General features: G+C 58.2%; 107 protein-coding genes (1 of these 107 only partly in view). 81 read left to right on the plus strand and 26 right to left on the minus strand.

The features are described 5' to 3' along the window. On the minus strand, nt 1–2,240 hold the 5' portion of the coding sequence (gene mrcA / locus AAIE04_RS09600) for a peptidoglycan glycosyltransferase/peptidoglycan DD-transpeptidase MrcA (RefSeq protein ID WP_025159904.1). 319 nt of this gene lie to the left of the window's left edge; only the first 2,240 of its 2,559 coding nucleotides appear in the window; its start codon is at nt 2,238–2,240; its stop codon lies off the left edge, out of view. A 121-nt stretch (nt 2,241–2,361) separates the two neighbouring features. On the opposite strand from mrcA, the gene pilM reads away from it, so the two are divergent. The 12 genes from pilM (at nt 2,362) to trpS (ending at nt 12,394) form a co-directional block, all read left to right on the plus strand. After that, nucleotides 2,362–3,195, plus strand: a complete 834-nt coding sequence (gene pilM, locus AAIE04_RS09605; RefSeq protein WP_498576845.1) for a pilus assembly protein PilM — start codon at nt 2,362–2,364, stop codon at nt 3,193–3,195. Next, complete coding sequence (locus AAIE04_RS09610; protein ID WP_498057351.1) at nt 3,195–3,734, plus strand: PilN domain-containing protein; 540 nt, start codon at nt 3,195–3,197, stop codon at nt 3,732–3,734. Before pilM ends, AAIE04_RS09610 begins: the two co-directional genes overlap by 1 nt. Continuing rightward, entirely contained in the window at nt 3,727–4,227 is a 501-nt protein-coding gene (locus AAIE04_RS09615) for a hypothetical protein (protein ID WP_498057352.1), read from the plus strand. The genes AAIE04_RS09610 and AAIE04_RS09615 overlap by 8 nt, the downstream gene beginning before the upstream one ends. Next, entirely contained in the window at nt 4,220–4,582 is a 363-nt protein-coding gene (locus tag AAIE04_RS09620; RefSeq protein WP_025159905.1) for a HofP DNA utilization family protein, read from the plus strand. The genes AAIE04_RS09615 and AAIE04_RS09620 overlap by 8 nt, the downstream gene beginning before the upstream one ends. Next, the gene (gene hofQ / locus AAIE04_RS09625; protein ID WP_498057353.1) at nt 4,579–5,823 is read left to right on the plus strand and encodes a DNA uptake porin HofQ; all 1,245 of its coding nucleotides are present in this window, start codon (nt 4,579–4,581) and stop codon (nt 5,821–5,823) included. Before AAIE04_RS09620 ends, hofQ begins: the two co-directional genes overlap by 4 nt. 349 nt (nt 5,824–6,172) lie before the next feature. After that, nucleotides 6,173–6,694: a shikimate kinase AroK gene (aroK, locus tag AAIE04_RS09630; protein ID WP_004391482.1), complete on the plus strand. Its 522-nt coding sequence runs from the start codon at nt 6,173–6,175 to the stop codon at nt 6,692–6,694. Nucleotides 6,695–6,800: 106 nt separating this feature from the next. Continuing rightward, the gene (aroB, locus tag AAIE04_RS09635) at nt 6,801–7,901 is read left to right on the plus strand and encodes a 3-dehydroquinate synthase (RefSeq protein WP_019456162.1); all 1,101 of its coding nucleotides are present in this window, start codon (nt 6,801–6,803) and stop codon (nt 7,899–7,901) included. 156 nt (nt 7,902–8,057) lie between these two features. After that, complete coding sequence (locus AAIE04_RS09640) at nt 8,058–9,068, plus strand: SPOR domain-containing protein (RefSeq protein ID WP_498576846.1); 1,011 nt, start codon at nt 8,058–8,060, stop codon at nt 9,066–9,068. A gap of 84 nt (nt 9,069–9,152) precedes the next feature. After that, nucleotides 9,153–9,965, plus strand: a complete 813-nt coding sequence (gene dam, locus AAIE04_RS09645) for an adenine-specific DNA-methyltransferase (RefSeq protein WP_004930319.1) — start codon at nt 9,153–9,155, stop codon at nt 9,963–9,965. Nucleotides 9,966–10,015: 50 nt separating this feature from the next. After that, nucleotides 10,016–10,693, plus strand: a complete 678-nt coding sequence (gene rpe, locus AAIE04_RS09650) for a ribulose-phosphate 3-epimerase (protein WP_019456160.1) — start codon at nt 10,016–10,018, stop codon at nt 10,691–10,693. Then, the gene (locus AAIE04_RS09655; RefSeq protein ID WP_498576847.1) at nt 10,686–11,384 is read left to right on the plus strand and encodes a phosphoglycolate phosphatase; all 699 of its coding nucleotides are present in this window, start codon (nt 10,686–10,688) and stop codon (nt 11,382–11,384) included. Before rpe ends, AAIE04_RS09655 begins: the two co-directional genes overlap by 8 nt. A 2-nt stretch (nt 11,385–11,386) precedes the next feature. Then, the gene (trpS, locus tag AAIE04_RS09660; RefSeq protein ID WP_063918397.1) at nt 11,387–12,394 is read left to right on the plus strand and encodes a tryptophan--tRNA ligase; all 1,008 of its coding nucleotides are present in this window, start codon (nt 11,387–11,389) and stop codon (nt 12,392–12,394) included. A 50-nt stretch (nt 12,395–12,444) separates the two neighbouring features. Here trpS and cysG read toward each other — a convergent pair whose 3' ends face one another. From cysG to nirB, 4 genes are read right to left on the minus strand one after another with little or no spacing between them, the layout of a single operon-like run. Next, a complete protein-coding gene (cysG, locus tag AAIE04_RS09665; RefSeq protein WP_498576848.1) occupies nt 12,445–13,848 on the minus strand; it encodes a siroheme synthase CysG in 1,404 nt (467 codons plus the stop codon). Between the two features lie 50 nt (nt 13,849–13,898). Further along, nucleotides 13,899–14,699 carry a nitrite transporter NirC gene (nirC, locus tag AAIE04_RS09670; protein ID WP_309530702.1) on the minus strand — a complete coding sequence of 267 codons (801 nt, stop codon included), beginning with the start codon at nt 14,697–14,699 and terminating at the stop codon, nt 13,899–13,901. A 16-nt stretch (nt 14,700–14,715) separates the two neighbouring features. After that, entirely contained in the window at nt 14,716–15,042 is a 327-nt protein-coding gene (nirD, locus tag AAIE04_RS09675) for a nitrite reductase small subunit NirD (RefSeq protein WP_019456155.1), read from the minus strand. Next, nucleotides 15,039–17,588 (minus strand): nitrite reductase large subunit NirB, encoded by a 2,550-nt coding sequence (gene nirB, locus AAIE04_RS09680; RefSeq protein ID WP_498576849.1) that lies wholly within the window; start codon nt 17,586–17,588, stop codon nt 15,039–15,041. The genes nirD and nirB overlap by 4 nt, the downstream gene beginning before the upstream one ends. A gap of 303 nt (nt 17,589–17,891) precedes the next feature. Here nirB and AAIE04_RS09685 point away from each other — a divergent pair, with 303 nt between their 5' ends. Continuing rightward, complete coding sequence (locus AAIE04_RS09685; RefSeq protein WP_202637660.1) at nt 17,892–19,160, plus strand: cytosine deaminase; 1,269 nt, start codon at nt 17,892–17,894, stop codon at nt 19,158–19,160. On the opposite strand, the gene AAIE04_RS09690 is transcribed toward AAIE04_RS09685, so the two are convergent. The 6 genes from AAIE04_RS09690 to AAIE04_RS09715 form a co-directional block, all read right to left on the minus strand. Continuing rightward, a complete protein-coding gene (locus AAIE04_RS09690; protein ID WP_019456151.1) occupies nt 19,157–19,507 on the minus strand; it encodes a type II toxin-antitoxin system ChpB family toxin in 351 nt (116 codons plus the stop codon). The two genes, AAIE04_RS09685 and AAIE04_RS09690, sit on opposite strands and share 4 nt — an antisense overlap. Beyond that, nucleotides 19,501–19,749: an AbrB/MazE/SpoVT family DNA-binding domain-containing protein gene (locus tag AAIE04_RS09695; protein ID WP_198637136.1), complete on the minus strand. Its 249-nt coding sequence runs from the start codon at nt 19,747–19,749 to the stop codon at nt 19,501–19,503. Before AAIE04_RS09695 ends, AAIE04_RS09690 begins: the two co-directional genes overlap by 7 nt. A gap of 110 nt (nt 19,750–19,859) precedes the next feature. Then, nucleotides 19,860–21,044 (minus strand): MFS transporter TsgA, encoded by a 1,185-nt coding sequence (tsgA, locus tag AAIE04_RS09700; protein WP_004930336.1) that lies wholly within the window; start codon nt 21,042–21,044, stop codon nt 19,860–19,862. A gap of 188 nt (nt 21,045–21,232) precedes the next feature. Next, complete coding sequence (locus tag AAIE04_RS09705; protein WP_019456149.1) at nt 21,233–22,213, minus strand: LacI family DNA-binding transcriptional regulator; 981 nt, start codon at nt 22,211–22,213, stop codon at nt 21,233–21,235. A 72-nt stretch (nt 22,214–22,285) separates the two neighbouring features. Continuing rightward, nucleotides 22,286–23,593 (minus strand): 6-phospho-beta-glucosidase, encoded by a 1,308-nt coding sequence (locus AAIE04_RS09710; protein WP_498576850.1) that lies wholly within the window; start codon nt 23,591–23,593, stop codon nt 22,286–22,288. Beyond that, complete coding sequence (locus AAIE04_RS09715; protein WP_019456147.1) at nt 23,590–23,928, minus strand: PTS lactose/cellobiose transporter subunit IIA; 339 nt, start codon at nt 23,926–23,928, stop codon at nt 23,590–23,592. Before AAIE04_RS09715 ends, AAIE04_RS09710 begins: the two co-directional genes overlap by 4 nt. A 353-nt stretch (nt 23,929–24,281) precedes the next feature. Between AAIE04_RS09715 and ppiA the strand changes: the two genes are divergently transcribed. From ppiA to btsR, 3 genes are all read left to right on the plus strand, one after another. After that, on the plus strand, nt 24,282–24,851 hold the full coding sequence (gene ppiA / locus AAIE04_RS09720) for a peptidylprolyl isomerase A (protein WP_019456145.1): 570 nt from the start codon (nt 24,282–24,284) through the stop codon (nt 24,849–24,851). Between the two features lie 156 nt (nt 24,852–25,007). Beyond that, complete coding sequence (locus tag AAIE04_RS09725) at nt 25,008–26,693, plus strand: LytS/YhcK type 5TM receptor domain-containing protein (RefSeq protein WP_498576851.1); 1,686 nt, start codon at nt 25,008–25,010, stop codon at nt 26,691–26,693. After that, nucleotides 26,693–27,418 carry a two-component system response regulator BtsR gene (gene btsR / locus AAIE04_RS09730; protein WP_019456143.1) on the plus strand — a complete coding sequence of 242 codons (726 nt, stop codon included), beginning with the start codon at nt 26,693–26,695 and terminating at the stop codon, nt 27,416–27,418. Before AAIE04_RS09725 ends, btsR begins: the two co-directional genes overlap by 1 nt. On the opposite strand, the gene AAIE04_RS09735 is transcribed toward btsR, so the two are convergent. Continuing rightward, nucleotides 27,419–27,697: a type II toxin-antitoxin system RelE/ParE family toxin gene (locus tag AAIE04_RS09735; protein ID WP_015379287.1), complete on the minus strand. Its 279-nt coding sequence runs from the start codon at nt 27,695–27,697 to the stop codon at nt 27,419–27,421. A 17-nt stretch (nt 27,698–27,714) separates the two neighbouring features. Then, nucleotides 27,715–27,984, minus strand: a complete 270-nt coding sequence (locus AAIE04_RS09740) for a hypothetical protein (RefSeq protein WP_004930356.1) — start codon at nt 27,982–27,984, stop codon at nt 27,715–27,717. A 210-nt stretch (nt 27,985–28,194) separates the two neighbouring features. Between AAIE04_RS09740 and AAIE04_RS09745 the strand changes: the two genes are divergently transcribed. The 3 genes from AAIE04_RS09745 (at nt 28,195) to argD (ending at nt 31,718) form a co-directional block, all read left to right on the plus strand. After that, nucleotides 28,195–29,721, plus strand: coding sequence for a helicase HerA-like domain-containing protein (locus AAIE04_RS09745; protein ID WP_019456142.1), 1,527 nt, complete (start codon nt 28,195–28,197; stop codon nt 29,719–29,721). Between the two features lie 72 nt (nt 29,722–29,793). Further along, nucleotides 29,794–30,369: an aminodeoxychorismate synthase component II gene (locus tag AAIE04_RS09750; RefSeq protein WP_498576852.1), complete on the plus strand. Its 576-nt coding sequence runs from the start codon at nt 29,794–29,796 to the stop codon at nt 30,367–30,369. A gap of 131 nt (nt 30,370–30,500) precedes the next feature. Further along, nucleotides 30,501–31,718, plus strand: a complete 1,218-nt coding sequence (gene argD / locus AAIE04_RS09755) for a bifunctional acetylornithine/succinyldiaminopimelate transaminase (RefSeq protein WP_074056087.1) — start codon at nt 30,501–30,503, stop codon at nt 31,716–31,718. Nucleotides 31,719–31,758: 40 nt separating this feature from the next. On the opposite strand, the gene AAIE04_RS09760 is transcribed toward argD, so the two are convergent. Together AAIE04_RS09760 and crp are read right to left on the minus strand one after the other, a co-directional pair. Beyond that, entirely contained in the window at nt 31,759–33,837 is a 2,079-nt protein-coding gene (locus AAIE04_RS09760; RefSeq protein ID WP_063918408.1) for a YccS/YhfK family putative transporter, read from the minus strand. A gap of 49 nt (nt 33,838–33,886) precedes the next feature. Further along, the gene (gene crp / locus AAIE04_RS09765) at nt 33,887–34,519 is read right to left on the minus strand and encodes a cAMP-activated global transcriptional regulator CRP (RefSeq protein ID WP_004090925.1); all 633 of its coding nucleotides are present in this window, start codon (nt 34,517–34,519) and stop codon (nt 33,887–33,889) included. 382 nt (nt 34,520–34,901) lie between these two features. Here crp and AAIE04_RS09770 point away from each other — a divergent pair, with 382 nt between their 5' ends. Then, the gene (locus tag AAIE04_RS09770; RefSeq protein ID WP_004930372.1) at nt 34,902–35,309 is read left to right on the plus strand and encodes an OsmC family protein; all 408 of its coding nucleotides are present in this window, start codon (nt 34,902–34,904) and stop codon (nt 35,307–35,309) included. 38 nt (nt 35,310–35,347) lie between these two features. On the opposite strand, the gene AAIE04_RS09775 is transcribed toward AAIE04_RS09770, so the two are convergent. The 3 genes from AAIE04_RS09775 to AAIE04_RS09785 all read right to left on the minus strand — a co-directional run bounded on the left by AAIE04_RS09775 (nt 35,348) and on the right by AAIE04_RS09785 (nt 37,579). Continuing rightward, nucleotides 35,348–36,217, minus strand: coding sequence for a phosphoribulokinase (locus tag AAIE04_RS09775; protein ID WP_004930374.1), 870 nt, complete (start codon nt 36,215–36,217; stop codon nt 35,348–35,350). A gap of 151 nt (nt 36,218–36,368) precedes the next feature. Then, nucleotides 36,369–36,602 carry a YheU family protein gene (locus AAIE04_RS09780; RefSeq protein ID WP_019456138.1) on the minus strand — a complete coding sequence of 78 codons (234 nt, stop codon included), beginning with the start codon at nt 36,600–36,602 and terminating at the stop codon, nt 36,369–36,371. Continuing rightward, nucleotides 36,599–37,579 (minus strand): hydrolase, encoded by a 981-nt coding sequence (locus AAIE04_RS09785; protein ID WP_019456137.1) that lies wholly within the window; start codon nt 37,577–37,579, stop codon nt 36,599–36,601. Before AAIE04_RS09785 ends, AAIE04_RS09780 begins: the two co-directional genes overlap by 4 nt. Before the next feature lie 119 nt (nt 37,580–37,698). Between AAIE04_RS09785 and AAIE04_RS09790 the strand changes: the two genes are divergently transcribed. The 6 genes from AAIE04_RS09790 (at nt 37,699) to tauD (ending at nt 42,659) form a co-directional block, all read left to right on the plus strand. Next, nucleotides 37,699–38,301: a LysE family translocator gene (locus tag AAIE04_RS09790; protein WP_498576853.1), complete on the plus strand. Its 603-nt coding sequence runs from the start codon at nt 37,699–37,701 to the stop codon at nt 38,299–38,301. 10 nt (nt 38,302–38,311) lie between these two features. Then, nucleotides 38,312–39,094, plus strand: coding sequence for a PhzF family phenazine biosynthesis protein (locus AAIE04_RS09795; RefSeq protein WP_498576854.1), 783 nt, complete (start codon nt 38,312–38,314; stop codon nt 39,092–39,094). Between the two features lie 114 nt (nt 39,095–39,208). After that, a complete protein-coding gene (tauA, locus tag AAIE04_RS09800; RefSeq protein ID WP_154747832.1) occupies nt 39,209–40,204 on the plus strand; it encodes a taurine ABC transporter substrate-binding protein in 996 nt (331 codons plus the stop codon). A gap of 9 nt (nt 40,205–40,213) precedes the next feature. Next, nucleotides 40,214–40,981: a taurine ABC transporter ATP-binding subunit gene (gene tauB, locus AAIE04_RS09805; protein ID WP_019456133.1), complete on the plus strand. Its 768-nt coding sequence runs from the start codon at nt 40,214–40,216 to the stop codon at nt 40,979–40,981. Then, nucleotides 40,978–41,814: a taurine ABC transporter permease TauC gene (tauC, locus tag AAIE04_RS09810; RefSeq protein ID WP_019456132.1), complete on the plus strand. Its 837-nt coding sequence runs from the start codon at nt 40,978–40,980 to the stop codon at nt 41,812–41,814. The genes tauB and tauC overlap by 4 nt, the downstream gene beginning before the upstream one ends. Next, nucleotides 41,811–42,659 (plus strand): taurine dioxygenase, encoded by an 849-nt coding sequence (tauD, locus tag AAIE04_RS09815; protein WP_414946461.1) that lies wholly within the window; start codon nt 41,811–41,813, stop codon nt 42,657–42,659. Before tauC ends, tauD begins: the two co-directional genes overlap by 4 nt. A 3-nt stretch (nt 42,660–42,662) precedes the next feature. Here the strand turns inward: tauD and AAIE04_RS09820 are convergent, their stop codons facing one another. After that, nucleotides 42,663–44,576, minus strand: coding sequence for an ABC transporter ATP-binding protein (locus AAIE04_RS09820; RefSeq protein ID WP_498576855.1), 1,914 nt, complete (start codon nt 44,574–44,576; stop codon nt 42,663–42,665). A gap of 129 nt (nt 44,577–44,705) precedes the next feature. Between AAIE04_RS09820 and kefG the strand changes: the two genes are divergently transcribed. The 7 genes from kefG to AAIE04_RS09855 all read left to right on the plus strand — a co-directional run bounded on the left by kefG (nt 44,706) and on the right by AAIE04_RS09855 (nt 51,837). Further along, entirely contained in the window at nt 44,706–45,257 is a 552-nt protein-coding gene (gene kefG / locus AAIE04_RS09825) for a glutathione-regulated potassium-efflux system ancillary protein KefG (RefSeq protein ID WP_025159909.1), read from the plus strand. Between the two features lie 2 nt (nt 45,258–45,259). Next, nucleotides 45,260–47,068, plus strand: coding sequence for a glutathione-regulated potassium-efflux system protein KefB (gene kefB, locus AAIE04_RS09830; protein ID WP_019456128.1), 1,809 nt, complete (start codon nt 45,260–45,262; stop codon nt 47,066–47,068). A gap of 14 nt (nt 47,069–47,082) precedes the next feature. Further along, nucleotides 47,083–47,286: a YheV family putative zinc ribbon protein gene (locus tag AAIE04_RS09835; RefSeq protein WP_015379274.1), complete on the plus strand. Its 204-nt coding sequence runs from the start codon at nt 47,083–47,085 to the stop codon at nt 47,284–47,286. Between the two features lie 112 nt (nt 47,287–47,398). Beyond that, a complete protein-coding gene (gene slyD / locus AAIE04_RS09840) occupies nt 47,399–47,980 on the plus strand; it encodes a peptidylprolyl isomerase (protein WP_482674248.1) in 582 nt (193 codons plus the stop codon). Between the two features lie 92 nt (nt 47,981–48,072). Beyond that, nucleotides 48,073–49,101, plus strand: coding sequence for a LacI family DNA-binding transcriptional regulator (locus AAIE04_RS09845; RefSeq protein WP_198637145.1), 1,029 nt, complete (start codon nt 48,073–48,075; stop codon nt 49,099–49,101). Nucleotides 49,102–49,223: 122 nt separating this feature from the next. After that, on the plus strand, nt 49,224–50,663 hold the full coding sequence (nhaC, locus tag AAIE04_RS09850; protein ID WP_498576856.1) for a Na+/H+ antiporter NhaC: 1,440 nt from the start codon (nt 49,224–49,226) through the stop codon (nt 50,661–50,663). A 1-nt stretch (nt 50,664) separates the two neighbouring features. After that, complete coding sequence (locus AAIE04_RS09855; protein ID WP_498057360.1) at nt 50,665–51,837, plus strand: MalY/PatB family protein; 1,173 nt, start codon at nt 50,665–50,667, stop codon at nt 51,835–51,837. A 15-nt stretch (nt 51,838–51,852) separates the two neighbouring features. Here AAIE04_RS09855 and AAIE04_RS09860 read toward each other — a convergent pair whose 3' ends face one another. Continuing rightward, the gene (locus tag AAIE04_RS09860; RefSeq protein WP_019456124.1) at nt 51,853–52,080 is read right to left on the minus strand and encodes a protein SlyX; all 228 of its coding nucleotides are present in this window, start codon (nt 52,078–52,080) and stop codon (nt 51,853–51,855) included. A 356-nt stretch (nt 52,081–52,436) separates the two neighbouring features. Between AAIE04_RS09860 and fkpA the strand changes: the two genes are divergently transcribed. From fkpA to AAIE04_RS10075, 43 genes are all read left to right on the plus strand, one after another. Continuing rightward, on the plus strand, nt 52,437–53,312 hold the full coding sequence (gene fkpA, locus AAIE04_RS09865; protein ID WP_498576857.1) for an FKBP-type peptidyl-prolyl cis-trans isomerase: 876 nt from the start codon (nt 52,437–52,439) through the stop codon (nt 53,310–53,312). Nucleotides 53,313–53,659: 347 nt separating this feature from the next. Continuing rightward, nucleotides 53,660–54,382 carry a helix-turn-helix transcriptional regulator gene (locus AAIE04_RS09870; protein WP_019456122.1) on the plus strand — a complete coding sequence of 241 codons (723 nt, stop codon included), beginning with the start codon at nt 53,660–53,662 and terminating at the stop codon, nt 54,380–54,382. Continuing rightward, nucleotides 54,382–54,771, plus strand: coding sequence for a sulfurtransferase complex subunit TusD (gene tusD / locus AAIE04_RS09875; protein WP_074056080.1), 390 nt, complete (start codon nt 54,382–54,384; stop codon nt 54,769–54,771). The genes AAIE04_RS09870 and tusD overlap by 1 nt, the downstream gene beginning before the upstream one ends. A gap of 7 nt (nt 54,772–54,778) precedes the next feature. Further along, nucleotides 54,779–55,138, plus strand: a complete 360-nt coding sequence (tusC, locus tag AAIE04_RS09880) for a sulfurtransferase complex subunit TusC (RefSeq protein ID WP_498576858.1) — start codon at nt 54,779–54,781, stop codon at nt 55,136–55,138. Nucleotides 55,139–55,147: 9 nt separating this feature from the next. Continuing rightward, nucleotides 55,148–55,435 carry a sulfurtransferase complex subunit TusB gene (tusB, locus tag AAIE04_RS09885; protein ID WP_498576859.1) on the plus strand — a complete coding sequence of 96 codons (288 nt, stop codon included), beginning with the start codon at nt 55,148–55,150 and terminating at the stop codon, nt 55,433–55,435. A gap of 143 nt (nt 55,436–55,578) precedes the next feature. Further along, complete coding sequence (gene rpsL, locus AAIE04_RS09890; RefSeq protein ID WP_004930426.1) at nt 55,579–55,953, plus strand: 30S ribosomal protein S12; 375 nt, start codon at nt 55,579–55,581, stop codon at nt 55,951–55,953. A gap of 96 nt (nt 55,954–56,049) precedes the next feature. Then, on the plus strand, nt 56,050–56,520 hold the full coding sequence (gene rpsG, locus AAIE04_RS09895) for a 30S ribosomal protein S7 (RefSeq protein WP_004956203.1): 471 nt from the start codon (nt 56,050–56,052) through the stop codon (nt 56,518–56,520). Between the two features lie 93 nt (nt 56,521–56,613). Next, a complete protein-coding gene (gene fusA, locus AAIE04_RS09900) occupies nt 56,614–58,728 on the plus strand; it encodes an elongation factor G (RefSeq protein ID WP_028127620.1) in 2,115 nt (704 codons plus the stop codon). 70 nt (nt 58,729–58,798) lie between these two features. After that, nucleotides 58,799–59,977: an elongation factor Tu gene (gene tuf, locus AAIE04_RS09905; RefSeq protein WP_498576860.1), complete on the plus strand. Its 1,179-nt coding sequence runs from the start codon at nt 58,799–58,801 to the stop codon at nt 59,975–59,977. 205 nt (nt 59,978–60,182) lie between these two features. Next, nucleotides 60,183–60,374, plus strand: a complete 192-nt coding sequence (bfd, locus tag AAIE04_RS09910) for a bacterioferritin-associated ferredoxin (RefSeq protein WP_498576861.1) — start codon at nt 60,183–60,185, stop codon at nt 60,372–60,374. Nucleotides 60,375–60,610: 236 nt separating this feature from the next. Then, nucleotides 60,611–60,805: a bacterioferritin-associated ferredoxin gene (gene bfd / locus AAIE04_RS09915; protein ID WP_071532885.1), complete on the plus strand. Its 195-nt coding sequence runs from the start codon at nt 60,611–60,613 to the stop codon at nt 60,803–60,805. A 73-nt stretch (nt 60,806–60,878) separates the two neighbouring features. Next, entirely contained in the window at nt 60,879–61,358 is a 480-nt protein-coding gene (gene bfr, locus AAIE04_RS09920; RefSeq protein ID WP_019456183.1) for a bacterioferritin, read from the plus strand. A gap of 378 nt (nt 61,359–61,736) precedes the next feature. Then, on the plus strand, nt 61,737–62,048 hold the full coding sequence (gene rpsJ / locus AAIE04_RS09925) for a 30S ribosomal protein S10 (protein WP_001181005.1): 312 nt from the start codon (nt 61,737–61,739) through the stop codon (nt 62,046–62,048). A gap of 32 nt (nt 62,049–62,080) precedes the next feature. Then, a complete protein-coding gene (gene rplC / locus AAIE04_RS09930) occupies nt 62,081–62,710 on the plus strand; it encodes a 50S ribosomal protein L3 (protein ID WP_015379265.1) in 630 nt (209 codons plus the stop codon). A 10-nt stretch (nt 62,711–62,720) separates the two neighbouring features. After that, entirely contained in the window at nt 62,721–63,326 is a 606-nt protein-coding gene (rplD, locus tag AAIE04_RS09935) for a 50S ribosomal protein L4 (protein ID WP_004929779.1), read from the plus strand. Then, nucleotides 63,323–63,625 carry a 50S ribosomal protein L23 gene (gene rplW / locus AAIE04_RS09940; protein WP_004951179.1) on the plus strand — a complete coding sequence of 101 codons (303 nt, stop codon included), beginning with the start codon at nt 63,323–63,325 and terminating at the stop codon, nt 63,623–63,625. Before rplD ends, rplW begins: the two co-directional genes overlap by 4 nt. A gap of 18 nt (nt 63,626–63,643) precedes the next feature. Continuing rightward, nucleotides 63,644–64,468, plus strand: a complete 825-nt coding sequence (rplB, locus tag AAIE04_RS09945) for a 50S ribosomal protein L2 (RefSeq protein ID WP_004929775.1) — start codon at nt 63,644–63,646, stop codon at nt 64,466–64,468. Between the two features lie 14 nt (nt 64,469–64,482). Then, entirely contained in the window at nt 64,483–64,761 is a 279-nt protein-coding gene (gene rpsS, locus AAIE04_RS09950) for a 30S ribosomal protein S19 (RefSeq protein ID WP_004929772.1), read from the plus strand. Between the two features lie 14 nt (nt 64,762–64,775). Further along, complete coding sequence (gene rplV, locus AAIE04_RS09955; RefSeq protein ID WP_002223844.1) at nt 64,776–65,108, plus strand: 50S ribosomal protein L22; 333 nt, start codon at nt 64,776–64,778, stop codon at nt 65,106–65,108. Nucleotides 65,109–65,125: 17 nt separating this feature from the next. Further along, nucleotides 65,126–65,824 carry a 30S ribosomal protein S3 gene (rpsC, locus tag AAIE04_RS09960; RefSeq protein ID WP_004929766.1) on the plus strand — a complete coding sequence of 233 codons (699 nt, stop codon included), beginning with the start codon at nt 65,126–65,128 and terminating at the stop codon, nt 65,822–65,824. A gap of 12 nt (nt 65,825–65,836) precedes the next feature. Next, the gene (gene rplP, locus AAIE04_RS09965; RefSeq protein ID WP_004929764.1) at nt 65,837–66,247 is read left to right on the plus strand and encodes a 50S ribosomal protein L16; all 411 of its coding nucleotides are present in this window, start codon (nt 65,837–65,839) and stop codon (nt 66,245–66,247) included. Continuing rightward, nucleotides 66,247–66,438 (plus strand): 50S ribosomal protein L29, encoded by a 192-nt coding sequence (gene rpmC, locus AAIE04_RS09970; protein WP_004929762.1) that lies wholly within the window; start codon nt 66,247–66,249, stop codon nt 66,436–66,438. Before rplP ends, rpmC begins: the two co-directional genes overlap by 1 nt. Then, a complete protein-coding gene (gene rpsQ, locus AAIE04_RS09975; protein ID WP_004929760.1) occupies nt 66,439–66,693 on the plus strand; it encodes a 30S ribosomal protein S17 in 255 nt (84 codons plus the stop codon). A gap of 172 nt (nt 66,694–66,865) precedes the next feature. Beyond that, nucleotides 66,866–67,237 carry a 50S ribosomal protein L14 gene (rplN, locus tag AAIE04_RS09980; RefSeq protein WP_000613954.1) on the plus strand — a complete coding sequence of 124 codons (372 nt, stop codon included), beginning with the start codon at nt 66,866–66,868 and terminating at the stop codon, nt 67,235–67,237. A 9-nt stretch (nt 67,238–67,246) separates the two neighbouring features. Further along, entirely contained in the window at nt 67,247–67,561 is a 315-nt protein-coding gene (gene rplX, locus AAIE04_RS09985) for a 50S ribosomal protein L24 (protein WP_019456185.1), read from the plus strand. A 14-nt stretch (nt 67,562–67,575) separates the two neighbouring features. After that, nucleotides 67,576–68,115 carry a 50S ribosomal protein L5 gene (gene rplE / locus AAIE04_RS09990; RefSeq protein ID WP_004929756.1) on the plus strand — a complete coding sequence of 180 codons (540 nt, stop codon included), beginning with the start codon at nt 67,576–67,578 and terminating at the stop codon, nt 68,113–68,115. Nucleotides 68,116–68,128: 13 nt separating this feature from the next. Then, nucleotides 68,129–68,434, plus strand: a complete 306-nt coding sequence (rpsN, locus tag AAIE04_RS09995; RefSeq protein WP_019456186.1) for a 30S ribosomal protein S14 — start codon at nt 68,129–68,131, stop codon at nt 68,432–68,434. A 30-nt stretch (nt 68,435–68,464) separates the two neighbouring features. Beyond that, nucleotides 68,465–68,857, plus strand: coding sequence for a 30S ribosomal protein S8 (rpsH, locus tag AAIE04_RS10000; protein WP_004929753.1), 393 nt, complete (start codon nt 68,465–68,467; stop codon nt 68,855–68,857). Between the two features lie 14 nt (nt 68,858–68,871). Then, nucleotides 68,872–69,405: a 50S ribosomal protein L6 gene (gene rplF, locus AAIE04_RS10005; RefSeq protein WP_004929751.1), complete on the plus strand. Its 534-nt coding sequence runs from the start codon at nt 68,872–68,874 to the stop codon at nt 69,403–69,405. Nucleotides 69,406–69,414: 9 nt separating this feature from the next. Next, on the plus strand, nt 69,415–69,768 hold the full coding sequence (gene rplR / locus AAIE04_RS10010; protein ID WP_004929748.1) for a 50S ribosomal protein L18: 354 nt from the start codon (nt 69,415–69,417) through the stop codon (nt 69,766–69,768). A 14-nt stretch (nt 69,769–69,782) separates the two neighbouring features. Continuing rightward, nucleotides 69,783–70,283 (plus strand): 30S ribosomal protein S5, encoded by a 501-nt coding sequence (gene rpsE / locus AAIE04_RS10015; RefSeq protein ID WP_004929747.1) that lies wholly within the window; start codon nt 69,783–69,785, stop codon nt 70,281–70,283. Nucleotides 70,284–70,289: 6 nt separating this feature from the next. After that, nucleotides 70,290–70,469, plus strand: a complete 180-nt coding sequence (rpmD, locus tag AAIE04_RS10020; protein WP_048232028.1) for a 50S ribosomal protein L30 — start codon at nt 70,290–70,292, stop codon at nt 70,467–70,469. Nucleotides 70,470–70,472: 3 nt separating this feature from the next. Next, a complete protein-coding gene (rplO, locus tag AAIE04_RS10025; protein ID WP_004929742.1) occupies nt 70,473–70,907 on the plus strand; it encodes a 50S ribosomal protein L15 in 435 nt (144 codons plus the stop codon). A 7-nt stretch (nt 70,908–70,914) separates the two neighbouring features. Then, on the plus strand, nt 70,915–72,246 hold the full coding sequence (gene secY / locus AAIE04_RS10030; RefSeq protein ID WP_004929740.1) for a preprotein translocase subunit SecY: 1,332 nt from the start codon (nt 70,915–70,917) through the stop codon (nt 72,244–72,246). 33 nt (nt 72,247–72,279) lie between these two features. Then, nucleotides 72,280–72,396 (plus strand): 50S ribosomal protein L36, encoded by a 117-nt coding sequence (gene rpmJ, locus AAIE04_RS10035; RefSeq protein ID WP_002227352.1) that lies wholly within the window; start codon nt 72,280–72,282, stop codon nt 72,394–72,396. Between the two features lie 148 nt (nt 72,397–72,544). Beyond that, the gene (rpsM, locus tag AAIE04_RS10040; RefSeq protein WP_004929734.1) at nt 72,545–72,901 is read left to right on the plus strand and encodes a 30S ribosomal protein S13; all 357 of its coding nucleotides are present in this window, start codon (nt 72,545–72,547) and stop codon (nt 72,899–72,901) included. A 16-nt stretch (nt 72,902–72,917) separates the two neighbouring features. Beyond that, nucleotides 72,918–73,307 (plus strand): 30S ribosomal protein S11, encoded by a 390-nt coding sequence (rpsK, locus tag AAIE04_RS10045; protein WP_004929731.1) that lies wholly within the window; start codon nt 72,918–72,920, stop codon nt 73,305–73,307. A gap of 30 nt (nt 73,308–73,337) precedes the next feature. Continuing rightward, nucleotides 73,338–73,958 (plus strand): 30S ribosomal protein S4, encoded by a 621-nt coding sequence (gene rpsD / locus AAIE04_RS10050; RefSeq protein WP_004929729.1) that lies wholly within the window; start codon nt 73,338–73,340, stop codon nt 73,956–73,958. 25 nt (nt 73,959–73,983) lie between these two features. Next, a complete protein-coding gene (locus tag AAIE04_RS10055) occupies nt 73,984–74,973 on the plus strand; it encodes a DNA-directed RNA polymerase subunit alpha (protein ID WP_002919219.1) in 990 nt (329 codons plus the stop codon). A 40-nt stretch (nt 74,974–75,013) separates the two neighbouring features. Further along, nucleotides 75,014–75,403, plus strand: a complete 390-nt coding sequence (gene rplQ, locus AAIE04_RS10060; RefSeq protein ID WP_004929726.1) for a 50S ribosomal protein L17 — start codon at nt 75,014–75,016, stop codon at nt 75,401–75,403. A gap of 149 nt (nt 75,404–75,552) precedes the next feature. Continuing rightward, complete coding sequence (locus AAIE04_RS10065) at nt 75,553–75,939, plus strand: DnaJ family domain-containing protein (protein WP_498576862.1); 387 nt, start codon at nt 75,553–75,555, stop codon at nt 75,937–75,939. After that, nucleotides 75,927–76,358, plus strand: a complete 432-nt coding sequence (gene zntR, locus AAIE04_RS10070) for a Zn(2+)-responsive transcriptional regulator (protein WP_016930321.1) — start codon at nt 75,927–75,929, stop codon at nt 76,356–76,358. The genes AAIE04_RS10065 and zntR overlap by 13 nt, the downstream gene beginning before the upstream one ends. Before the next feature lie 75 nt (nt 76,359–76,433). Next, nucleotides 76,434–76,640 (plus strand): alternative ribosome-rescue factor A, encoded by a 207-nt coding sequence (locus AAIE04_RS10075; protein WP_004929720.1) that lies wholly within the window; start codon nt 76,434–76,436, stop codon nt 76,638–76,640. A 57-nt stretch (nt 76,641–76,697) separates the two neighbouring features. Here the strand turns inward: AAIE04_RS10075 and mscL are convergent, their stop codons facing one another. From mscL to def, 5 genes are all read right to left on the minus strand, one after another. Beyond that, complete coding sequence (mscL, locus tag AAIE04_RS10080) at nt 76,698–77,114, minus strand: large-conductance mechanosensitive channel protein MscL (RefSeq protein WP_015379263.1); 417 nt, start codon at nt 77,112–77,114, stop codon at nt 76,698–76,700. A gap of 137 nt (nt 77,115–77,251) precedes the next feature. After that, nucleotides 77,252–78,628 (minus strand): Trk system potassium transporter TrkA, encoded by a 1,377-nt coding sequence (gene trkA, locus AAIE04_RS10085; RefSeq protein ID WP_004929716.1) that lies wholly within the window; start codon nt 78,626–78,628, stop codon nt 77,252–77,254. Nucleotides 78,629–78,683: 55 nt separating this feature from the next. After that, a complete protein-coding gene (rsmB, locus tag AAIE04_RS10090; protein WP_154747892.1) occupies nt 78,684–79,973 on the minus strand; it encodes a 16S rRNA (cytosine(967)-C(5))-methyltransferase RsmB in 1,290 nt (429 codons plus the stop codon). Between the two features lie 72 nt (nt 79,974–80,045). Beyond that, nucleotides 80,046–80,990 (minus strand): methionyl-tRNA formyltransferase, encoded by a 945-nt coding sequence (gene fmt / locus AAIE04_RS10095; protein WP_019456191.1) that lies wholly within the window; start codon nt 80,988–80,990, stop codon nt 80,046–80,048. 17 nt (nt 80,991–81,007) lie between these two features. Further along, nucleotides 81,008–81,517, minus strand: coding sequence for a peptide deformylase (gene def, locus AAIE04_RS10100; protein ID WP_015379260.1), 510 nt, complete (start codon nt 81,515–81,517; stop codon nt 81,008–81,010). Between the two features lie 133 nt (nt 81,518–81,650). On the opposite strand from def, the gene dprA reads away from it, so the two are divergent. Genes dprA through aroE form a run of 5 tightly spaced genes read left to right on the plus strand, consistent with a single transcriptional unit; the run spans nt 81,651 to nt 85,195 of the window. Next, nucleotides 81,651–82,772 (plus strand): DNA-protecting protein DprA, encoded by a 1,122-nt coding sequence (dprA, locus tag AAIE04_RS10105; protein ID WP_435981820.1) that lies wholly within the window; start codon nt 81,651–81,653, stop codon nt 82,770–82,772. Next, nucleotides 82,744–83,217: a DUF494 family protein Smg gene (smg, locus tag AAIE04_RS10110; protein WP_025160381.1), complete on the plus strand. Its 474-nt coding sequence runs from the start codon at nt 82,744–82,746 to the stop codon at nt 83,215–83,217. The genes dprA and smg overlap by 29 nt, the downstream gene beginning before the upstream one ends. 25 nt (nt 83,218–83,242) lie before the next feature. Continuing rightward, nucleotides 83,243–83,788, plus strand: coding sequence for a DNA topoisomerase family protein (locus AAIE04_RS10115; protein ID WP_019456195.1), 546 nt, complete (start codon nt 83,243–83,245; stop codon nt 83,786–83,788). A gap of 7 nt (nt 83,789–83,795) precedes the next feature. Continuing rightward, complete coding sequence (gene tsaC / locus AAIE04_RS10120) at nt 83,796–84,365, plus strand: L-threonylcarbamoyladenylate synthase type 1 TsaC (protein WP_019456196.1); 570 nt, start codon at nt 83,796–83,798, stop codon at nt 84,363–84,365. 11 nt (nt 84,366–84,376) lie between these two features. Continuing rightward, nucleotides 84,377–85,195 (plus strand): shikimate dehydrogenase, encoded by an 819-nt coding sequence (gene aroE, locus AAIE04_RS10125; RefSeq protein ID WP_025160382.1) that lies wholly within the window; start codon nt 84,377–84,379, stop codon nt 85,193–85,195. 38 nt (nt 85,196–85,233) lie between these two features. Here the strand turns inward: aroE and AAIE04_RS10130 are convergent, their stop codons facing one another. Continuing rightward, nucleotides 85,234–85,776 carry a gamma carbonic anhydrase family protein gene (locus tag AAIE04_RS10130; RefSeq protein WP_004929699.1) on the minus strand — a complete coding sequence of 181 codons (543 nt, stop codon included), beginning with the start codon at nt 85,774–85,776 and terminating at the stop codon, nt 85,234–85,236. Nucleotides 85,777–85,960: the final 184 nt, after the last annotated feature.

The raw sequence follows: 85,960 nt of genomic DNA on the forward strand, positions 1-85,960 counted from the left end.
CGGTGATCGTCGAAGCCGATCCACACCGACGTCACGGTATCCGGACCATAACCGGAGAACCAGGCGTCTTTGGAGCTGTTGGTGGTGCCGGTTTTGCCGCCGATATCATGACGTTTCAGATCGCGCCCGGCGCGCCAGGCGGTGCCCATCCAACCCGGTTCACCGAAGATGTTGCTGTTCAGCGCATCGTGGATCAGGAACGCCAACTGTGTGCTGATCACGTGCGGCGCATACTGTTGGTCGCCGTCCTGCTGTACCTGAGCCGGGGTGACCTGCTCCAGCTGCGGCATCGGCACCGTGCTGTTGTTGCCTTCCTGCGAAGTGGCGACGTTTTCGATGTTGTCATCGGACAGTACCGCCGAGCGGCGAGTGTCACCGTAGATAACCGGCAGATTACAGCTGCTGCACACCACTTTCGGCTTGGCTTCGAACACCGTATTGCCGTTATCGTCTTCGATCTTGGTGATGAAGTACGGGTCGACCAGGTAACCGCCGTTCGCCAGCACCGCATAGCCGCGCACCAACTGCATCGGCGTGAAGGAGGCGGAACCCAGCGCCAGCGATTCGGTATGCACGATGTTCTGCGCCGGGAAGCCGAAGCGCTGCAGATATTCCGCCGCGTAGTCGACGCCCATCGCGCGCATCGCGCGCACCATCACCACGTTCTTCGATTGCCCCAGCCCCTGACGCAGGCGGATCGGGCCGTCGTAGGTTGGCGGCGAGTTTTTCGGCCGCCAGTCGGTGCCGGCGCCGGCATCCCAACGGGTGATCGGCAAATCGTTCAGGATGGTGGCCAGCGTCAGGCCTTTATCCATCGCGGCGGTGTACAGGAACGGTTTGATGTTCGAGCCGACCTGACGCAGGGCCTGCGTGACGCGGTTGAACTTGCTCTGGTTGAAGTCGAAGCCGCCGACCAGCGCTTTTACCGCGCCGTCGTTCGGGTTGATGGAGACCAGCGCCGAGTTGACGTCCGGCACCTGCGACAGCCACCAGGCTTCGTTCACTTTACGCACCCACACTTGCTGGCCGGCCTGCACGACGTCGGTGACGCGTTTCGGCGTTGGGCCCTGCTGCGTGTCTGAACGGTATGGCCGCGCCCAGCGCATGGTGGCCATCGGCAAGGCAATGCTGCTGCCGTCGGCCAGCATCGCCGTCGCTTCCTGCGGGTTGGCGGCGGTGATCACCGCCGGTGCCAGCGGGCCGTAGTTCGGCAGGTTTTTCAGCGAATCGATAATCTGTTTGCGATCCCAGGCCGCTTCGCCGACTTTCCACAGTACGTTGGACGGGCCGCGATAGCCGTGGCGCATGTCATAGGCCAGCACGTTGTTGCGCACCGACTCCTGCGCCGCCAGCTGCAGCCGCTTGGTGACGGTAGTGTAAACCTTGTAGCCGTCGGTATAGGCGTTTTCACCGTAGCGCTTGATCATCTCCTGGCGCACCATCTCGGAGAGATAAGGTGCGGAGAAGCTGATTTCCGGCGCATGGTAGTTGGCGACCAAATCTTCGCTACGAGCCTGATCGTACTGCGCCTGCGTGATGTAATGCTCGTCCAGCATGCGCGACAGCACCACATTGCGACGGGCAACGGCGCGATCGTGCGAATAGAGCGGGTTAAAGGTGGACGGCGCTTTCGGCAGGCCGGCGATAGTCGCCATTTCGCTCAGGGTGAGCTGGCTGACGTCTTTGCCGAAATAGACCTGCGCGGCGGCGCCCACGCCGTAGGCGCGGTAACCCAGATAGATCTTGTTCAGATACAGCTCAAGGATTTCATCCTTGGTGAGCATCTGCTCGATGCGCACCGCCAGGAAGGCTTCCTTGATTTTACGCATCAGGGTGCGTTCCGGGCTTAAGAAGAAGTTACGCGCCAGCTGTTGGGTAATGGTACTGGCCCCCTGTGAAGCGTGGCCGGAGACCAACGCGATGGAGGCGGCACGGAAGATACCGACCGGATCCACGCCGTGGTGATCATAGAAGCGGCTGTCTTCGGTGGCGATAAACGCGTGCACCATTACCGGTGGAATTTGATCCAGCTTCAGCGGAATGCGGCGCTTCTCGCCGTACTGGGCGATCAGTTCGCCATCGGCGCTGTAGACCTGCATCGGTATCTGCAGCCGCACGTCTTTCAGCGTTGCAACGTCGGGCAGCTGCGGCTCGACATATTTGTACAAGCCGAAAATCGAGGCTGCTCCCAGCACGATGCAACATACTGCAAGGATTAGTAAATACTTTACGAACTTCACCTGAGATTTCCCATTTCTTAGTCATTTGGGCAGTTTGTAAACAACCGCGCGGTAGTATAAAGGCAAGCCTGCGACATGGATATGTTCTTTTATCATCTGATGTTATGGAGGCTTGCGAAACATGTTCCCTCAAGCATGGCAGGTGGGGCTGGATATACAAATCGACTGCGTGCGGGCGATGGCGGTTCAGCGTCGCCGCAATGGCTGGCAGTTGCGTCACTGGTGGCAACAGGCGCTGCCGCAGGCGGTTTTACGCGACGGCTGTCTGGCACCTTCCGAATCCCTTACCCGGGCGCTGCGGCAATGGCGCGTTCAACTGCCGCGACATATTTCCTTACGCATTGCCCTGCCGGCGCAACGAGTGTTGCAGCAGCGCATGGCGCAGCCGGACGCGCGACTGCGCGAGCCGGAGCGCAGCGACTATATCTGCGGCCACGGTTTAAAACAGTTTCCGCTCGATGGCCAGACGCTGGCGCTCGATTATCGCGCCGCGCCGGCGGATGAGGCGGCGTTGTTGTTGACCGCCGCGCGGCGGCAGGAGCTGCAGCAGTGGCTGCATTGTCTGCGCCAGGCTGGTCTGCATCCGCAAGCGGTCGATATCACGCCCTGCGCGCTGCGAATGATGGCGACGGCGGCGGGCGTGCCGATCGCTGCGGGGCTGATGCACCGTCTCGAACGAGAATGGCTGTGGGTGGCGCCGGCCGACGGCGCGTTCGCCTTTGGCCTGGCGCCGGGCGACGATGGCGCGCAGGCGTTGCGGGCGCTGCAATCCCTGTCGCCGCCAGGCGACGATCGGCCGATCTATGCCGGCGGCGTGCTGGCGGGCCCTCTGCCCGCCGGTTGTCTTTCCTGGTCACCGCTCAGCGCCTTCACGCAGCTGCGTCCGCCGTTGCCTGCGCATCCCCCGGCGTTCGCGTTGGCCGGCGGTCTGGCGCTGCGCGAGGAGGACCGCTGATGTATCAGGTCAACTTTCTGCCCTGGCGGCAACGCCGTGACCGACAGCGCGGCTATTTCTGGCTGTGCGTGTTGCTGTTGCAGGTTACGGTGCTGCTGTTGGCGGGATTCCTCGTCACCGGCCAGCAGCGCCATCAACAGGCGCAGCGGCAAGAGCGATTGGCGACGTTGGATGAAGAGCTGGCGGCATTGACGCTGCTCGCCCGTCAACAGCAACAAGAGCGGGCTCAGCAGGCACGGCACCGCGCCCTCGCCGAACGGCAGGCGAACAATGCCCAACATAACCGGCGTTATTTACAGCTGCTGCAACATTTGTCCTCCTGCGTTCCCCCTCCGCTGTGGCTCACGACGTTGGACAGCGATGCGGCGAACGGCCTGCGGCTGCATGGGCTGAGCGGTTCTCCTGCGGCCATCTCGCAGTTCGAACGGCGATTGGCGAAGATGCCCGCGCTGCCGCGGCTGCGTTTGGCGGAGGTGGTGCAGCGCGAAGACGGCCTGTTCTCCTTTCATCTGGCGGCGCCATGGGGGCGTGATGGATAGCCGTTTATCATCCGGGCTGCACTTCTGGCTGGGCCTGTCGGGTTGGCAGTTGCTGGCCGCGCAATGGTTGGGCATCGGCACGTTGGCGCTACTGGCCGGCGGCTGGATGCTGCAAGACGAATGGCGCCAGCGGGAAAACGCGACGGAAAGGCAACAACGCTTGCTGCAACAGATCGCCATGGTGCGGAGCCAACTGGACGAGGCGCCGCAGGCCGTTATCCCCGCAGCGCCAGTTCCTCCATTCCCAACCGGCGATCTGGCGAGCGCGCTGCAACGGGCGGGGGGCGACTTGCTGCGCTGGCAGCAGCAGGAAAAACCGCTGCGGCAAACGCTGAGCTTGCGCATTGACTACGCCGGTTTACTGACGTTGCTGGAGGCGCTACCGGCCAATTTGCGCCTTGTACAACTGCGCGTGGAGACCCCGCCGCAGGGCATGACGGCGCGGTTGGTGCTGCAGGATGCCTCCGAGGAGCGAGCCGATGAGCATGAGTAGAAGACTACTCGGCCTTGGGTGGTGGTTGCTATGGCCGTGGGCCTTATGCGCTGAATCGCGCGATCCGTTTGCGCCACCTTCGCAGCCTGCTTGTGCCCAGGCGGCGGCATCGCCGGCAGGTTGGCGGCTGAAGGGCGTCATCGGGCAACCAACGCAGCGCTATGGCTGGGTGGTGACGCCGGCGGGTCAATGGCTGCGCCTGCGGCCGCAGCAGCGGGTGCTCGCCGAACGCTGGCAGGTAACGCAGGTGCAGGCGCGCAGCCTGACGTTAACGGCGCTGGCAGCCGAACCGGATTGCCCGGCAGATCACGGCGACGTATCGCTGACGATGGATAACAAGGATGGCAAATCATGAAAGGACGCGCTGGACTGGGTATGGCGCTGTGGTCTCTGATGCTCGGCGCCGCGCAGGCGCAGGATAAACAGGTTATTTCGCTGGAGTTTCAAGACGCGCCGGTCACGGTCATCCTGCAGGCGCTGGCGGATTATCGGCAGATGAACCTGATCGCCGCGCCCGGTGTGAGCGGCAACCTGACGCTGCGGCTGGAGAATGTGCCCTGGCCGCAGGCACTGGCGCTGACCTTGCGCATGGGCAAACTGGCGATGACGCGTGAGGGCAACGTGATGCTTGTCTCCCCGGAGCCGGACGAGCAGCAAAAAAAACAGCAGCGAGAGGCGCAGGCGCAAAGGCAACCGCTGCACAGCCTGACGCTGACGTTGCAAAACGGCGATGCGGCGGAGATTGCCGAAAGCCTCAACGCCCAACGCGGCGCCTTGCTTAGCGAGCGTGGCAGCGTGCTGGCGGATAAGCGCACCAATACGCTGCTGTTGCGTGACACCACGCCGATGTTGGCACAGTTGAAAAAGCGCGTAACGGAAATGGACGCGCCGCTGGCGCAGGTGCAGCTGGCGGCGCATATCGTGACCATCAACAGCGAAAGCCTGCGTGAACTCGGCGTGCGCTGGGGATTGGCGCCCGACGACAGGCCGGCACAGCCGCTGCGGCCGGGCAATCTCGGCGTCAACCTGCCGCTGGAGCGCAGCGCGGTGAACGCCGGTTTCCACCTGGCGCGCATCAGCGGGCGCTTGCTGAGCCTCGAGTTGACGGCGCTGGAGCAGGAGAATCAGGTGGAGATCATCGCCAGCCCGCGCCTGCTGACGGCGCACCTGCAAACCGCCAGCATCAAGCAGGGCACGGAGATCCCTTACGAAGTCTCAAGCGGCGCCAGCGGCGCGACCGCGATCGAGTTCAAAGAGGCGGTGCTGGGCATGGAGGTGACGCCGAAGGTGTTGCCGGACGGGCGCATCACGCTGACGCTGCACATCAGCCAAAATATGCCGGGGCGCGCCATCAGCCGGGGGGCGGGCGAAGCGCTGACCATCGATAAACAGGAGATTAAGACGCAGATCACGGTGAAAAACGGCGAAACCCTGGTGCTCGGCGGCATTTTTCAACGGCATCAAGGCAATACGGCGGACAAGGTGCCGGGGTTGGGAGACGCGCCGCTGCTGGGGGGCTTGTTCCGACAGAGCGGCGCACAGCAGAAAAAACGCGAGCTGGTGATCTTCATTACGCCGACGTTGATTAAGGGATAAGCGGCTGCCTGTCGGCCGGACGGCAAATCTCCTAAAGTTGATGAGCAGATACACTTTTTTATCCCCTTGGGGGGATCTGCGTTTGACGCTGCGGCCGATTTAGCTTACAAGGGTTACCGAATTGAGCACCGAGGTTTTTTGTTAGCGCCAAGACGCCGTTAAAAACATATGGTTTCCCTCCCGCGGCGTGGATTGCGATTTATTCGGTTGCCAAACTACCAAGAGTGTTGAGATAATTTTTCGTCTGATCTCGCACTATCGCTCATGAGGTTTCAGTTTAGGTCCCGCCGCTGATTTGATTGGCGGGGCGGGTTAACATTAACGAATTGTCTTAGTAATACCGAAAAACATGGCAGAGAAACGCAATATCTTTCTGGTTGGGCCTATGGGTGCCGGCAAAAGCACTATTGGCCGTCAGTTAGCTCAGCAACTCAATATGGAGTTCTTCGACTCCGATCAAGAAATTGAGCGACGTACCGGAGCTGACGTGGGCTGGGTATTCGACGTGGAAGGGGAAGAAGGTTTCCGCGATCGTGAAGAAAAAGTCATTAATGAACTGACGGAAAAACAAGGGATTGTGTTGGCGACCGGCGGCGGTTCGGTGAAGTCGCGCGAAACGCGCAACCGTCTGTCTGCGCGCGGCGTGGTGGTCTATTTGGAAACCACGATCGAGAAGCAGCTGGCTCGCACCCAGCGTGATAAAAAACGCCCGCTGCTGCAGGTCGACTCTCCGCCGCGCGAGGTGTTGGAAGCGTTGGCGAAAGAGCGCAATCCGTTGTATGAAGAGATTGCTGATGTCACCATCCGCACCGACGATCAGAGCGCTAAAGTGGTTGCCAACCAGATCATCAACATGCTGGAAAGCAACTGATTGCCGATTTTCGCGTTCGCCGTCGGCTAATGCGGAAAACTGATTTGTGTTCCCCGCCGCTGCGGGGAGCAACCACCGCCGCACCATACAGAGAACTGAGCGCGACATGGAGAGAATTACTGTAACGCTTGGGGAGCGCAGCTACCCGATTACCATCGCCGCCGGATTGTTTAACGATCCGGCTTCTTTTATGCCGTTAAAGGCGGGTGAGCAAGCGATGTTGGTCACCAACCAGACCCTGGCGCCGCTCTATCTGGAGCGTGTCCGGCAGGTGCTGGAGCAGGGCGGCGTCGTGGTGGATCAGGTGATCCTTCCCGATGGTGAACAGTACAAATCTCTGGCGGTGTTGGAGCAGGTGTTTTCGGCGCTGCTCGAAAAACCGCACGGGCGCGACACCACGTTGATCGCGCTTGGTGGCGGCGTTGTCGGCGATCTGACCGGCTTTGCCGCCGCGTGCTATCAACGCGGCGTGCGCTTTATTCAGGTTCCCACCACGCTGCTGTCGCAGGTGGACTCCTCCGTGGGCGGCAAGACCGCCGTCAACCACCCGCTCGGCAAAAACATGATCGGCGCTTTCTATCAACCCGCTTCGGTGGTGGTTGATCTGGATTGCCTGAAGACATTGCCGGCGCGTGAACTCTCTTCCGGCCTGGCTGAAGTCATCAAATACGGGATCATCCTCGATCGCGAATTCTTCGTCTGGTTGGAAAACAATATCGATGCGCTGATGGCGCTGGATATGCAGGCGTTGGCCTACTGTATTCGCCGCTGCTGCGAACTGAAGGCTGAGGTCGTGGCCGCCGATGAACGCGAAAGCGGTCTGCGCGCCTTGCTGAATTTGGGCCATACTTACGGCCACGCCATCGAAGCCGAAATGGGCTACGGCGTATGGCTGCACGGCGAAGCGGTGGCTGCGGGCATGGTGATGGCGGCGGAAACCGCATATCGTCTCGGCCAGTTCTCCGTTGAAGACATCGAACGCGTCAAAGCGCTGCTGTTGCGCGCCGGCTTGCCGGTCTGCGGGCCGCAGGAAATGACGCCGGCATCCTATCTGCCGCACATGCTGCGCGACAAGAAAGTGCTGGCGGGTGAACTGCGTCTGGTGCTGCCGACCGCGATCGGCGCGGCGGAAGTGCGCGGCGGCATAGGGCATGAGCTGGTGTTGGCGTCGATCGCCGCCTGCCTGCCTGAGCAGAAGCGTAATTAAATCGGACTAAGTAACAGTGGCTTAGCCGCCATTTGCATCTATATTAATACAGTGAGCAGAGCACGACGGGTGTCGCTTTGCCATCATCGGGTTAATCTGCCCGTGCCACGGTAGGTCTACGGTGGTGGGCTTTTGCCTCTAGTTGGAGGGTTTCAGATGGACGAGTTTAAACCGGAAGACGATCTCAGACCTGATAGCAGCGATCGTCGTCCTACGCGTTCGCGCAAGCCGGCCGCTGCGCCGCGCTTCGCCGTTTCGCGCCAGCATTTGATGATTGGCATCGGCATTTTGGTGTTGCTGCTGCTGATTATCGGCATCGGTTCCGCCCTGAAGGCGCCGACCAAACATGAGGCGGCTCAGGAGAGCGGCGCGCAAAACGGCGCGGCCCGCGATATCAACCTGTCCGGTTCTTCGTCGCTGACCACCGCCAATAACGGCGTGCCGGGCGGCACGACAGATATCCACGACAACAGCGGCGTAAGCGCGACTCAGCCGCAGCAACCGCAGAACGTCAGCGTTCCGCCGATCTCCGGCACGCCGACCGAAGCGCAAACTCAGCCTCAGCAGGGCGGTGCGCAGCAGCGCGTCGACTTGCCGGGCAACATGGCGGATGCGCTGTCGCAGCAGCAGGGGCAGGTGGATGCCGCGACCCAGGGCATGACCGGCGCAGCGTCGACGTTGCCGACCGCACCGGCGACGGTGATGAGCGGCGCCGCGGCGCGCGAAGCGACACGTCCTGTGCAGGGCACCGCGCAGCAGCATAAAACGCCGGCGAAAACCGCCGTGACTAAACCGACCGCTACGCAGCATAAATCACCGACTACGGTGTATACGCCGCCGGCCAAGCCGTCTTCCACCGCGAAAGCGGGGGCGGTCAGCAGCAGCGGCAGTTCTCTGCAGTCTGCGCCGGGCAGCCATTATACCTTGCAGCTGAGCAGCGCTTCGCGCTCCGATACGCTGAACGCCTACGCCAAGCAACAGAAGCTGCAGAATTACCTGGTGTACGCCACCAAGCGCGACGGTAAGCCGTGGTACGTGCTGGTGAGCGGCAACTACGCGTCTTCTGCGGAAGCGAAGCGCGCCATCGCTTCGTTGCCGGCGGATGTGCAGGCGAAAAAACCATGGGTCCGACCTGTACACCAAGTGCAGCAAGATCTTAAAAAATAAATCATTTAAATTTGTGCGCTGATGTGCTGTCTGAAACAGAGTACAATCCGCCGCTCTGAATTGTATAAGTAGCTAATTGACGGCATGAAGAAAAACCGCGCTTTTTTAAAATGGGCTGGTGGAAAATACCCGCTGGTAGATGAGATTCGTCGCCATCTGCCGGCGGGAGACTGCTTAATCGAGCCCTTCGTGGGTGCGGGATCCGTCTTTCTGAATACGGATTACGACGCCTACATTCTCGCCGACATCAATAGCGATCTTATCAACCTGTATAACATCGTTAAGCTGCGCACGGATGACTTCGTGCGCGATGCCCGCACGCTTTTCGCCGATGAATTCAATAACTCGGATCAGTTTTACCTGCTGCGAGAAGAGTTCAATACTAGCACCGAGCCTTACCGCCGGGCGCTGCTGTTCCTGTATCTGAACCGTCACTGCTATAACGGCCTGTGCCGCTATAACCTGCGCGGCGAGTTCAACGTGCCGTTTGGCCGCTACAAGAAACCGTACTTCCCGGAAGAAGAGCTCTACTGGTTTGCCGAAAAATCGCGCAATGCCACTTTTGTCTGCGAGCATTACCGCGATACCATGGCGAAGGCCGTGGCCGGCGCCGTGGTGTATTGTGATCCGCCTTACGCGCCGCTGTCGGCGACGGCGAATTTCACCGCTTACCACACCAACAGCTTCAGCATCGCCGATCAGCAGAGCCTGGCGCATCTGGCGCACCAGCTCTCGGTAGAGAGCCAGGTGCCGGTATTGATCTCCAATCACGATACCGAGCTGACGCGCGACTGGTATCAGCATGCTGCGCTGTATGTGGTGAAAGCGCGCCGCACGATCAGCCGCAATATTCTCGGCCGCAGCAAAGTGAACGAGCTTTTGGCGCTGTATCGCTAAGCCGGGGCTCCCCGGCGCATAACAACTCGACCCTACGTTTGGAGAAGCGGATGAAAAAGTTTTTGATTGCCCCGTCCATTCTGTCGGCAGATTTTGCCCGGTTAGGTGAAGATACCGCTAACGTGCTGGCCGCTGGCGGCGACGTGGTGCACTTCGACGTGATGGACAACCACTACGTGCCCAATCTGACCATCGGTCCGATGGTGTGCGAAGCGCTGCGTAACTACGGCATTACCGCGCCGATTGACGTGCACCTGATGGTCAAGCCGGTGGATCGCATCGTGCCTGATTTCGCCAAGGCCGGCGCATCCTATATCTCTTTCCACCCCGAAGCGTCCGAACATGTCGATCGCACCATCCAGCTGATCAAAGAACACGGTTGCAAAGCCGGCCTGGTGTTCAATCCGGCCACGCCGCTGAGCTATCTCGATTACGTGATGGATAAAATCGACGTGATCCTGCTGATGTCGGTCAACCCGGGCTTCGGCGGCCAGTCGTTCATTCACGGTACCCTCGACAAGCTGCGTCAGGTGCGCAAGCTGATCGACGACAGCGGCCGCGATATCCGTCTGGAAGTCGACGGCGGGGTTAAAGTGGACAACATCGCCGAAATCGCCGCCGCGGGCGCCGATATGTTTGTCGCCGGTTCCGCCATCTTTGGCCAGCCGGACTACCGCAAGGTGATCGACGAGATGCGCAGCGAGCTGGCGAAGGTTTCCCATGGCTGATTTCGGCGCGATCCGCGCACTGGCCTTCGATCTGGACGGCACGCTGGTCGACAGCGCGCCGGGCCTGGCGGCCGCCATCGATATGGCGCTGGAAGAGATGAACCTGCCGCAAGCGGGTGAGGAGCGGGTCGGCACTTGGATCGGCAACGGCGCCGACGTGCTGGTGCAGCGCGCGCTGCGCTGGGCGGAAGCGGAAGGCACGCCGGAGCAATGCGGCCGGCTGCGTGAACGCTTCGACTATTTCTATGCGCAGACCGTCGACAGTGGCAGCCGCCTGTTCCCGCAGGTGCAAGAGACGCTGGCCCGACTGGCGGCGCACGGTTACCCGATGGCGTTGGTGACCAATAAGCCGACGCCGTTCGTGGCGCCGCTGCTGGCGTCGTTGGGCATTGGCGACTATTTCTCGCTGGTGATCGGCGGCGACGACGTGACGGAAAAGAAACCGCATCCTGCGCCGTTGTACCTGGTGCTCGGCAAGCTTGGCCTGCGCGCGCATGAACTGCTGTTCGTCGGCGACTCACGCAACGATATTCAAGCCGCACAGGGCGCCGGTTGCCCGAGTGTCGGTTTCACCTACGGTTATAACTACGGCGAATCGATCGCCCTGAGCCACCCCGATCGGGTGTTGGAGCGCTTCGCCGATTTGTTGCCCGCTCTTGGGCTGTCATCTTTAGAGAATCAGGAAATTTAAACATGAGTAAGCCCATCGTATTTAGCGGCGCGCAGCCGTCCGGCGAACTGACCATCGGCAACTACATGGGTGCGCTGCGTCAGTGGGTTCAGATGCAGGACGACTACGACTGCATCTATTGCATCGTCGATCTGCATGCCATCACCGTGCGCCAGGACGCCGAGAAGTTGCGCAAGGCCACGCTGGATACGCTGGCACTGTACCTGGCCTGCGGCATCGATCCGGAAAAAAGCACCATCTTCGTGCAGTCGCACGTGCCTGAGCACACGCAGCTGAGCTGGGTGCTGAACTGCTACACCTATTTCGGCGAGCTGAGCCGCATGACACAGTTCAAGGACAAATCCGCACGCTATGCGGAGAACATCAACGCCGGGTTGTTCAGCTATCCGGTGCTGATGGCGGCGGACATCCTGTTGTATCAAACCAACCAGGTGCCGGTGGGCGAAGACCAGAAACAGCACCTGGAGCTGAGCCGCGACGTGGGCCAGCGTTTCAACGCGCTGTACGGCGACGTGTTCAAAGTGCCGGAGCCGTTTATCCCTAAATCCGGCGCGCGCGTAATGTCGCTGCAGGAACCGACCAAGAAGATGTCCAAGTCGGACGACAACCGCAACAACGTGATCGGTCTGCTGGAAGATCCGAAAGCGGTGAGCAAGAAGATCAAACGCGCAATGACCGACTCGGAAGAGCCGCCTGTCGTGCGTTACGACGTGGCCAACAAGGCGGGTGTCTCCAACCTGCTGGATATCCTCGCCGGCGTGAGCGGCAAGAGCATCGCACAGCTGGAAGCCGAGTTCGAGGGCCAAATGTACGGCCATCTGAAAGGCGCGGTGGCGGACGCCGTCTCCGGCATGTTGGGCGAGCTGCAGGAGCGTTACTATCGCTTCCGCAACGATGAAGCCTACCTGCAGCAGGTGATGCGCGATGGCGCGGCCAAAGCGCGTGCGCGGGCGCAGGAAACCCTAGCGAAGGTCTATCAGGCCGTCGGTTTCGTACCGCCGCAGGCGTAACGCCGGCACAAATAGAAAAAGCGGCCTAGGCCGCTTTTTTTACGTCGCTATCACGCCATTTGCGCCAGACTGGCGGGCGCTGCCTCGTTGGCGAACCAATTGAGCTTGCCGCGCAGGCTGACCACGCTGCCGACGATGATCAGGCTGGGACTGGCGGCCTGCAGGGCCAAGGCGCCCAGTTGGCCGAGCTCGCCTTCGATCACTCGCTGACGGCAGGAGGTACCGTTTTCCACCAGCGCCACCGGCGTGGCGGCCGGCAGGCCGTTAGCGATCAGCTGGCGTTGGATCTCCGCCGCTTGCGATAGCCCCATATAAAACACCAGCGTCTGTTGCCCGGCAGCCAGCGTCGCCCAGTCCAATCCACCGTCGGCTTTGGCGTGGCCGGTCACCAGGCGCACGCTCTGCGCGTGGTCGCGGTGGGTGAGCGGGATGCCGCTGTAGGCAGAACAGCCAGAGGCGGCGGTAATGCCTGGCACCACCGAGAATGGCACGTTGGCGTCTGCCAGCGTCTCCAGCTCTTCGCCGCCGCGGCCGAAGATAAAGGGATCGCCCCCTTTCAGGCGCACCACGCGTTTGCCTTGCAACGCCTGCTGCAGCAGGATTTGGTTGATCTGCTCCTGCGGCACGCAGTGGTGGCCGGCGCGTTTGCCGACGAAGATGCGCTCGGCGTCGCGGCGCACCAGCGTCATGATATCTTCAGAGACCAGCCGGTCATAAACCACCACGTCGGCCTGCTGGATCTGCTGCAGCCCTTTCAGCGTCAGCAAGCCGGCATCGCCTGGCCCGGCGCCCACCAGTACCACTTCACCGCGATCTTCCGGCTGTTCGCTGAACAGCTGCTCGAGCTGGCGTTCAGCCAGCGCGGCGTCGTCGTTGGCCAGCGACTGCGCTAGCCGATCGTGGGCGAACAACCGTTCCCAAAAGCGACGACGCGCGCCGAGGCTGCTGAAGCGTCGTTTTACCCGCTGCCGCAGCGAACCGCCTAACTGGGCCAGTTTTCCGAGGTGCTGCGGCAACATCGCCTCCAGCTTCTCGCGCAGCAGCCGTGCTAATACCGGCGCTTTGCCACCGGAGGATACCGCCACCATGATCGGCGAACGATCGATGATCGACGGCATGATAAAGCTGGCGCGTTTCGGGTCATCGACCACGTTGCAGAATACCCGCTGCTGGTTGGCGCATTGGTACACCAGCGCGTTGACTTCCAGCCGATCGGTGGCGGCGATCACCAGCCATTTTTCCGCCAACAGGCTTGGGTTGAATTCGCCTTCGGTCAGCGTCACCAGGCCTTCTTCCGCCCATTGGCGGAACTGCGGGGTGAACTCCAGGGCGTTGACGGTCAGCGCCGCGCCGGCGTCCAGCAGCAGGCGCGCTTTGCGTTCGGCTATCTCGCCGCCGCCGACCAGCAGGCAGGCTTTATGTTGCAGTTGGCAGAAAATCGGCAGGTAGTCCATCGGCACTCCTCGGGATAATCAGTGCGGGGGCGAAAGGCGCCCCCGAAAACTCAGGCGGTCTGACGTGCGGCGGCTTTCGCCACCTGCGGGCGTTCGGCGCGCGGTGTGGCGTACCAATAACCCAGGCCCATCAGCACCGAGCCGGACAGGATATTGCCCAGCGTCACCCACAGCAGGTTGTGGCCGATGCCGGCGAGGGTATAGGCCTCGCTGTGGTTGCCGAACCAAGAGAGGGCGAACAGCGTCATATTGGCGACGGAGTGCTCATAACCCGAGGCGATGAAGGCCAGCAGGCACCACCAGATGGCGATGAACCTGGCGGCGCCTTCAACGCGGATCGCCATCCAAATCGCCAGGCAAACCAGCCAGTTGCACAGTACGCCCTTGAAGAACAGCACTTCGGCCGTCGTGGTGGTTTTCGCCAGCGCGGCGCTGTGCACCAGGCTGGTATCCACCGGCAGCAGGCTGCCGCCGCCGTAGTAATACATCAGCGCCACCAGCACCGAGCCGAGCAGGTTGCCGAGCCAGGTTTGCGGCAGCACCGCCCACATCTGGCTCTGGCGGATGGTGCCGGCCTTGACGCCGAGCGTCAGGAACATCGTATGGCCGGTGAACAGCTCGGAACCGGCGATGATCACCAGCGTCAGCGCGATGCCGAAGGTGGCGCCCATCACCAGCGGCCGCACGCCTGGATCGACCAGATTGCCGAGGGTGAAGATCAGGATGATGCCGAGGCCGACGTAGGCGCCGGCCATCGCCGAGCTGATCCAGAAACCGAGCGGGCTCTCCTTCGCCAGGCGGACGATGCGCGCCGCGTTGACGGCACATTTGTTGAGGGTGTCGGTAAACATGTGGCCTCCCGAAAGGTTATGCCGCGACTTGCACGATGCCGTCGACCACCCGGCTGGCGAAGCTGGCGACGGAACGGCTGTCATCTTCCAGGCAGTGGCCGTCGTACAGGCGGAAATGCTGCTTCTTCAGCGGGCTGGCGACCCACAACTCGCCTTGATGTTCGGCGATCAGCCCGCGCGACAGCACGCTGGCCTGGGCGAACGGGTCGATATTGCTGATGGCGAACACCTGTTCGTCGGCATAGGGGCGGAACACCGCCACCTGCCGATCGCCGATCAGGGCGCACACGCCGGTGCCTGGCAGGATGTCGGCGACGGGACAAACGGTAATCCACTGGCTCATGCGTGGCTCTCCTCGGTATCGATCAGGGTGACGGGGATACGCTCGTCCGGGCGCGCCGGGCGGTGCTGGTCGCGTTCGGCCACCACCTGCACGTTCGGATCGCGCAGCGGGCTGTTGATGAAGTGGGCGAAGCGCAGCTGCGTTTCCGGATGCTCGACGGTCTCTCTCCACTCGCAGATCACTGCGTCGCGCAGGCGGGCGATCTCCGCTTCCAATTGATCGTTGATGCCGAGCTTGTCGTCGACGATCACCTTGCGCAGGTAATCGATGCCGCCTTCCAGGCTTTCCAGCCACACCGAGGTGCGCTGCAGCTTATCGGCGGTGCGGATATAGAACATCATGAAGCGGTCGAGGTAACGCACCAGGGTCTCGCGATCGAGGTCGGCAGCCAGCAGGTCGGCGTGGCGCGGTTTCATGCCGCCGTTGCCGCAGACATACAGGTTCCAGCCGTTCTCGGTGGCGATGATGCCGACGTCCTTGCCCTGCGCTTCGGCGCATTCACGGGTGCAGCCCGAGACGCCGAACTTCATTTTGTGCGGGGTGCGGATGCCTTTGTAACGGTGCTCCAGCGTGACGCCGAAGCCGACGCTGTCGCCGACGCCGTAGCGGCACCAGGTGCTGCCGACGCAGGTTTTCGCCATGCGCAGCGCCTTGGCGTATGCGTGGCCGGTTTCAAAGCCGGCGGCGAGCAGCTTGCTCCAGATGGCAGGCAGGTCGTCTTTCTGCGCGCCAAACATACCGATGCGCTGTGAGCCGGTCATTTTGGTGTAGAGGTTGTACTCCTTGGCGATTTGGCCGATGGCCAGCAGGCCGTCCGGGGTGATTTCGCCGCCGGCGGAGCGCGGGATCACCGAATAGGTGCCGTCTTTCTGGATATTGCCGAGGAAGTTGTCGTTGGTATCCTGCAGTGGCGTATGCTGCGGCTTGAGAACGTATTCGTTCCAGCACGAGGCCAACAGCGAGCCGACGGTCGGCTTACAGACTTCGCAGCCGTAGCCTTTGCCGTATTTGGCCAGCAACGCCTCGAACGACTTGATGCCTTCGACGCGGATCAGGTGGAACAGCTCCTGGCGTGAATAGGCGAAGTGTTCGCACAGGTGGTGGTTGACCTCGATGCCTTGCTTGCTCAGCTCGGCGTTCAACACCTGGGTGAGCAGCGGGATGCAGCCGCCGCAGCCGGTGCCGGCCTTGGTTTCGGCTTTCAGCGCCGCCACGGTGTGGCAACCTTTGTTGACCGCCTGAATGATGTCGCCTTTGCTGACGTCGAAGCAGGAGCAGATCTGCGCGCTTTCCGGCAGCGAATCCACGCCGATGGCCGGTTTGCTGCCCGCATGGGCCGGCAGGATCAGGCCGTCCGGGTTCTCCGGCAGTTCGATGCCGTTCAGCGCCAGCTGCAGCAGGTTGCCGTAGTCGCTGGTGTCGCCCACCAGCACCGCGCCGAGCAGGGTTTTGCTGTCGGCGCTGACGATGAGGCGTTTGTAGACTTCTTTGTTTTCATCCAGATAGACGTAGCTGCGGGCGCCTTCGGTGCGGCCATGGGCATCGCCGATGCCGCCGACGTCCACGCCCAGCAGCTTCAGCTTGGCGCTCATGTCGGCGCCCTGGAAGCCGTTTTCGCGGCCCAGCAGGTGATCGGCGGCCACCTGCGCCATTTTGTAACCCGGCGCCACCAGGCCGAAGGTGCGATCGCGCCAGGCGGCGCACTCACCGATGGCGTAGACGTTCGGATCCGACGTCTGGCAGCTGTCGTTGATGGCGATGCCGCCGCGGCGGCCGATCTCCAGCCCGCACTGGCGCGCCAGCTTGTCCTGGGCGCGGATGCCGGTGGAGAACACGATGAAATCCACTTCCAGCAGGCTGCCGTCGGCGAAATGCAGGGTTTTACGCGCCGTGCCGCCGCCGTTGACGATCTCCTGGGTATTCTTGCCGGTGTGCACCTTGACGCCCATGCGTTCGATCTTGCGGCGCAGCTGGTCGCCGCCCATCGGGTCGAGCTGTTCGGCCATCAGCACCGGAGCGAACTCGATCACGTGCGTTTCCACCCCCAGGCTTTTCAGCGCGCCGGCGGCCTCCAGCCCCAGCAGCCCGCCGCCGACCACCGCGCCGCGTTTGCTGCGGCGCGCGCAGGCTTCGATGGCATTCAGGTCTTCGATGGTGCGGTAAACGAAGCAGTCCTGGCTATCCGAGCCTTTAATCGGCGGGATCCACGGGTAAGAGCCGGTGGCCATGATCAGCTTGTCGTAATAGACGGTGCGGCCGGTGTTGGAGTGGATGACCTTCTCGTCGCGATTGATGGTGATGGCGCGCTCGCCGATCAGCACCTTCACGCCGTGTTTTTCGTAAAAGCCTTCGCGCACCAGCGACAGCTCTTCGGCGGTGTGGTGCGAGAAGTAGGAAGAGAGATGCACGCGATCGTAAGCGATGCGCGGCTCTTCGCAAAATACGGTGATTTCGAACTGGTCTTTGTCTGCTTTATCCAACAGATCTTCGATGAACCGGTGGCCGACCATGCCATTGCCGACGACGGCAAGTTTGACTCTGCTCATTATTGCCTCAAAATTCTGGTTTCCTAGGCTTACCTTATCTCTCCCGATGGGCAATTTATTGATGCAAATCAATCACACTCTTATATACCTCTAACGTGGTATATGGATGATTTTTCACGATTTTTGATAAGTTGCGGATTTTATTCACCTTTAGCTGAAGCGAGTCAGTTAGCATGCCAATTACCCCGCAGGGGGTAGCCGCAGGAGGTAGGAGCGAAACGGCGACTTTGTCAGCGCGATCCGCTGCCAGTATGATGAAGAAAACCAGCGCAACGGCAGAGGTGAAGGGTGGCGAAACGTCCATTGAAGTTTATCGACAACCTGCGTTTAAGCGGGCATGAAGGATTGTGGCAATTGGCGATTGAGCAGGGGCGCATTGCGCATCTGGTGCCGCAGCCGGAAGGGCAGGAGTGGCGCAGCGACGTGCTGGATGCGCAGGGCGGGCTGGCGCTGCCGGCGTTCGTCGAACCGCATATTCACCTGGATACCACGCAAACCGCCGGCCAGCCGGCATGGAACCAGTCCGGCACGCTGTTCGAAGGCATCGAGCGCTGGGCCGAACGCAAAGCGCTGTTGACCCATGAAGACGTCAAGCAGCGCGCCTGGCAAACCCTCAAGTGGCAGATTGCCAACGGCGTGCAGTATGTGCGCACCCACGTCGACGTCTCCGATCCCACGCTGACTGCGCTGCGCGCCATGCTGGAGGTGAAACAGGAGGTGGCGCCCTGGGTGACGCTGCAGATCGTCGCCTTCCCGCAGGAGGGGATCCTCTCTTATCCCAACGGCGAAGCGCTGCTGGAAGAAGCGCTGCGGTTGGGGGCCGACGTGGTGGGCGCCATTCCGCATTTCGAATTCACCCGCGAGTACGGCGTGGAGTCGCTGCACAAGGCTTTCGCGCTGGCGCAAAAATACGATCGGCTGGTGGACGTGCACTGCGATGAGATCGACGACGAGCAATCGCGCTTCGTCGAGACCGTGGCGGCGCTGGCGCTGAAGCTGGAGATGGGGGCGAAAGTCACCGCCAGCCACACCACGGCGATGCACTCTTACAACGGCGCTTACGCCTCGCGGCTATTCCGCCTGCTGAAAATGTCCGGCATCAACTTCGTCGCCAACCCGCTGGTGAATATTCATCTGCAGGGGCGTTTCGACAGCTACCCGAAACGGCGCGGCGTGACGCGGGTGAAGGAGATGCTGGAGGCTGAGATCAACGTTTGCTTTGGCCACGACGACGTGTTCGATCCCTGGTACCCGCTCGGCACTGCCAACATGCTGCAGGTGCTGCATATGGGGCTGCACGTGTGTCAGCTGATGGGTTATGGTCAGATCGACGACGGGTTGAAGCTGATCACCAGCCACAGCGCGCGCACCCTTAACCTGAGCGACTACGGTCTGGCGGCCGGCAACAGCGCCAACCTGGTGATCCTGCCGGCGGAAAGCGGCTTCGATGCGGTGCGCCGCCAGACGCCGGTGCGTTATTCGATCCGCCAGGGGGCAGTGATCGCCGAGACGCGGCCAGCGGAAACAACGCTGCATCTGCAGCAGGATGAGACGGTGGATTTTCGGCGTTAGTCGATGATCGCCTGAAGCCGCGCCAGTGCATCGGCGATGACTTCGCCGGGGGCATGCTCGACGAATTGCGCGCTGCGCCCGGCCAGATCCATCATGCGAACCTGATTGATCAAGATGACGCCCTGCGTTGCGGTGCCACTCCCGCTCAGGCTGACGGTGAAACCCGCTGTACGGGCAAAATTCGCCCCTTGGGAAATGGGGGCGACCAATACCATGCCCAGCGCATTGAATTCGCGGGGAGACAGCACCAGTGCCGGACGAAAGTCGCCTTGTTGCTCACGGCCAACCACGGGATTCAGGCTGACCCGGATAAGATCTCCGCGCTGAAAAACGGGGCGCTTCACCATACTTCTTTCCCCGCCGACGGCATGTGTTCCCAGCTGTCATCTGCGGCGGCCGGCGCTTCACCGTCGCAGCCATCGAGCAATTGCTGCAGTGAATAGCGTTTCTTAACCGGCTTAATGACCAACGCTCCATCGATAACCTGCATGTCCATTTCCTGACCTACCTGTAGTTCCAGCTCGTTCATTAGCGCTGAGGGCACCAGCATTCCCGCGCTGTTGCCCCATTTTTTGATAGAGACTTTCATGAGCAATCCCTCTCCATTGTTCATGTATAAACAATGTATAATCAAGTGTGAAAAATGTACATAAAAAAGGGCGCCTTGCGGGCGCCCTGGGTGCATCTGATGCGAAGACGTTAGTGCGTCACATGACCGTGGCTGCGGTGCTTGGTCACGAAGCCCAGCAGCAGACACATCACGAACACCGCCAGGTACAGGCCGTTGGCGGTGGTCAGCGCCGCGTGCGCGCCACCTTTCGCGACGATCGGGCCGGTGACCACGAAGGTCAGCATGGTACCGATGGTGCCGCAGGTCAGGATAAAGTTGACCAGCTTCGGTGAGGAGACCTTGGTCTGCAGCGAGCCGAGGGTGATCAGCGTGGTGTAGATGGCGCTGGAAACGAAGCCCAGAGCCATGATGTAGTAGCCCAGGTGCTCCGGATTGTCGGTGCTGACGAACAGGTACATCGCGCCGGTAGCCAGTGCGGCCAACACGGTGACGATGCGCTGCAGATCGAAGAAGCGCAGGATGAAGCTGAACACCCACATGCCGACCATGTAAGAGGTCCAGAAGTCGCTCACCAGCTTACCGGCCTGGCCGATGTCCATGTTGAAGGACTTGGTGGCGTACTCAGGCACCCACTGAATGAAGCCCAACTGGCCGAGGATGTAGCACAGCGCGGCGATCGACAGGAACAGCACGCCGATACCCCACTTTTCTTTCTCGACCGGCTGACCAGCATCGGCGCCTTTCTTGCCCAGCACCGGGAATTCGGAGCACAGGGTCAGCACGAAGATCGCCACGTACAGCAGGCCGATGCAGGCATAAACCCAGTACCAGCCGATATGGCGGGCCAGCAGCATCGCGGCGACGATCGGGAAGATCATACCGGCCATGCTGAAGAAGGAGTCGGTGAACAGCAGGCGCGAGCCACGCTGGCGGCCGGCATACATGTGGGTGATCAGGAAGGTGCCGATCGACATGGTGATACCGCTAACCACGCCGAGGATAAACATGCACAGCGAGAACATGGTCAGGCTCTTGCCGAGCATCAGGCCTGCGACCGCCAGCACCATCAGGACAAAGCCGAAGATCAGCTGACGCTTCAGCGGGATGATTTCCATCAGCCAGGCATTGAGGAAGATCGAAATCAAAATGCCGGCGTTGAGGAAAGTAAAGGTGTTACTCATGCTGGAAACCGGCAGATTAAAGTACTCTGCAATGTTTCCCATCACCATCCCTGTGACGATCACTAAAGCACCGGTCAGCGCGTATGAAAAGAAGCTGATCCAGGTAAGCCGTATGCGGTTACTGTCATTCATTGTATAGGCCTGAATATGTCTGTTAGAGGTTTTAACGCTGGCATAAGGCCGCTGGCTTTTCCCGGCAAAGCAGAAAAGTCCCGATCAGGCCGCCAGGGGGCGGATCCTAGCACAGACAACGGGATTTTTTGTGATGGCTGTCGATTTTTTGATGCAATTTATGAAAGGCTGATGCCTGTTGTTGTGATCTATTTGCGCGCAGTCACAATAGAATCGCGGTTGATAATCGCCGGCTCAAAACGGCGCGCCGGAGTGGCGGGATCGATCAACAGCCGCGCAGCGTATTGCGCCATCTCGCTGATGGGAAAATGTACGCTGCTCAGCGCCGGGCGCACGAAAGGCGCGCGTTCGCCGCTGTCGTAGCAGATCAACGAGATATCTTGCGGCACCCGCAAACGATGCTCGTTGATCGCCAGCAGGGCGCCGATCGCCATCTCTTCGTTGCAGCAGTAGATGGCGCTGGGCCGCGCGTCTTGCCGCAGCAGCCGATCGGCACAGCGATAACCGCTTTCCAGATCGTAGACACCTTCCAGGCAGGCCAACGGTTCGATGTTCGCCGCCTGCATGGCTTCCTCAAACCCCTGCAGCCGCAGGCGGCTCGACGGGCGCTCGCGCGGGCCGCTGATGCAGGCGATGCGCCGGTGCCCGGCATCGAGCAGCTGTTGCGTCGCCATGCGGCTGGCGAGCGGGTGATCGAAGGTGACGCAGCGGGCCTCCAGCCCAGGCACCAGGCGATCGAGCAACACGAAATGACGTTGCTCCGCCGCCAGCTGACGCAGCCTGTCGTCGCTGAGGAAGCGCACGTGCAGGATCACGCCGTCGCAGCGCAGGCTAAATAACCGCTGCACCGCCTGCCATTCGTTTTCGGCGCTGTTGCGGCCCTGGGTCACCAGCAACTGCTTGCCGTGGGATTCGGCCTCGGTCTGTACGAAGTCCATCAGCGCGCCGAAGAAACCGCCGCGATACGAGGTGGTGACCAGCCCGAGGGTATTGCTGTGACTGGAGGCGAGCGCGCGGGCCGCCGGATTGGGGGTGTAACCGAGCTGGGCGACGGCGCGTTCAACCTTCTCGCGGGTCGGCGCCTTGACGTTGCTGTCGCCGTTCACCACGCGCGATACGGTGGCGCGCGATACGCCCGCCAACGCCGCGACATCTTCCAGTGTCACCATCGTCCAACTCCTGATTACGGCTAAAAAAAGGGGTTCGGCGCGCCGAACCCTTGTCTGGCTGCGCTTAAGCGCTTACCTGAACTGCGGCAAATACGGCGCGTTGATCGCCAACACTTCGTCCAGCAGCGGCTGCGCCAGATTGGCGTTGCCCACCAGCGGATTAGCGATCAGCGCCAGCAACCCGCTGCGGCGATCGCCGTGCACCGCAGCTTCGATGGTCAGGCGTTCGTAGGCTTTTACCTGCTGCGTCAGCGCCTGCATCGGTTCCGGCAGCGGGCCGAAAGTCAGCGGATGCGCGCCCTGGGCATCGACGATACAGTTGATTTCTATCACAGCATCGTCCGGCAGGCCATGGATTGCGCCGCGGTTTGCGGTGTTGACCACTAATTGCGTGCCGAGATTATTATGGATAGCACGAATCAGCTCCAGCGCAACTTCGGAATAGAAAGAACCGCCGCGGAAGCTGAGCTGCTCCGGTTTCGTGTTCAGCTGCGGATCGGCATACAGCTCGAACAGCTCTTTTTCCACCTGCATCACCTGTTCCGCGCGGGTGCCGCGCTCGCCGGCGGCGGCCATCTCTTCCGCCAGCATCTCGCGGGTCTGGTAAAAATAGCGATGATACGGGCAGGGGATGGCGCCGAGCGCGCGCAGGAAGTCCGGCTGCCAGGGCTCTTCCTTGATGTTGTTCATGGTCAGCGCCGCGCCGTCGCACAGCATGTCGATCACCTTGGCGGTGACGTCGTGTCCCTGCTGCGTGACCTGATGCACCCAGACCATGTGGTTCAGACCGGCGAATCGCAGCTGCACATCGGCGTAGGGCGCCTGCAGCATGTTGGCGATCATGTGGTGCATGCTGATCGGTACGTTGCACAGGCCGATGATCTTCGCCTTGGTGAAGCGGGATACCGCCTCGGTGACGATGCCGGCCGGGTTGGTGAAGTTGATGATCCAGGCGTCCGGCGCCAGTTTTTCCACCCGGCGGGCAATATCCAGCATCACCGGGATGGTGCGCAGCGCTTTGGCGAAGCCGCCGACGCCGGTGGTCTCCTGACCGAGCAGCTGGTATTTCAGGCCCAGCCGTTCGTCGGCGGCGCGCGCCGGTAGTTGCCCGACGCGGAACTGGGTCAGCACGAAAGCGGCGCCGCGAATCGCCTCGTCCAGCGCGAAGTGCACGCTGACCTTCACCTGCTCCAGCCCGTGGCGCGCCAGCATGCGGCGGGTCAGGGCGGCGATGATTTCCACTTTTTGCCGGCCCGGTTCGACGTCCACCAACGCCAGTTCGGTGACCGGCAGTTCCTCGATGCGTTGGATCAGCCCATCGACCAGCTCGGGGGTATAGCTGCTGCCGCCGCCGATCACGGCGATTTTGAGCGCGTTCATGGGCGGCCCTCCATCTGCGACTGGCGGCGATAGAGCTCGATCATGTCCTCGGCCAGATCCTGGATCACCATGGCGTTCATCAGATGATCCTGCGCATGCACGGTGATCAGGTTGATCGCCAACTTGCCGCAGCCTTCGTCCAGACCGATCAGCTCAGTCTGGATCAGGTGCGCCTTCTTCACCCACTCTTTGGATTCGGCCATGTGTTTGGCTGCGGCGGCGAAGTCGCCGGCGCGCGCTTGTCGCAACGCCGTCAGCGCATTGCTGCGCGCGCTGCCGGAGAACACCAGCAGTTCCATGATGGTGCTTTCAAACTCGGGGCTGATTTCAGTCATCAATTCACTCACGTCATTTCTCCAGGGGTTGCGCGGCGACGCCGTCGTGGAATGCCTCAGTATCCGTTCTTTTTAAAATGAGAGCGCTCTCATTTATATAGAGTAACGACAATACGTGTGCAAACTGAGAGGTGGATCGCAAAAACCGCCCCAGGGCGGCGCTGGGCAAAAAATGCGTGATGCGGTTGGCAAAAAAGTCTTCTGCGCCCATACTTTCCGCAGCAAAATTCAGGGCCGCCTAGGATATGTCCCGTAATTGGGTAAATATAGGTAAATGGCTGGCACTTGCCGATACAGCTCTTTAGAATCAAAGCGCTTTTCCGTTGTTTGTCTCTCAGAGAAAGGACCCGTTAATGTTCAAACGTACTTTAGTGACCTTCGTCGCGCTGTGTTCCCTGACCGCAGTGGCGCCAGCCGCACTCGCCGCCGGTGAGACCCACGTCATGCTGACGACCTCGGCGGGGAATATCGAATTGGCGCTCGACAGCAAGAAGGCACCGGTTTCTACCCAGAACTTCGTCGATTACGTGAACAGCGGGTACTACAACAACACCATTTTCCACCGCGTGATCCCGGGCTTCATGATCCAGGGCGGCGGTTTCACCGCTGACATGCAGCAGAAATCCACCAAGGCGCCAATCAAGAACGAAGCCGACAACGGCTTGCGCAACCTGCGCGGCACCATCTCGATGGCGCGCACCGCCGACAAGGACAGCGCCACCAGCCAGTTCTTCCTCAACGTGGCGGATAACGCCTTCCTGGATCACGGCCAGCGCGACTTCGGTTACGCGGTGTTCGGCAAAGTGGTGAAAGGCATGGACGTGGTGGACAAGATTGCTCAGGTGCCAACCGGCAACGTCGGCCCATACCAGAATGTGCCGACCAAACCGGTGGTGATTCTGTCGGCCAAGGTGCTGCCGTAAATTTTTTGGCCGATCCCGCCGGGGTCGGCCGCTCCTTCCTCGTGAAGCCTTGCCTTCATCACTGTTTTCTCCCGCGCCTCATGCTCTAATCGGCAGACAATAACCAGACCGGAAATCCGGCGTTCGCCCTTTGTTGTCTCTGGATGAGTTGCTGCCATGTATGAATTTAACCAGGTGCTGTTGCTGTTGCAGCAGATGTGCGTCTATCTCGTTATCGCCTATCTGCTGAGCAAAACCCCGCTGTTTATCCCACTGATGCAGGTGACCATTCGCCTGCCGCACAAGCTGCTGTGCTATGTGATCTTCTCGGTGTTCTGCATCATGGGCACCTATTTCGGGCTGCACATTCAGGATTCGATCGCCAACACCCGTGCGATAGGCGCGGTTCTGGGCGGGCTGCTGGGCGGGCCGTCGGTGGGCTTTCTGGTCGGGCTGACCGGCGGCCTGCATCGCTATACGCTCGGCGGCATGACCGACGTGGCTTGTGCGATCTCCACGGTGTCGGAAGGTCTGGTCGGCGGCATCGTACACAGCATCGCCATGCGCCGCGGGCGCATCGAGCTGCTGTTCAACCCGCTGTTCGTCGGCGGCGTGGCGCTGGTGGCGGAGGTGCTGCAGATGGCGATCATTCTGGCGGTGGTACGCCCTTACGACGAGGCGTTGCAGCTGGTGGAACACATCGCGCTGCCGATGATGATCGCCAATACCATCGGCGCGGCGATGTTTATGCAAATCCTGCTGGACAGGCGCGCCATGTTCGAGAAGTACACCAGCGCCTTTTCGTCCAAGGCGTTGAAGATCGCCGAGCGCACCGAGGGCATTCTGCGGCAGGGGTTCGATCAGGAAAACAGCATGAAGGTCGCCCGGGTGATTTATCAGGAGCTGGGCATCGGCGCGGTGGCGATCACCGATCGCGACAAGCTGTTGGCGTTCATCGGCATCGGCGACGATCACCACCTGCCGGGCACGCCGATCGCCTCGGTGCATTCGCATCGCGCCATCGACAACAACGAGGTGGTCTATGCCGACGGCAATCAGCTCTCTTACTGCTGCTCGATCAATCCGGCCTGCAAACTGGGATCGACGCTGGTGATCCCGCTGCGCGGCGAAAACCAGCGGGTCATCGGTACCATCAAGCTGTATGAACCGAAAAGCCAGCTGTTCAGCACCATCAACCGGACGCTGGGCGAAGGCATCGCCAGCCTGCTGTCGGCGCAGATCATGGCCGGACAGTACGAGCGCCACAAGCAGCTGCTGGCGCAGTCGGAGATCAAGCTGCTGCATGCGCAGGTCAACCCGCATTTCCTGTTTAATGCGCTGAATACCCTGGTGGCGGTGATCCGTCGCGACGGCGAGCGCGCCTGCGAGCTGGTGCAGTCCCTCTCGACGTTCTTTCGCAAAAACCTCAAACGCTCGGATGACGAAGTCAGCCTGGCGGACGAGATTGAACATGTGAACGCCTATCTGCAGATCGAGAAAGCGCGCTTCGCCGATCGGCTGGAGATCGCGGTATCGCTGCCGGAGGCGCTGTTGGCGGTGCGGCTGCCGGCGTTCTCGCTGCAACCGATCGTCGAGAACGCCATCAAGCACGGCACCTCGCACCTGTTGGGCGTGGGACGCATCGAAATCGGTGCCTGCTGTGAGGGTGAGCATCTGCTGCTGCAGGTGACGGACAACGCCGGGCTGTTCCAGCCGAAACCGAACTGCAGCGGGCTGGGGATGAACCTGGTGGATAAGCGCATTCGCGTGCGCTACGGCGAGGGCTATGGCGTACGGGTGGATTGCCGGCCGGACGCCTACACCCGCATTACGCTCAATGTCCCCATGGAGAGGGCCGCCTGATGTTAAACGCACTGATTGTTGACGATGAACCTTCCGCGCGCGACAACCTGCGCCATCTGCTGGAGGCCGAGGCGGAGATCGCGATTATCGGCGAATGCGCCAACGCCATCGAAGCCATCAGCCAAATCCACCGGCTACAGCCGGACGTGGTGTTTCTCGATATCCAAATGCCGCGCATCAGCGGGCTGGAAATGGTCGGCATGCTGGATCCCAATCGCATGCCACACATCGTGTTTCTGACCGCCTACGACGAATACGCGGTGCAGGCGTTCGAGGAGCATGCCTTCGACTATCTGCTGAAGCCGGCGGAGCCGAAGCGGTTGAGCAAAACGCTGCAACGCCTGCGGCAGCGTAGTGCGCCGCAGGACGTGGCGGTGCTGGATGAGAGCGCCGGTTACCTGAAATACATTCCCTGTACCGGCCACAGCCGCATCTATCTGCTGCGGTTCGACGAGGTGCTGGCGATCCGTTCCAAACTGAGCGGGGTATTTGTGGTGCGTAGCGACGGCATGGAGTGTTTCACCGAATTGACGCTGCGCACGCTGGAAAGCCGCACCCCGCTGGTGCGCTGCCATCGGCAGTATCTGGTCAATCTGGAGCAGGTGCGCGAGATCCGCTTCGAAGAGGGCGGCGCGGCGGAGATGATCATGTCGGCCGGCGATCCGGTTCCGGTCAGCCGGCGCTATTTGAAGGCGCTGAAGGAACAACTGGGGCTGCGGGGGTGACTATGCCGGCGGCCACCGGCGGCGAGTATGCACGATGGCCAATATGATGACGCGTTGAGCCGCCAATTCATAGACCAGCAGATAGGACGGGGAGATGACCAGCTCGCGCGTGCCGGCTATCCGACCCGTTTTCCCGCTGGTGGGATGATGCACGAGGCGTGCCGCCGCGTCAGCGATTTTTGCATCATTTTCTGCGGCGGCGGCCGGATTTTTAAGTTCCAACCATTCATAAATCGCCAGACGATCGGCGATGGCGGGTACCGTCCATGTCAGTTTCACAAAAGTCCTTTTGTGTTTTATTGCGTTGATTTAGCTCTGCGTTCGGCGAAATAAGCGGCCACCTCTTCATCGTCGGCGAACTTGCCTTCACGCAACGCCTTGCGGCTCACCTCGACCTTTTCCTTTAACCACTGGTCGTACTCTTCCTGCTGCGCCTGGCGGCTGACAAACTCGCGCATGAAATCGCGCAACAGTTGCGAAGCCGTGCGATCGGCGGCCTTTGCCGCGCTGGCGAAAGCGGTTTTTAACTCGTCATCCACGCGGATTACCACGGTAGATTCAGACATGGTATTTACCTCGTATATACAGCGTAATGCTCACTATAGCACTGGTGCTTTATTGTTCAAGCAAAGACGCTCTGACGTTAAGCGCAATCTGAATTCATCAGGCCCTGACGGCGCCCATTTTGTTTGTCCTTGACGGGGTTACGCGGCGCTTATAGCTTTATTGCATCCACAGGCGCGTTTCGCGCCGCGTCAGCGTCAAAGGAACAGAAAATGAGTGAACCACGGATTATCGCCAAAGCGATGAAAGACGGAAAACCGGAACAGGATCTGGTGATTTTGCCGGCGTTGGCCAACCGCCACGGCTTGATCACCGGGGCAACCGGCACCGGCAAGACGGTGACGCTGCAGAAAATGGCCGAACAGTTCTCACGCATCGGCGTGCCGGTGTTCCTCTCGGATGTGAAGGGCGATCTGTCCGGCATCGGCGCCGAGGGCGTGCCTTCCGAAAAACTGCAGGCGCGTCTGGCGGCGATCGGCGTTACCGACTGGCAACCGCAGGCCTGCACCATTATCCCGTGGGATATTTACGGTGAAAAAGGCCACCCGATCCGCGCCACGATTTCCGATCTCGGGCCGTTGCTGCTGGGGCGCCTGTTGGATCTGAACGAGGTGCAAAGCGGCGTGCTGCAGCTGGTGTTCAAAATCGCCGATGACAATGCGCTGCTGCTGCTGGACATGAAAGACCTGCGCGCCATGGTGCAGTTCGTCGGCGATAACGCCAAACAATTCCAGACCCAGTACGGCAATATCTCTACCGCGTCGATCGGCGCCATCCAGCGTGGATTGCTGACGCTGGAAGAACAGGGCGCCAACCAGTTCTTCGGCGAGCCGATGCTGGACATCAACGATCTGATGAAAACCGACGCCAACGGTCACGGTGTGATCAATCTGCTGGCGGCGGACAAGCTGATCAATCAGCCGAAGCTGTATTCGGTGTTCCTGCTATGGCTGTTGGCCGAGCTGTTTGAGCACCTGCCGGAAGTGGGCGACCCCGAACAGCCGAAGCTGGTGTTCTTCTTCGATGAAGCGCACCTGTTGTTCAACGACGCGCCGGCGGCGCTGCTGACCAAGATCGAACAGGTGGTGCGCCTGATCCGCTCCAAAGGCGTCGGCATTTACTTCGTCACCCAGAACCCGCTGGACATTCCGGACAGCGTATTGGGCCAATTGGGCAACCGCGTACAGCATGCTTTGCGCGCCTTTACCCCGCGCGATCAGAAAGCGGTGAAGACGGCGGCGCAAACCCTGCGCGCCAACCCGGCCTTCGATGCCGAAACGGCGATCACCGAGCTGGGCGTGGGGGAAGCGCTGGTGTCGTTCCTCGACGAGAAGGGCCGCCCGAACGTGGTGGAGCGGGCGATGGTGATCGCGCCGGAATCCAAGATGGGCATGCTTGGCGCGGAAGGGCTGAACAGCGCAATCAACAAGTCGCCGCTGTATGGCCGCTATGAGGATATGATCGATCGCGAGTCCGCCTACGAGAAGCTGTCGTCGGGTGGATTTGCCACCGTCGGCACCCCGCAGCAGGGGCAGCAACCGCAGGCGCAACAGCAACAACAGCAGGCGGGCGGCGGCCTGATGGACGGCCTGAACGAGCTGCTGTTCGGTTCCACCGGCCCGCGCGGCGGCAAGCGCGACGGCATCGTCCAGACCGCCGCCAAGAGCATGGCGCGCGATCTCGGCCGCCAGATCCTGCGCGGCGTGCTGGGGTCGATCACCGGCGGCCGTAAAAAGTAAGCGGAAATTATCGTCGGCAGCGGCGGGTTAAATCAGTAAACTGTGGCGGCATTTTTCTCTGCCGGACCTAACATGCTGCTGCTGATCGATAACTACGACTCCTTTACCTATAACCTTTACCAGTACTTCTGCGAATTGGGCGCCGAGGTGCTGGTGAAGCGCAACGATGAGCTGCAGCTGGCCGATATCGAGCGGCTGGCGCCGCAGCATCTGGTGATTTCCCCTGGCCCCTGTACCCCGAACGAAGCGGGTATCTCGCTGGCCGCCATTCGACATTTCGCCGACAAACTGCCGATCCTCGGCGTGTGCCTGGGGCATCAGGCGCTGGGGCAGGCGTTCGGCGCCGAGGTGGTGCGCGCCCGTGCGGTGATGCACGGCAAAACCTCGGCCATTCGTCACCTGGGCGTCGGCGTGTTTCGCGGCCTGAGCGATCCATTGACCGTGACCCGTTACCACTCGCTGGTGCTGAAAGCCGAGACGCTGCCGGACTGTTTTGAAGTGACCGCCTGGAGCGAGCGCGACGGCGTGCGCGACGAGATCATGGGCATCCGCCACCGCGCTTTGGCGTTGGAAGGCGTGCAGTTCCATCCGGAAAGCGTGCTCAGCGAGCAGGGCCATCAGCTGCTGGATAACTTCCTCAACCGTTAATCCCGATGCGTTTTTTTCGCTCGTCGGGCGTTTTGCGTTTGCGCTTGATTGGTTTTTTATGCATATTTCGTGATTATGTTTTCAATCTGACATCGAAATAGCGCTGAAAAACCTTCGGGGTGGAGCCGAAAATGACTGACAAATTCGCAGTGAGCCGCAGCACCTTTGACCAGGTTATCCTGCCTGTTTATGCACCTGCCCAGTTCGTGCCGGTGCGCGGCAAAGGCAGCCGGGTCTGGGATCAGCAGGGAAAAGAGTACATCGATTTTTCCGGCGGCATCGCGGTAACGGCGCTGGGACATTGTCACCCGGCGCTGGTCGACGCGCTCAAACGTCAGGGGGAAACCCTGTGGCATACCAGCAACGTCTTCACCAATGAACCGGCGCTGCGTCTGGCGAGTAAACTGATCGACGCCACCTTCGCCGATCGGGTGTTCTTCGCCAACTCCGGCGCGGAGGCCAACGAGGCGGCGTTCAAGCTGGCGCGCCATTACGCCATCACCCGCCACAGCCCATACAAAACCAAAATCATCGCCTTCTATAACGCGTTTCACGGCCGCACGCTGTTCACCGTTTCGGTGGGCGGGCAGGCTAAATACTCCGACGGGTTCGGGCCGAAGCCGGCCGACATTGTGCACGTGCCGTTTAACGATCTGGCGGCGGTGAAAGCGGTGATGGACGACCATACCTGCGCGGTGGTGATGGAGCCGATTCAGGGTGAGGGCGGCATTACGCCGGTCGACGCCGGCTTCCTCAAAGGCGTGCGCGAGCTGTGCGACCAACATCAGGCGCTGCTGGTGTTCGACGAAGTGCAGAGCGGCATGGGGCGCAGCGGCAAGCTGTTCGCCTATATGCATTATGGCGTGACGCCGGACATTCTCACCACCGCCAAGGCGCTGGGCGGCGGTTTCCCGGTCAGCGCCATGCTGACCACCGAAGAGATCGCGTCGGTGATGCAGGTGGGCACTCACGGCACTACCTACGGCGGCAACCCGCTGGCCTGCGCGGTGGCGGAGGCGGCGCTGGATGTGATCAATACGCCGGAGGTGTTGAGCGGCATTGAGCAGCGCCATGCGCTGTATGTGCAGGCTTTGCAGAATATCGGCGATAAATACGGTATTTTCACCGCCATTCGCGGTATGGGGTTGCTGATTGGCGCTGAGCTGACGCCGCATTATCACGGCAGAGCGCGTGACTTCCTCACCGCCGCCGCTGCGCGTGGGCTGATGATCCTCAACGCCGGGCCGAACGTGATTCGTTTTGCGCCGTCGCTGGTGGTGGAGCTGCAGGATATCGAAGCCGGCATGGCGCTGTTCGAGCTGGCGGTGCAGGACGTGATCAACGCCTGAAGCCCGTGCGGCGATTAACGGGGCGCGGCATGCCGCGCCCTTATTGATCGCGCAGTTTGCGTTTGAGCCAGATGCCGTGGTGCGGGCGCTGGCGCCAGGCCAGCGACGAAATGGTATGCATCACGCTCAGGTGCGACAGGATGCGCCGCAGATGGCGCTCCATCTCGGTGACGGGCATGTCCGGATGCAGGTCCGGCGGCTGCATGATGCCGCTGTTGTCGCTGCTCGGGCCATCGTATTCCAGCCGCTGCTGGCAGCTTTGCAGCGCGATTTCACAGGTTTGCAGATACTCTTCCGCCAGCTTCGGCGTCAGCATGTAGTGCTCGCGCGCCAGAATGGTCATGGCGTTCAGGTGCTCGACGATGAACTGGCTGTGAGTGACCCACAGCCGCATGTCAGCCAGATAGTTCGAGGCGAATCCCGGTTCCTGCATCGCCTGATTGAGCGCGGTGAACAGCGCATTGTGCGCCTGGTTGACCTGCATGCGGGCGTAGGCCAGCGAGGCGGCGTCCGGCTCGGGTTGCTTCAGCATCAGCCGCAGCGCGGCCTGATCGTTCTCCAGCGCCTGATGGGCATTTTTGCGCAGCAGCCCGCTTTGCCACTGCGGCCACAGCCAAATGGTGCCGCCGAACGCCAGCACGCAGCCGATCAGCGTATCGATCAGGCGCGGCACCAGAAAATGCGAGCCGTTCAGCGCCAGCAGCTGCAGGGTGTAAACCGCCGTGACCGTAAAGCCGATCACCGACAGCCCGTAGTTCTTGCGCGAAACCAGGTAGGCCAGCAGGGTGATCACCAGCATGATGCTCAGCGTTTCCCCTTCCGGTAACTGCAGCTGCAGCAGACCCGCCGCCAGCAACAGGCCGGCGATCGTGCCCAGCGCACGGTGCTGAATGCGCACCCGGGTGGCGTTATAGCCGTTTTGACTCACCAGCATGATGGTGAGCAGGATCCAGTAAGGCTTCGGCAGGTTGAATACCGCCCCCAGGCTGCTGCCGACCGCCAGCGTTACCCCCAGCCGCGCGGCATTGCGCAGGGCGGTGGATTTGAACGACAGGTAGCTGGCCAACGCCGGCCAAAACGGCAGGCGGTGCTGGCTGGGCATCAAATCGCGGCGGTACAGCGGGTGCTGGGTGCGCAGCAGGCGGGCGATGCGGCTGAAATGGTAGTAGCAAAACTGGCCGACCGGGTTGTCGGGATGCTGCGCCGCCATTTTTTCCAGCGCTGCCAGCTCGTGCGTCATGGAAAAGCGCTTCGAATGTTGATGGTAGAGAATATCGTGCGCCACCACGCGCAGCCGGCCGGCGATCACCTGGGCGTTGCGGCGAATGATTGCTTCGGCCTGGCTCTGCTCCATCAGCTTCTGCACTTCTTCCGGCAGATGCAGGCTGACGGTGATGTGCTCCTGCAGGTCCATCGCCACCTGAAAGGCGCGCTGCAGGCGCTTTTGATCGAGGTTGTTGGCGTGCGGCAGGAAATTAAGCTGTTGGTACAGTAGGCTGATCAGATCCATCACCTTTTGCTGGCGCACCAGCAGCGGCGGCAGCGCGGTTTGCGGGTCGGTGTGTTGGGTCAGCAGCGAATACTTGGCTTCGAAGTAGTCCGCCAGTTCCAGATAAAGCTGGCTCAACGTCTCGCGCATTGGCTGCTCTTTCCACAGTTTGAACCAGAACCAGGTGAATAAGCCGTACCAGGCGGTGCCGATGACGTACAACAACGGCGCCTGCCAGATTGGTACCGTGCCGGCCATGCTGAGAGCGAAGATGGCGGCCACCAGCGCCGCCGGCAACAGCCGGGCGTGCAGCGGGCTGATTTCGCCAGTGACGCCGAGCAACAGCGCCAGACCCAGCATCAGTGCCGGCAGCGGCAGATGCCACAGCAGGGCCTGTTGCAGCAGCAGGCTGCTGAGGGCGAACAGCGCACCGCCGACGATCAGCCGTTTAAAGAAGCGCTTATGCGGCGTGTCGAGACCGGCGATATTGCAGCAGGCGGGCACCAGAGAGAACATCAGGCCGAGCTGCAGTTGGCCGATCAGCAGGCCGAACAGCACCGGCAAGCACAACACCAGCGTTTGTCGCAGTGCGTAATTGACTTCCGGGTGGTAGATCAGACGACGCCACATGGCAGCGAGCAGATAAAAAACGGCGCAGATTGCGCCGTTTTTTCAGGGATTAACGGGTGCCGTAGACGACAATGGTTTTGCCGTGGGCGGAAATCAGATTTTGGTCTTCCAGCATTTTCAGAATACGGCCAACGGTTTCGCGCGAGCAGCCGACGATCTGGCCGATTTCCTGACGGGTGATTTTGATCTGCATGCCGTCCGGGTGAGTCATGGCGTCGGGTTGCTTCGCCAGATTCAGCAAGGTTTGCGCGATGCGGCCGGTAACGTCCAGGAAGGCGAGGTTGCCCACTTTTTCGGAAGTGACCTGCAGGCGGCTCGCCATTTGGGCGGACAGACGCATCAGGATGTCCGGGTTCACCTGGATCAGCTGGCGGAATTTCTTGTAGGAAATTTCGGCCACTTCACAGGCGGTTTTCGCGCGAACCCAGGCGCTGCGCTCCTGGCCCTCTTCGAACAATCCGAGCTCGCCGATGAAATCCCCCTGGTTGAGGTAGGACAAGATCATCTCTTTACCTTCTTCATCCTTGATCAGCACCGCGACGGAGCCTTTCACGATGTAGTAAAGCGTTTCGGCCTTTTCACCTTGGTGAATCAGCGTACTCTTCGATGGATATTTGTGGATATGGCAATGAGACAGGAACCATTCGAGAGTAGGGTCTGTTTGCGGTTTGCCGAGAACCATTCGCTGTTATCCTCTGTTGTTATCGCTGCCTTGTGTCACAGGGGTCAGAGTTCCCTGTAAAACCCGCCTGTAGCCGCTGTTATGAGCGAGGGCTACCGGCAAGTTTTGAGGCGTGTCATAAAAATACGCTGTCGCTCTAGCATATTAACTTGCCGTAAGCGCTGCAAGCTACATTCTGTTAACATACCGGTAAAGGAGCCTTTCTCTGGGCGTTTCCCTGAAATGCAGTGTCCCGGAAAGATTTATTGCGGCTCTGTTTGTAGCACAGAGTAAGGCGGGTGTCTCGTGTTGTCTCGCTTCAGCATGATTAGCATCAGGTTACGTTGCCTGTTTCTATGCGAAAGCGTACTCTGATTTTAAGAAATCAACCGGAGTGACCAGAATGCAGGCAAGAGTTAAATGGGTGGAAGGGTTAACGTTTTTGGGTGAATCGGCCTCCGGCCATCAGGTACTGATGGACGGCAACGCCGGCGATAAAGCGCCCAGCCCGATGGAGATGGTGCTGATGTCGGTAGGCGGCTGCAGCGCGATCGACGTGGTGTCCATCCTGCAAAAAGGGCGCAATGACGTGCGCGATTGCGAGGTGAAGCTGACCTCCGAGCGCCGCGAAGAAGCCCCGCGGCTGTTCACCCATATCAACCTGCACTTCATCGTCACCGGTCAGGATCTGACCGACAAGATCGTAGAGCGTGCGGTGAACCTGTCGGCGGAGAAATACTGCTCGGTGGCGCTGATGCTCAACAAAGCCGCTACGGTGACCCACAGCTTCGAGATCCGCCAGCCGGCGTAATCGAGACGGAGCGCGGCCAGCCGCCGCGCTCAACGCGCTTATTCGATCTTCTTGCCTTCCAGCAGCCGCTGCACCAGCGGCGCCATGATCAGCTCCATCGCCAACCCCATCTTGCCGCCCGGCACCACCAGCGTATTGATGTGCGAAATAAACGATCCTTGCAGCATCGCCAGCAAATAGGGGAAGTCTATCTGATCCAGCCCGCGGAAGTGGATCACCACGAAGCTTTCATCCAGTGACGGAATGGCCTTGGCGGCGAACGGGTTGGAGGTGTCCACCGTCGGCACGCGCTGGAAGTTGATGTGGGTGCGCGAGAACTGCGGCGTGATGTAGTTGATGTAGTCTTCCATCGAACGCACCACCGAATCCATTACCGCTTCGCGGGAGTGGCCGCGCTCGCCGGTATCGCGGATCAGCTTCTGGATCCATTCCAGGTTGACGATCGGCACCACGCCGACCAGCAGATCGACATGTTTGGCCACGTCATGGTGCTCGGTGACCACGCCGCCGTGCAGCCCCTCGTAGAACAGCACGTCGGTCGGCGCCGGCAGCGGCTCCCACGGGGTGAAGGTGCCCGGCACCTGATTGTATGGCACCGCTTCGTCGTAGGTGTGCAGGTACTTGCGCGAACGGCCGGTGCCGTTCTTGCCGTAGTCGATAAAGCTTTGCTGCAGCAGGCCGAAGTCGTTGGCCTCGGGGCCGAAATAGCTGATGTGTCTGCCCAGATCGCGCGCCTTGCGGATCGCCGCGTCCATCTCCGGCCGGGTATAGCGGTGGAAACTGTCGCCCTCCAGCTCGGCGGCGCGAATGTTGAGCTGCTGGAAGATTTTGCGGAACGCCACGCTGGTGGTGGTGGTGCCGGCGCCGCTGGAACCGGTCACCGCGATAACGGGATGTTTGGCAGACATGGTGGTTGTCACTCCGTGTTGAATGCGCCGGCGTCAGGGGATTATTGTGGCTCTTGTTGACGCTCTCTATGTCAGGAAAAAATGGTGCGCGCTGGTTTGCAATGCCCCATTGTTACCTGATTTTTTCCGTCAGTCATAGAACCGAGCGCCACTAAATTTCTTCCTGCCCGGCGCGGAACTGGCCGCGCGGCATGATGTTGACGCTCTCGTGCAGTTCCGACCACACCAGCACCACGTCGCCGTTTTTCAGCTGGCGGCGCACGTCCTCCACCTTCTGCTCCAGCGAGCGCTCGTGCTCGCCATAATCGGTGCCTTCGCGCAGTACAAAGGATTCGATCAGGCTATTCAGGGTATCGGTTGTCAGCTCTTGCCAGGGAATGATCACGTCGGGATGTCCAGATAAGGGGAAAGCCAGGCCGGAATGCGATGCTCCAGCCACATGTGCGGTTTTTTCAGCGTGCCGCCGACGAAGCCGACGTGGCCGCCGTACTCGGTCAACTGGTATTCGATATTGCGCGGCAGGCCGGCGACGTCGGGGATCACCTCATGGGTCATGAAGGGATCGTCCTTCGCATGGATGATCAGCAGCGGCGTCTGGACAGCCGGCAACAGCGGCAGGGCGCTGCAGCGGCGATAATAGTCGATAGCGTCGCTGAAGCCGTGAATGCGCGAGGTGATGGCGTCGTCGAATTCGCGGATGCGCCGCAGGCCGTTAAGCTGTGACAGCTTGAGCGGCAGGGTGTCCGGGTAGTGCAACAACTTACGGGTGGCGTTTTGTTTCAACTGCCCCAGCAGGTAGCGCTGATAAACGCGAGAGAAGCCTTGCTCCATGCGATAGGCGCAGGGCTCCAGCATCAGCGGTGCCGAGACCACCACCGCCGCCTGCAGCAGGCTGTCGGCGCCTTGCTGCGCCAGATAGCAGGCCAGCATGTTGCCGCCGAGCGAAACGCCTACCGCCGCGGTCGGCACCTCGCCGTAGCTGTCGCGCAGCCAGCGCAGGAAGAAGCGCGCGTCTTCGGTTTCACCGGAGTGGTAGATGCGCTGCTTGCGGTTGGGCACGCCGCTGCAGCCGCGAAAGTGCATCACCACGCCGAGCCAGCCGCGCTCGCGCCAGGCGTTGAGCAGGCCGTGCGCGTAGGGGCTGTAGAAGCTGCCTTCCAGGCCATGAAACAGCACTGCGCGCGGTTTGTCGCGCGCCTGCGCCGGATCCTCGCTCCAGGCGAGATCGACGAAATCGCCGTCGGGCAATTCCAGCCGTTGCCAATGCGGTTTCAATAACACGCGGCGGCGCACCAGCCGCGGCAACAGCGTTTGCAGGTGCGGATTACTGGCCCCGGTCAGGGGGCGAAAGACGTCATGCATAGGCTGAGTAAAAATGTTGTTGGCGACTATTGTGAGATCCCAGACGCACTGTTAGCTTCAATACCAATAACTAACAATGATACTGCAAAAAAGCGCCTTGGGTGAGGAGCACCCGTGCCATGGAACCGAGTTTATTCCTGTCGATGCTGGGCTTCCTGTGGGTGGCCGCCATCACGCCTGGCCCCAATAACCTGCTGCTGACTACCTCCGGCGCGAACTTTGGCTTTATGCGATCGCTGGGGCTGATGATCGGCATCATGCTCGGCATGCAAAGCATTTTGCTGTTGGTGGCCTTCGGCGTCGGCAGCCTGATCCTGGTCTATCCGTCGCTGCACCTGATCCTGAAAATCCTCGGCAGCCTGTACCTGCTGTGGCTGGCGTGGAAAGTGGCCACCGCCGCCTATGAAAAGCTGGAAACCGAGGTGGCGCCGCCGCAGCCGGTGCGGCTTTATCAGGGCTGGCTGCTGCAGTTCCTCAACCCGAAAGCCTGGCTGATGGCGTTGGGCGCGGTGGCGAGTTTCAGCCTGGCGGGCGACAGGTATAACGGTTCCATTGCGGCGATTGCGCTGGGCATTTTGGCGGTGAACATCGTCGCCGGCATTATCTGGCTGGCGTTCGGCACCGTGATCGGCCGCCGGCTGCACAGCAAAAAAGCCTGGGTTATCTTCAACGTTTCCATGGGGTTGTTGACTGCAGCCTGTGTGTTACTGATCTGGCATTAAGGAGCGAACGATGGCGGAAAACTATTATCACGTGGTCGCCTTTACCGGCGAAGGGCTGCGCGGCAACCCGGCCGGGGTCTGTCTGCTGACGCAGCCGCTGCCGACGGAGCGGCTGCAGGCGATCGCCAACGAGATCGGTCTGCCGGAAACCAGCTTTGTCTGGGATGATGGCGACATGACCGCCATTCGCTGGTTTACCCCGGAACGCGAGGTCGATCTTTGCGGCCACGGCACGCTGGCGGCGGCGCATGTGATGTTCAGCGCGGTTAACCCGGCGCTGCAGGATATTCGCTTCCGTTCGGCCAGCGGCGAGCTGTTCGTCAAGCGCGATGCGCAGGACCGGGAGCGACTGGTGCTTGATTTCCCCGCCCGGCCGCCGCAGAAAGTCGCCGAGCCGGCGGGCCTCTCGGCGCTGTTGGGCGTGCAGCCGCAAGAAGTGTGGCAGGCGAAAGCGCTGCTGGTGGTGGTGGAAAACGAGGCGCAGGTGCGCGCGCTGCGGCCGGACATTCCCGCGCTGATCGCACTGGCCGGGCGGGCGGTGATCGTCACCGCGCCGGGTGACGCGGTGGACTTTGTGTCGCGCTATTTCACCCTCGACGGCGGCGAGGATCCGGTCACCGGCTCCACACACTGCACGCTGATGCCTTACTGGACGGCGCGTCTCGGCCGCCATCGCTTGCATGCCCGGCAGATCTCGGCGCGCGGCGGTGAGCTGTTCTGTGAACTGCAAGGGGACCGCACGCTGCTTGGGGGCTATGCTCACGTGTTCTTGCGCGGGACGATCGCGCTGTAATTTACCCTAATATTACTTAAGGTAATAAAGAAGACTTTTTTATTCTTTTATCGCCCGTCATCGCTCAGATAAAACTGTCAGCAACTGAACAGATTTTTATCAACGGAGCGGAACATGGCGGGCAAACTCTTTTCCTTACGCAACGCGGCGCTGTTGGCGTTGTCGCTCAGCGCGGCCAGCGCCTACGCGGTGGACGTGACCGTGGCGTATCAGACGTCGGCGGAACCGGCCAAGGTGGCGCAGGCGGAAAACAGCTTCGCCAAACAATCCGGCGCGACCGTCGACTGGCGTAAGTTCGACAGCGGCTCCAGCGTGCTGCGCGCGCTGGCCTCCGGCGACGTGCAGATCGGCAATATCGGCTCCAGCCCACTGGCGGTGGCCGCCAGCCAAAAACTCCCCATCGAAGTGTTCCTCATCGCCTCGCAGCTCGGCAGCTCCGAAGCGCTGGTGGTGAAGAATGACATCAAAAGCCCGCAGGATCTGATCGGCAAGCGCATCGCGGTGCCGTTTATCTCCACCACCCATTACAGCCTGCTGGCTTCGCTCAAACATTGGGGCATCAAGCCTGAGCAGGTGAAGATCCTCAATCTGCAGCCGCCGGCCATCGCCGCCGCCTGGCAGCGCGGCGACATCGACGGCGCGTACGTCTGGGCGCCGGTGGTCAATGAACTGGCCAAGCAGGGCAAGGTGCTGACCGACTCCGCGCAGGTAGGTGAATGGGGCTCGCCGACGCTGGACGTGTGGGTGGTGCGCAAGGACTTCGCCGAGAAACATCCCGACGTGGTGACCGCCTTTGCTGCCAGCGCGCTGCAGGCGCAACAGGCCTACCTGGCGGCGCCGGAACAGTGGCTGAAAGATCCGAACCATCTCAGCACGCTGGCGCGCCTGAGCGGCGTGCCGCAAGCGCAGGTGCCGGAGTTGGTGAAGGGGAACCGTTATCTGCCGGTGGCGGATCAGGTTGCCCAGCTCGGCCAGCCGGTGGATAAGGCGATCCGCGATACCGCCGAATTCCTCAAGCAGCAGGGCAAGATCCCGCAGGTCGACAGCGACTACAGCGCGTATGTGACCGACCGTTTTGTGAAACAGGTGCAGGCTGCGCCGCAGTCGTAAGGAAGCAGGATGCTAAACGTCAATCATCTTTCAGCAGAGTATCAGGGGCGGCCGGCGCTGCGCGACGTGTCGTTCCAGATCGCCGCCGGGCAACTGGTGGTGGTGCTCGGCCCGTCGGGCTGCGGCAAGACCACGCTGCTGAATTTGATCGCCGGGTTTATCGAGCCTTCAGCTGGCAGCATCACGCTGGATGGAACGCCCGTTCACGGCCCGAGCGCCGAGCGGGGCGTGGTGTTCCAGCATGAGGGCTTACTGCCGTGGCGCAACGTGGTGGACAACGTCGAATTTGGCCTGCAGTTGGCCGGCGTCGGCAAGGCGCAGCGTCGCCAGGTAGCAGAGCAGATGCTGCAGCGCGTGGGGCTGGCCGGTTACGAACGGCATTTTATCTGGCAGCTTTCCGGCGGCATGCGCCAACGCGTCGGCATCGCCCGCGCCTTGGCCGCCGATCCGCGCCTGCTGTTGCTGGACGAGCCGTTCGGCGCGCTGGACGCGTTCACCCGCGAGCAGATGCAGGAGCTGTTGCTGACCATCTGGCGCGACACCGGCAAGCAGGTGCTGCTGATCACCCACGATATCGAAGAGGCGGTGTTCCTCGCCAGCGAGCTGCTGCTGTTGTCGCCGGGGCCGGGGCAGGTGGTGGAGCGGCTGTCGCTGAACTTCGGCCAACGCTATGCCGACGGCGAAGCCTGCCGCGCGATTAAGTCCGATCCTGAATTTATCGCGCAGCGCGAATACGTGCTGGGCAAAGTTTTCCAACAGCGCGAGGCCTTGCTATGAGCCTGCATTCCACTCTGAAGGCCGCGGCGCAGCCGCAGGACAAGCCGGTACGCCGTTTCAGCGTACCGCGCAACGTTTGGCTGAGCGGCGCCACGCTGTTGACGGTATTGATCGTCTGGTGGGGCGTGACGGCGCTGCAGCTGATCAGCCCGCTGTTTTTGCCGGCGCCGCAGCAGGTGCTGCACCAGCTGATCACCATCGCCAGCCCGCAGGGCTTTATGGACGCCACGCTGTGGCAGCATCTGGCGGCCAGCCTGGGACGCATTTTGGTGGCGCTGTTGGCGGCGGTGATCGTCGGCATTCCGGTGGGCATCGCCATGGGGCTGAACGACACGGTGCGCGGCATCCTCGATCCGCTGATTGAGATCTATCGTCCGGTGCCGCCGCTGGCCTATCTGCCGCTGATGGTGATTTGGTTCGGCATCGGCGAAACCTCGAAGATCTTGCTGATTTATCTGGCTATCTTCGCACCGGTGACGCTCTCCGCCGTGGCAGGCGTACGCAGCGTGGCGCAGGTGCGGGTGCGCGCCGCCCGCGCGTTGGGCGCTACGCGCTGGCAGGTGCTGCGTTTCGTGGTGTTGCCGAGCGCGCTGCCGGAGATCCTGACCGGCATTCGCATCGGGCTGGGCGTCGGCTGGTCGACGCTGGTGGCCGCCGAACTGATCGCCGCCACGCGCGGCCTGGGATTTATGGTGCAATCCGCCGGTGAGTTTCTGGCGACCGACGTAGTGTTGGCCGGCATCGGCGTGATTGCGGTGATTGCTTTTGGTCTGGAGCTGGGGCTGCGCGCCCTGCAGCGTCGATTGACCCCGTGGCATGGAGTACAGCAATGAACGAACGTCTGAATATCACCCCGCTGGGGCCTTACATCGGGGCGCTGGTGGAAAACGTTGAATTAGCCCGGCCGCTGGGCGACGGCCAGTTTGAACAGCTTTATCATGCGCTGCTGAAGCATCAGGTGCTGTTCTTCCGCAATCAGCCGATCACGCCGCTGCAGCAGCGCGATCTGGCCGGCCGCTTCGGCGATCTGCATATCCATCCGGTCTATCCGCACGCTACCGACGTGGAAGAGATCATCGTGCTCGATACCCACGACGACAACCCGCCGGACAACGATAACTGGCACACCGACGTGACCTTTATCGAGAACCCGCCGCTGGGGGCGATCCTGGCGGCCAAGACCTTGCCTTCCACCGGTGGCGATACGCTGTGGGCCAGCGGCATCGCCGCCTACGAGGCGCTGTCGGCGCCGTTCAGAACGCTGTTGGCAGGGCTGCGCGCGGAGCATGACTTCACCAAGTCGTTCCCGGAGCACAAGCATCGCGGCAGTGACGAGGAACATCAGCGCTGGCAACAGGCGGTGCAGAAAAACCCGCCGCTGCTGCATCCGGTGGTGCGCACCCACCCGGTCAGCGGCCGGCAGGCGCTGTTCGTCAATGAAGGATTCACTACGCGGATCGTCGATCTGGCGCCGAAGGAGAGCGACGCTTTGCTGAACTTCCTGTTTGCTCACATCACCAAACCGGAGTTTCAGGTGCGCTGGCGCTGGCAGGAGAATGACGTGGCGATCTGGGATAACCGCGTGACGCAACACTACGCCAACGCGGATTATCTGCCGCAGCGGCGCATCATGCACCGCGCGACCATTCTGGGGGATAAACCTTTTTACAAGGCCTGAGGCTTAGGCGTCGAACGCCTGCGTTAGCTGCTCCAGCTGTTCCTGCGCATCCAGCCAGGTCATTTCCGTCTCTTCCAGCGCGGATTTGGCCTGGCTTTGCTTTTGCAGGCAGTCGGTCAGCTCGGCCTTGCGGCTGATGTCGTACAGCGCGGAGTCCGCCAACTGCTCTTCCACCTCCGCCAGTTCGGCGCCCAGTTTTTCCATCTGCTGTTCCAGTTTGGCGATCTGCTTGCGCAGCGGTTGGGTCTGGGTGCGGAATTCCGCCTCGCGGCGTTTTTGATCCTTGCGCGCCTGCGCGCTGTTGCCGCCGCTCTCTTTTTCCGGTGCGTCCTGCTGGCTTTCCTGACGCTGCAGATCGATCAGCCACTGCTGGTAGTCGTCGAGGTCGCCCTCGAAAGGCTCGACCTGGCCGTCGTGCACCAGATACAGATCGTCGGTGGTGGAGCGCAGTAGATGACGGTCGTGCGATACCACCACCAACGCGCCTTCGAAATCGATCAGCGCCTCGGTCAGCGCCTGGCGCATGTCGAGATCCAGGTGGTTGGTCGGTTCATCGAGCAGCAGCAGGTTCGGGCGCTGCCAGACGATCAGCGCCAGCACCAGCCGCGCCTTCTCGCCGCCAGAGAACCGCTCGGTCATTTCGCTGACCTTGTCGCCCTGGAAGCCGAAACCGCCCAGATAGTCGCGCAGCTGCTGCTCCAGCACCCTTGGGGCGATGCGGCTCAGATGTTGCAGCGGCGATTCGTCGGCGCGCAGGAATTCCAGCTGGTGCTGGGCGAAGTAGCCCAGCTTGATGCCTTTCGCCAGGCCGATCTCGCCGCTCAGCGGTTCCAGGGTGCCGGCCAGCAGTTTGATCAGCGTCGATTTGCCGGCGCCGTTGCGGCCGAGCAGGCCGATGCGCGAGCCGGGTACCAGGTTCAGCTTGATTGACTTCAGGATCACTTTCTCGCCATAGCCGGCGCTGACCTTTTCCATGCGCAGCAGCGGGTTCGGCAGGCTTTCCGGCGGACGGAAGCTGAAGGTGAACGGATTGTCGACGTGCGCCGGGGCGATCAGCTCCATGCGCTCCAGCATCTTGATACGGCTTTGCGCCTGCTTGGCCTTGGTGGCCTGCGCGCGGAAACGGTCGATATAGCTTTGCAGGTGCGCCACTTTCTCTTGCTGGTGCTGATACAGCGACTGCTGCTGCGCCAGTTTGGTGGCGCGCTGGCGTTCGAACGAAGAATAGTTGCCGGTGTACTCGTTCATCGTCTGCTGTTCGATATGCAGGATCTTGTCGACGATCGGATCGAGGAAGTCGCGGTCGTGCGAGATCAGCACCAGCGTGCCGGGATAGCTTTTCAGCCAGCGCTCCAGCCAGATCACCGCGTCGAGATCCAGGTGGTTGGTCGGTTCGTCGAGCAGCAGCAGATCCGAACGGCACACCAGCGCCTGTGCCAGGTTAAGGCGCATGCGCCAGCCGCCAGAGAAGTCGCGTACCGGGCTTTGCAGCTGTTCGTTGGAGAAGCCGAGGCCGTGCAGCAGACTGGCGGCGCGGGAACGGATGGTCCAGGCGTCGATGGCGTCCAGCTTGCCGTGCAGGGTGGCGATGGCGTGGCCGTCGTTGCGGTCGTTGGCCGCCTGCAGTTCGGCTTCAAGCTGGCGAAACTCGCGGTCGCCGTCGATAACATACTCGATCGCCGGCACGTCCAGCGCCGGCGTCTCCTGGTTGACCCAAGCCAGCGCCCAGTTGCCGGGGAAGGTGAAACTGCCGCCGTCCGCCGCGATCTCGCCCTTCAGCAGCGACAGCAGCGTGGATTTGCCGCAGCCGTTTTTGCCCACCAGGCCGACCTTCTGACCGGGATTAACCGTCGCCGTGGCGTTGTCCAGCAGGACGCGAATGCCGCGTCGGATTTGTAGCGAGGAGAATACAATCATAAAGCGCCGTATGTTCAGAGTATGTTAAATTATCATTAAGGTAACAGAACGCGCACCGCGCGCTGTTTTTGTCTTTGCGATGCATGGTAACGGAAAACCGCTACCCTGACGACGCTTTGGAGGGGAATGATGTCGCAGCCGCCCAAGGTCTTGCTGCTGTATGCCCATCCGGAATCCCATGACTCGGTGGCGAACCGGGTTTTGCTTCGACCGGCGCAGCAGTTGGAACATGTCACCGTGCACGATCTCTACGCGCACTATCCTGATTTTTTTATCGATATCCATCACGAACAACAGCTGCTGCGTGAGCATCAGGTCATCGTGTTTCAGCATCCTCTCTATACCTACAGCTGCCCGGCGCTGCTGAAGGAGTGGCTGGATCGAGTCTTGTCGCGCGGCTTCGCCAGCGGGGTGGGCGGCAATGCTCTGGCGGGCAAATACTGGCGCTCGGTGATCACCACCGGCGAGCCGGAAGGCGCCTATCGCACCGGCGGTTATAACCATTATCCGATGGAAGATATCCTGCGGCCGTTCGAGTTGACCGCCGGAATGTGCCATATGCACTGGTTGACGCCGTTCGTGGTGTATTGGGCGCGGCGGCAGAAGCCGGAGGTGCTGCGCAGCCATGCGGACGCCTACGGCGAGTGGCTGAGCCACCCGCTGCCGCACGGAGGGCGGTGAGCATGGAAGGATCAACCTTACTGACCGCTATTTTACTGTTCCTGTTCGCCGCGGTGGTGACGGTGCCGATCGCTCGTCGTCTGGGGATCGGCGCGGTGCTGGGCTATCTGATCGCCGGCATCGCCATCGGCCCATGGGGATTGGGCTTCATTCGCGACGTTGACGAGATCCTGCACTTCTCCGAACTGGGCGTGGTGTTCCTGATGTTCATCATCGGCCTGGAGCTGAACCCCAGCAAGCTGTGGGAACTGCGGCGCTCGATCTTCGGCGCCGGCGCCGGCCAGGTGTTGATCACCGCGGCGGTGCTGGGCGCGTTGTTGTACCTGACGCACTTTGCCTGGCAGGCGGCGGTGATCGGCGGCGTCGGTCTGGCGATGTCTTCCACCGCGATGGCGCTGCAGCTGATGCGCGAGAAGGGCATGAACCGCAACGAAGGGGGGCAGCTCGGCTTCTCGGTGCTGCTGTTCCAGGATATGGCGGTGATCCCGGCGCTGGCGTTGATCCCGATTCTGGCCGGCGCGGGCGGCACCAGCGACGACTGGGCGAAAATCGCGCTCAAGGTGGCGGCGTTCGGCGGCATGCTGATCGGCGGCCGCTTCCTGCTGCGGCCGCTGTTCCGCTATATCGCCGCTTCCGGCGTGCGCGAAATCTTCACCGCCGCGGCGCTGTTGCTGGTGCTCGGCTCGGCGCTGTTTATGGAGACGCTCGGCCTGTCGATGGCGCTCGGCACCTTCATTGCCGGCGTGCTGCTGGCGGAGAGCGAATACCGCCACGAGTTGGAAATTTCCATCGAGCCGTTTAAAGGGCTGCTGCTGGGGTTATTCTTTATCTCGGTGGGTATGGTGTTGAATATCGGCGTGCTCTACACCCACCTGGCCGAAGTGTTGATCGGCGTGCTGGCGCTGGTGGCGGTCAAATCCGGCGTGCTCTACGGCGTGTCACGCCTGTTCGGCCTGCGCAGCTCGGTGCGCCTGCAGTTCGCCGGCGTGCTCAGCCAGGGCGGTGAGTTCGCCTTCGTGTTGTTTTCTGCGGCGGGTGCCCAAAAGGTGCTGCAGCCGGATCAACTCTCTTTACTTCTGGTGGTGGTGACGCTGTCGATGATGACTACGCCGCTGCTGATGCAGGCCATCGACCGCATTTTGGCGCGCCGCTATAACGCCAAGGACGAGGATGAGGAAACGCCGTACGTGGAAGACGACGATCCGCAGGTGATCATCGTCGGCTTCGGGCGTTTCGGCCAGGTGATCGGCCGCCTGCTGATGGCTAACAAGATGCGCATTACCGTACTGGAGCGCGACGTCAGCGCCGTTGGCGTACTGCGGCGCTACGGCTACAAGGTTTATTACGGCGACGCCACCGAGCTGGAGCTGTTGCGCGCGGCGGGTGCCGAGAAGGCCAAGTCGATCGTGATCACCTGCAATGAGCCGGAAGACACCATGGAGATCGTGCGGCTGTGCCAGCAGCACTTCCCGAACCTGAGCATTCTGGCGCGCGCGCGCGGCCGCGTGGAGGCGCATGAGTTGCTGCAGGCGGGGGTGAAACAGTTCAGCCGCGAGACCTTCTCCAGCGCGCTGGAACTGGGGCGCAAGGCGCTGATGGAGTTGGGCATGCACCCGCATCAGGCCTTCCGCGCCCAGCAGCATTTCCGCCGCCTGGATATGCGCATGCTGCGTGAACTGATGCCGCCGCATCAGGGCGACGTGGCGCAAATTTCCCGCGTGAAAGAGGCGCGGCGCGAGTTGGAAGAGCTGTTCCATCGCGAAATGCAAAAAGAAAGTCGCCAGTTCGACGGCTGGGATGAATATGAATAAGCGGGAGCATAACGATGTCTGCAACACGTAAGAGATTTATCGCCGGGGCGGTGTGCCCGAGCTGTAGCGCCATGGATACGCTGGCGGTGTGGCGGGAGGATCAGGTGGAAGTGGTGGAGTGCGTCAAATGCGGCCATCATCAGCGCCAGACCGAACAACAGGTGGAAAAACACGTTCGCCCGCAAGAGCAGGTGATCGGCATTTTCCAGCCGAAGTAGCGTTTTTTTATCCCGGAGGGTACAGCGCGACAGATTTCCGTTACAATCTGTCCGGAAAAGGCGCGCATCCCGATAACGGTGTGCGTCCTAGTAGCCAACGGTAGGAGATATCATGAAAGTAGCAAAAGACTTGGTGGTCAGCCTGGCTTACCAAGTACGTACAGAAGACGGTGTTTTGGTTGATGAGTCTCCGGTGAGCGCACCGCTGGACTATCTGCACGGGCATGGTTCTCTGATCGCAGGTCTGGAAAAAGCACTCGAAGGCCACGACGTTGGCGATCGTTTTGACGTTCACGTCGGCGCGAACGACGCGTACGGCAACTACGACGAAAACCTGGTGCAGCGCGTACCGAAAGACGTCTTCATGGGCGTTGACGAACTGCAGGTCGGCATGCGTTTCCTGGCTGACACCGATCAGGGTCCGGTACCGGTTGAAATCACCGAAGTTGACGGCGACCACGTTGTGGTTGACGGCAACCACATGCTGGCCGGCCAAAACCTGAACTTCAACGTGGAAGTTGTCGCGATCCGCGAAGCAACTGCAGAAGAACTGGCACACGGTCACGTACACGGCGAGCACGACCATCACCACGAACACGGTGAAGGCTGCTGCGGCGGTCACGGCCACGATCACGACCATGGTCACGACCACGGTAAAGGCGGTTGCGGTAACGGCGGTTGCGGCTGCCACTAAGCAGAACGCGATCACGAGACAAGAGGGCGGCCATCGGCTGCCCTTTTTTATGCGCGGCGCACCGGGCGCCGAACAGTACGACAGGACATGTCATGGCCACCATGAAAGACGTTGCGCGCCGCGCCGGCGTTTCCACGGCCACCGTCAGCCGGGTGATCAATAATACCGCCTACGTTGAGCCGGTGACCCGCGAGCGTGTCGAGAAGGCGATGCGCGAGTTTAACTACCACCGTAACGCCGCCGCGCTGGCGTTGGCGAAAAGAAGCGGCAATATGCTGGGGCTGCTGACCGGCAACCTCGACGATCCGTTTTTCTCGCGCCTGGCGCGAGGCGTGGAAGACATCACGCGGCAGGCCGGTGTGCGTCTGATGCTGTGCAGCGGTGGACATCAGGCGGAGCTGGAAAAAAGCGGCCTCGACTTTCTCATCAACCAGGGATGTGAGGCCATCGTGGCGCACGTCACGCGCATGAGGGAGGACGAACTACTGCGTTACGCTGCTCACACGCCCGCGCTGGTGCTGATCAACCGCTACCTGCCCGCCATCGCCAACCGTTGCATCTGGCTCGACAACGCCAATGCGGCGCAGGCGGCGACCGAATTGCTTATTCGTCAGGGGCATCGAAGAATCGCCTGCGTGACGGCGGATCTGCCGATCGACGATCGCGCACAGCGACTAACGGGTTACCGCCAGGCCATGGCGGCCGCCGGCATTGAGGTGCCGGGCGCCTGGATCATCAGCGTGCCCTTCAACGAAAGAGGGGGCGAACTGGCGGCCGAGCGCGTTTTGGCCAGCGATCAACGCTTTACCGCGGCGGTGACGTTCAACGACGTGATGGCCGCCGGCATGATGCGCACCTGCCACCAACGGCAAATTCAGCTGCCTGAGGCGCTGTCGATCGTCGGCTTTGACGACATTGCCCTGGCGAAATATCTCCACCCCTCGTTGACCACCGTGCATTACCCCATCGAAAAAATGGCCCGCCGTGCCGCGCGCCTGGCGCTACAGATCCACAGCGGCAGCGGCGTTGCGCCGCAGAACAACCGCTTTTCGGCCGAACTTATCCTGCGAGACTCCGTGGCCGCGGGCGAGCCGCATGAGCAAAGCAAGCGCGGTGAATGAGAGGCGGCTCACACAATTTTATTGCATGAAACCGATTACATGGGCAGTTGTCTGCGCTCACATCCTCCGGTTATCGAAGCCATTACGCTGTTGCAGTACCCCATCTTCAACAGGAGCCGTATATGGATAATAAGAAAACGCTCAACCTTGGGTTGGCGACGCTGCCGATTGTGGCCATGCTGTTGCTGCTCATCATCGGCTATGGCCAGTTTGGCCTGCGCATTGAACCGCTGCTGCTGGTGTCCGCCACTATCGCCGCCGCGTTGGCCTGGTGGCAAGGCTACCGCTGGGACGACATCATCGAGGCCATCGTGGCCAAACTGGCGAAGGCCATGCCGGTGATCATGATCCTGATCTGCGTGGGCGGCCTGATCGGCACCTGGATGATCAGCGGCACTATCCCTTACATGGTGTATTGGGGGCTGAAGCTGATCAGTCCGCAATATATTCTGATCGCCGCGTTCTTCATCACCAGCGTGATCTCGGTATGCACCGGCACTTCCTGGGGAGCTGCCGGCACCGTGGGCGTGGCGCTGATGGGCGTGGCCGCAGGTCTGGACGTGCCGCTGGCCGCCGCGGCCGGGGCGGTGGTGTCCGGCGCTTACTTCGGCGACAAAATCTCGCCGCTGTCCGACTCGACGAACTTCGCGGCCATCGTCGCGGATACCGATCTCTACAGCCATATCCAGCATCTGATGTACACGACGTTGCCGAGCTTCATCCTGGCCGCCGTGGTGTACCTGAGCGCCGGGCACACCGGCGCGGTGGCCAGCGTGGCTACGCCGGAAAAAGTGACCGAAATCGTCAGCGCGCTCGAGGGGCTGTACCATTTCAATCTGCTGCTGATCCTGCCGCCGGTGCTGGTGCTGTGGGGCGCGGTGACCAAACGGCCGGTGATCCCCGTCATGCTGGCCGCCTGCGCGCTGGCGATCGCCATCGGCGTCGCGCTGCAGGGCTTTAGCCTGCAGCAGGGGCTGAATGCGCTGATGGACGGTTTCAATCTGTCGATGTTCGCCGCCCAGGGCCACAACGTCGAGGGGATCGTCGCCGACGTGCCGCGCCTGCTTAACCGCGGCGGCATGTTCTCGATGATGAGCACGATCCTGCTGGTGTTCTGCGCCTTCTCCTTCGCCGGCGCGTTGACGCTGACCGGCGCGCTGACGGTGATCATCAGCCGACTGCTGAAAGTGGTGCACACCACCGGTCAACTGATCGCCGCTACCGTTGCCACCACCATCCTGGTGACCGGCGCGACCAGCGACGGCAAGCTGGCGCTGCTGATCCCGGCGGAGCTGTTCAAAGGGGCCTATCGTCGCATGGGGTTGGACAATAAAAACCTGTCGCGTACCGTCGAGGACGCGGGCACCGTCATCGAACCGCTGATCCCGTGGACGGCCGCCGGCATCTACATGGCGACCACGCTGGGAGTGAGCACGCTCGATCTGTTGCCGTGGGCGATTCAATGTTATGCCGCGGTGGTGTTCGCCCTGATTTATGGCTTCACCGGCTTCGGTATCGCCAAACTCCAGCCTCAGAACGATTTGCAGCGTAAGGAAGCCTGACATGACGACTAATTTCAGCGCCATTATCGACCGTCACAACACCGGCTCTGTGAAGTGGGACTTCATCGACCGCTATTTGCAACTGGACGGCAGCGAGCTGCTGCCGATGTGGGTGTCCGATTTCGACTTTCCGTGCCCGCCGGAGGTGCAGCAGGCGCTGCATCAGCGGGTGGAACACGGTGTCTTTGGCTACAGCGAGCGCGACGACGCCTACTATCAGGCGGCGATCGACTGGTTCGCCAGGCGGCACGATTTACCGCTGCGGCGCGAGTGGTTCACCTCGGTTGAAGGGGTGGTGCCCGGGTTGGCGATGCTGATCCAACTGCTCAGCCAGCCGGGGGACGGCGTGGTGGTGCAGGGGCCGTACTATGGCTCGTTCGCCAAGATAATCACCATGAACGGCCGAGAAGTGCTTGAAAATCCGCTGCAGGAAACCCCGCAGGGATACCGGATAGATTTTGACCGGCTGGCCGCCTGCCTGGCGCAGCGTAAGCCGCCGCTGCTGCTGTTGTGTAATCCGCACAATCCGACCGGCCGTTGCTGGACCCGCGATGAGCTGGAGCGGTTAATGGCGCTTTGTCACGCCCACGACGTCACGGTGATCTCCGATGAAATCTGGGCCGACCTGCTGCTGCCCGGCGAGACGTTTACCTCGGTATTGCATCTGAACGAGGACTATCGCGAAAGGGTGATTGTGGCGACGTCCGCCAGCAAAACCTTCGGCCTCTCCTCGCTGCGCATTTCGAATTTCTTGATCCCCAACGCCCGGCTGCGGCAGGCGTTTGTTGATCGACTGAACGCTCACGGCCTGGATGTGTTCAACGCGCTGTCGATGGTGGCGGCGACTGCGGCTTATCAACGTGGCGCGGTTTGGCTTGACGAGTTGCTCGGCTATCTGGCGGAAAATCGGCGCTGGTTTGCGCAGGCGCTCGCGGCCGCCGCCCCCTGGTGCACCTTGACCCGGGCCGAAGGAACCTATCTCGCCTGGCTGGATTGCCGCGCTCTGGGTTTGAGCGATGCGGAATTGCAGCGAGCGCTGGTGGAGGAGGCGAAGCTGGCACCGTCGATGGGCTGCGGTTTCGGCCCGCAGGGGAGCGGCTTCATTCGCATCAATTTGGGATGCCCGCGCCAGTATCTCGAGCGCGCCGTCGCCGGGCTGGCGCGCCTGAAATGAGCGCATGGCGGGCTATCAATAGTGCGGCGGAGGCGTTTCTTCCGATTGCGAGGCGATCATCGAGGTTTGGGTCGAACGCAGCTTGTCGGTCAACATGCGCAGGTGTTCGCGCATCTTCAGCATTTCCATTTGATGCTGAATGACTGTTTGGTTGAGCTCTTCGATGGTGAGCTCTTGAAAGGCCTGACGGCTTTCCAGTTCTTCAAGCCGCTGTAGCAGACCTTGAATGTCGTGATTGTGCATGAGGCTACCTCTGACGCGATAAAATCCTGATTCGGCGCTATGGTAACAGCTGGCGCCGGGTTTGCTCGCGCTATTTCTCTGGTCGGCGCGCAACGTTGCGATCGGCAGTGTAAAGTGCTGAAAAGTTATGCGCTCGATATGCCGTTTTTTGCTAACCTCGCCGAATATTCTGCAAGAAAAATCTGATTTATCATGTGAGTAGCGCGGGATGGGAAACTTCTTGGCAAAGTGGGAGTCACACTTTGACTCGATTGGTTACCTGTGCGACTGTTTTGTTTTGTTTCAGGCAGCTATAGTAGCCCGGTTATCTTACCTAATGATTGTTTGGGGCATTGCTTCAGACACTGGAGAAATGGATGAAATCTTTGTTTAAAGTCACGCTTCTGGCAACCACCATGGCTTTTGCTCTGAATGCGACCCAGGTCATGGCAGCCGATGCCGCCAAACCGGCAGAAGCCGCCAAACCGGCAGAAGCCGCTAAACCGGCAGAAGCCGCTAAACCAGCGGACGCGGCGGCAGCGCCAAGCACCGGCAAGTTCAAAAACGACGACGAGCAAGCGGCTTACGCACTGGGCGCCTCTCTCGGCCGTTACATGGACAACTCTCTGAAAGAGCAAGAGAAGCTGGGCATCAAACTGGACAAAGATCAGCTGATCGCCGGCGTCCAGGACGCGTTCGCCAACAAGAGCAAGCTGAACGACGCCGATATCGAGAAGACCCTGCAGGGCTTCGAAGCGCGAGTGAAGGCTTCCGCTCAGGCGAAGATGGAACAGGACGCCAAGGACAACGAAACCAAAGGCGCCAAGTACCGTGACAGCTTCGCCAAAGAAAAAGGCGTGAAGAAAACCGAATCCGGTCTGCTGTACCAGGTAGAGAAGCCGGGCGCAGGTGAAGCGCCGAAAGACAGCGACACCGTAGTGGTGAACTACAAAGGCACCCTGACCGACGGCACCGAGTTCGATAACTCCTACACCCGCGGCGAGCCGCTGTCGTTCCGTCTGGACGGCGTGATCCCAGGCTGGACCGAAGGTCTGAAGCACATCAAGAAAGGCGGCAAAATCAAGCTGGTGATCCCACCGGCGCTGGCCTACGGCAAAACCGGCGTTCCGGGCATCCCGGCTAACTCCACGCTGGTGTTCGACGTTGAGCTGCTGGACGTGAAAGCGGCGCCGAAAGCCGACGCTAAAGCCGAGAAACCGGCTGACGCGAAAGCAGGCGCCAAAGCGAAATAATCTCGTCGCTCTGTTTGCCACCGCCGCGGATACCCTCCGCGGCGGTTTTCATTTCGGCCGCCGCCGCCTCTCTCTCCATTGAACGCTTGACGCCTGCCGGGCATCGGGCTTAACGTCAATACCACGCGCAAACGCAAGGACTTTGCTCCGGCCGCTTTGCTAGACTAATAATTCTGACTTATCAGTCATGCGTCTGCCCCTTAGGGCGTGTACCTAAAATTGTTCCCGGCCGCTTCATGTCGATCTCAGCCAACCGCGCTGTGCATGTCTGACGACGGCCGCGAGCCGGTCCGAGCGATTTTAGCTGCGCCCCCTGGCACAGGCGATCTATGAGGGTGGTATCTTCGATGTCGAATTCGCTTTTATCCAGCGAAGCCAGCGAACTTGATTTGCTGAATGAACGTCCGTTTACTCAAACGGATCATGAAATCCTGAAATCCTATGAAGCGGTGGTCGACGGGCTGGCGATGCTGATCGGCGGCCATTGCGAGATCGTATTGCACGCGCTGGAAGACCTGAACAGTTCGGCGGTGCGTATCGCCAATGGGGAACACACCGGGCGCAAAATCGGCTCGCCGATCACCGACCTGGCGCTGCGCATGCTGCACGATATGGCCGGCGACGACAGCAGCGTGTCGAAAGCCTACTTCACCCGCGCCAAGAGCGGCGTGCTGATGAAGTCGGTGACCATCGCCATTCGCAATCGCGAACAACGGGTGATCGGCCTACTGTGCATCAACATGAACCTCGATGTGCCGTTCTCACAGATCATGCAGACCTTTATGCCGCCGGCCACGCAAGACGTGCCGTCGTCGGTGAATTTCGCCTCTTCTGTCGACGATCTGGTGGCGCAGACGCTGGAGTTCACCATCGAAGAGGTGAACGCCGACCGCTCGGTGTCCAATAACGCCAAGAACCGTCAGGTGGTGCTCAACCTCTATGAGAAAGGCATCTTCGACATCAAGGATGCAATCAACCAGGTGGCGGATCGTCTGAATATCTCCAAACACACCGTCTATCTGTACATCCGCCAGTTCAAGAGCGGCGATCTGTCGGGAAGCGACCGTTGATGCTCGATTATTGTCTGTTGGTCACCGGCCCGGCTTACGGCACGCAGCAGGCCAGCAGCGCCTATCAGTTCGCTCAGGCTTTGCTGGCGAAAGGGCACCGTCTTTCCAGCGTCTTTTTCTACCGTGAAGGGGTGCTGAACGCCAACCAACTGACCGCGCCCGCCAGCGACGAGTTCGATCTGGTGCGCGCTTGGGCGCAGCTGGCGCAGCAACACGGCGTGGCGCTCAACGTCTGCGTGGCCGCCGCGTTGCGCCGCGGCGTCTCCGATGAGCAGGAGGCGGCGCAACAGGGGCTGGCAAATGCCAACCTGCAGCCCGGTTTTACCCTGAGCGGGCTGGGTTCCCTGGCCGAAGCGTCGCTGAGTTGCGACCGTCTGGTGCAGTTCTGAGGATATGATGAAACGAGTCGCTTTTGTTTTCACCCACGGGCCGCACGGCGGCGCCGGTGGCAGGGAAGGGCTGGATGCGCTGCTCGCCACGTCGGCGCTCAGTGAAGATCTAGGGGTGTTTTTTGTCGGTGACGGCGTGCTGCAGCTGTTGCCGGGCCAACAGCCGGAAAAAATTTTGGCGCGCAATTACATCGTCACCTTCGGCGTGCTGCCGCTGTATGACGTGGAACGGTGCTATCTGTGCCAGGCTTCGCTGCAGGAGCGCGGGCTGGGCCAGGTGACCGATTGGGTGCTGGACGCCGAGGTGCTGGCGCCGGACGAACTGCGCCGCGAACTGGCCGGCTACGACGCCGTGATGACGTTTTAGGATCCTCTGATGCTGTATACCCTGAGCCATTCGCCAAACCAATGTGATCTGCCTGCGCTGCTGCGCCTGACGGCGGAGGGCGACGCGCTGTTGCTGCTGCAGGATGGCGTGCTGGCAGGCCTTGCCAGCAGCGCTCATCTTGAATTGCTGCTCGCCGCCCCCATATCCCTTTATGCGCTGCAGGACGACCTGGAAGCTCGGGGATTAGTTGGTCATTTTTCGCACAAAATCACTGTCGTCGGCTATAATCACTTCGTTGAATTAACCGAACAACACCGCAGCCAAATGGCCTGGTGATGAGAGTGATGTTGTATATTTCTTGACACCCATACTGGTCAGCCATAAAATTCTGCGTCCTCGTACTTTGCCAGTAGTGCATACGAGGGGATTTATCACATGTTTACGAAGCTAGTACGAAGCAAAAACCAGGAGCTTTTTTAATGGCAACAATTAACCAGCTGGTTCGCAAACCACGCTCTGTGAAGGCTGCTAAAAGCAACGTTCCAGCGCTGGAAGCCTGCCCGCAGAAACGTGGCGTATGCACCCGCGTATATACCACTACCCCGAAAAAACCAAACTCCGCACTGCGTAAAGTTTGCCGTGTGCGTTTGACCAACGGTTTCGAAGTAACTTCCTACATCGGTGGCGAAGGCCACAACCTGCAGGAACACTCCGTAATCCTGATCCGTGGCGGTCGTGTAAAAGACTTGCCAGGTGTGCGTTACCACACCGTCCGTGGTGCACTTGACTGCTCCGGTGTTAAAGACCGTAAGCAAGCTCGTTCCAAGTACGGCGTGAAGAAGCCAAAGGCTTAATGGTTCTCCGTTAAGTAAGGCCAAACGTTTTAACTTTAATGTCAAAATAAACTCGTAGAGTTTTGGACAATCCTGAATTAACAACGGAGTATTTCCATGCCACGTCGTCGCGTAATCGGCCAACGTAAAATCCTGCCAGATCCTAAGTTCGGATCTGAGCTGCTGGCCAAATTTGTAAATATCCTGATGGTAGACGGTAAAAAATCTACTGCAGAAGCAATCGTCTATACCGCGCTGGAGACCCTGGCTCAGCGTTCTGGTAAAGATCACCTGGAAGCTTTCGAAGTCGCTCTCGACAACGTTCGCCCGACTGTAGAAGTTAAGTCGCGTCGCGTTGGCGGTTCTACTTATCAGGTACCAGTTGAAGTCCGCCCGGTTCGTCGTAATGCTCTGGCAATGCGTTGGATCGTTGATGCTGCACGTAAACGCGGTGATAAATCCATGGCTCTGCGCCTGGCGAACGAGCTGTCTGACGCAGCAGAGAACAAAGGTTCTGCTGTTAAGAAGCGTGAAGACGTTCACCGTATGGCCGAAGCCAACAAGGCGTTCGCCCACTACCGCTGGTAATCACCACGCGATAGTTATGCTAACCAAGCGGGCGCGTCAAATCGGCCCGCTTGGGTTAACTGAACTTGAACGCCCTAGGAATAGAGGAATCAAATGGCTCGTACAACACCCATTGCACGCTACCGTAACATCGGTATCAGTGCTCACATCGACGCCGGTAAAACCACCACTACCGAACGTATTCTGTTCTACACCGGTGTAAACCACAAAATCGGTGAAGTTCATGACGGCGCTGCCACCATGGACTGGATGGAACAGGAGCAGGAGCGTGGTATTACCATCACTTCTGCAGCGACTACTGCCTTCTGGTCTGGTATGGCCAAGCAGTTCGAACCGCACCGCGTAAACATCATCGACACCCCAGGGCACGTTGACTTCACCATCGAAGTAGAACGTTCCATGCGTGTGCTGGATGGCGCGGTAATGGTTTACTGTGCTGTTGGTGGTGTTCAGCCACAGTCTGAAACCGTATGGCGTCAGGCTAACAAATACAAAGTGCCACGTATCGCGTTCGTTAACAAAATGGACCGTATGGGTGCTAACTTCCTGAAAGTTGTAGGCCAGATCAAATCTCGTCTGGGCGCCAACCCTGTTCCTCTGCAGCTGGCTATCGGCGCAGAAGACAAATTCACCGGCGTTATCGACCTGGTGAAAATGAAGGCGATCAACTGGAACGAAGAAGACGCAGGCGTAACCTTCGAATACGAAGACGTGCCGGCTGACATGATGGACCTGGCTGAAGAATGGCGCCAGAACCTGATCGAGTCCGCTGCGGAAGCTTCCGAAGAGCTGATGGAAAAATACCTGGGCGGCGAAGAGCTGACCGAGGAAGAAATCAAATCCGCTCTGCGTCAGCGCGTGCTGAACAACGAAATCATCCTGGTTACCTGTGGTTCTGCGTTCAAGAACAAAGGCGTACAGGCGATGCTGGATGCGGTAATCGAATACCTGCCGGCACCAACTGACGTTCCTGCGATCAACGGTATCCTGGACGATGGCAAAGACACTCCGGCTGAGCGTCACGCAAGTGATGACGAGCCGTTCTCTGCGCTGGCGTTCAAAATCGCTACCGACCCGTTCGTGGGTAACCTGACCTTCTTCCGCGTGTACTCCGGCGTTGTTAACTCCGGCGACACCGTGCTGAACTCCGTTAAGGCTGCGCGCGAGCGTTTCGGCCGTATCGTTCAGATGCACGCCAACAAGCGTGAAGAGATCAAAGAAGTTCGCGCAGGCGACATCGCCGCTGCGATCGGTCTGAAAGACGTGACCACCGGGGACACCCTGTGTGATCCAGACTCTCCAATCATCCTGGAGCGTATGGAATTCCCTGAGCCGGTAATCTCTATCGCCGTTGAACCAAAAACCAAAGCTGACCAGGAAAAAATGGGTCTGGCTCTGGGCCGTCTGGCTAAAGAAGACCCGTCATTCCGCGTATGGACTGACGAAGAGTCTAACCAGACCATCATCGCCGGTATGGGTGAACTGCACCTCGACATCATCGTTGACCGCATGAAGCGTGAATTCAACGTTGAAGCTAACGTGGGCAAACCTCAGGTAGCTTACCGCGAAGCGATTCGCGCGAAGATTACCGATGTTGAAGGTAAGCACGCCAAGCAGTCTGGTGGTCGCGGTCAGTACGGTCACGTTGTGATCGACATGTACCCACTGGAGCCGGGCTCTAACCCGAAAGGTTACGAGTTCATCAACGACATCAAAGGTGGTGTAATTCCTGGCGAATACATCCCTGCCGTTGATAAAGGCATCCAGGAGCAGCTGAAGTCTGGTCCGTTGGCTGGTTACCCGGTAGTAGACATGGGTATTCGTCTGCACTTCGGTTCTTACCACGACGTTGACTCCTCTGAACTGGCGTTTAAACTGGCCGCGTCTATCGCCTTTAAAGAAGGCTTTAAGAAAGCGAAACCAGTTCTGCTTGAGCCTATCATGAAGGTTGAAGTTGAGACTCCAGAAGAGAACACCGGTGACGTTATCGGTGACTTGAGCCGTCGTCGCGGCATGCTGCGCGGTCAGGAATCTGAAGTGACTGGCGTTAAGATCCACGCTGAAGTACCGTTGTCCGAAATGTTCGGCTACGCAACTCAGCTGCGTTCTCTGACTAAAGGTCGCGCATCATACACCATGGAATTCCTGAAGTATGATGATGCACCGAACAACGTCGCTCAGGCCGTAATCGAAGCCCGTGGCAAATAAGCCGCAGGGTTAAAACCAAAGTCCCGTGCTCTCTCCAGAAGGGGAGAGCGCTATAGTAAGGAATATAGCCGTGTCTAAAGAAAAATTTGAACGTACAAAACCGCACGTTAACGTTGGTACTATCGGCCACGTTGACCACGGTAAAACTACCCTGACTGCAGCGATCACCACCGTTCTGGCTAAAACCTACGGCGGTTCTGCACGTGCTTTCGACCAGATCGATAACGCGCCAGAAGAAAAAGCTCGTGGTATCACCATCAACACCTCTCACGTTGAGTATGACACCCCGACTCGTCACTACGCGCACGTTGACTGCCCAGGGCACGCCGACTACGTGAAAAACATGATCACCGGTGCTGCTCAGATGGACGGCGCGATCCTGGTAGTAGCTGCGACTGACGGCCCAATGCCTCAGACCCGTGAGCACATCCTGCTGGGTCGTCAGGTTGGCGTTCCTTTCATCATCGTGTTCCTGAACAAATGCGACATGGTTGATGACGAAGAGCTGCTGGAGCTGGTTGAAATGGAAGTGCGTGAACTTCTGTCTCAGTACGACTTCCCGGGCGATGACACCCCAATCATCCGTGGTTCTGCTCTGAAAGCGCTGGAAGGCGAAGCTGAGTGGGAAGCTAAAATCGTTGAACTGGCTGGCTTCCCGGATTCTTACATCCCAGAACCAGTACGTGCAATCGACCTGCCGTTCCTGCTGCCAATCGAAGACGTATTCTCCATCTCCGGTCGTGGTACCGTTGTTACCGGTCGTGTAGAGCGCGGTATCGTTAAAGTAGGTGAAGAAGTTGAAATCGTTGGTATCAAAGATACTGCGAAATCTACCTGTACCGGCGTTGAAATGTTCCGCAAACTGCTGGACGAAGGCCGTGCTGGTGAGAACGTAGGTGTTCTGCTGCGTGGTATCAAACGTGAAGAAATCGAACGTGGTCAGGTACTGGCTAAGCCAGGCTCAATCAAGCCACACACCAAGTTCGAATCTGAAGTGTACATCCTGTCCAAAGACGAAGGCGGCCGTCATACTCCGTTCTTCAAAGGCTACCGTCCACAGTTCTACTTCCGTACAACTGACGTGACCGGTACCATCGAACTGCCAGAAGGCGTAGAGATGGTAATGCCATGCGACAACATCAAAATGGTTGTTACCCTGATTCACCCAATCGCGATGGACGACGGTCTGCGTTTCGCAATCCGTGAAGGCGGCCGTACCGTTGGCGCTGGTGTTGTTGCAAAGTTCTGAGCTAATCCTCTGATACTTTAATGCAAAGTGAAAAGGGCATCTTAGGTGCCCTTTTATGTTTGAACTGCTGTTTGCCGTGAAAGCGATCGCTTACTGCAGTTGGCATCAGTTTTGCATTTGATTACCATTCTCTGTCTTCCCGCCGTACCCTTGTAAAGCCAATCATTCTCATTTACAATTTGCGCAGTTTTGAGCGGGAGTGATCATGTACGTTTGCTTGTGTAACGGTGTAAGCGATAAGACAATTCGTCAGGCGGTGCGACAACATCACCCGCAGTCTTTTCAGCAACTTAGAAAGTTTATCCCGGTGGAAATCAGTGGGAAGTGCGTTCGACAGGCGCGTGAAATCATGCAAGACGAACTGATGCAGATCCCGGAATTTAAAGAGATCGCTTAAAACACGCTCATTTTTGACTTACACCTGGACATCTACGCTTCAATAAGTGGAAGCGGAGGATGTCAAATGTAGGCGCTGGTGTTGTTGCTAAAGTTATCGCTTAATCGCGAATAATTTTTTCGACACAAAAAAGGGCACTTCGGTGCCCTTTTTTTATGCAATTTGTACAAATCTTAATTGAAATAAAAACCATTCCTATTTAGACTCAATGCATTGGTTAAGAAGTGAGTCTCTCTATGTATGTATGTCTGTGTAATGCGGTGACTGACAAAGCGATCCGTAATGCGGTGCGTCAGCACAATCCCCACACCATGAAGCAGCTGCGTGAACTTGTGCCGATTGGTACCGATTGTGGAAAGTGCATTCGTCAGGCAAGACAAATTATGGTGGAGGAACGCGGAGCTATCATCCCAATGCATGAAGTTGCCTAACAAAGGGTAAGGTTATTTTTGACTCTTGGCTTACAGGTTCTACACTTTTAGAACTGGCCAGGAGGAGTTACCTATGAAAGGCGATAAAAAGATCATTGCTCACCTCAACAAGCTGCTCGGCAACGAGCTGGTTGCCATCAATCAATATTTCCTGCACGCCCGCATGTTCAAGAATTGGGGTTTAATGCGCCTCAACGATAAGGAATACCACGAGTCGATCGACGAAATGAAACATGCCGATCGCTACATCGAGCGCATTCTGTTCCTGGAAGGGCTCCCTAACCTGCAAGACCTCGGTAAGTTGAACATCGGCGAAGACATTGAAGAGATGCTGCGTTCCGATCTGGCGCTGGAATTGGCGGGCGCCAAGAATCTGCGCGAAGGTATCGCCTACGCCGACTCGATTCACGATTATGTCAGCCGCGATTTGATGATCGACATTCTGGCCGATGAAGAAGAGCATATCGACTGGCTGGAAACCGAGCTGGATCTGATCGCTCGCCTCGGCATTCAAAACTATGCCCAGGCCCAGATTTTAGAACGCAAAGAGTAAGCCTGCCTTCCGTTCGTCATCGCCTCTCCTGCCGGCAACCGTTTTTACGGTGGGGCAGGGGAGCTACCCGCCAAGCATAATTCATACCTTGATCGCCACCTTCATCCCGCGACCGTCGCTGAAGGCGCAAAAATGACGATTTCCTGAGCATATTTCCAACTGCGGCTTGCTTCCTGGGCCATTTTGCGTATAATGCGCGGGCTTACCTAATCTTGGTAAGCCTGATTTTAGCGAATCAGTCGATTGGCAGGCCTTTTTTGCCTTTCGAACAATACTCCCGATATGGGGGTTATATGTTGACGATTACACTCCCCCATCAATCGAAATGGGTGTGAGGAGTAATTATTTACGTTTATAAATAATTGGAGCTCTGGTCTCATGCAGAACCAAAGAATCCGTATCCGCCTGAAAGCGTTTGATCATCGTCTGATCGATCAATCAACCGCGGAAATCGTCGAGACTGCAAAGCGCACTGGTGCGCAAGTCCGTGGTCCGATCCCGCTGCCAACTCGCAAAGAGCGCTTTACCGTTCTGATCTCTCCGCACGTCAACAAAGACGCGCGCGATCAGTACGAGATTCGCACTCACAAGCGTCTGGTTGACATCGTTGAGCCAACCGAGAAAACCGTTGATGCTCTGATGCGTCTGGATCTGGCTGCCGGTGTAGACGTGCAGATCAGCCTGGGTTAATCAGGTCATTGAGCGATTGAGAGGTTGAAACAATGATTGGTTTAGTCGGTAAAAAAGTGGGTATGACCCGTATCTTCACTGAAGATGGCGTTTCTATCCCAGTAACCGTAATTGAAATTGAAGCGAACCGCGTGACTCAGGTTAAAAGCCTGGACACCGACGGTTACCGTGCCGTTCAGGTTACCACTGGTAGCAAAAAAGCTAACCGTGTAACCAAGCCGGAAGCGGGCCATTTCGCTAAAGCTGGCGTTGAAGCTGGCCGTGGTCTGTGGGAATTCCGCCTTGAAGAAGGTCAAGAGTTCGCTGCAGGTCAGGAAATTAGCGTAGAAATCTTCGCTGACGTTAAAAAAGTCGATGTTACCGGTACTTCTAAAGGTAAAGGTTTTGCTGGCACTGTTAAGCGCTGGAACTTCCGTACCCAAGACGCTACCCACGGTAACTCCTTGTCTCACCGCGTTCCGGGTTCTATCGGTCAGAACCAGACTCCGGGCAAAGTGTTCAAAGGCAAGAAAATGGCTGGCCACCTGGGTGATGAGCGCGTAACCGTTCAGAGCCTGGACGTAGTACGTGTTGACGCTGAGCGCAACCTGCTGCTGGTTAAGGGTGCTGTACCGGGCGCAACCGGTGGCAACCTGATCGTTAAACCAGCTGTGAAGGCGTAAGGGGATAGCAATGGAATTAGTATTGAAAGACGCGCAAAGCGCGCTGACTGTTTCCGAAACTACCTTCGGTCGTGATTTCAACGAAGCGCTGGTACACCAGGTTGTTGTTGCTTATGCAGCAGGTGCCCGTCAAGGTACCCGTGCTCAGAAGACCCGTGCTGAAGTAACTGGTTCCGGCAAAAAGCCATGGCGTCAGAAAGGCACCGGCCGTGCGCGTTCAGGTTCTGTAAAGAGCCCGATCTGGCGTTCAGGCGGCGTGACCTTTGCTGCTAAGCCACAGGACCACAGTCAGAAAGTAAACAAAAAGATGTACCGCGGCGCGCTGAAAAGCATCCTGTCCGAGCTGGTACGTCAAGATCGTCTGATCGTTGTCGAGAAGTTCTCTGTAGAAGCGCCTAAAACTAAGCTGCTGGCACAGAAACTGAAAGATATGGCTCTGGAAGACGTGCTGATCGTGACCGGTGAACTGGATGAGAATCTGTTCCTGGCAGCTCGCAACCTGTACAAGGTTGACGTGCGCGATGTAGCAGGTATCGATCCGGTTAGCCTGATCGCCTTCGACAAAGTGGTTATGACTGCTGATGCTGTGAAGCAAGTTGAGGAGATGCTGGCATGATCCGTGAAGAACGTTTGCTGAAAGTGCTGCGTGCACCGCACGTATCTGAAAAAGCATCCGCTGCGATGGAAAAAAGCAACACCATCGTTCTCAAAGTTGCCAAAGACGCGACCAAAGCAGAAATCAAAGCTGCAGTGCAGAAACTGTTTGAAGTCGAAGTCGAAGACGTGAACACCCTGGTAGTTAAAGGGAAAGTGAAACGTCACGGTCAGCGTGTTGGTCGTCGTAGCGACTGGAAAAAAGCTTACGTCACCCTGAAAGAAGGCCAGAATCTGGACTTCATCGGCGGCGCAGAGTAAGTCGGAGGAGTAAGAACAATGGCAATTGTTAAATGTAAACCTACATCTCCGGGTCGTCGCCACGTTGTTAAAGTGGTTAACCCTGAGCTGCACAAGGGTAAACCTTATGCCCCGCTGCTGGAAAAACTGAGCAAAAGCGGTGGTCGTAACAACAATGGCCGTATCACCACCCGTCATATCGGTGGTGGCCACAAGCAACACTATCGTCTGGTTGACTTCAAGCGCAACAAAGACGGTATCCCTGCTGTGGTTGAGCGTCTGGAGTACGATCCGAACCGTTCCGCGAACATCGCGCTGGTTCTGTACAAAGACGGCGAACGCCGTTACATCCTGGCGCCGAAAGGCCTGAAAGCTGGTGACCAGATTCAATCTGGCGTTGATGCTGCAATCAAAGCGGGTAACACCCTGCCGATGCGCAACATTCCAGTTGGTTCAACGGTTCACAACGTAGAAATGAAACCAGGTAAAGGCGGCCAGATGGCTCGCTCCGCTGGTGCCTACGTTCAGATCGTTGCTCGTGATGGTTCCTACGTAACTCTGCGTCTGCGCTCCGGCGAAATGCGTAAAGTTCCAGCTGATTGCCGCGCCACCCTGGGTGAAGTCGGTAACGCTGAACACATGCTTCGCGTTCTGGGTAAAGCAGGTGCTGCACGTTGGCGTGGTGTTCGTCCTACCGTTCGCGGTACGGCGATGAACCCGGTAGATCACCCGCACGGTGGTGGTGAAGGTCGTAACTTTGGTAAGCACCCGGTAACTCCGTGGGGCGTTCAGACCAAAGGTAAGAAGACCCGTAGCAACAAGCGTACTGATAAGTTCATCGTACGTCGCCGTAGCAAAAAATAATTAGAGGATAAGCCATGCCACGTTCTCTCAAGAAAGGTCCTTTTATTGACCTGCACTTGCTGAAGAAGGTAGAGAAAGCGGTGGAAAGCGGTGACAAGAAGCCTTTGCGCACTTGGTCCCGTCGTTCAACGATCTTTCCTAACATGATCGGTTTGACCATCGCTGTCCATAATGGTCGTCAGCACGTACCAGTGTTCGTTTCCGATGAAATGGTCGGTCACAAACTGGGTGAATTCGCGCCGACTCGTACTTATCGCGGCCATGCGGCTGATAAAAAAGCTAAAAAGCGCTAAGGTAGGAGGAAGAGATGGAAACTATCGCTAAACATCGCCACGCTCGTTCTTCTGCTCAGAAGGTTCGCCTTGTTGCTGACCTGATTCGCGGTAAGAAAGTGTCGCAAGCTCTGGAAACTCTGACCTACACCAACAAGAAAGCTGCTGGTCTGGTTAAGAAAGTGCTGGAGTCTGCCATTGCTAACGCAGAACACAACGATGGCGCTGACATCGATGATCTGAAAGTTACGAAAATCTTCGTAGACGAAGGCCCAAGCATGAAGCGCATTATGCCGCGTGCAAAAGGTCGTGCAGATCGCATCCTGAAGCGCACCAGCCACATTACTGTGGTTGTGTCCGATCGCTGAGACTCTGGAGACTAGCAATGGGTCAGAAAGTACATCCTAATGGTATTCGCCTGGGTATTGTCAAACCTTGGAACTCTACTTGGTATGCGAATACCAAAGAATTCGCTGACAACCTGGACAGCGACTTTAAAGTTCGTCAATTCCTGACTAAGGAACTGTCGAAAGCTTCCGTTTCTCGCATCGTTATCGAGCGTCCTGCGAAGAGCATCCGTGTGACCATTCACACTGCTCGCCCAGGCATCGTTATCGGCAAGAAAGGTGAAGACGTCGAAAAACTGCGCAAGGTCGTAGCGGACATCGCTGGCGTTCCTGCACAGATCAACATCGCCGAAGTCCGTAAACCGGAACTCGACGCTAAATTGGTTGCTGACAGCATCACTTCTCAGCTGGAACGTCGCGTTATGTTCCGTCGTGCTATGAAGCGTGCTGTACAGAACGCAATGCGTCTTGGCGCTAAAGGTATCAAAGTTGAAGTAAGCGGCCGTCTTGGCGGCGCTGAAATCGCACGTACCGAATGGTACCGCGAAGGTCGTGTTCCATTGCACACTCTGCGTGCGGACATCGACTACAACACATCTGAAGCGCACACCACTTATGGTGTAATCGGCGTTAAGGTATGGATCTTCAAAGGTGAGATCCTGGGTGGTATGGCTGCAGTTGAACAACCGGAACCGGCTGCTCAACCTAAAAAGCAGCAGCGTAAAGGCCGCAAGTAAGGAGAGTCGCTGATGTTACAACCAAAGCGTACAAAATTCCGTAAGGTGCACAAGGGCCGCAACCGTGGTCTGGCGCAAGGTACGGATGTTAGCTTCGGCACTTTCGGTCTGAAAGCTGTTGGCCGTGGCCGTCTGACTGCTCGTCAAATCGAAGCAGCTCGTCGTGCAATGACTCGTGCAGTTAAGCGTCAAGGCAAGATCTGGATCCGTGTATTCCCGGACAAACCGATCACCGAGAAGCCGCTGGAAGTGCGTATGGGTAAAGGTAAGGGTAACGTGGAGTATTGGGTTGCCCTGATCCAGCCTGGTAAGGTCCTGTACGAAATGGACGGCGTGCCAGAAGAGGTTGCCCGCGAGGCATTCAAACTGGCAGCAGCGAAACTGCCGATCAAAACCACCTTTGTAACTAAGACGGTGATGTAATGAAAGCACAAGAGCTGCGTGAAAAAAGCGTTGAAGAGCTGAATGCCGAGCTGCTCAACCTGCTGCGTGAGCAATTCAACTTGCGCATGCAGGCGGCCAGTGGCCAGCTGCAACAAACTCACCTGTTGAAACAAGTGCGTCGTGACGTCGCACGCGTTAAGACTTTACTGACTCAAAAGGCGGGTGTGTAAATGACTGAAGTTATCCGTACCCTGCAGGGTCGTGTTGTTAGCGACAAAATGGAGAAATCCATCGTTGTTGCTATCGAGCGTACTGTGAAGCACCCGATCTACGGGAAATTCATCAAACGTACGACCAAGCTGCACGTACATGACGAGAACAACGAATGTGGTACCGGCGACGTGGTGGAAATCCGCGAATGCCGCCCACTGTCCAAGACTAAGTCCTGGACGTTGGTTCGCGTTGTAGAGAAAGCGATTCTGTAATAGAGTAGCTGGCTCTCACTTAATAAACGGCTCAGAAAATGAGCCGTTTATTTTTTCTACCCATACCAAGTAAGCGGTGTTATAATGCTGCGCCCTCGGTTATGGGGCTTTTCAACGGCCTAATTTTTACTTGGGTCTTTAAAGTAGTAGTTGACATTAGCGGAGCACTAAAATGATCCAAGAACAGACTATGCTGAACGTCGCCGACAACTCCGGTGCACGTCGCGTAATGTGTATCAAGGTTCTAGGTGGCTCGCACCGTCGCTACGCAGGCGTCGGCGACATCATCAAAATTACCATCAAGGAAGCAATTCCTCGCGGTAAGGTGAAGAAAGGCGATGTTCTGAAGGCGGTAGTGGTGCGCACCAAGAAGGGTGTACGTCGCCCGGACGGTTCTGTCATTCGCTTCGATGGCAATGCATGCGTTATTTTGAACAATAACAGCGAGCAGCCTATCGGTACGCGTATTTTTGGGCCGGTAACTCGTGAACTGCGTAATGAGAAGTTCATGAAAATTATCTCTCTGGCACCAGAAGTACTCTAAGGAGCGAACATGGCAGCGAAGATCCGTCGTGATGACGAAGTTATCGTGATTACCGGGAAAGACAAAGGTAAGCGCGGTAAAGTAAAAAATGTCCTGTCTGCTGGCAAGGTCATTGTTGAAGGCATCAACCTGGTTAAGAAACACCAGAAGCCGGTTCCGGCTCTGAACCAACCAGGCGGCATTGTTGAAAAAGAAGCTGCAATTCAGGTTTCTAACATTGCTATCTTCAACGCGGCTACCGGCAAGGCTGACCGTGTAGGCTTTAGATTCGAAGAGGGCAAAAAAGTCCGTTTCTTCAAATCTAACAGCGAAACTATCAAGTAATTTGGAGTAATACGATGGCGAAACTGCATGATTACTACAAAGACGAGGTAGTCAAACAACTGATGTCTCAGTTTGATTACAACTCTGTCATGCAAGTCCCTCGGGTCGAGAAGATCACCCTGAACATGGGTGTTGGTGAAGCGATTGCTGACAAGAAACTGCTGGATAACGCCGCAGCGGACCTGGCAGCCATCTCCGGTCAAAAACCGTTGATCACCAAAGCCCGCAAATCTGTTGCAGGCTTCAAAATCCGTCAGGGCTATCCGATCGGCTGTAAAGTAACTCTGCGTGGCGAACGCATGTGGGAGTTCTTTGAGCGTCTGATCTCCATTGCTGTTCCACGTATCCGTGACTTCCGTGGCCTGTCCGCCAAGTCATTCGATGGCCGTGGCAACTACAGCATGGGCGTGCGTGAGCAAATCATCTTCCCAGAAATCGACTACGACAAAGTCGATCGCGTTCGTGGTTTGGATATTACCATTACCACTACTGCGAAATCTGATGATGAAGGCCGCGCGCTGCTGGCTGCTTTTAACTTCCCGTTCCGCAAGTAAGGCAGGGTTACTGATGGCTAAGCAATCAATGAAAGCACGCGAAGTCAAGCGCGTGAAATTAGCTGACAAGTTCTTTGCAAAACGCGTTGAACTGAAAGCTATTATCTCTGATGTGAACGCGTCCGATGAAGATCGTTGGGATGCCGTTCTCAAGCTGCAAACTCTGCCGCGTGATTCCAGCCCGTCTCGTCAGCGTAAACGCTGCCGCCAAACTGGCCGTCCACATGGTTATGTGGGCAAATTCGGGTTGAGCCGTATTAAGCTTCGTGAAGCCGCTATGCGCGGTGAAGTACCAGGCTTGAAAAAGGCTAGCTGGTAATTACCAATTGAATCACGGGAGTAAAGACAGATGAGCATGCAAGATCCGATCGCGGATATGCTGACCCGTATCCGTAACGGTCAAGCCGCGAACAAAGTTGCGGTCACCATGCCTTCCTCCAAGCTGAAAGTGGCAATTGCCAACGTGCTGAAGGAAGAAGGTTTTATTGAAGATTTCAAAATCGAAGGCGACGCCAAGCCTGTTCTGGAACTGGTACTGAAGTACTTCCAGGGCAAAGCTGTGGTAGAAAGCATTCAACGTATCAGCCGTCCAGGTCTGCGCATCTACAAGAAAAAAGATGAGCTGCCAAAAGTTATGGCCGGTTTGGGTATCGCTGTTGTTTCTACCTCTAAAGGTGTTATGACCGATCGTGCAGCTCGCCAGGCTGGTCTGGGTGGCGAGATTATCTGCTACGTAGCTTAATTCGGGAGGAAAGAATGTCTCGTGTTGCAAAAGCACCCGTCGTCATTCCTGCCGGCGTAGAGGTAAAACTCAACGGTCAGGTTATTTCGATTAAGGGTAAAAACGGCGAGTTGACTCGTACTATCCACGACGCCGTTGAAGTGAAGCAAGAAGCTAACGCACTGACTTTCGCTCCGCGCGAAGGTTTTGCTAACGCATGGGCTCAAGCGGGTACCACGCGCGCTCTGCTGAACGCAATGGTTGTTGGTGTTACCGAAGGCTTCACCAAAAAGCTTCAACTGGTAGGTGTTGGTTATCGTGCTGCCGTTAAAGGCAACGTGGTGAATTTGGCCCTGGGCTTCTCTCACCCTATCGATCACCAGCTGCCGGCAGGTATCACTGCTGAATGCCCAAGCCAAACTGAAATCGTGCTGAAAGGCGCTGATAAGCAGGTAATTGGCCAGGTAGCAGCAGATCTGCGCGCTTACCGTCGTCCTGAGCCTTACAAAGGCAAGGGTGTTCGTTACGCCGACGAAGTCGTGCGTACCAAAGAGGCTAAGAAGAAGTAAGGTAACACTATGGATAAGAAATCTGCTCGTATCCGTCGTGCGACCCGCGCACGCCGCAAGCTCCAAGAGCTGGGTGCAACCCGCCTGGTGGTACATCGTACCCCGCGTCACATTTACGCACAGGTGATTGCTCCAAACGGTTCTGAAGTACTGGTAGCCGCTTCTACTTTAGAAAAAGCTATCGCGGAGCAACTGAAGTATTCCGGTAACAAAGACGCAGCAGCAGCCGTAGGTAAAGCTCTGGCTGAGCGCGCGTTGGAAAAAGGGATTGCGAAAGTTTCCTTTGACCGTTCCGGTTTCCAATATCATGGTCGAGTCCAGGCACTGGCAGATGCTGCCCGTGAAGCTGGCCTTCAGTTCTAAGGAAGAGGTTTAAGATGGCTCACATCGAAAAACAAGCTGGCGAACTGCAGGAAAAGCTGATCGCGGTAAACCGCGTATCTAAAACCGTAAAAGGTGGCCGTATTTTCAGCTTTACCGCACTGACTGTAGTTGGTGATGGTAACGGTCGCGTTGGTTTTGGCTACGGCAAAGCACGCGAAGTTCCAGCAGCGATCCAGAAAGCGATGGAAAAAGCCCGTCGCAACATGATGAACGTCGCGCTGAACAGCGGCACCCTGCAGCACCCTGTTAAGGGCGCTCACACGGGTTCTCGCGTGTTCATGCAGCCTGCTCATGAAGGTACCGGTATCATCGCGGGTGGTGCAATGCGCGCCGTTCTCGAAGTTGCTGGGGTGCACAACGTATTGGCTAAAGCTTATGGTTCCACCAACCCGATCAACGTGGTTCGTGCAACTATCGACGCTCTGGCGAATATGAAGTCTCCTGAAATGGTCGCTGCTAAGCGTGGTAAATCCGTTGCCGACATTCTGGGGTAATTGACCATGGCTAAGACTATTAAAGTTACACAAACTCGCAGCTCAATTGGCCGTCTGCCGAAGCATAAAGCTACTCTGCTCGGTCTGGGTCTGCGTCGTATTGGTCACACCGTAGAGCGCGAGGATACTCCTGCTGTTCGCGGTATGGTCAACCTGGTTTCCTACATGGTTAAAGTTGAGGAGTAACAGATGCGTTTAAATACTCTGTCTCCGGCTGAAGGTGCCAAGCATGCGCCTAAGCGTGTAGGTCGTGGTATTGGTTCTGGCCTGGGTAAAACCGGCGGCCGTGGTCACAAAGGTCAGAAGTCTCGTTCTGGCGGTGGCGTACGTCGTGGTTTCGAAGGTGGTCAGATGCCTCTGTACCGTCGTCTGCCGAAATTCGGCTTCACTTCACGCAAAGCGATGATCACGGCAGAAGTTCGTCTGTCTGAACTGGCTCTGGTTGAAGGCGATGTTATCGACCTGAACGCGCTGAAAGCCGCTAACGTAGTTGGTGTCCAGATCGAATTCGCGAAAGTTGTACTTTCTGGCGAAGTCGCTCGTCCGGTAACCCTGCGTGGTCTGCGTGTCACCAAAGGCGCTCGTGCTGCTATCGAGGCTGCTGGCGGTAAAATTGAGGAATAAGTAGCAGATGGCTAAGCAACCAGGATTAGATTTTCAAAGTGCTAAAGGCGGGCTCGGCGAGCTGAAGCGCAGACTTTTGTTTGTCATCGGCGCGCTGATTGTCTTCCGCATCGGCTCTTTCATTCCGATTCCTGGTATCGATGCCACTGTGCTTGCCAAATTGCTTGAGCAGCAGAGAGGCACTATCATTGAAATGTTTAACATGTTCTCTGGTGGTGCCCTCAGCCGTGCTTCTATCTTTGCTCTGGGGATCATGCCGTATATCTCGGCGTCGATCATTATCCAGCTGCTGACGGTGGTTCATCCAGCGTTGGCGGAAATCAAGAAAGAAGGGGAGGCTGGCCGTCGCAAGATTAGCCAGTACACCCGTTACGGTACGCTGGTATTGGCCATATTCCAGTCGATCGGTATTGCTACCGGTCTGCCGAATATGCCTGGTATGCAGGGCCTGGTGTTAAACCCAGGCTTTGCATTCTACTTTACTGCGGTTGTGAGCCTGGTAACCGGGACAATGTTCCTGATGTGGCTGGGTGAGCAGATTACTGAGCGCGGTATCGGCAACGGTATCTCGATCATTATCTTCGCGGGTATTGTAGCGGGGCTCCCGCCGGCAGTGGCCCATACTATTGAGCAAGCGCGGCAAGGCGACCTGCACTTCCTCCTGCTGCTGTTGGTTGCAGTATTGGTGTTTGCAGTAACCTTCTTCGTTGTTTTCATCGAGCGTGGTCAACGTCGTATCGTCGTTAACTATGCGAAGCGTCAACAAGGTCGTCGTGTTTATGCAGCACAGAGTACACACTTACCGTTGAAAGTGAACATGGCGGGTGTTATCCCGGCGATTTTCGCTTCCAGCATTATTCTGTTCCCGGCCACGATTGCATCATGGTTTGGGGGCGGTACCGGTTGGAACTGGCTGACTACGATTTCGCTGTATTTGCAGCCAGGGCAACCGCTTTATGTGTTACTCTATGCGTCTGCAATCATCTTCTTCTGTTTCTTCTACACGGCGTTGGTTTTCAACCCGCGTGAGACAGCAGATAACCTGAAGAAGTCCGGTGCCTTCGTACCAGGAATTCGTCCGGGAGAGCAAACGGCGAAGTATATCGATAAAGTAATGACGCGTTTAACCCTGGTGGGCGCGATGTACATTACTTTCATCTGCCTGATCCCGGAGTTCATGCGTGATGCAATGAAAGTACCATTCTACTTTGGTGGTACCTCGCTACTGATCGTGGTTGTCGTCATCATGGACTTTATGGCTCAAGTGCAAACTCTGATGATGTCAAGTCAGTACGAGTCTGCATTGAAGAAAGCAAATCTGAAAGGCTATAACCGCTAGTCAGATTCGTTTGAGAAGTTACGGAGAGTAAAAATGAAAGTTCGTGCTTCCGTCAAGAAATTATGTCGTAACTGCAAAATCGTTAAGCGTAACGGTGTCGTTCGTGTGATTTGCAGCGCCGAGCCGAAGCATAAACAGCGTCAAGGCTGATTATCTCGCATATTTTTCTTGCAAAGTTGGGTTGAGCTGGCTAGATTAGCCAGCCAATCTTTTGTATGTCGCACTGCAACATTATTTGAGTATCCTGAAAACGGGCTTTTCAGAATGGTGTTGCTGTATAAAATAGTAGGAGTGCATAGTGGCCCGTATAGCAGGCATTAACATTCCTGATCATAAACATACCGTTATCGCCTTAACGTCGATCTTCGGTATCGGTAAAACCCGTTCACAGGCTATCTGTGCATCTACGGGTATTGCTGAAAATGTTAAGATCAGTGAGCTGTCTGAAGAGCAAATCGAAAAGCTTCGTGATGCAGTTGCCAAATACACCGTTGAGGGTGATTTGCGTCGTGAAATTACCCTGAGCATCAAGCGTCTTATGGACCTTGGTTGCTATCGTGGTTTGCGTCATCGTCGTGGTCTGCCGGTACGCGGTCAGCGCACCAAGACCAACGCTCGTACCCGTAAGGGTCCGCGCAAGCCGATCAAGAAATAATCGGGGTTATTGAATAATGGCAAAGGCACCTGTTCGTACACGTAAGCGTGTAAGAAAGCAAGTCTCTGACGGCGTGGCTCATATCCATGCTTCTTTCAACAACACCATCGTTACCATCACTGATCGTCAGGGTAATGCTTTGGGTTGGGCAACAGCCGGTGGTTCCGGTTTCCGTGGTTCTCGTAAGTCCACTCCGTTCGCAGCACAGGTTGCAGCAGAACGTTGTGCTGACGCAGTGAAAGAATACGGTATCAAGAACCTGGAAGTTATGGTTAAAGGACCTGGTCCTGGTCGTGAGTCTACTATCCGCGCTCTGAACGCGGCTGGTTTCCGCATCACTAACATTACTGATGTGACTCCGATCCCTCATAACGGTTGTCGTCCGCCGAAAAAGCGCCGCGTGTAACGCAGCTTTTAGGATTGTTGGAGAAAGAAAATGGCAAGATATTTGGGTCCTAAGCTCAAGCTGAGCCGTCGTGAGGGCACAGACCTGTTCCTTAAGTCTGGCGTTCGCGCGATCGATTCCAAGTGTAAAATTGAACAAGCACCTGGTCAGCACGGTGCGCGTAAACCGCGTCTGTCTGATTACGGTGTTCAGTTGCGTGAGAAGCAGAAAGTTCGTCGTATGTACGGCATTCTGGAGCGTCAATTCCGCAACTATTACAAAGAAGCAACCCGCCTGAAGGGCAACACCGGTGAAAACCTGTTGCAGCTGCTGGAAGGTCGTCTGGACAACGTTGTTTACCGTATGGGCTTCGGCGCTACTCGTGCAGAGTCACGTCAGCTGGTTAGCCACAAAGCAGTTATGGTAAACGGTCGCGTTGTTAACATCGCTTCTTATCAGGTATCTCCGAATGACGTAGTCAGCATCCGCGAGAAAGCTAAAAAGCAGTCTCGTGTTAAAGCTTCTCTGGAGCTGGCTGAGCAGCGTGAAAAGCCGACTTGGCTGGAAGTTGATGCTGCTAAGATGGAAGGCGTGTTCAAGCGTATGCCTGAACGTACCGATCTGTCTGCGGACATTAACGAACACCTGATCGTCGAGCTTTACTCCAAGTAAAGCTTAGTACCAAAGAGAGGACACAATGCAGGGTTCTGTGACAGAGTTTCTAAAACCGCGCCTGGTAGATATCGAGCAAGTCAGTTCGACGCACGCCAAGGTGACCCTTGAGCCTTTAGAGCGTGGCTTTGGCCATACTCTTGGCAACGCACTGCGCCGTATTCTGCTTTCATCTATGCCGGGTTGCGCGGTGACCGAGGTTGAGATTGATGGTGTACTGCATGAGTACAGCACCAAAGAAGGCGTACAGGAAGATATCCTGGAGATCCTGCTCAACCTGAAAGGGCTGGCGGTGAGAGTTCAAGGCAAAGACGAAGTTATTCTTACCCTGAATAAATCTGGCATTGGCCCTGTGACCGCTGCCGACATCACCCATGATGGTGATGTCGAAATCGTCAAGCCTCAGCACGTGATTTGCCACCTGACTGATGAGAACGCGGCTATCAGCATGCGTATCAAAGTTCAGCGCGGTCGCGGTTATGTGCCGGCTTCTGCCCGAATTCATTCGGAAGAAGATGAGCGCCCAATCGGTCGTCTGTTGGTTGACGCCTGCTACAGCCCTGTAGAGCGTATCGCCTACAATGTTGAAGCTGCGCGTGTAGAACAGCGTACTGACTTGGATAAGCTGGTCATCGAGATGGAGACCAATGGCACGATCGATCCTGAAGAGGCGATCCGCCGTGCGGCCACCATTCTGGCTGAACAACTTGAAGCTTTCGTTGACCTGCGTGATGTACGTCAGCCGGAAGTTAAAGAAGAGAAACCAGAGTTCGATCCGATCTTGCTGCGCCCTGTTGACGATCTGGAATTGACTGTCCGCTCTGCTAACTGCCTCAAGGCAGAAGCTATCCACTACATCGGTGATCTGGTACAGCGTACCGAGGTTGAGTTGCTGAAAACGCCAAACCTGGGTAAAAAATCTCTTACCGAGATTAAAGACGTGCTGGCCTCACGTGGTCTGTCTCTGGGCATGCGCCTGGAAAACTGGCCGCCGGCAAGCATTGCTGACGAGTAACCGGATCACAGGTTAAGGTTTTACTGAGAAGGATAAGGTCATGCGCCATCGTAAGAGTGGTCGTCAACTGAACCGTAACAGCAGCCATCGCCAGGCTATGTTCCGTAACATGGCCGGCTCTTTGGTTCGTCATGAGATCATCAAGACGACCCTGCCAAAAGCAAAAGAGCTGCGTCGCGTTGTTGAGCCGCTGATTACTCTTGCCAAGACCGACAGCGTAGCTAATCGTCGTCTGGCATTCGCCCGTACTCGTGATAACGAGATCGTGGCAAAACTGTTTAACGAGCTGGGCCCGCGTTTCGCGAGCCGTGCCGGTGGTTACACTCGCATTCTGAAGTGTGGCTTCCGCGCAGGCGACAACGCGCCGATGGCATACATCGAGCTGGTTGATCGTGCTGAGTCTCAAGCAGAAGTGGCAACTGCAGAGTAATCTGTAGACGCGTAAAAAAACCGGGCTTGCCCGGTTTTTTTACGTCCAAATCCAGACAAATGTGCGCAATTTCCCCTGCTGTGCTTAAGATCCCCGCCCCTATCCGCTATGCTAAGGCTTATTCATTAGGCTAACCGAGGCTGTCTGTCATGGGATTGCTCGATCAATGGGCGGAACGTCATATCCTTGATGCCCAGGATAAAGGTGAGTTCGACAACCTGCCCGGCCAGGGGCAGCCGCTGGCGCTGGAAGATGACAGCGCGGTGCCGCCCGAGCTACGCGCCGGTTACCGTTTGCTGAAAAATGCCGGTTACCTGCCGCCGGCGCTGGAAGATCGCAAGGAGGCATTAACCGTTGCTCGCTTACTGCAAGAGATTAATAGCGAACATCCGGACTATGTCGATCTCAGCAAGCGCATGGCACTGCTGGAACATCGATTGCGCCAGGCTGGGATGAGCACGGATTTCTTGCATGGCGAATATCAGCACGCACTGGACGGCAAATTCACCCGAGAGGAGAAGTCATGTTCAAGATAGGTCAGTTGGCCAAGCTCGCCGAAGTGACGCCGGATACCGTGCGTTACTATGAAAAGCAGGGCATGATGGATCACAATGTCCGCACCGAAGGCGGTTATCGGCTGTATACGGAGCAGGACCTGCAGCGGCTGCGTTTTATTCGCTATGCCAAACAGTTGGGCTTTACTCTGGAAACGATCGCCGAACTGCTGTCGATCCGGGTTGATCCTGAACACCATACCTGCCAGGAATCGAAGTCGATCGTCGATGCTCGCCTGAGCGAAGTGGAAAGCAAGTTGGCGGAGCTGACCCGCATGCGCGAATCGTTGAAACGCTTGAGTGACGCCTGCTGCGGCACTGCCCATACCAGCAACTATTGTTCTATTCTGGAAGCCCTGGAGCAGGGCGCCAGCGATGATAAAGGCAAAAAAGGTTGCTGACGGCACTTTAATTTTTATATTGCCGGCAGTATTATCGGCTCGTTTTATTACCCTACCTTTTACAGGAGCATTACCATGACGAAATATCGTCACACTAAAGGCCAGATTCAAGATAACGCCATTGAGGCGCTGCTGCATGACCCGTTATTCCGCCAACGAGTGGAAAAGAATGTGAAAGGCAAAGGCAGCTATCGGCGTAAAGAAAAACACAACAAAGGCGGTAACTGGGAGGCCAGTGGCAAACTATCAAACGATAATTTACCACTGGCCTTCTGGTTTTAAGGCATTAAAAAAGCCACCGATGAAGGTGGCTTTTTATTGGCGTAACCTAATGCTGTTTTACAGCTTTGGCTGCTGTTGCTGGCTCAGCAAATCACGGATTTCCGTCAGCAGTTTCTCTTCTGCGGTTGGTTCTGGCGGCGCTGCCGGCGCTTCTTCCTGCTTGCGGCGCATCTTGTTCATCAGTTTAATCGCCAGGAAGATAGCAAAGGCGACAATCACAAAGTCAAATACGGTCTGGATGAATGAACCATAGTTCATTACCACCGCCGGTACGGCGCCCTGAGCTTCACGTAACACCAGATGGAACTGTTTAAAATCGACGCCGCCAATCAGTAAGCCCAACGGTGGCATGATGATATCGGCCACGAAGGACGAAACAATCTTGCCGAATGCAGCACCGATAATCACACCGACGGCCAGATCGACCACGTTGCCGCGCATGGCAAATTCGCGAAACTCTTTCAACATACTCATAGAACGCACCCCTTGCAGAATTAATAACTCAAGTTTAACAAAGCAATTTCCCTTTGCCACAAATGGCGAGAAGTTTTATCTCCTCCCAAGGCAGAGAACAACTACGCAATTATAGACCATCGCCTAATAAATTCGTTCTACAAGAAGAACGGACTCGGTTGGAACAAGCGTTCAACGTCCGGCACGAATTTCTTGTCGGTAATAAACATGATGACGTGATCGCCCTGTTCGATTTTGCTGTTGCCGTTGGCGATGATCACGTCGTCGCCTCGCACGATAGCGCCGATGGTGGTACCCGGCGGCAGCTTGATGTCTTCGACGATGCGGCCGACCACTTTGGAGGTGCTTTCGTCGCCGTGAGCAATCGCTTCGATCGCTTCAGCTACGCCGCGGCGCAGCGACGAAACGCTGACGATATCCGCTTTGCGCACGTGTCCCAGCAGGGCGGAGATGGTTGCCTGCTGGGGAGAAATGGCGATATCGATCACGCTGCCTTGCACCAGATCGACATAGGCACGGCGCTGGATCAATACCATCACCTTCTTGGCGCCCATGCGCTTGGCCAGCATGGCCGACATGATGTTGGCCTCATCGTCGTTAGTGATGGCGATGAAGACGTCCACCTGCTCGACGTGCTCTTCGGCCAGCAGCTCCTGATCCGAAGCATCGCCGTAGAACACGATGGTATCGTGCAGCTGTTCGGCCAGTTCGGCGGCGCGTTGCTGATTGCGCTCGATCAGTTTGACGTTGTAGTCTTTTTCCAGCTTGGCGGCCAGGCCGGCGCCGACGTTGCCGCCGCCGACGATCATGATGCGCTTATAGGGTTTTTCCAGCCGTTGCAGTTCGCTCATTACCGCGCGGATGTGCTGTGAGGCGGCGACGAAGAACACTTCATCGCCGGCTTCGATAATGGTCGAGCCCTGCGGTCGGATCGGACGATCCTGGCGGAATATGGCGGCGACGCGGGTATCGATATGCGGCATGTGTTCGCGCATCGAAGAGAGCGCATTGCCGACCAGCGGGCCGCCGTAATAGGCTTTAACCGCGGCGATGCTGACCTTGCCTTCAGCGAAGTTGACCACCTGCAGGGCGCCAGGGTATTCGATCAGCTTGTAGATATAGTCGATGACTAGCTGCTCCGGCGAAATCAGATGATCGATCGGCACCGCTTCCGGCAGGAACAGTTTCTCCGACTCGCGGATATATTCCGGCGCGCGGATGCGGGCGATGCGGTTAGGGGTATTAAACAGAGAATAGGCGATCTGGCAGGCGATCATGTTGGTTTCGTCGGAGTTGGTGACCGCGACCAGCATGTCGGCGTCTTCTGCGCCGGCTTCGCGCAGCACCCGAGGGTGGGAACCATGTCCCTGAACCACCCGCAAATCGAATTTATCCTGTAGTTGGCGCAAGCGGCCGGAATCGGTATCGACGACGGTGATATCGTTGTTTTCACCCACCAGGTTTTCCGCCAGCGTCCCGCCAACCTGACCGGCACCAAGAATAATTATTTTCATCGTGTTCTCTGATTCACACTGAAAGACTTAGGGCGCGCACGCACGCCCTGAAGAATTACATTTTAATCAGCTTAGCGTAAAAGAAGCCATCGCCATCCTCGGGATGCGGGATATTCTGTCGCCCTGGCCGCTGTGCATCGCCGGTTTTAACCAGCTTGGCATCGGCGTGGCGCTGCAAGAACGCGGCAATCTGGCTGCTGTTTTCATCCGGCAGGATAGAGCAGGTTGCGTAAACCATCACGCCACCTGATTTCAGATGCGGCCAGACGGCTTCCAGGATTTCGGCCTGCAGTGCGGCGAGCTCGGCGATGTCGCGATCGCGGCGCAGCCATTTGATATCGGGGTGACGGCGGATCACGCCGGTGGCGGAGCAAGGTGCGTCCAGAAGGATACGGTCGAACTGCTTGTCACCGCACCATTGTTGCGGAGTGCGGCCATCACCCAGTTTAACCTCCGCGTGCAAACGCAGGCGTTGCAGGTTTTCTTTCACCCGCGCCAGACGTTGCTCGTCGATATCGACGGCCATCACGTGCGCTTTCGGCGCCGCTTCCAGGATATGCGTGGTTTTACCGCCAGGTGCGGCGCACAAATCGAGGATCTGCTCGCCGTCTTGCGGATCCAACAGATCGACACAGCCCTGGGCCGAGGCATCTTGTACGGTGACCCAGCCTTCGGTGAACCCAGGCAGATCGGTCACGGCGCAAGGCGCCAGCAAACGCACCGCGTCCGCATAGTCTGCATGAGGCTCTGCGGCGATGCCGGCGTCGGTCAGCAACTGCAGATAAGCTTCGCGGGTGTGGTGCAGGCGGTTGACGCGTAGCCACATCGGCGGCTTCTGGTTATTCGCGTCGACGATCTGTTCCCAGTTGGCGGGATAAGCCTGTTGAATGCGTTTCAGTAACCAGCTGGGATGCAGATAGCGGCTGTCATTATTGGCGGCGCGTTGCAGCAGCTCTTCCTGCTGGCGTTGAAATTGGCGCAAAACGCCATTAATCAGGCCTTTTAACTGCGGGCGTTTCAGCGCTACCGCACCTTCCACGGTTTCCGCCAGCACGGCGTGCGCCGGGATGCGGGTATACAGCAGCTGGTACAAGCCGACCATCAACAAATAGTGTAGCGTGCGCTGCTTGCCGGTCAGTGGCTTGGCCATCAATTGTTGAATGCACCATTCGAGCTGCGGTAGCACTCGTAACGTGCCGAAGCACAGTTCCTGCAGCAACCCGCGATCTTTGTCGCTGATGGAGGTTTGCAGCGCTGGCAGGACAGTGCTGAGCGACTGCCCTTGATCCAGCACCTGGCCGATGGCTTTGGCAGCGATGCTGCGGAGATTGTAATTATTTTTCATAGGCTAAAGCTGATAACGATCGGCATTAAGAAAATAACGGCCCGGCGATGAACGGCCGGGCAGTGGGGTGGCTTACAGCCGGTTGCCCGGGGTAAACCATTCACGACGTGAATTTAACAGGTCCTGCGCCGACATCGGTTTCTTACCGGCGGGCTGCAGCTGGATCAGATTGAGGATGCCGTCGACGGTCGCCACCTGAATGCCGTGCTTGTCGGCATGGATAACGGTGCCCGGTTCTGCGTTGGCGCTTTCTGCCAGCACGCTGGCCTGCCACACTTTCACCGGTTGCTCGTCGATGATGAAGTAGCTGACGGGCCAAGGGTTGAAGGCGCGGATGCAGCGCTCCAACTGGGCGGCGGACAGGGTCCAGTCCAGGCGAGCTTCTTCTTTGCTCAGCTTCTCGGCGTAGGTGACCAGCGATTCGTCCTGTACCTCGCGGGTGGCGCTGCCGTCGGCCATTTGGCGCAGCGTCGTCAACATGCCCTGCGGGCCGAGCTGAGCCAGCTTGTCGTAGAGGCTGGCGCTGGTGTCGCTGCTCTCAATCGGGCAGGCGATCTTGTGCATCATGTCGCCGGTATCGAGGCCGACATCCATCTGCATGATGGTCACGCCGGTTTCGCTGTCGCCGGCCCAGAGTGAACGCTGGATCGGCGCCGCGCCGCGCCAGCGAGGCAGCAGCGAACCGTGTACGTTGATGCAGCCCAGGCGCGGCATATCCAACACCGCTTGTGGCAGGATCAGCCCGTAAGCGACCACCACCATCACGTCGGCGTTGAGATCGGCCACCAGGCGCTGGTTCTCTTCGGGACGTAATGACTTGGGCTGGAATACCGGCAGTTGGTGTTGTTCGGCCAGCGCTTTGACCGGGCTTGGCGTCAGCTTGTTGCCGCGGCCTGCCGGGCGGTCGGGCTGGGTAAATACGCCGACAATCTGGTGCTCAGATGACAACAGCGCGTCAAGATGACGCGCTGCGAAGTCTGGTGTTCCGGCGAAAATAATCCGTAAAGAATCAGACACGTTGATTTCCTGATCGGTTAGGCGCGGGCTTGAAGCTTGGCCATTTTTTCCAGTTTCTGACGAATACGCTGGCGCTTGAGCGGCGACAGGTAATCGACGAACAGCTTGCCCATCAGGTGATCCATCTCGTGCTGGATGCAGATCGCCAGCAGATCGTCCGCTTCCAGCTCGAAAGGTTTGCCTTCGCGATCTAGCGCGCGGATCTTCACCTGCGCGGCGCGCGGCACTAACGCACGCTGCTCTGGAATGGAAAGACAGCCTTCCTCGATGCCGGTTTCGCCGCTTTTTTCCAGCAGCTCCGGGTTGATCAGCACCAGGCGCTGATCGCGATTCTCGGAGACGTCGATCACGATAATGCGCTGATGGATATCCACCTGAGTCGCAGCCAGGCCAATGCCTTCCTCTGCGTACATGGTTTCAAACATATCATCCACGATGCGCTGGATATCTGCATTGACTTCTTTTACCGGCGCTGCGACTTTGCGCAGACGCTCGTCTGGGAAATGTAATACCTGCAAGACTGACATATATCTTTAGATCTGTATCCGAGTAATGAACGAGGTTTAACCTCTATTCTAGACATTTCCCGACCTGATTGACAGCATTGCGCACCAATTGCTCAGATTGGTAATACCACCGTTTTTGCTGAGGGAACAGACGATGCGGCTGGAAGAGATCGCTTTACGGATGCGGGGGGTTACGGGGCTACAGACCCCGACGGCCAGTCGGATCGTGCAGCAGTTATCGCAAATGGGGGGCGAACCCAATCGCGCGCTGCGTGAACTGGGATTGAACGAACGGCAGCGGGCACAGTTCAACCGGGCGGATCCCGGCTATCTTACGGCTACCTTGCATTGGTTGGAAAAGCCGGCGCACCGCATAGTGAACTATGGGGCGCTCGGTTATCCCGATCGCCTGGCCCAGATCGACGATGCGCCGCTGTTTTTGCTGATCGAGGGCGATCCGCAGGCGCTGTTGCAACCGCAGCTCGCCATGGTCGGCAGTCGGCAGTTCAGCCATTACGGCGAGCGATGGGCGAACCATTTCGCCGCTGAGTTGGCGCGCTGCGGTTTCGCCATCACCAGCGGTCTGGCGATTGGCATCGACGGGATTTGCCATCGCGCGGCGTTGGCGGCCGGCGGCTGTACTGTCGCGGTGTTGGGTAGCGGGCTGGCCAATATCTATCCGCGCCGGCACCGTCGGCTTGCGGAACAGATAGTCGAACAAGGCGGCGCCGTGGTTTCAGATCATTTAGTCACCGACTTGCCTCTGGCCGACCATTTTCCGCGCCGCAATCGTATTATCAGCGGGCTGAGCCTGGGCGTTCTGGTTATAGAAGCCTCGCTGCGCAGCGGTACCCTGGTGACTGCTCGCTATGCGTTGGAACAGGGGCGTGAGGTGTTCGCTCTGCCAGGGCCATTAGGGAACCCGATGAGCGAGGGCACGCATTGGCTCATCCAACAGGGCGCGCATCTGGTCACCGGGCCGAAAGATATCGCCGAATTGCTGGAAAGCGGTCTTCAATGGCTGCCGCTGAACGAAAATACAACTATTTGTGCGTCACAGGCTGAAGTTGAATTGCCATTTGCCGATGTGTTGGCTAACGTAGGAGATGAGGTGACACCTGTTGACGTCGTCGCTGAACGTGCCGGCCAACCTGTGCCAGTGGTGGTAATCAAGTTACTCGAGCTGGAGTTAGCAGGGTGGATCGCAGCTGTACCCGGCGGCTATGTCCGAATAAGGAGGGCAAGCCATGTTCGACGTACTCATGTACTTGTTTGAAACTTATATCCACAATGAACCAGAGATGCGCGTCGATCAGGATCAACTGACTGATGATCTCGCTCAGGCGGGGTTTCATCGGGATGATATCTACAACGCGTTGAATTGGCTTGAGAAGTTGGCTGACCTGCAAGAAGGTCAGAATGCCCCTTACTTTATGGATGCCGATCCGCTGGCGATGCGGATTTACACCGAAGAGGAAGGTGCGCGTTTGGACGCCGGCTGCCGTGGTTTTCTCCTGTTCCTGGAACAGATTCAGGTATTGAACCTCGAAACCCGTGAAATGGTTATCGACCGCGTTATGGCTTTGGATAATGCGGAATTCGATCTCGAAGATCTGAAATGGGTCGTGTTGATGGTGCTGTTTAATATCCCCGGATATGAAAGCGCCTATCAGCAAATGGAAGAACTGTTGTTTGAAGTGAACGAAGGTTATCTGCATTGAGCCGATAACGCGCATAGAAGACGTTATGACAAAAAACGCGATTTTTGCCGCCAGGCAAAATGAACCCTGTCCGGAATGCGGGGCCGAGCTGGTGATCCGTAGCGGTCGCCACGGCCCCTTCCTCGGTTGTTCCCAGTACCCTGAATGCCAATATATTCGGCCGCTGAAAGCACAGGCCGATGGGCATATCGTTAAGGTGTTGGATGGGCAACAGTGCCCGAAGTGTCAGGCGACGTTGGTGCTGCGCCAGGGGCGCTACGGCATGTTTATCGGTTGCAGCGATTATCCGCAGTGCGATCACACTGAAGTGATCGACAAGCCTGACGAAACCGCCATTACCTGTCCGCAGTGCGGGCAAGGCAAGCTGTTGCAGCGTAAGTCGCGCTACGGCAAGGTTTTTCATTCCTGCGATCGTTACCCGGAATGCCAGTTCGCCCTCAATGTTAAACCCGTCGCCGGTGAATGCGCCTACTGCCATTACCCGTTGCTGATGGAAAAGCGCACGGCAAAGGGCCCCGTCCTGTGCTGTGCCAGCAAGCTGTGCGGCAAACCCGTCGCGACTACAGAATAATCACATCATGAACTCAGAATTAAGCCCGAACCTTTTATCTATCATCGATGCTTTGCATCAACAGCAGGTTATTGCCTATCCCACCGAAGCGGTATTCGGCCTGGGTTGCGATCCCGACAGTGAACAGGCGGTCAATGCGCTGCTGGCGTTGAAACAGCGGCCGTGGGAAAAGGGGCTGATTCTGATCGCCGCCGACTATGCACAGCTTAAGCCATATATCGATGACAGTGCGCTCAGCGAACAGCAGCGCGCGACGATGTTTGCCAGCTGGCCAGGGCCGGTAACCTGGGTGTTGCCCGCTCGGCCGGAGACGCCACGTTTGCTGACCGGGCGTTTCAGCTCATTGGCGGTGCGCGTCAGCGATCATCCGTTGGTGCAGCAGCTGTGTCGGCAGTACGGCAAGCCGCTCGTGTCGACCAGCGCCAATCTCAGCGGGCTGGAGCCGTGCCGCAGTGCGGATGAAGTCACGCGGCAATTCGGCGACGCTTTCCCGGTATTGGCCGGTGAGGTGGGCGGCCGTCTTAATCCTTCCGAAATCAGAGATGCACTGACCGGCGAACAGATCCGTCAGGGCTAGAGGTAATGGGCATGGAGAAGTTTGCGGTATTTGGCAACCCTATTGGCCACAGCAAGTCGCCGCGAATTCATGCGCTGTTTGCTGCTCAGACCGGCATTGAGCATCCTTATGGCGCGGTGTTGGCGCCGCTGGACGGTTTTGAAACCAGCTTGCAGGCGTTTATCCGCGCCGGAGGGCTGGGGGCGAACGTCACGGTGCCCTTCAAGGAGCGTGCTTATGAGCTCGCCTCCGAGCTGAGTGAGCGCGCGGCGATGGCCGGAGCGGTCAACACCCTGAAGGTATTGCCGAATGGCGAACTGCTGGGGGACAACACCGACGGCATCGGTTTGTTGACCGATCTGCAGCGCCAGCAATTGATTCGGCCGCAGGATCGCATTCTGCTGGTGGGCGCCGGCGGTGCGGCACGCGGCGTGATCCTGCCGCTGCTGTCTTTCGGCTGCCGGCTCACCATCACCAATCGTACCTTCAGCCGGGCCCAGGAATTGGCCGACGCTTTCCGGCATCTGGGGGAGATCTCGGCGGCGCCGATGGATCAACTGGATCAGCAAGCGTTCGATCTGGTGATCAATGCGACGGCGTCCGGCATCAGCGGGGAGATCCCGGCGTTGCCTGCAGGCGTGGTGAACGCGCAAACCCGTTGCTATGACATGTTCTATCAGCAAGGCATTACGCCATTTCTGGCCTGGGCGCAGCTGCAGGGCGCAACGGAATACGCCGATGGGCTGGGTATGCTGGTGGGGCAGGCGGCGCATGCTTTCTTGCTGTGGCACGGCGTGATGCCAGAGATAGAACCGGTCTTGCGCCAGCTGCGCAGCGAGCTGGCGGCATAAATCCTACCCCGTTCTCTTTATAGGGAACGGGGCGCCCATCAGATATCTTCCGACAGGTATTCGTCTTTCCAGCGTACATAGTTGTTAGAAGAATAAAGCAATCCCTCCAACTCGGCGGCGGTCAGCGGCCGAACCTGGCGTGCCGGGCTACCCATATAAAGATAGCCGCTCGCCAGACGCTTGCCCGGCGCCACCAAACTGCCGGCGCCAATCATTACGTCGTCTTCTACGACTACACCGTCCAACAGGATCGATCCCATCCCGACCAGCACCCGGTTGCCGATGGCGCAGCCGTGCAGCATCGCTTTATGGCCCACGGTAACGTCTTCGCCAATTAACAGGGGATAACCATCGGGGTTATGTTCGGAGCGGTGAGTCACATGCAGCACGCTGCCATCCTGAATATTGCTGCGTGCACCGATCTTTACCGCATTGACGTCGCCGCGGATAGCGACCAGCGGCCAGATGCTGACGTCATCCGCCAGATCGACGTCGCCGATCACGACGCTGGAAGGATCGATCAGCACGCGCTGACCGAGTTTGGGGGTGTATTGAAGATAAGAACGTACTGCATCGGACATAGTGCTGCCTCACGTCGGGATCATATTTACCGGCAATACTAGACTCTGGCGATGGAATTACAACCAACGGCAGCGCCGGATCCTGCGGAAAATGGCCCTGATCGCACAAGATCCACTCGGAAGGGCTGAAAAGTGTGCAAACAGAAAGAAAAGATCAAAAAAGGGGTTGTGCAAAAAACTCGGA

It is taken from the genome of Serratia sp. Ae19-1 (assembly GCF_059801225.1).

Bases quoted from the DNA above. Each gene is read 5' to 3' on its own strand.
- pilM (WP_498576845.1), top strand. From the start codon at position 2,362: ATGTTCCCTCAAGCATGGCAGGTGGGGCTGGATATACAAATCGACTGC.
- AAIE04_RS09610 (WP_498057351.1), top strand. From the start codon at position 3,195: ATGTATCAGGTCAACTTTCTGCCCTGGCGGCAACGCCGTGACCGACAG.
- AAIE04_RS09615 (WP_498057352.1), top strand. From the start codon at position 3,727: ATGGATAGCCGTTTATCATCCGGGCTGCACTTCTGGCTGGGCCTGTCG.
- AAIE04_RS09620 (WP_025159905.1), top strand. From the start codon at position 4,220: ATGAGTAGAAGACTACTCGGCCTTGGGTGGTGGTTGCTATGGCCGTGG.
- hofQ (WP_498057353.1), top strand. From the start codon at position 4,579: ATGAAAGGACGCGCTGGACTGGGTATGGCGCTGTGGTCTCTGATGCTC.
- aroK (WP_004391482.1), top strand. From the start codon at position 6,173: ATGGCAGAGAAACGCAATATCTTTCTGGTTGGGCCTATGGGTGCCGGC.
- aroB (WP_019456162.1), top strand. From the start codon at position 6,801: ATGGAGAGAATTACTGTAACGCTTGGGGAGCGCAGCTACCCGATTACC.
- AAIE04_RS09640 (WP_498576846.1), top strand. From the start codon at position 8,058: ATGGACGAGTTTAAACCGGAAGACGATCTCAGACCTGATAGCAGCGAT.
- dam (WP_004930319.1), top strand. From the start codon at position 9,153: ATGAAGAAAAACCGCGCTTTTTTAAAATGGGCTGGTGGAAAATACCCG.
- rpe (WP_019456160.1), top strand. From the start codon at position 10,016: ATGAAAAAGTTTTTGATTGCCCCGTCCATTCTGTCGGCAGATTTTGCC.
- AAIE04_RS09655 (WP_498576847.1), top strand. From the start codon at position 10,686: ATGGCTGATTTCGGCGCGATCCGCGCACTGGCCTTCGATCTGGACGGC.
- trpS (WP_063918397.1), top strand. From the start codon at position 11,387: ATGAGTAAGCCCATCGTATTTAGCGGCGCGCAGCCGTCCGGCGAACTG.
- cysG (WP_498576848.1), bottom strand. From the start codon at position 13,848: ATGGACTACCTGCCGATTTTCTGCCAACTGCAACATAAAGCCTGCCTG.
- nirC (WP_309530702.1), bottom strand. From the start codon at position 14,699: ATGTTTACCGACACCCTCAACAAATGTGCCGTCAACGCGGCGCGCATC.
- nirD (WP_019456155.1), bottom strand. From the start codon at position 15,042: ATGAGCCAGTGGATTACCGTTTGTCCCGTCGCCGACATCCTGCCAGGC.
- nirB (WP_498576849.1), bottom strand. From the start codon at position 17,588: ATGAGCAGAGTCAAACTTGCCGTCGTCGGCAATGGCATGGTCGGCCAC.
- AAIE04_RS09690 (WP_019456151.1), bottom strand. From the start codon at position 19,507: ATGGTGAAGCGCCCCGTTTTTCAGCGCGGAGATCTTATCCGGGTCAGC.
- AAIE04_RS09695 (WP_198637136.1), bottom strand. From the start codon at position 19,749: ATGAAAGTCTCTATCAAAAAATGGGGCAACAGCGCGGGAATGCTGGTG.
- tsgA (WP_004930336.1), bottom strand. From the start codon at position 21,044: ATGAATGACAGTAACCGCATACGGCTTACCTGGATCAGCTTCTTTTCA.
- AAIE04_RS09705 (WP_019456149.1), bottom strand. From the start codon at position 22,213: ATGGTGACACTGGAAGATGTCGCGGCGTTGGCGGGCGTATCGCGCGCC.
- AAIE04_RS09710 (WP_498576850.1), bottom strand. From the start codon at position 23,593: ATGAACGCGCTCAAAATCGCCGTGATCGGCGGCGGCAGCAGCTATACC.
- AAIE04_RS09715 (WP_019456147.1), bottom strand. From the start codon at position 23,928: ATGACTGAAATCAGCCCCGAGTTTGAAAGCACCATCATGGAACTGCTG.
- ppiA (WP_019456145.1), top strand. From the start codon at position 24,282: ATGTTCAAACGTACTTTAGTGACCTTCGTCGCGCTGTGTTCCCTGACC.
- AAIE04_RS09725 (WP_498576851.1), top strand. From the start codon at position 25,008: ATGTATGAATTTAACCAGGTGCTGTTGCTGTTGCAGCAGATGTGCGTC.
- btsR (WP_019456143.1), top strand. From the start codon at position 26,693: ATGTTAAACGCACTGATTGTTGACGATGAACCTTCCGCGCGCGACAAC.
- AAIE04_RS09740 (WP_004930356.1), bottom strand. From the start codon at position 27,984: ATGTCTGAATCTACCGTGGTAATCCGCGTGGATGACGAGTTAAAAACC.
- AAIE04_RS09745 (WP_019456142.1), top strand. From the start codon at position 28,195: ATGAGTGAACCACGGATTATCGCCAAAGCGATGAAAGACGGAAAACCG.
- AAIE04_RS09750 (WP_498576852.1), top strand. From the start codon at position 29,794: ATGCTGCTGCTGATCGATAACTACGACTCCTTTACCTATAACCTTTAC.
- argD (WP_074056087.1), top strand. From the start codon at position 30,501: ATGACTGACAAATTCGCAGTGAGCCGCAGCACCTTTGACCAGGTTATC.
- AAIE04_RS09760 (WP_063918408.1), bottom strand. From the start codon at position 33,837: ATGTGGCGTCGTCTGATCTACCACCCGGAAGTCAATTACGCACTGCGA.
- crp (WP_004090925.1), bottom strand. From the start codon at position 34,519: ATGGTTCTCGGCAAACCGCAAACAGACCCTACTCTCGAATGGTTCCTG.
- AAIE04_RS09770 (WP_004930372.1), top strand. From the start codon at position 34,902: ATGCAGGCAAGAGTTAAATGGGTGGAAGGGTTAACGTTTTTGGGTGAA.
- AAIE04_RS09775 (WP_004930374.1), bottom strand. From the start codon at position 36,217: ATGTCTGCCAAACATCCCGTTATCGCGGTGACCGGTTCCAGCGGCGCC.
- AAIE04_RS09785 (WP_019456137.1), bottom strand. From the start codon at position 37,579: ATGCATGACGTCTTTCGCCCCCTGACCGGGGCCAGTAATCCGCACCTG.
- AAIE04_RS09790 (WP_498576853.1), top strand. From the start codon at position 37,699: ATGGAACCGAGTTTATTCCTGTCGATGCTGGGCTTCCTGTGGGTGGCC.
- AAIE04_RS09795 (WP_498576854.1), top strand. From the start codon at position 38,312: ATGGCGGAAAACTATTATCACGTGGTCGCCTTTACCGGCGAAGGGCTG.
- tauA (WP_154747832.1), top strand. From the start codon at position 39,209: ATGGCGGGCAAACTCTTTTCCTTACGCAACGCGGCGCTGTTGGCGTTG.
- tauB (WP_019456133.1), top strand. From the start codon at position 40,214: ATGCTAAACGTCAATCATCTTTCAGCAGAGTATCAGGGGCGGCCGGCG.
- tauC (WP_019456132.1), top strand. From the start codon at position 40,978: ATGAGCCTGCATTCCACTCTGAAGGCCGCGGCGCAGCCGCAGGACAAG.
- tauD (WP_414946461.1), top strand. From the start codon at position 41,811: ATGAACGAACGTCTGAATATCACCCCGCTGGGGCCTTACATCGGGGCG.
- AAIE04_RS09820 (WP_498576855.1), bottom strand. From the start codon at position 44,576: ATGATTGTATTCTCCTCGCTACAAATCCGACGCGGCATTCGCGTCCTG.
- kefG (WP_025159909.1), top strand. From the start codon at position 44,706: ATGTCGCAGCCGCCCAAGGTCTTGCTGCTGTATGCCCATCCGGAATCC.
- kefB (WP_019456128.1), top strand. From the start codon at position 45,260: ATGGAAGGATCAACCTTACTGACCGCTATTTTACTGTTCCTGTTCGCC.
- AAIE04_RS09835 (WP_015379274.1), top strand. From the start codon at position 47,083: ATGTCTGCAACACGTAAGAGATTTATCGCCGGGGCGGTGTGCCCGAGC.
- slyD (WP_482674248.1), top strand. From the start codon at position 47,399: ATGAAAGTAGCAAAAGACTTGGTGGTCAGCCTGGCTTACCAAGTACGT.
- AAIE04_RS09845 (WP_198637145.1), top strand. From the start codon at position 48,073: ATGGCCACCATGAAAGACGTTGCGCGCCGCGCCGGCGTTTCCACGGCC.
- nhaC (WP_498576856.1), top strand. From the start codon at position 49,224: ATGGATAATAAGAAAACGCTCAACCTTGGGTTGGCGACGCTGCCGATT.
- AAIE04_RS09855 (WP_498057360.1), top strand. From the start codon at position 50,665: ATGACGACTAATTTCAGCGCCATTATCGACCGTCACAACACCGGCTCT.
- AAIE04_RS09860 (WP_019456124.1), bottom strand. From the start codon at position 52,080: ATGCACAATCACGACATTCAAGGTCTGCTACAGCGGCTTGAAGAACTG.
- fkpA (WP_498576857.1), top strand. From the start codon at position 52,437: ATGAAATCTTTGTTTAAAGTCACGCTTCTGGCAACCACCATGGCTTTT.
- AAIE04_RS09870 (WP_019456122.1), top strand. From the start codon at position 53,660: ATGTCGAATTCGCTTTTATCCAGCGAAGCCAGCGAACTTGATTTGCTG.
- tusD (WP_074056080.1), top strand. From the start codon at position 54,382: ATGCTCGATTATTGTCTGTTGGTCACCGGCCCGGCTTACGGCACGCAG.
- tusC (WP_498576858.1), top strand. From the start codon at position 54,779: ATGAAACGAGTCGCTTTTGTTTTCACCCACGGGCCGCACGGCGGCGCC.
- tusB (WP_498576859.1), top strand. From the start codon at position 55,148: ATGCTGTATACCCTGAGCCATTCGCCAAACCAATGTGATCTGCCTGCG.
- rpsL (WP_004930426.1), top strand. From the start codon at position 55,579: ATGGCAACAATTAACCAGCTGGTTCGCAAACCACGCTCTGTGAAGGCT.
- rpsG (WP_004956203.1), top strand. From the start codon at position 56,050: ATGCCACGTCGTCGCGTAATCGGCCAACGTAAAATCCTGCCAGATCCT.
- fusA (WP_028127620.1), top strand. From the start codon at position 56,614: ATGGCTCGTACAACACCCATTGCACGCTACCGTAACATCGGTATCAGT.
- bfd (WP_498576861.1), top strand. From the start codon at position 60,183: ATGTACGTTTGCTTGTGTAACGGTGTAAGCGATAAGACAATTCGTCAG.
- bfd (WP_071532885.1), top strand. From the start codon at position 60,611: ATGTATGTATGTCTGTGTAATGCGGTGACTGACAAAGCGATCCGTAAT.
- bfr (WP_019456183.1), top strand. From the start codon at position 60,879: ATGAAAGGCGATAAAAAGATCATTGCTCACCTCAACAAGCTGCTCGGC.
- rpsJ (WP_001181005.1), top strand. From the start codon at position 61,737: ATGCAGAACCAAAGAATCCGTATCCGCCTGAAAGCGTTTGATCATCGT.
- rplC (WP_015379265.1), top strand. From the start codon at position 62,081: ATGATTGGTTTAGTCGGTAAAAAAGTGGGTATGACCCGTATCTTCACT.
- rplD (WP_004929779.1), top strand. From the start codon at position 62,721: ATGGAATTAGTATTGAAAGACGCGCAAAGCGCGCTGACTGTTTCCGAA.
- rplW (WP_004951179.1), top strand. From the start codon at position 63,323: ATGATCCGTGAAGAACGTTTGCTGAAAGTGCTGCGTGCACCGCACGTA.
- rplB (WP_004929775.1), top strand. From the start codon at position 63,644: ATGGCAATTGTTAAATGTAAACCTACATCTCCGGGTCGTCGCCACGTT.
- rpsS (WP_004929772.1), top strand. From the start codon at position 64,483: ATGCCACGTTCTCTCAAGAAAGGTCCTTTTATTGACCTGCACTTGCTG.
- rplV (WP_002223844.1), top strand. From the start codon at position 64,776: ATGGAAACTATCGCTAAACATCGCCACGCTCGTTCTTCTGCTCAGAAG.
- rpsC (WP_004929766.1), top strand. From the start codon at position 65,126: ATGGGTCAGAAAGTACATCCTAATGGTATTCGCCTGGGTATTGTCAAA.
- rplP (WP_004929764.1), top strand. From the start codon at position 65,837: ATGTTACAACCAAAGCGTACAAAATTCCGTAAGGTGCACAAGGGCCGC.
- rpmC (WP_004929762.1), top strand. From the start codon at position 66,247: ATGAAAGCACAAGAGCTGCGTGAAAAAAGCGTTGAAGAGCTGAATGCC.
- rpsQ (WP_004929760.1), top strand. From the start codon at position 66,439: ATGACTGAAGTTATCCGTACCCTGCAGGGTCGTGTTGTTAGCGACAAA.
- rplN (WP_000613954.1), top strand. From the start codon at position 66,866: ATGATCCAAGAACAGACTATGCTGAACGTCGCCGACAACTCCGGTGCA.
- rplX (WP_019456185.1), top strand. From the start codon at position 67,247: ATGGCAGCGAAGATCCGTCGTGATGACGAAGTTATCGTGATTACCGGG.
- rplE (WP_004929756.1), top strand. From the start codon at position 67,576: ATGGCGAAACTGCATGATTACTACAAAGACGAGGTAGTCAAACAACTG.
- rpsN (WP_019456186.1), top strand. From the start codon at position 68,129: ATGGCTAAGCAATCAATGAAAGCACGCGAAGTCAAGCGCGTGAAATTA.
- rpsH (WP_004929753.1), top strand. From the start codon at position 68,465: ATGAGCATGCAAGATCCGATCGCGGATATGCTGACCCGTATCCGTAAC.
- rplF (WP_004929751.1), top strand. From the start codon at position 68,872: ATGTCTCGTGTTGCAAAAGCACCCGTCGTCATTCCTGCCGGCGTAGAG.
- rplR (WP_004929748.1), top strand. From the start codon at position 69,415: ATGGATAAGAAATCTGCTCGTATCCGTCGTGCGACCCGCGCACGCCGC.
- rpsE (WP_004929747.1), top strand. From the start codon at position 69,783: ATGGCTCACATCGAAAAACAAGCTGGCGAACTGCAGGAAAAGCTGATC.
- rpmD (WP_048232028.1), top strand. From the start codon at position 70,290: ATGGCTAAGACTATTAAAGTTACACAAACTCGCAGCTCAATTGGCCGT.
- rplO (WP_004929742.1), top strand. From the start codon at position 70,473: ATGCGTTTAAATACTCTGTCTCCGGCTGAAGGTGCCAAGCATGCGCCT.
- secY (WP_004929740.1), top strand. From the start codon at position 70,915: ATGGCTAAGCAACCAGGATTAGATTTTCAAAGTGCTAAAGGCGGGCTC.
- rpmJ (WP_002227352.1), top strand. From the start codon at position 72,280: ATGAAAGTTCGTGCTTCCGTCAAGAAATTATGTCGTAACTGCAAAATC.
- rpsK (WP_004929731.1), top strand. From the start codon at position 72,918: ATGGCAAAGGCACCTGTTCGTACACGTAAGCGTGTAAGAAAGCAAGTC.
- rpsD (WP_004929729.1), top strand. From the start codon at position 73,338: ATGGCAAGATATTTGGGTCCTAAGCTCAAGCTGAGCCGTCGTGAGGGC.
- AAIE04_RS10055 (WP_002919219.1), top strand. From the start codon at position 73,984: ATGCAGGGTTCTGTGACAGAGTTTCTAAAACCGCGCCTGGTAGATATC.
- rplQ (WP_004929726.1), top strand. From the start codon at position 75,014: ATGCGCCATCGTAAGAGTGGTCGTCAACTGAACCGTAACAGCAGCCAT.
- AAIE04_RS10065 (WP_498576862.1), top strand. From the start codon at position 75,553: ATGGGATTGCTCGATCAATGGGCGGAACGTCATATCCTTGATGCCCAG.
- zntR (WP_016930321.1), top strand. From the start codon at position 75,927: ATGTTCAAGATAGGTCAGTTGGCCAAGCTCGCCGAAGTGACGCCGGAT.
- AAIE04_RS10075 (WP_004929720.1), top strand. From the start codon at position 76,434: ATGACGAAATATCGTCACACTAAAGGCCAGATTCAAGATAACGCCATT.
- mscL (WP_015379263.1), bottom strand. From the start codon at position 77,114: ATGAGTATGTTGAAAGAGTTTCGCGAATTTGCCATGCGCGGCAACGTG.
- trkA (WP_004929716.1), bottom strand. From the start codon at position 78,628: ATGAAAATAATTATTCTTGGTGCCGGTCAGGTTGGCGGGACGCTGGCG.
- rsmB (WP_154747892.1), bottom strand. From the start codon at position 79,973: ATGAAAAATAATTACAATCTCCGCAGCATCGCTGCCAAAGCCATCGGC.
- def (WP_015379260.1), bottom strand. From the start codon at position 81,517: ATGTCAGTCTTGCAGGTATTACATTTCCCAGACGAGCGTCTGCGCAAA.
- dprA (WP_435981820.1), top strand. From the start codon at position 81,651: ATGCGGCTGGAAGAGATCGCTTTACGGATGCGGGGGGTTACGGGGCTA.
- smg (WP_025160381.1), top strand. From the start codon at position 82,744: ATGTTCGACGTACTCATGTACTTGTTTGAAACTTATATCCACAATGAA.
- AAIE04_RS10115 (WP_019456195.1), top strand. From the start codon at position 83,243: ATGACAAAAAACGCGATTTTTGCCGCCAGGCAAAATGAACCCTGTCCG.
- tsaC (WP_019456196.1), top strand. From the start codon at position 83,796: ATGAACTCAGAATTAAGCCCGAACCTTTTATCTATCATCGATGCTTTG.
- aroE (WP_025160382.1), top strand. From the start codon at position 84,377: ATGGAGAAGTTTGCGGTATTTGGCAACCCTATTGGCCACAGCAAGTCG.
- AAIE04_RS10130 (WP_004929699.1), bottom strand. From the start codon at position 85,776: ATGTCCGATGCAGTACGTTCTTATCTTCAATACACCCCCAAACTCGGT.